The sequence below is a fragment of the Kribbella rubisoli genome (assembly GCF_004217145.1).
In the GTDB taxonomy this organism is placed as follows: domain Bacteria; phylum Actinomycetota; class Actinomycetes; order Propionibacteriales; family Kribbellaceae; genus Kribbella; species Kribbella rubisoli.
Map to the genome: position 1 here is coordinate 340,490 of NZ_SHKR01000017.1, position 112,111 is coordinate 452,600.

The window sequence follows — 112,111 nt, forward strand, 5'->3', positions numbered from 1 at the left end:
GAACTGAACACCGGCGACTCACCGACCGGCGCATTCGGCACCCGCTCCGGCCGGCCCGCGTGAACGACGACCGTGGACGGATCAAGCTCAGGAGTCATACCCCGAATTGTCGCTGACGCGATAGGTAGCAGCGGGCAGGGGGATGCCGCCGGTGCGGAGCAGGCTCATCGCCTGGCGGGCGAGCGATCTCGCGTCGGTGGTGTCGGGCGTGTCGACCCAGACGCGGACGACCGTCTCGATGATGTTCATCGCAATCCCGGCCGCCAGCGCGCCGGTGAACTCGGCCCGGTTGTCGGCGGGCAACCGCAGTACCAGCTCGTCGGCCAGATCGGTGCGGAAACGCCAGATCAACTCGTTGAGATGAGCGCTCACCGACGCGGTCTGCGCGGCCATGTCGAACACGGCTCGTACCCGGCCCGGATTGGTCTCGAGCTGCTCCAGGACGCGCTCGATCACCGCCTGCAGGCCGGCCGTCAGCTCCAGCTCGGGCTGCTCGCGGAACCAGCTCACTGCGTCGCCCAGGCAGTCCTCGACGAACTCGAGGACCAGCGTCTCCTTGGTCGGGAAGTACCGGTACAGCGTGCTCGGCCCGACCTCGGCCGCCGCCGCGATCTGCTCGACCGTGGTCCGGCCGAAGCCGTTGTCGTTGAACAGCTCGAACGCTTTGTCCGCGATCAGCCGGCGGGTCCGCTCCCGCTTCACCTCGCGCAGTCCCATCAGCACCTCCGCGGGCAGGGTACCGTTTCGCCGACTCGCCGGATGTTGCTTCTCTTTGGTTGACCCAGCCATATGGTAGTCACTACCAAATTCCTTTGGGAGGGTTCATGACCGAGAGCTTCCCCGTCGGCAGGCCGTCCGGGTGTCCTTTCGATCCGGCGCAGGAGTACGCCGGCTTCCGCCGTAGACCTGAGCTGGCCAAGGTCTCCACGCCGGCCGGAGTCGACGCCTATGTGGTCAGCCGGTACGACGACGTACGGACGCTGCTGCGGGACAGCCGGCTGAGCTCGAGGTCCGCGCCGTCGGACCACGTCGTGCCGGGCGCTGATCTGGACCGGGAGGCCGAGTCGGGCTCGATCCTTCACGCGGACGGCGCGGCGCACAGGCGGCTGCGGCGGATGCTGGCGACCGAGTTCGCGGTGAAGCGGATGGAGGCGATGCGGCCGCGGATCGCCGCGATGATCGACACACAGCTCGACGCGATGCTCGCCGCCGGTGGGCCGGTCGATCTGGTGCAGGCGTTCGCGCTGCCGATCCCGTCGCTGGTGATCTGCGAGCTGCTGGGCGTTCCCTATGCGGACCGCGCCGAGTTCCAGGAGCGGAGCGCGACGCTGGTGCGGGTCGACGGCGATCGGGACGAGATCATGCGGGTCAGCGACGCGCTCAACCAGTACATGGTCGGGCTCGTGCTGGCGAAGCAGTCATCGCCGTCGGACGATCTGCTGTCGCGGCTGATCGCCCGTGGCGAGGAGCTGGGCGAGCCGCTGAGCCTGCCGGAGCTGGTGTCGATCGGGATCACGCTGCTGATCGCGGGGCACGAGACGACGGCGAACATGATCGCTCTGAGCACGCTCGCCCTGCTGCGGAACCCTGTCGAGCTCGCCGCGCTGCGGGCCGATCCCACGCTGGCGCCGGGCGCGGTCGAGGAGCTGCTTCGGTATCTGTCCGTCGTCCAGTTCGGGCTGTTCCGGCACGTCACGGACGAGCTGCCGGTCGGGGCCGCGACTCTGCAGGCCGGTGACTTCCTGATCGCGGCGCTGGCGTCGGCGAACCGGGACTCTGCGGTGTTCCCGGAGCCCGACCAGCTGGACCTGCGGAGGTCGGACGGGGCGCATGTCGCCTTCGGGTTCGGGCCGCATCAGTGTCTCGGCCAGCAATTGGCTCGGGTCGAGCTGCAGGAGGTTTTCACCCGGTTGTACCCGCGGATCCCGACGCTGCGACTCGCCGTACCGTTCGAGGAAATCGAGTACCGGGACAACACGCTCGTGTACGGAGTGACAGCGTTGCCAGTCACCTGGGACTGACCCGAAGGGCGGTCGTTACGGAGTGCGATCTGAAGGGGTCTTAACCGAACCCTGGTCGGAACCTGATCCCTGGGCCGCTACAGTCGAGCCGGTGAGTGAGTACTCGAGCGAAGAACAGCGCAAGCCCCGCGTCGCCGTCGTTTTCGGTGGCCGGTCGAGCGAGCACGCCATCTCCTGCGTCACCGCGGCGAACGTCTTGCAGGTGATCGATCGGGACAAGTACGACGTGGTCCCGATCGGGATCAGCACCAGCGGCCACTGGGTGCTGGAGAGCGGCGACCCCGAGCGGCTGTCGATCACCGACGGCAAGCTCCCCGAGGTCGACGTGACCGCGATGCCGGTGCTGTTCGGCGCGAACCGCGAGCTCGTGATCAGCGAGCCCGAGCAGGTCCCGAGCACTCTCGGCCAGGTCGACGTGGTCTTCCCGCTGCTGCACGGCCCGTGGGGCGAGGACGGCACCATCCAGGGCCTGCTCGAGATGTCCGACATCCGGTACGTCGGCTCCGGCGTACTCGCCAGCGCCGTCGGCATGGACAAGCACTACATGAAGGTCGTCTTCCAGGCCGCCGGCCTCGAGGTCACGCCGTACGTCGTGATCCGCGACCGCGACTGGACCCGGGACCAGGACGCCTGCCGTGAGGCGGTCGACGCACTCGGCTACCCGGTGTTCGTGAAGCCGTGCCGCGGCGGTTCGAGCCTCGGGATCAGCAAGGTGAACAGCCTCGACGAGCTCGACGAAGCCGTCGCGGTGGCCCGCGCCCACGACCCGAAGGTGATCGTCGAGGCGTCGGCGAAGAGCCCGCGCGAGATCGAGGTCGGCGTACTCGGCGGCCTGAACGGAGCCAAGCCCGAGGTCAGCGTCTGCGGCGAGATTGCGGTCTCCGGCGGCGGCCACGACTTCTACGACTTCGAGACCAAGTACCTGCCCGAGGGCGAGGAATACACCGCGCTCTCGGTCCCGGCCGACCTCCCCGAGGAGATCGCCGCCGAGGTCCGCGCCAAGGCCCTCACCGCCTTCGACGCCATCGACGCCGAGGGCCTGGCCCGCGTCGACTTCTTCCTCGACGCCGACAACCGCGTGATCATCAACGAGATCAACACCATGCCGGGCTTCACCCCGACCAGCATGTTCCCGCGCCTATGGGCCGCCTCCGGCAAGGACTACGCAGCCCTCGTCGAACACCTCCTGCAACTGGCCACCACCCGCCCCACCGGCCTGCGCTGAACCGCCCCACCGGTCCGCGCCGAACCGGCGCGGCCGGATGGGAATCGGGTTTGGTTGAATGAGGCAACTACTTCAATTAGTTGCCGGGCGCATCGACGGACCGTTGACACTGCGTCAGCATTGACATAACGTCAGCTTTCAGTAACGAATTGTGATCGGCCTGAAACGGTCTTGTGCTGCAACTGCCGATCCAACGGGGTGCGACCACGCCTTCAAGGCGTCGGGTCAGGGAGTCCTGTCCTGCCGCTCGTGGCGGTCTCCTGATGTCCTGTTACCGGGCCCAGACCTGTCTCGGATCGCTCGATGTCGTTCTTGCGACCGCGGATCCTCCTTCACCACGAATCGCCCGGGTAACGAGCTGCGCCGATCCATCGGATCAGGCCGCGGTTCCATCGATGGACTGAGGGTGAAACCGAATCATGAAGTTTTCCACCTATGCGATATCTGGCAGCCGATTGCGGCTGAGCGCACTCGCCGTAGCAGCCGCGCTCGTCGTGTCCGCCGGCGGTCTGCTGGCCACCGGAGGCAATGCTCAGGCGGCGGCCGTGGCGGTGCCCCTCGGTACCGCCAAGAGTTTCGTGATCCTCGCCGGTGCCGGGATCACCAACACCGGACCGACCGTACTGACCGGGGACATCGGCAGCTTCCCGAACCCGGCGATCACCGGCACCGGAACGATGACGATCACCGGCACCAACCACGCCGGCGACGACGTGACCCAGCAGGCGAAGAAGGACCTGGTCACGGCCTACAACGTCGCCGCCGGGGAGTCGCCGCGGACGCCGATCACCGACGACCTGGGCGGAAAGACCCTGACCCAGGGTGTGTACAACTCGGCCTCCTCTATCGGACTGACCGGTGCACTGACCTTGGACGCGGAGGGCGACGCGGGGGCGGTCTTCGTGTTCCAGGCGGGCTCGACCCTCACCACCGCGAGCAGCAGCAGTGTGGTGCTGACGAACGGGGCTCAGGCGTGCCACGTGTTCTGGCAGGTGGGCAGTTCGGCGACCATCGGCACCGCGGCCCAGTTCCGCGGAACCGTCCTGGCGCTGACGTCGATCACCATGAACACCGGCGCCACGGCCGTCGGCCGAATGCTGGCTCGCAACGGCTCGGTGACGCTAGACACCAACACCCTCACCAAACCGTCCTGCGACACAACCCCGCCGACCACGCCACCCACGACGCCTCCCACCACGCCTCCCACGACGCCTCCCACGACGCCTCCCACGACGCCTCCGACGACGCCTCCGACGACGCCTCCGACGACGCCGCCGACGACGCCGCCGACGACGCCGCCCACGACGCCGCCCACGACGCCGCCCACGACGCCGCCCACGACGCCTCCCACGACACCTCCGACCACACCTCCCACGACACCTCCGACCACACCTCCCACGACGCCGCCGACCACACCTCCCACGACGCCGCCGACGACACCGCCGACCACGCCGCCGACGACACCGCCGACCACGCCGCCGACCACGCCGCCGACCACGCCGCCGACCACGCCGCCGACGACGCCGCCGACGACGCCGCCCACGACGCCGCCGACGACACCTCCGACGACACCTCCGACGACACCTCCGACCACACCTCCGACCACGCCGCCGACCACGCCTCGGCCGCCGCAGGTCACCAGGACCCCGCAAGGGTCGGTCGGAACAGGTGATGCATCCGGCCTCTTGAGCGTCCTCGTCAGGCCGCCGGTCGTCCCCGGACTGAGCTGGTTCGGCTGGGCCGGCACCTCATGAGGACCGGCGCGGCGGCTCTGCTCCTCGCGGCAGTCTTGACGGCGGCCGGGTGCACCGCTGAGTCAGGCACGGGGCCGACTCAGCCTGGTGCGATGCCCGCCGAGGTCGCACCGAGCGGCGCCGCCGCGCCAACCACCACTGTCGTCACGCCTACGCCGAGCGCACCGGCCAGGGCCACGCCGCAACGCACCGCACCAGCAGGCACCAACACCCCATCGCTCCGCTCAGAGCCATCGACTGCACCGTCCCGACGGTCCTCACCTCCCGATCCGGGACGCCGGCAGCCGGCTCCGATGCGGAAGTCCACCCCGATCCGGGTCAAGATCCCCGCGATCGGGGTGGATTCAGGCCTGATCCGTCTCGGCCTCAAACGCAACGACACACTGCAGGTCCCGCCGAACGGATTCCCGGCCGGCTGGTTCACGGGCGCCCCGACACCAGGCGAGCGCGGCCCGGCCGTCATCGCCGGTCACGTCCACTGGTCCGGCCGGGCAGGCGTGTTCGCCCGACTGGCACAGCTGAAGTCCGGAGACACGGTCGTCGTCAGCCGGCAGGACCGCTCGAGCGCGGTGTTCCGGGTGAATCGGGTCCAGCAGTATCCCAAGACCAGCTTCCCGAGCGCCGCGGTCTACGGCGACATCGACCACGCCGGGTTGCGACTGATCACCTGCGGCGGCCTCGACTACGAGTCGGCGAAGTACGAGGCCAATATCGTGGTGTTCGCCGACCTGATCACGCCGACCTGATCACCAAGCCTGCTTGGCTCGTGCTGCGACGATGTCCAGCTTCTCGCCGGCGTTCCGTGGTCAACTGCCCCTTCCCGCGGTCAAAGGCGGCTCGCCCGGGCATGGAGATAACGCTGCTGGGGGAGGCTCGTCGTCCTGCTCGCGGCCTCCTCGTACGCGGCGCGGGCTCCCGCCGCGTCGCCGGCCATCTCCAGCAGATGCGCCCGGACGGCGGACAATCTGTGATCATCGGCGATCCGCTCGTCGGTCTCGATCGAAGCGAGGAGCTCGAGTCCCTCGGTCGCCCCACGCGCCATCGCAACCGCCACCACGTGATTGAGCGCGACCATCGGATTGCCGGTCAGCTGGAGCAGCACCTCGTACAGCGCGACGATCTGCGGCCAGTCTGTGTCCTCGGCAGTCGGTGATTCGTCGTGAACCGCAGCGATCGCGGCCTGCAGTTGGTACGGCCCGACCGGCCCGCGTGGCAGCGTCGCAGTGATCAGCTCGACGCCCTCCTGGATCAGCTCCGGGATCCACAGCGTCCGGTCCTGCTCCGCCATCGGCACAAGCTCGCCGAGCGGCCCGGTCCGCGCCGGCCGCCGGGCGTCGGTCAGCAGCAGCAACGCCAACAGCCCCGCCACCTCGGCATCGTCGGGAAGCAGCCGATGCAGCATCCGCGCCAATCGGATCCCCTCGGCCGCCAGCTCACCACGCTGCAGGCTGGCACCCGTCGTACTGGCGTATCCCTCGTTGAAGATGAGGTAAACGGCCTTGAGCACCGCGCCCAGCCGCTCCTCGCGATCGACCGGCATCGTGAACCGCGCCCCGCTGTCCTTCACGCTCGCCTTCGCCCGGGTGATCCGCCGCGTCATGGTTGCCTCCGGCACCAGGAACGCGCGGGCGATCTCCGTCGTCGTCAGACCGCCGACCGCCCGCAGCGTCAACGCGATCTGCGACGCCGGCGACAACGACGGATGACAACAAAGGAACAGCAGCACCAGCGTGTCGTCCGCACCTCCGACCAGCTCACCGACCGGCTCACCTTGCGGTGCCCACTGCGCCACCCGGTCCTCCCGCCGCTGACGAGCCTGCTCCCGCCTGAGCAGGTCCGTCAGCCGACGAGAAGCCACCGTGATCAACCACCCGCGAGGACTGTCCGGCACGCCCTCCACCGGCCACTGCTCCGCCGCGGCAAGCAGCGCCTCCTGCACTGCGTCCTCGGCCGTGTCGAAGTGCCCATACCGCCGCATCAACGCCCCCAACACCTGCGGCGCCAACTCCCGCAGCAACTCCCCAAGCGCGACGGTCATCCCGATCACTCCACCAGTTCGTCCTGGCCTTCGACGATCGGCCGGATGTCGGCGTACGCCGTGGCACGGAGGAACTCAGGCGCCGGCGTATCGGCGAGCCGCGACGCGATCTCCGTCGCCCGATCGAACGACTCGCACTCCACGATCCAGTACCCGGCGAGCACCTCCTGGGTCTCCGCATACGGACCGTCCGTCACCACCGACTGCCCGTCCTTCGACCCGAGCCGCCGCGTCAGCACCGGCGCCGCCAGCGCCCGCGTCTCGACCAGCTCGCCCGATTCGACCAACTCGCTGTTGAACTTCTCCATGAACGCCCCCATGGCCGCAAAGTCCTCCGGCGTCCACGCGGGCTTGTCGGTGTCCTTCCCGGCCATCCCGTCATAGTCCTGCTGCGACGCATACGTCAGGATCATGTACTTCACCGCTGTCTCCCATCGTCCGGACGCCCACCGCAGGCGCCTCCACCCGAGACGTCGCCCCCGCGGCACCCAACCGGACACCACCAGCAGACGATTTTCGATCTCGCCAGGGAGTATGCACTCGTCAGGTACAGGGCGTGACGAGTTTGTCGTGGTTGTGGATAGCGTCGGAGACGTCGGTGAGGGCGTTGGCTTCGGGGGAGTACTTCGACGGGACGGCCATCTCGAGGTAGAGCTCGCGGCCGATGGTGGTGAAGATGTAGCCGTTCTGGACCTGCTTGGCGAACCAGCCGACGCCGTTCACCTGGAAGCACTGTGACTGGGCCTCGGCCATGCCGGCGGGTGGCGCGACGCCGCACGTCACCTCGATGGGCGGGTCGCCGTACGCCGTGGTCAGCGGGCTCTCGGGCGAGGTCTTCCGCTTCTTCTGATCGAGAACCTTTGCCGGCATCGCCTGGATGAGCTGCGTGCAGGCGGCGGCGACCTGGGGCGCGGGGGAGGGGACCGGGACGGGCGTGGGACCCGGGCTGCACCCGGCGAGCACGATCACGCCGAGTGCGGCCAGAAGGATTTTGGGCATACCGAAAACAGGCGGGTCTCCGTGTGGACGGCTCAGATGTGGACGACGGGACAGGTCAGCGTACGCGTGATGCCGGGAACGTTCTGGACCCGGGCAACCACCAGCTTGCCCAGTTCGTCGACGTTGCGGGCTTCCGCGCGGACGATCACGTCGTACGGACCGGTGACGTCCTCGGCCAGGGTGACGCCCTGGACCTCGGCGATCTGCGCGGCGACGTCGGCCGCGCGGCCGACCTCGGTCTGGATCAGGATGTAGGCCTGGACCACCACGTCGTTCTCCACTCAGTCGTCCTCAGCTGGCTCCGGGCCGTCCGCGAGCACTGCTGCGACGGTGATGCAGCGGTACTGCGAGACTGCCGGGCGTACTCATAGTTGCCCGGTCACGGTACCGCCTAGACTCCGGTCAGCGATATGGGAGGTCTGCTGACGTGACAGAGACGTTGGGGAGCACGGGTGAGTTCGGCCTGATCGCGGCCGTCACCAAAGGGCTGTCCACAGGTGAGGACGTCCTGGTCGGTCCAGGTGACGACGCGGCCGTGATGGCCGTGCCGGACGGTCGCATGGTGATCACGACCGACCTGCTGGTGGAGGGACGGCACTTCCGTCAGGACTGGTCGTCCGCGTACGACGTGGGCCGCAAGGCTGCCGCACAGAACCTGGCCGACGTGGTGGCCATGGGAGCGCGACCGACTGCGCTCGTGGTCGGCTTCGGCGGTCCGCCCGACCTGCCGACCGCCTGGGCGCTGGAGCTCAACCAGGGCCTTGTCGACGAGTGCGAGCTGGTCGAGGCGAGCATCGTCGGCGGTGACACTGTCCAGTCGGACAAGATCATCGTGTCGGTCACCGCGTTCGGCTCGCTCGACGGTCGTCCACCAGTACTGCGGTCAGGCGCCCGGCCTGGCGACGAGGTCGCGTACGTCGGCCGGCTGGGCTGGGCCGAGGCGGGCTGGGCCGTTCTCGCCCGCGGCTTCCGCTCACCCCGGGCTGTCGTCGAAGCGCATCGCCGCCCGCAACCGCCGTACGCCGAAGGCCCTCGCGCCGCACTCGCCGGTGCGTCCTCGCTGTGTGACGTGAGCGACGGACTGCTGTCCGACCTCGGCCACATCGCCGCTGCGAGCCAGGTGATCATCGACGTGCACACGAAGGCGCTCACCGTGCCGGAGCCGCTGCAGGCCGTCGCTGCCGCGACCGGTGTGGACGCGCTGAAGTTCGTGCTGACCGGCGGTGAGGACCACGCCCTGGTCGGCACGTTCGAGCCGGCCGACGTGCCAGAGGGCTGGACGGTCATCGGGTCGGTTGCTGAGGGCAACGAGGAACGCCCGGCCGGGACCGTGACGGTGGACGGCTCGCCGTATGCTGACGAGACAGGCCACGCCCACTTCAGGAGTTGAGATGCCGGTCGGGATCGCACCGCCCAGAGTGCTGACGATCGCCGGGTCCGACTCCGGCGGCGGGGCCGGGATCCAGGCGGACCTCAAGGCGATGCTCGCGAACGGCGTGCACGGCATGAGCGTGCTGACCGCGATCACCGCGCAGAACAGCCTCGGCGTCCAGGGCGCCTGGGAGCTGTCTGAGGAGCAGGTGCGCGCCCAGTTCCACAGCGTCGTCGACGACATCGGCGTGGATGCGGTGAAGACCGGCATGCTCGCCTCCGAATCGATGGTGCGGGTCGTCGCCTCGCTGCTGCGCACGCTGCCGGACGGGGTGCCGATCGTGGTCGACCCGGTGTCGGTGTCGAAGCATGGCGACGCACTACTAGCCGCTGACGCGATGGACGCCGTACGCTCCGAGATCGTCCCGCTGGCCACCGTCCTCACTCCGAACCTCACCGAGCTCGGACCGGTCGCCGGGATCGAGCTGGAGACCATCGAGGACCGGGAGCTCGCGGCAAAGCTGCTGCTGGACGCAGGTGCCCGCTGGGTGCTCGTGAAGGGCGGCCACGACGTCGGTACGGCGGCGGTGGACGTGCTGCACGGTCCAGGGGTACGGCGTTCGTACAGCGCGGTCCGGGCTGACAACAGGCACACGCACGGCACCGGATGCACACTGGCGAGCACCATCGCGTCGTACCTGGCCCGTGGGTACGACGTACCGAGCGCGGTCGGTGCTGCGAAGGAGTACGTGACCGGAGCGATCGTGGCCGGGTTCGCGCTCGGCGGTGGGATCGGTCCGGTCGATCATGCGTGGAGATTTCGAGGGAGAAGCAGTTGACCAAGCAGCAGCCCCCGGTTGACGGGTACTGCGAGCAGTGCGGCTTCAACTACGACACCGGTGACCTGCAGGGCACTGTGACCCTGCTGATCCGGCAGTCGGCGGACTGCAGCATGGCGCTGACGAAAGCCGCGGCTGGTCCGGACGCGAGTGTTGTGCGCCTGCGGCCGGAGCCGGAGGTGTGGTCGGCGATCGAGTACGCGTGCCACGTGCGCGACGTACTCGAGGTGCAGCGGCTGCGGATCGCGCAGTGCCTGGCGGAGGACCGGCCGGTCTACGCGCCGATGGACCGGACCGGTCGGGTGAAGCAGGAGAAGTACGAGAACCAGGACCCGATGGAGGTGGCGGCCGCGCTGGTCCGGAACGCCAAGGACTTCGGTGCGGCTGCGCGAGTACTGCGGCCGCAGGAGCTCGGGAAGCTGGGGCTGTACAACTACCCGGTGCGGGCGCCGCGCACGCTGGGCTGGATCATCCGGCACACCGCGCACGAGATCCAGCACCACCGGCACGACATCGTCGAGATCCTGGCGAAGGTGGAGCCGCCGATCGTCCCCAAGCCGAAGGTCGATGAGGTCGATGAGGTCGCAGCGGTCGACGCAGCGGCCATCGAAGAAGGGGCCGTCGAAGAAGGGGCCGTCGTCGAAGAGGCAGTGGACTAGCGCTGCGCCACCCACGCGGCGATCGCGGGCTCGGTGGTGAGCTGGTCGAGCGCCAGCGCGGCCGCGCCACGCAGCGGACCGTCGGGCAGCGTCGCAGGCAGCACGGGCGGGGGAGACCCGCGGTGGAACGTCATCAGCCCACCCTCGTAGGCCTCCTTGAACGTGCGCTCAGCAGCCGCCCGCAGGGGGATGGCCAGCCCTCCGATGGTGATCACATCCGGGTCGTGGGCGTTGACCAGACCCGCGATGCCGCTGCCCAGCGCTGACACCACTTTGGTGACTGCAGCGCGCGCACTCCGGTCCGTACGCCGCAGTACTTCCTCGGTGTAGGCATAGGGGTCGTCCGGCCGCCCCTGCTTCAGGTGCCGCGCCAGCGCTCGACCGTCGATCTCCAGGTCCCAGCACCCGCGAGCACCGCACGGACACGCCCGGGATCGGTCCCCGAACGGCACGTGCCCGTACTCACCGCCAGCACCAGACGCGCCCTGCGCCGGCACGCCGTCGATCAGCAGCGTCCCACCGATGCCCACCTCGATGATCAGATGCAGCGCCGTACCAGCTCCCGCTGCAGCGCCCGTACGTGCCTCGGCCACCCCACTCAGAGTCGCGTCGTTGCCGGCCAGCAGGGGCAGCCCGGTGCCCTCGGTGATCGTCTCCAGATCCAGCTCGGCCCACTCGAGCGTCGGCGCCTGCATCAGGTGGTTGTCGCGGATGGTTCCTGGTACGGCGAGGCTCACCATCCGCAGCCGGTCGCCGTACTGCTGCCGCGCCTGCTCCACCTGGCGCCGCAGGTTGTTCAGCACGACCTGCGGACGCCTACTGCGGTGACGCCGGTACTCCGGATCCTGCAGCGACCCGTCGAGCGTCACGATCGCACTCCGCCAATTGCTCTGCCGCAGGTCGAGCGCCAGCACCACAGGTCCTTCTGGATGCGCCCGCAGCAGCGTTGTCGGCCGACCGCGCCCCTGACTAGGCGCCGGTACTTCGGTCACCAGGTGCACGTCGCGTAGCCGAGCCGTCACCTCTGTCGCCGAACCCGTGCTCAATCGCAGCGTCCGCGCGACCGCGGCCCGGGTGATCCCGGGCTGACGGGTGAGTTGGGTCAGGACGTCCGAAGCCATCTGCCACTGTCCCCGGCGCACAGGATTCATAGCTGCCTTTCGTTCTGTCCCCGGATCAGTTTATGCTCGTGGGACGAGTTTAATGGGGAGGAAAGGTCATGGAGATCCGGGACATTCGCGCCGTCCTGTTCGACATGGACGGCACCTTGGTCGATTCCGATGCGGTCGTCGACCGGAGCTGGAGCCAATGGGCGACGGAGTACGGCGTATCGGTCGCCGATGTGCTCGCGATCGCGCACGGCAGCCCCGCCGAGGCGACCATCTCACGCATGCGGCCTGATCTCTCGCCAGCTGAGCGTGCGACCGCGGTCGCGCGGGTGCTGGATATCGAGTGCGACGACGTGTCCGATGTCGTGGCCACGCCGGGCGCGCTCGAGCTGACTGCCCTACTGGGTCAGATGGGTCTGCCGTGGGCGGTCTACACCAGTGCGTCGACCCGGCTGGCGAAGGTCCGGCTGGGCGCGGTCGGGATCTCGCCGTCGATCCTCGTGACGCTCGACGACGTCAAGCGTGGCAAGCCGGATCCCGAGGGATATCTGCGGGCTGCAGAGCTACTCGGCGTGCCGGCTGTGCAGTGCTTGGTCGTCGAGGACACCGTGGTCGGCCTGACGGCGGGGCGGGCTTCTGGCGCGCTGACCGCTGGGCTGAAGGGCATTGCCGCTGACATCGAGCTGGCGGACCTGCACCAGCTCAGCAGGCTGTTCAAAGGCTCGGAATGACTGCGGGCACGGAGGCGCGTGCGGAATCCGGGACTCGCGGCGAAGAGGTCCGGATCGGCATCGCGCTGTCCGCGATGGGATTCGTACTGGCCGGTCTCGGCGCGTGCGTCGCCATCCTTGCCCGCGACCTCGACGAGCCGCCGGCCCGGCTGGCGCTGTTGTCGTCGGGTTTCGCGGTCGGGCTGGTGGTTGTCGCGCTGATCGGACCGCGGTTGCTGCGGTCGTGGTCGATCCCGACGGCCATGGCGTTCGGCTCAGTTGTCTGCGCGTTCGGTGCGGTGCTGATCGCCGTCGCCCCGGCGTACGCCGTCGTCATCGCAGGCACGCTGTGCGTCGGACTGGGCGGGGCGATGCTCACACTGGTCGCACCGCTCATGCTCAACGGACCAACAGCCGCAGTCCGACTCAGCCGCGTCAACGCGGTCGCCAGCGGGACAGGCATCCTCGCACCACTCGCCATCGGCGCCATCGACGGCCTCGGTCCCAGCGGCCGCCTAGCCATGCTCGCCGCGGCGCCGCCCCTACTCCTCCTCGCCTTTCTCACCCGCCGCTCGAACCCGGTTGGGCCCGCCGTCGGCCGACACGCGGACCGGCCGTTTCGACAGGTCGATGGGCGCGTGGAGCAGCCGGTGGCGGTGTTGATTGATTCTGCGCCGGCGGTGGGGCTGGGGCGGAAGTGGCGGGGGCGCGTGGGGCGGCAGGTTGTCATGGATGTGGGGATCGGGTGGCTGCGGGTCGTGCTGTCGGTCTCGGTCGAGTTCTGTTTCGTGGTGTGGGCGGTGGCGCGGCTGGTGGCCACCGGGTTGCCAACGGCAACTGCTGCCTTGCTCGGGAGTGCATTCCCGATCGGGATGGCGGCAGGGCGAGCGATCGGCCCGATCCGCTGGCGTGGTTGGTCACCCGTGCTCCCCTCCGGCGCATTCGCCGCCTGCGGCACCTTGATGGTGAGCCTGTTCGACAGCCCGGCGATCGTCGCACTCGGTCTGGTCGTGGCCGGTCTCGGCGTCGCCCCGCTCTATCCGGTCACCCTCGCCGCCCTGGTCGCGACGCCCGGCCTCAGCTCGGCCCGCCTGTCCGCCGTGGGCGCGCTAGCCTCCGGTACGGCGATCCTGCTCGCGCCGGCGATCCTCGCCGTACTGGCGCGAGTCGTCGATCTGCGTACGGCGTACCTGGTGACGCTTCCGCTGATCGCCATGCTTTTTCTGCTCAGCCGTCGATCCGGCCGGACCTCGTTCGTGTAGGGGGTGAAACGACCCGATCGACGAATGAGGTGACGTGATGTCCGAACCGAAGATTCTGCTGGACGGCCTCGGGATGCCCGAGTCGGCCCGGTGGCACGAGGGGCGGCTGTGGTTCTGCAACTGGATCGAGCAACAGGTGGCCGCGGTCGACGCCGACGGCAAGACGGAGTACTTCCCGGTGCCGGTAGAACAGCTCATGGGCTGGTCGATCGACTGGCTGGCCGACGGCCGGATGCTGACCACCGGCGAGAAGCTTCGGCGATACGAGCCCGACGGATCGATCACCGTTCTGGCCGAGCAGAAGGCCAACGAGCTCGTGCTGGATGCGCACGACAACATCTATCTCAATGGCGCGGACTTCAACTTCGCCGGCGGCGAGGCGCCGAAACCCGGCTACATCAAGCTGGTGACGCCTGACGGTCAGGTCCGCCAGGTCGCGGACGAGATCCAGTTCCCGAACGGGATGGTGCTCACGCCCGACGGCCGGACCCTGGTGATCTCGGAGTCGTTCGCCGGCCGCCTGACCGCGTTCGACGTCGAGCCCGACGGCGGGCTGTCGAACCGCCGCGTGTTCGCCGACAACCTCGGCCCGGACGGCATCTGCCTCGACGCCGAGGGCGCGATCTGGGTACAGACCGGCGGCAACGCGGTCGTCCGTGTCCTCGATGGCGGCGAGATTCTGCAGCACATCGACCTCCCGGAGTACCGCGCGCCGTTCGCGCTGACCCTGGCCGACTTCAACGGTCCGACCCTCTGCATCCTTACCTCGGAGTGGCGGGCGGACGACAGCATCACCGACAACCTCGACCGGCTCAAGAACGGACCTCGGACAGGTCAGATCTTCACGGTCCCCGTCAGCGTCGGCCGGTAAGATCCCCTGCATGGAGTGCTTCGCCGCCGGGCGTATTCGGCGCTGACACCGGCCCGCCGCTGCCGCACGCGTGGCGCGCCGGTGACGCCTGCCCGGATTTCACCTTCGTTGTGAGAGGCACACTCCATGCAGATTCGTTCGTACGTCGACGCTGACCTGGCCCGGCTCATCGACCTGACCATCGACACCTTCGGGCCGTTCTTCGAAGATTCGTTCCGGCCACTGGTCGGCGAGACCATCTTCACGCGCCAGCACGGTGACTGGCGGGGCGACTACCACCAGGAGGTCGCTGGGTTGCACGACCCGGCGCAGCACAAGTACGTCGCGATCGCCGAAGAGAACGGCGTACTCCTCGGGTACGTCGCCTGGAACGTCGAACCGGCTCGCTCGAAAGGTACGGTCGCGCTGCTGGCGGTCTCAGCGGCGTACCGGCGGTCGAATGCCGGGACCGCGTTGTGCGAGCACGCTTTCGAGGCGATGCGCGCCGCGCACGCGGAGTACGTCGAGATCGGCACCGGCGGCGACGACTTCCACGCGCCCGCCCGTGCGTTCTACGAGAGCCTCGGCTGCGTGAAACTCCCGCTCGCGGTGTACTTCCGCGAGCTCTAGACCCGCCTGTCGATGAAGCGCTTGAGCTAGCGCTGCCGATCATGCTCCGGCCCGTGGACGAACATCCTGGGCCGGAGCATGATGAACAGATCAAGGCTGGGGGCTTCGAACGTCTTGAGGGGGAGCTGTGACGATGGACGACGCGCGGTCCAACGGAGGACCATATCCGGACGACCCGGACGAGATGTCTCAAGAAGAGCAGGCCCGATTGCTCACCGAGCCGAGTTTCGATCACCGGCTCGACGACGAAACCGAACTGCTGGAAGAGGAGTTCGGCCCACCCGAGCGCGGCGGGTTCGGCCGCCCGCCGGCCACTCCGGAGTACAGCGGGAGCACGGGCTCATGAGCGGCGTCGAGGACATGGTCCATCAGGCCGAACTCGACCTCGGCCTCGGCGAGCCGAACAAGATCCAGAAGTGGTACCGCGATCAGAACGGCTCCGCCTTCAGCGGCAACTTCCCGTGGTGCGATGCCTCGATCAGCTACTGGGCATGGCATTCCGGCAACCAGAACGCGGTGACGTACGGCGGGTACTTCGCCCTGACCACGGCCCACGCCCACGCGTTCAAGAACCACAGCCAATGGCACAAGGACGTCGCCGGCATCCAGCGCGGCGACATCGTGTTCTTCGACTGGGGCGGCACCGACGTCAAGTCGAAGATCGACCACGTCGGCCTCGTCACGGGTGTCAGCGGCTCGAACATCTACACCATCGAAGGCAACTTCGACGACAAGTGTGACCGCCACACCCGCCGGTCGGACGTGATCGCCGGGTACGGGCGCCCGTCGTACGTCCACTCGACCGAACCACGCACCGGCTTCGTCACGTTCCCGGGCAATTCCTTCTTCGTGATGGGCCGCAAGAGCCCGATCATCGCGGCAATGCACGCGCGACTGATCGCGGTCGGCTGCAACAAGTACGAAACCCAAACGAACAAGGACACCTGGGGCACCGGCGACCTCAAGTCCTACTCGGCCTGGCAACAAAAACTAGGCTTCCACGGCTCAGTCTCCCAACCCGGCAGCGACGCCGACGGAATCCCCGGCCAACAAACCTGGGACAAACTGAAGGTCCCGCGCACCTGACCACGCGTGGCAGGCATGCTTCCCGATCACCCGGGCCGAGGCGCGTCGGGCGGAGAAGCTCGCCGTGCTGGGTGAGTCGTCGACACATCACGTCTGTCGACGGCTCGCCCCGCACGGTCGTACCGCAACGCTCGGCTCGCACTGGTGTCCCGCAACGGTCGTCCCGCACGGTCGTCCCGCACGGTCGTCCGCAAGGGTCGTCCTGCAACGGTCGGCTCGCACTGGTGTCCCGCACGGTCGTCCGGAAGGGTCGGCTCGCGCGGTCGGCTGCGAGCGTCGTCCCGCACGTCGGCCGCAAGGGTCGTCCCGCACTGGTGTCCTGCACGGTCGTCCGCAAGGGTCGTCTTGCGCGGTCGGCGCAGGCAGGGCGCATGTCGCCTGCATATCGCCCGCCGCGCCAGCGGCTGGGTCCGTATGCAGGACTGGCAGGGTGTGCACTGATGGCACCGCCGAAGGAATCGTGCTGCGATGACATCGAGGCGACGGCACCGGCCGGGGTTGGCATGAGCAACAGTTGGCCGCCCGGCCGGGGTTGGCATGAGCAACACTTGGCCGCCCGCCCAATCGACGACCTGACCGCGGCGCGATGGTCCTCTCCAGGTTGTCGACGACGGCCGGCGCTCACGGTCGGCGGGCACCGGTCCCCAGTACGTCGAACTCGGGGTACCTGTGCCTGGGCACCCGCATTTGCAGAGCGCGTCGATGTGCTCGCCGGCGGGTAGTTTGCGTGGTCGCCATGCCGCCGGGTCGGTGTCAGGAACTCCGTGGAGATTGTCCCGTCGACTGATACCGGCCGGTTGGCGCCTGCACCACTAGTCGGTCCGGCGGTTGTGTGCACCCGGCCGGAGCGTCGCAGGCGAGTTGCTGCAGGCAACTAGCTACGACGCGCGGTGCGTGCCGACCGGAAGAGGATCGGCCGGCTGCCCAGGCGGCGGATCAGCGTGCCGAACAGCGCTCGAGATCTGCTCCGGGTCAGCCCGATGATCGGGTGGCGGCGTTGTGGGTTCACCCCAGATCGCCTGGTACGCAGCCTCTCGGAGCGAGGTGGCTGTCGGATCCTCGACATCCCCGTCGACCGAACGCACCCGGCGAAGCAGCTCACGTCCGAACGCAGACCGTCGAACCGCCGACGCCACCGCTGCTCTCGCCGCGGATCGGTCGACTGGCGCCTCCTCCATCAGCCCGCAGTCGCGTGATGCGTGCTCGGTCGGCCCGGTCCGGGCAGGTGCCGGCCGGGCAGGCGAGGGCAGCACAGGTGTGGGCGGGACGGACGAGAGAGAGGCGGGTGTGGGCCGGGCGTGTGTGGGCGGGACAGGTGCCAGCTGTGGAGGCGAGGGCTGCACAGGTGGAGGCGGGACAGGTGTGGGCGGGGGTGGGGCGGGTTCGGTTCGTGTGGTGGGGGTTGGGTTGTGATCGGGCGGCTTGCTGACGGGATGGCCGGCGTACGGCGTCGACGCACTGGACGCAGCACGGGGCGGCGTCGTGGCGGCTGAGCTATTCGGTCTTGCCGGTTGGTGGGCTGGTGGGTCGGCCCAGACCGGGCGGGCCACGTGGACCACCCCGTGGGTGATGGTGATGGTCCAGTAGCCGTTGTGCAGGTCGGTGTGGTGGCGGCGGCACAGGAGCACGAGGTTCGTGATCTTCGTTTCGCCGCCGGCGATCCAGGAGAGCAGATGGTGTGCGTCACACATGATCGGAGGTGCTCCGCAGACGACGCAGCCGCGGTCGCGGGTGTTCAGGGCGCGGCGCATGGCGCGGGTGACAAGCCGCTCGCTGCGGCCGACGTCAAGGGGCTCGGAGTTCGAGCCGAGCACGATCGGGATGACTCTGGCGTCGCATGCCAGGCGGCGGATGGTGGCGGCGGAGAGTCCGTCGCCGTAGATGGTCTGGCCGATCGCGTCGGCGGTTGCGGCTTTGAGGTCTTGCAGGTCGATGGTCACGGTGATGTTCGCCTTCGCCCCGAACCCAGGCACCATCACCAACTGAATCACGCACCGCGCCACTATCGGCGCCACTATCGGCGCCGCTATCTGGGTCGCCGTTCGCGGCGGGCGCTGTGCCGCCGTTGGTGCCGGTTGCTGTGTCGCGCGTTGTGGCGGGTGCAGTCGCGCTGTCGGCGCTCGGCGAGGTCTTGGATGATGCTGCGGGGCGGGGGATGGTGGGGGTCGGGGCGCCGGCGTCGAGGGCGGTGGCGGCGAGGGTCAGGGTGGTGGTGAGCGCGTCAGCCTGGCGCTTCTCGCGGGAGCGGGGGTCGGGTTGGCCGTCGACGGTTTTGTGGGGGCGGGCGCCTGCGAAGATCATCGAGCGCAGGAGCTCGGCGTTCTCGTTGGCGAGGTAGCCCTTGAACTTGACGCCGCGGTCAGCCGTCATCAGGGTGAGGGTCTCGCGGGCGTACGCCTTGTTTTCTTCGGTTTCGGGCCCGTCGGTGTCGAGGATGTCGCGGGCATGTTCGGCGGCTTTGCGGAGCTCGGCAGGTGGCAGGTTGCGGGCCAGGCCAACCAGTTCGCGTTCGGCGACGTCGATATCGGCGGTCGGTACGGTGTCCGGAACCTTCTCCAGCGCGAACACGATCGCCTCGGCCTGCGCGGGCCGCATCCGCACCTCAGCCACACCCAGATCACCGGCCGGATCGTCAGCCGGGTCGGGGGCGGGCTCGAGGGCGGGCAGGGCGGCAGCCACGGCCGGATACTTGGGTAGGGCACGGGCCAGGCGTACGTCGCGCAGGGCGCGGTAGCGGTCGAGGCGGTAGCGGAACTCCAGCAGTTGCGCAGTATCGCGGGCGCCGAGTTGTTCGGCGTGACCGACACCGTCGAGGGCCGCGATCAACTGCAGCCGGTAAGTCTCGCGTTGAGCGATCTCGGCCTCGACCTGGTCGAGAGCGTGCAGCATCTCGCCGCCACTCATCGACCACACCGGCCGGTCGCCCAATCGCTCCATACCCAAGAGCCTAGACACCGCCACCGACAGTTTTCAAAGCCCAGATCCCTTTATTTCAAGGGATCTGGGTTATCCACAGATTTCAATCTGTGGATAACCTCACTATCGTTGCTATGGGCAAATAGGCTAGGGCTTGGCGTACTTGCCGACCATGCGGACCAGGGTGTCCGGCGGGATGACCTTGACGTGCGGGGCGAGGTTGTTGACGACGGACAGGACGCTGTCGACCGACTTGCTCCAGGCGTGCCAGACGACGATCGAGTAGCCGGCGGTCGAGTGCGGGTTGCGGGCGGCGGCGTTGAGTTCGGCGGTCACGGAGGCCTCGTCGGCGCCGTCGAGGCCGTCCCACAGCATGGCGCGAGCCGAGATGACCGGTTTGCCTTCGGACCAGACGACCTTGCCCTTGAGGCCGTCGTACCGGGAGTACTCGAGGTAGATCAGGCCGTCGATCTCGCGGCGCTTGAGGTACGAGGACCAGAGGCGGGTGTTCTCGAACGCGTCGAAATCGATGATCTGGGCAACCGAGAGGTCAGCTCTGCCCATTGCCTTGGCCAGTGAGGCGGTGTGCTTCTCGAGGGCGGCGGTGGGGTACCGGCTTGGGTACATGTAGCCGGCGCCGGAGGGGCCGACTACCCAGCGGTCCTTCTCGGACTGTTCGTAGAACCAGCGCATCACCGACGGGGCCAGGTCGATCAGCGAGGGGGAGATGCCCCAGCCGAGGTCGACCTCACCGCGGCGAGGGCTGCCGAACCAGCGGGGATCGGTCGGGAAATCGCCGAGCGCCCACTGGATGTTGTCGCCGTCGGTGATCAGGAAGCTCACGTAATGGGCATTGGGGTCCGCGGCTGGTTCGAGGGCCCTCCCCCCACCCCCTCCGCTCTGTGGTCCGTTTGTCGGTTGAGCGGTGGACGTCGCTGGGCGCAGGGCGGGGTCGAACGCGCGGCCTTGCTGCTTCAGGTGGTCCTCTCGGATTCCTGAGAGCACGGACAGGTTGCGTGCGTGGTCGGCGGGCAGGGCTTTTACGCCCGTGCTCGAGTTGACTCCGATGAATGCGTCTTCGCCGTTCGAGGCGTCGCCCCAGCCGATGACTGTGCCGTCGTCGTCCAACGCGTTGACTACCTCGGCGCGGAAGTCCGAGTTGCCGTCGAAGAAGGCGAGCGTCCCCGCCATCGTGACGTAGTCCCGGAGCCGCTCCGGGAAGTCGGCGCGCTGCTCGACCACGACGTCGTGTCGCAGGCGGGGCCAGTACGTCTCGAACACCCAGCGGTCGTCCTTGTCCCGCACGTCCAGGACTTTGTGCAATCCGTGCTGGATTGCGAGTGCCTCCAAGCTTTCTTCGATTGCCACTGCACCCGTCACGCCGGCGAGCGTGGTCGCGACGTTGACCGACGGAGTGCCTGTACGGAAGAGAACATATCCGCGGACGCCGGACCGCCCGACGGTTTTCCACAGGTCTTCGGTCCGGACTCGGACCCCGTACTGCGAGACGAGGCCGTCGAGCCAGTGCTGATAGCCCAAGGTCGGCAGGTTCAGGTACAGGGATTCGCCGCCGCGGCGCGCCATCAGGCCCTGCAGTGTCGTCGCGAGTGTCCGTTCAGCGGACGACAGCGAGTCTTCGGTCAGGACGTTCAGGGCCCGCGGCCGCTGGCCTTTGGGGTACGCCGACGCAACGGAAGAGCCGAAGGCGAGCGACGGCGAAACTGCCGCCCCGACCCCGACCCCGACCCCGGCAGTGAGGCCGAGCAGACGCCGGCGGGAGAGCGTGAAGCGGTCGGACATGGGAGGCCTCCAGGGAGCGGCTGGTGGATGTCCTACGTTGTCAATTGACCGGCGACGATGCCACAGCCGTCACTCCATCACAAGACCTCAGGCCGGAACCGGCAGGTCATAACGGCGAAGCAGTGAAGCCAGCGCCGGTACGCCGGCCGACAAGTCGTACAGCTCCGCCTGGAGCCCGACACTCGCCGCAGCGTCTACGTTGGCGACGTTGTCGTCGATGAAGAGCACCGACGACGCCGGTAGGTCCAACGAGCCGAGAATCGCCCGGAAATAAGCCGGATCCGGCTTGGCCAGCCCGAGATCGCACGAGTAGAACGTCCGGTCGAACCAGGCGCCGTACCCGCGTTCGTCCTGCATGATCGTCCGCCGGTACGACTGCTGGTTGGTCGCGAGATGGCACCCGACCCCGGCCGACCGCAGCGACCCGATCAAGGACACCACCTCAGGCTCCGCGGCGAACCAGCTCCACGGCTCCAGCGCCTCGTCCACGGATGCCGGCGAGTGCCAGCGCCGCAGTACGTCGGCCAGCGCGTCCCGGAAGTCGACCTTGCCGACCAGGCACGGCTTCTCGGCGGCCATCAGATCCGCGACGAAGGCGTCCCCGTCCGCGGGGACGAGCGACGACAACGACGACCACCAGTCGGAGGTCGGACGCTGGACGACGCCGTCCGCATCGAAGAGGACGGCGGTCACGGCACGCATCATCATGAGGCCAATCTTGTCACCGGCACCTTGACCGGTTCAGTCGGTATGCGCTTACCTAATGGCTACGTAAACATATCTGGACACCTTCCGGCGAAAACCAACAGAAAGCGCCAGGTGAGGCTATGACCTTGAGCAGAAGGCACTTCCTCGCGGCCGGCGGCTCCGCAGCCGCAGCCGCCGCGGGACTCACCGGCTGCGGTTCCCGCAGCTCACTGGGCGGATCGAACGAGCTCAGCATGTGGACCTGGGTCGGGTCTGTCAACGACGGTCTGATCGGTCAGGCGGAGAAGGCGGTCCCGGGGTACGACGGCATGAAGCTGGCGATGACCCGGATCGGGTCCAACTACAAGACCAAGGTGCTGACCGCCCTGGCCGGGAAGTCACTCGTCCCGGACATCGTCGCGATCAACGACGACGTCGCGACGTACTTCCCCAACGCCGACCAGTTCCACGACCTCAACGACCTCGGCGCCAAGGATCTCGAGAAGGACTTCCTGCCCTGGAAGTGGAAGCTGGGCATCACCCAGACGGGCAAGATGATGGCCTACCCGATGGACACCGGCCCGACCGCGCTGTTCTACCGGACCGACATCCTCCAGAAGGCCGGGATCGACATCGATCCCGCCGCGGTCGCCGAGCTGGCGCCCGACTGGGACACCTACATCGCGCTCGGCAAGAAGCTCAAGCAGGCCGTGCCCGGATCCGCGATCACCGACAACATCACCGGGATCTACGGCTACCGGATGGCGCAGCAATCGAAGCGCTACATGACCGCCGACGGGCAGTACATCGGCGACCAGGACCACGTCCGGCAGGCGTTCGACCTCGCCGTCCGAGTGGTGAAGGAAGGACTGTCGGCCAACGCTCAGAACTCGACCGACAAGAACGCCGTCGTCACCAACGGCAAGCTCGTCGCGTACAACGCGGCCGTCTGGTGGGCGCAGCTCGGGCCGAAGAACGCGGCACCGAAAACCAAGGGACTCTGGCGGGTGACGGCGGCTCCTGGTGGCGCCGGCAACAAGGGCGGGTCCTTCCTGGCGATCACGAAGTACTGCAAGAACCCCAAGGCCGCGTTCGCGTTCATCAGCTGGCTGGAGTCGGCCAAGAACCAGGCCCAGGCGTTCCTCGACCCGGTGCTGTTCCCGTCCACGCCCGCGACGTACACGGACAAGACGCTGACAGCGCCCGACCCGTTCTTCGGCGGTCAGCAGATCGTCGACGTGTTCGCGGAGTCAGCGAAGAAGTACCCCGGCGCCTTCTTCTCGCCGTACGACTCGATCATCGACACGCCGATCAGCTCTGAGCTCGTGAACGTCGAGGCGGCCGGCAAGGACCCGGACCAGGCCTGGGCGGACGCCCAGCGCCAGGTGCAGCGCGAACTCACCCGAGCGGGGGCGATCTGACATGGCTGTCACCACCAAGGCCGTCACGGCGGTCACACCGGCCACCGACACGAGCGAGAAGCCGCCGAACAAGTACAAGCTGGCACTGCCGCAGTACGCCGCAGTCTCGCCGTTCTTCATCTTGTTCGCGATCTTCGGCGCGTTCCCCGTGCTGTTCTCGATCTGGATCTCGTTCCACTCCTGGGACGGCATCGGACAGATGAAATGGGTCGGGCTGGAGCAGTACCACTACCTGCTCACCGACGCCACGTTCTGGAAGACGATCGGCAACACAGTCATCATCTGGGTGCTGTCCACCGTGCCGATGCTGCTGCTCGCGCTGGTGATCGCCAACGCGCTGCACAACGCCACCCGGCTCCGCACCTTCTACCGGATCGCCTACTTCATCCCCAACGTCACCTCGGTGGTCGCGATCACCCTCGTGTTCGGGTCGATCTTCAGCAACAACTTCGGCCTGCTCAACGCCTTCTTGCAGTCGATCGGCGTCGGACCGGTCGCATGGCTGACCTCGCCGTGGGGCATCAAGATCGCGATCGCCACGATCGTCACCTGGCGCTGGGTCGGCTACAACGCGATCATCTACCTGGCCGGCCTCCAGGCGATCTCGGCCGACGTGTACGAAGCCGCGAAGATGGACGGCGCGAGTCCGCGGCAGACGTTCTGGCGGATCACCGTGCCGATGATGCGACCGGTCATCCTGTTCACCGCGGTCACGTCGACCATCGGCGGACTGCAGATCTTCACCGAGTCCCGCGTGCTGTTCGGAGACACCAGCAGCATCGGCGGCCCCGGCGACGCCGGACTGACGATCGTCTCGTACCTCTACCAGTCGGCGTTCATCAAGAACCAGTTCGGGTACGGCGCCGCGATCGGCTGGGCGCTGTTCATCCTGATCGTGCTGTTCAGCATCATCAACTGGCGTCTCATCGGCGGCAACGACGACGAACGCCTGACCCGACGCGCCGCTCGGCGGGTGGAACGCAAGATCGCAGCCCAGAATGCCAAGAGGGAGGCCGCAGATGTCCGTTGAGCGCCTACGCACCGCCGTCGGCCACGTCGTGCTGATGCTCGGCGTCCTGGTCTCGCTGTTCCCCTTCTACTGGATGGTGGTGATGGCCTCCAACACCACCCCGGACATCTTCACCTATCCGCCGAAGCTCTTCATCGGATCCCACCTGTTCGAGAACATGGGCAAGGTGCTCGACAACATCGACTTCTTCGGCTCGATGCTGCTCACGCTGATCGCGTCGCTCGGTGTGACCGTGCTGGTGCTGTTCTTCGACTCGCTCGCCGCGTTCGCGTTCGCGAAGTACGACTTCCCCGGCCGGAACGTCCTGTTCGCGATCCTGCTCGCGACGTTCATGATCCCGACCCAGCTGTCGCTGGTGCCGCAGTTCGTCACGCTCGCCGAGTTCGGCTGGATCGGCTCGCTCAAGGCCCTCATCATCCCCGGCGCCGCGAACGCGTTCGGGATCTTCTGGATGCGTCAGTACGCCAAGGGCGCGATCCCCGACGAGCTCATCTCCGCCGCCAAGGTCGACGGCGCGGGATTCTTCCGGCAGTACCTCACCGTCGGCCTGCCGGTCCTCCGGCCGGGTCTGGCCTTCCTCGGCATTTTCACGTTCATCAACGTCTGGAACGATTACCTCTGGCCGCTGATCGTGATGACGGATCCGAACCGCCTCACCCTGCAGGTCGCCCTCGACCAACTGAACGGCATCTACGGCACCGACTACTCAATGGTGATGGCCGGAGCCCTGATGAGCGTCATCCCCCTGATCGGCGTCTTCCTGATCGGCGCGCGCTCCTTCATCGCCGATCTCGCGGCAGGCGCCATGAAGTTCTGACCTGAAACCACAAACCAACCACGGGATCTCTTTTGACTGACCAAACGCTCCGCTGGGGCATCATCGGCACCGGCAACATCGCTTCCCGGTTCGCCAGCCAGGTGCCGACGTCGAAGACCAACGAGGTCGTCGCCGTCGGCAGCCGCTCCCTCGACTCGGCCAACGCCTTCGCCGACAAGTGGGACATCGCGCACCGGCACGGTTCGTACGACGACCTGCTCGCCGACGAGACCGTCGACGCGGTCTACATCGCCACCCCGCACCCGATGCACGTCGAGTGGGCGATCAAGACCGCCGAGGCCGGCAAGCACGTGCTGTGCGAGAAGCCGCTCGCGATCAACCGGGCCTGGTCCGAGGCGATGATCGAGGCCGCGGTACGCAACGACGTCTTCCTGATGGAGGCGTTCATGTACCGGTGCCTGCCGCAGACCAAGCTGGTCGCCCAGCTCGTCCGCGACGGCGAGATCGGCACGGTCCACCAGATCCAGGCCACGTTCGCGTTCGCCGCCGGGTTCCGGCCCGAGTCGCGGATCTTCGCCGACGAACTGGCCGGCGGCGGCATCCTCGACGTCGGCGGCTACCCGGTGTCGTACTCGCGGCTCATCGCGGGTGTCGCGGCCGGGCAGCCGTTCGCCGACCCGGCCGCGGTGAGCGCGGTCGGTCATGTCGGCGAGACCGGCGTCGACGAGTGGAGTGTCGCCACGCTGTTCTTCGACGGCGGCGTCACCGCCCAGGTCAGCACCGGCGTACGGCTGGCCGACCAGAACCAGGTCCGGATCTTCGGCAGCGAGGGGTACCTCGTCGTCGAGGACCCGTGGTTCGGCGGCGACGGCAAGCCGAACCACGTCACCCTGCACAAGGTGGGGGAGGAGCCGCGGGACATCTCCGCGGAGCCCGCCCTCATCTACGCGGCCGAGGCCGAGGCCGTGCAGGCGGCGGTCCAGGCCGGGGCGAAGGAGGCCCCGGAGATGAGCTGGGCCGACACGCTCGGCAACCTCACCGTCCAGGACCAGTGGCGGGCGGCGATCGGGCAGCAGTACGCGAGCGAGCGGGACGACGCCATCATCCCGACCGCATCCGGCCGTCCGCTGGCCCGGCGCGACGACGCCCCGATGACCTACGGGAAGGTCTCCGGCCTCGACAAGCAGGTGTCCCGGCTCGTCATGGGCGTCGACAACCAGCAGACGCTGCCGCACGCCGCGGTGATCTTCGACGACTTCGTCGAGCGCGGCGGTACGACGTTCGACACGGCGTACATCTACGGCGGTGGCCGCGGCGAACGGCTGCTCGGGCAGTGGATGAAGTCCCGCGGCAACCGCGACGAGGTCGTTGTCATCGGCAAGGGTGCGCACACGCCGCACTGCAACCCCGAGGCGATCACCCGTCAGCTGCAGGAGAGCCTCGAGCGGCTGCAGACCGACCACGTCGACCTGTACCTGATGCACCGCGACAACGAAGAGATCCCGGTCTCGGAGTTCGTCGACGTCCTCGACGAGCACTTCAAGGCCGGCCGGATCAAGGCGTTCGGCGGCTCCAACTGGTCGCTGGAACGCTTCGACGAGGCCAACGCGTACGCCGAGGCGAACAGCAAGCAGCCGTTCACGCTGCTCAGCAACCACCTCAGCCTCGCCCGCGCGTACGACGTACCGTGGGCCGGCTGCCGGCATGTGTCCGACGAGGAGTCGCAGGCGTGGCTGCGCGAACGGCAGGTCGCGCTGTTCCCGTGGTCGAGCCAGGCCCGCGGGTTCTTCACCGGCCGGGCCAAGCCGGAAGACACCTCCGACGCCGAGCTCGTGCGCTGCTTCTACTCCGACGAGAACTTCCGCCGGCTGGACCGCGCGCGGGAGCTCGCGAAGGCCAAGGGAGTCGAGCCGACCGCCATCGCTTTGGCGTGGCTGCTCCACCAGCCGTATCCTGTATTTCCGCTGATCGGGCCGCGTCACATCAGCGAAACCCGCACCTCGACACCGGGACTTTCGGTGTCGTTGACCGAGGACGAAGTGGCCTACCTCACGTCCTGAAGCCGAATTGGTGGCTCGCTGACACCCATGTAACATGGTCTGTCGGTGTCACGACCCTGAACACGGAGAATCATGTCTAAGAAGTGCGATGTCTGCGGCAAGCAGCCGACGTTCGGCAACAGCGTTGCCCGCTTGGGTAAGGGCGCGATGATCCGCCGGGTCAAGGCTCGCACGCCCCGGCGGTTCAACCCCAACATCCAGCCGGTCCGGGCGCTCATCAAGGGCACCCCGACCAAGCTGAAGGTCTGCACGTCCTGCATCAAGGCCGGCAAGGTCCAGCGCGTCGTCGGCTGATCCCAGCTTTTACTCCGTGTAGGGCCTGAATAGGCGCCCGGGTTCCCCCGGGCGCCTATTCGTATGCCCGGCGCACCCGGGGACTCTCGAGGGGATATCCACTCGAATTGGGGGTTCTTCGGCGGTGTACCAGTGGAGAACCCTCAACAGGAGGGGATGACCCCTCCGGTTGGAAACAGCGGTGGTGGGAGGGGCGGGTCAGTGGCGGCGGGCGATTACGGTGATCTCGTTGCGGTTGTGGTGCAGCTGACGAGCATGCAGTACGTCGTACTGCTCGCGGAGGACGTCGATCCCGCGCCGCGCGCCGTCGAGCGGGTTCTTGCCGCCGCCCTTCAACGTGACGATCGCCAGCCCACCGCGGCGTAGCTGAGCCGCCGCATCGAGCATCATCCGGGCGCTCAGGAGCTGGTCCATGCGCATGTCGTTGACCACCACGTCGAAGCGGACCCGGTTCGCCGCGAAGAAGCGGCCCGCGGTCGTCGCTTCGTGATGGATCCGCCGATCGCCGCGCAGCCGCGGGTCCAGCGAACCAGGGTCCACAGACCACACCTCTTGCCCGTGCTGCCGCAGAATCCGCGTCCAGCCGCCTGGCGAGGCACCCAGGTCGACCGCCTTCCCACCGGCGGGCAGGTTCAGCCCGAAGGTCGCGATCGCCTCCTCGAGCTTGAACTCCGACCGCGACACCCGCTCGTCCCCGCGAGCCAGCCGCATCCGCCCACCCGGCCAGTCCGACAGGCTGTCCGACAGCCGGTTCACGCCGATCAGCAGCTGCTTGCCGACCGCGACGCCGGAGACGACGACGTCCTGGCCGGACCGGCTGCTCGTCACCCCGCGGCCGGCCAACGCTTCGACGATCAGGTGGTGGTGGGAGCTCCCGGTGCCGTCGACCCAGGTCTGCACCGCGACCGACTTGGCCGTGACCTCCTCGAGCAGCGTCGTCGCGAGCTCGGGCTCGGTCGGCAGGTCGTCCAACGGGTAGCCGGCGATCTCGCGGGTCAGATGCCGGACGAACATGATGCGGCCTTCGTCACACGCCGCCGCGAACTCCTCGACCGGAACTGCCGTGTCGGCCAGCCGAGCCACCTCGGCCCCGAGCCGCTCGAACCGATGCTCACCCGGAAACGCCTCCCGGATCTCCCGGACCGCGTACCGGTAACTGTCGGACGCGAACGAGAACAACACACTCCGGACGCCGCTCACCCCGGAACCGTACCTAACGACAGGACGTAGTCGCCTACGTATACGCCGGTGCACGCGTGGCGAACCGGCCGAACCCGCTCCGGAGGGCACCACCACCTGTCGTTCCGTACGCGTTAGCCTTCCCCGCGTGGAGGAATTGACGGTCGAGGTGTTGCGGGCCTGGGCGCGGACGGCGCTGGCGGAGCTGGCGCGGGCCCGGACCGAGATCGACGAACTGAACGTGTACCCGGTGCCGGACGGCGACACCGGCACCAACCTCTACCTGACCTGGGAAGCCGCCTGCGACGCCCTGCCCAAGGGCGAGCTGACCTTCACCGAGGCGATCCAGGCCTTCGGCCGCGGCGCCCTCCTCGGCGCCCGTGGGAACTCCGGCGTGATCACCTCCCAGCTGATCCGCGCCTGCGGCCTCCGTCTCAACGAGAACCTCCCGCACCACCAGACCGACGGCGTCCTCACCGACCCCCGGATGAGCGAACCCGCCGCCTTCGCCGACGCGCTGAAGTACGCCGCCGACGCCGCGTACGGCGCGGTCGCCCAACCCGTCGAAGGCACGATGCTCACCGTCGCCCGCGCCGCCGCGACCGGAGCGATGACGGCCGCGAACGACGGGAAGACACTCGCAGACGTCTGCCTCGCCGCGGTCGCCTCCGCCCGGCAGGCCCTCACCAAGACCACCGAACAGCTCGACGTACTCCGGCGCGCAGGCGTCGTTGACGCCGGGGGAGCCGGCCTGGTGGTGATCCTCGGCGCGATGGAATCGGTGCTCACCGGACAGCACGTCCACGTGGTGGTGCCGGCACGGGTCGAACCGCAAGGCGAGAGCGCCGAGAGCCAGGACGGACCGGCGTACGAGGTGATGTATCTGCTCGACGCGCCCGACGACAAGGTCGGCGATTTCCGGCAGAGCCTGGCCACGCTCGGCGACTCGGTCGTCGTGGTCGGCGGCGACGGGCTCTGGAACGTGCACGTCCACACCGACGACGTCGGCGCCGCGATCGAGCACGGCATCGACATCGGTCGCCCGCACCGCATCCGGGTTACCCACTTCGCCGACCAGATCCACCACCACGAGCCCGCCCCGGGCCGCGCCGTGATCGCCGTCGTAGCCGGAGACGGACTGGCCGACCTGTACGCCGAGGCCGGCGCCCGGGTCATCCGCGGCGGTCCCGGCCGGCGCTGCTCGACCGGCGAGCTGTTGCAGGCGATCGAGCAGTCCCAGGCGCCCGAGATCGTGATCCTGCCCAACGACCAGGACTCGATCGCGGTCGCCGAGGCCGCCGCCACCGCGGCCCGGCAGGACGGCATCCGGGTCGCGGTGATCCCGACCCGCGCGCAGGTCCAGGGCCTGGCCGCGATCGCCGTCCACGACCCGGAGCGCAGCTTCGACGACGACGTCGTACACCTCTCGGCAGCCGCCGGGCAGACCCGGCACGGCGCAGTGACCATCGCGATCAAAGACGCCTGGACGATGGCCGGCCGGTGCCGGATCGGCGACGCGCTGGGCGTGGTCGACGGAGACTTCGCGCTGATCACGGAAGACTTGGAGACGGCCGCGGTAGGCGTCGTCGACCGGCTGCTCGGCGGCGGAGGCGAGCTGCTCACGATCGTCACCGGCCGGGACGCGGACCCGGCGCTGGCCGAGGCCGTGGAGCGGCACGTGCGCCGGCAACGCAAAGATGTCGACGTCGTGGTGTACGACGGAGGGCAGGACAGGTACCCGTTGCTGATCGGGGTGGAATGAGGACCGACATCGACCGCAAGCTCCGCGACTTCCTCGGGGCGAAGACGGCCAAGACGTTCGCCGACGTGCTCGAGATCGAGACCGTCGGCGAACTGCTGCGCCATTACCCGCGGCGGTACCTGAAGAAGGGCGAGCTGACCCCGTTCGACGAGCTCGAGGTCGGCGACCAGGCCACCGTCAACGGGCGGGTCAAGAAGGTCACCGCCCGCTCGCTGGACAGCAAGGTCGAGATCAGGCCGGACGAGGTCCACAAGTTCCGCAAGCGGCGGACGATCACCAAGGTCGTCGTCACCGACGGCCGCAACGACCTGGAAGCGGCGTTCTTCAACCAGCCCTGGCTCCTGACGAAGCTCACGCCCGGCACCTCAGCCCTGTTCTGGGGTGAGGTGACGATGTTCCGCACCACCATGCAGCTGAAGAACCCCGGCACCGAGATCCTCGACGAGGAGGACCTGACCGAGGCCGAGATCGAGCGCCGGGCCCGCCCGTTCCGCCCGCTCTACCCGGCCACCGCGAAGTTGCCCACCGCAACGATCGAGCGGTCGGTGAAGATCGTGCTGGACAGTCTCGACGAGCGGCTGGACGACCCAATCCCGGACCTGATCCTGCGCAACGAGAAGCTGCTCGGCCTGCGCGAAGCCCTGCAGCTGGTGCATCTTCCGGACACCGAGAAGGACATCCACGACGCCCAGCAACGGTTCCGGTTCGAGGAAGCGTTGGTGATGCAAACGATCCTCGCCCAGCGGCGGGCGGTGACGGACGCGCTGAACGCCGTACCTCGGCCGCGCGTCGAGGGCCGTCTGCTCGACGAGTTCGACCAGCGGCTGCCGTTCCAGCTGACCGAGGGCCAGGCCGAGGTGGGGGAGGAGATCTTCGCCGACCTGGCCCGTCCGCACCCGATGCACCGGCTCCTGCAAGGTGAGGTCGGCTCCGGCAAGACCGTGGTCGCGCTGCGGGCGATGCTGTCCGTGGTCGACAACGGCGGTCAGGCGGCGCTGCTCGCTCCGACCGAAGTGCTCGCCGTCCAGCACCACAAGACGCTGACGAAGATGCTCGGCGACCTGGCGGAGCAGGGGATGCTCGGCGGCGCGGAGCATGCCACCAAGATCGGTCTGCTGACCGGCTCGCTGAACGCCGCAGGACGCCGTACGGCGATGCTCGATGCGGCCAGCGGATCCGCGGGGATCGTCGTGGGGACGCATGCGCTGCTCGAGGACAAGGTGCAGTTCGCGGATCTCGGGCTTGTCGTGGTCGACGAGCAGCACCGGTTCGGCGTCGAGCAGCGGGCCGCGCTGAGTGCGAAGTCCGGCGACAACACCCCGCACGTCCTGGTGATGACGGCGACGCCGATCCCGCGGACAGTCGCGATGACGGTGTTCGGCGACCTCGCGGTCTCGACGTTGACCCAGCTCCCGGCCGGGCGTTCGCCGATCCAGTCCTCGGTCGTCCCCGCCAAGGAGAAGCCGGAGTGGCTGCAGCGCGCCTGGAACCGGGTCCGCGAAGAGGTCGGCAAGGGGCACCAGGTGTACGTCGTGTGCCCGCGGATCGGGGACGACGTCAAGAACGCCGGTGACGAAGAAGGCGAGTTCGCGGCCGGCGAGGAAGAACAGGCCGGCGGCAAGAAGCAGCAGGCCCGTCCGCCGATCTCGGTGATGCAGGTGGCCGAGGCGCTGGGCGAGATCCTGCACGACCTGCGCGTCGACATCCTGCACGGGCGGCTGCCGGCCGACGAGAAGGACGCCGTGATGTCGCGGTTCGCCGCCGGCGAGATCGACGTGCTGATCGCGACGACGGTGATCGAGGTCGGTGTCGACGTACCGAACGCCTCGACGATGGTGATCATGGACGCCGACCGGTTCGGCATCTCGCAGCTGCACCAGCTCCGCGGCCGGGTCGGCCGGGGCAAGGTGCCCGGGTTGTGCCTGCTGGTCACGGATCTGTGGCCGGGGTCGCGCTCGTACGGGCGACTCGACGCGGTCGCGTCCACGACCGACGGCTTCGAGCTGTCCCGGATCGACCTGGAGACCAGGCGCGAGGGCGACGTACTGGGCGTGGCGCAGTCCGGGCGCCGGACCAGCCTGAAGCTGCTCAGCGTGCTCCGCGACGAGGACATCATCCTCGCCGCGCGGCATGTGGCGAACTCGATCGTCTCGGTGAACGCGGAGCTGACCGAGTACCCGGTGCTTAGGTCCGTCGTACGCAGCGCCCTCGAGTCCGAGACCACCGAATACCTGGAAAAGACGTGACGCGGATAGTCGGGGGAGCGGCCGGCGGGCGGCGGATCGCCGTACCGGCGGGGAGCGGGACCAGGCCGACCGCGGACCGGGTGCGGGAGGCGCTGTTCTCGTCGCTGGAGTCGGAGTTCGGCAGCTTCGACGGGCTGGCCGTGCTCGATCTGTACGCGGGATCGGGCGCGATCGGGCTCGAAGCGCTGTCCCGTGGCGCGGCGAACGTGATGCTGGTCGAGTCGGACCGGAGGGCCGCCGACGTGATCGCGGCCAACATCAAGGTCGTGGGCCTGCCCGGCGTGAAGCTCGTGACACGCCCGGTGGAGAAGATCACTGCGGGTGAGGTTCCGGCCGCGTTCGACCTGGTCTTCGCGGACCCGCCGTACAAGCTGGAGACCACTGAGCTGCAGGACGTGCTGACCGACCTGGCCGGGCGCGGGTGGCTCGCGGACGACGCCGTGGTGGTCGTCGAGCGGGGCAAGCGGGAGCCGTGGGAGTGGCCGGAGGGGTTCGCCGCGCTACGAGACCGCAAGTACGGCGAGGCCCGGCTTTGGTACGGTCACCGCCATGGCTAAGGCGGTCTTTCCAGGGACCTTTGATCCACCGACGGTCGGGCATCTCGACATCGTCACCCGGGCGGCCGCCGCCTTCGACGAGCTGATCGTCGCGACCGGGGTGAACCAGTCGAAGAACCGGCTGTTCGAGCCGCAGGAGCGGATCGAGATGCTCACCGAGCTGATCGCGCCGTTCCCGAACGTCCGGGTCGGCACCTTCGACGGGCTGCTGGTCGACTACTGCCGGGCCGAGGGCGCCGGTGTGATCGTGAAGGGCCTGCGCTCGGCCGCCGACTACGACTACGAGCTGCAGATGGCCCAGCTGAACCGGCGGATGACCGGGGTCGACACGCTCTTCTTCCCGACCGCCCCGGAGAACGCTTTCATCTCCTCCAGCTGGGTCAAGGAGATCGCCCGGCTCGGCGGCGACGTGAGCACGTTCGTGACCCCTGCCGTTCACTCCCGGTTACTGGACAAGTTCTAGGCTGGCCCCGAATTGGGCCCAGCGCCGCGGAGTTGGTAGTGTAGATCACCGGTCTCGACGAGACCGAGTTCCTGCCTGCCCGTGCTTGAAAGGTTTGCTCTGAGCGTCTTGGACCCGCGGTCCCCACTCGTGATCGATACGCACGAGCTGACACGCCGCGCCGGGTCCCAACGCGAAGTCTCTTTCACGGCTCCGGCGCCGGCGGATCTCGGAATCGACGTGATCGGCGTCCCCGAAGGCGATCCGATCCAGTTCGATCTACGGCTGGAATCGGTGGTCGAAGGGGTGCTCGTCACCGGTACGGCCCGCGGCCGTCTGGTCGGGGAGTGCGCGCGGTGCCTGGTCGATATCGAGGACGAGTTCCTCGCTGACGTCCAGGAGCTGTACGTCTACCCGGAGAGCGAAGCCGAGCCGGACGAGGCCAGCCGGATGGAGGGCGATCTGATCGACCTCGAGCCGGTGCTGAGGGACCAGGTGGTGCTCGCACTACCGTTCCAGCCGCTGTGTACGGACGACTGTCCGGGTCTGTGCCCCGACTGCGGGGCACGCCTGGCGGACGATCCCGGCCACCAGCACGAGGACGGTGTCGACCCGCGTTGGGCCGCCCTCGGCGGTCTGCTCCAGACCGACGAACCACCGCAGCACAACTGAACACAAACGTCAGCTAGCCGGCCGGGTCCACCAGCCCCCGGCCGAACCGAGGAGTCATAACCGTGGCCGTTCCGAAGCGGAAGATGTCGCGCAGCAACACCCGCAACCGCCGGGCCCAGTGGAAGACCACTGCCCCGTCGCTGGTGACCTGCGTGAACCCCGCCTGCCGCGCCAAGCACCTGCAGCACACCGTTTGCCCCAACTGCGGCCAGTACGGCGCCAAGGGCGAGCGTCGCCAGGTCGTCGAGAGCTAAACGGCAAACCTTCCCAGTGAACTCTGCCAACGAAACGGGGCTCTACGCCGAGCTGAACGAGCGGCTCGGCGTATCGCTGGCTGACGAATTGCTGGAGCACGCCTTCACCCACCGCTCGTTTGCGTACGAGAACGGCGGGTTGCCGACGAACGAGCGGCTGGAGTTCCTCGGGGACTCCGTGCTCGGCGTCATCGTCACGGAGTCGCTGTTCCGGAACCACCCGGACCTGTCCGAGGGCCGGCTGGCCAAGTTACGGGCCGCGGTGGTCAACATGCGTGCACTCGCGGGTGTCGCCCGCGAGCTCAAGCTCGGCAAGTACCTGCGGCTCGGCCGCGGGGAGGAAGCCACCGGCGGCCGGGACAAGTCGTCGATCCTGGCCGACTGCGTCGAGGCGCTGATCGGCGCCGTCTACCTGGACCGCGGGTTCGAGACCGCGGGCCTGGTGGTGCACCGGCTGTTCGACGACCTGATGGAGTCGTCGGCCCGGCTCGGCGCCGGCCTGGACTGGAAGACGTCGCTGCAGGAGCTGGTCGCCCAGCTCAGCGTCGGCGTCCCGGAGTACGTGATCGCGGAGTCCGGACCGGACCACGCGAAGACGTTCGAGGCCCGGGTCCGGATCGGCTCCGACACGTACGGTCACGGCATCGGCCGGAGCAAGAAGGAAGCCGAGCAGCAGGCCGCCGAGACCGCCTGGAAGGCCCTGCGCGCCGCGCACCCGGACAGCACGGACCCTTCGCAGCAGCCGTAGGTGCCCGAGCTTCCTGAGGTAGAGGTCGTCCGCCGGGGTCTGGCGGAGTTCACCACCGGCCGGACCATCGACGCGGTCGAGGTCCTGCACCCCCGCCCGGTACGGCGTCATGCCGCCGGGCCGGACGATTTCGTGGCCCGGCTCAAGGGCCAGGTGTTCGCCGAGCCGGCCCGCCGCGGGAAATACCTGTGGCTCCCGCTGGAGTCCGGGGACGCAGTACTGACCCACCTCGGGATGAGCGGCCAGTTCCGGGTCCAGCCCGTCGGCGCGCCCGACGAGGCGCATCTCCGGGTCCGATTCCGCTTTGCGGACGACCTCGGAGAGGTCCGTTTTGTGGACCAGCGGATGTTCGGTGGTCTGTCGTACTCCGAGGGCGGTGCCGAGCTGCCCGCCGAGATCGCCCACATCGGCCGGGATCCGTTCGATCCTCTGTTCGATCCGGACGCGGTGACGGCCAGGATCAGGCGCCGCAAGACCGGATTGAAGCGGGCCTTGCTGGACCAGACCGTGGTCAGCGGGATCGGCAACATCTACGCCGACGAAGCGTTGTGGCGGGCCAAGCTGCACTACGCCCGGGCGACGGAAACGCTGAAACCCGTGCAAATAAAGGGGATCCTGCGCGAGGCCCACGAGGTGATGGCCGAGGCGCTGAACGTTGGTGGCACCAGCTTTGACGCGCTTTACGTCAATGTCAACGGGGAATCCGGGTACTTCGAGCGCGGCCTGAACGTCTACGGGCAGGAGGGATCTCCGTGCCCGCGGGACGGCCGGCCGATCCGTCGCGAGCCGTTCATGAACCGTTCGTCGTACCGGTGCCCGAAATGTCAGCCCGTTCCCCGCCACGTTCGCTGGTGAGCGAGGTATCGTTAATAAACGTGGCCCAGGTTGACCCGTCGCCCCCGCCGGTGTCACCCTGAAAGACGGCACACATTTTCAGCGCTCCTTCATGACCAGGACCTGGAGCGCACCCGGCCAGAACCCTTCCGGAGGACAGCACAATGGCCAAGGCTCTTCTAGGGCATCTTGGAGGCACTGACCCGCGCATGCTCGAGCAGGTTCGTCTGCTCAATCGGCGTGTCGCCGACCTGGAGGCGCACGTGATGCGTCTGCAGGCAGAGAACGACCACCTCGTCGCACAGATTCACGAGGGTCGCCTGCTGACCGTCGACGAGGCTTTGCGCGCCCCCGCTTCGGTCTGAGGACCCTAGCCGCGACAACAGAGAATTGCATCTCGACCGTCCGCACAACCACGGCGGTGGCCCCCGTCCGGGCCTCCGCCGGTTCTTTGTTCAGCAACTGTTGCCCTTATAGTCGGCTGCGGTCTTGCCGGTCGGCCTCCACAAGTTCACGCGCATCTGTTTGTAGACTGCGCTGCGGAACTACTTCCCCCGGGTAGCGGCACGAGCAGTTACGACGGTTCCTTAGGTATCGTCTGTCCTTTCACGGGTTGGAGAGCTTCGCCTTGTACCTGAAGAGCATGACGCTCCGGGGATTCAAGTCGTTCGCGTCCGCGACGACGATGAACTTCGAACCAGGCATCACCTGCATCGTCGGACCCAACGGCTCCGGCAAGTCCAACGTCGTCGACGCACTGGCCTGGGTGATGGGTGAGCAGGGCGCGAAGTCGCTGCGCGGCGGCAAGATGGAGGACGTCATCTTCGCCGGCACCTCCGGCCGCGCCCCGCTGGGCCGCGCCGAGGTGGTGCTCACCATCGACAACACCGACGGCGCGCTGCCGATCGAGTACGCCGAGGTGACGATCAGCCGGACGATGTTCCGCAACGGCGGGTCCGACTACCAGATCAACGGCCAGAACTGCCGCCTGCTCGACGTCCAGGAGCTGCTCAGCGACTCCGGTATCGGCCGCGAGATGCACGTCATCGTCGGCCAGGGCCAGCTCGACTCGATCCTGCGTGCCACGCCGGAAGGCCGCCGCGGGTTCGTCGAGGAGGCCGCCGGCGTCCTGAAGCACCGCAAGCGCAAGGAAAAGGCGATCCGGAAGCTGGAGGCCACCGAGGGCAACCTGCACCGGCTCGGGGACCTGATCGCCGAGATCCGCCGCCAGTTGAAGCCGCTCGGGCGCCAGGCGGAGGTGGCGCGCCGGGCGGTGACGATCCAGGCGGAGGTCCGGGACGGCCGCGCCAGGCTGCTCGCCGACGACATCGTCCAGGCCCAGTCCGCGCTCGAGGCCGAGCTGCGGGACGAGGCCGCGCTGACCGAGCGCCGGTCCGAGACCGAGGCGAAGCTGCGGGAGGCCCGCGAGCTGGAGGCCGAGCTCGAGGACGCGCTCCGCGAGGACGCACCGGCGCTCCAGGCCGCCCAGGACACCTGGTACCAGCTGTCCGGCTTCGGCGAGAAGATCAAAGGTACGGCGCGGATCGCCGCCGACCGGATCCGCTCGCTGAACGACGAGGCCGACGACGGGCCGCGCTCCGGCCGGGATCCGGAGGAGCTCGAACTCGAGGCAGCCCGGGTCCGGGAGACCGAGGCGCAGATCGAGGCCGAGGTCGAGGCGCACTCCGAGCTTCTCGCCGAGTCCGTCGAGCGCCGCCAGCAGTTGGAGTCGCAGGAAGCCGAGGAAGAGCGCCGGATCTCCGCGCTGATCCGGGCCGCCGCCGACCGCCGCGAGGGCCTGGCCCGGCTGACCGGCCAGGTGAACGCGCTGCAGAGCCGCGCGGCCGCCGCCGAGTCCGAGATCGGCCGGCTCGCGAGCAACATGCACGAGGCCGAGGTCCGCGCCGCCAAGGCGCAGCACGACTTCACTGCGCTGGAGACCCAGGTCGCCGGGCTGGACGCCGGTGAGAAGGGGCTCGACGACCAGTTCGAGGCCGCGCAGGCGGTGCTCGACGAGATGGACGAGCGGCTGGCGAAACTCCGGGCCGAGGAGCGCGATGCCGAGCGCGAGCGCACCGGTCTGGCTGCGCGCAAGGAAGCCCTCGAGCTGGGTCTGAACCGCAAGGACGGCGCCGGCGCCCTGCTGGCCGCCTCCGAGCAGGTCAACGGCCTGATGGGCTCGGTCGCGGCGCTACTGAGCGTGCGCGCCGGGTACGAGACCGCCATCGCGGCCGCACTGGGCGAGGCCGCCGATGCGGTCGCAGTCACGCACGCTGACGCCGCGCTGCAGGCGGTCGGCCATTTGAAGCAGCACGACCTCGGCCGGGCCGGGATGCTGCTCGGCGACGCCCCCGCCGACGACTACTCCCTGTGGCCGGTGCTGCCGTACGGCGCGTCGTACGCCGTGGACGTCGTCGACTGCCCGGAGACGCTGCGGCCCGCTCTGCGGCGGCTGCTGCGCAAGGTCGCCGTGGTGGACGACGTACCGGCCGCGAAGTCCCTGGTGCGGAATCTCCCCGACGTGACGTGTACGACGCGGGCTGGCGACGTACTGGGTGCCCACTTCGCGTACGGCGGGTCGGACGCGGCGCCTAGCCTGATCGAGGTGCAGTCCGCGGTCGACGAGGCGGCGGAGAAGCTGCTCGAGGCGACGGCGCGGAGCGAGCGGCTGCGGTTCGAGCTGCAGGGGCTGGAGGACGAGCGGGCCCGGCAGAAGGAGTCCGTCGAGATCACTCTGGCCCGGCTGCACGAGTCCGACGCGGCGATGGCCGCGGTGGCGGAGCAGCTGGCGCACTTCGGGTCGCTGGCGAAGGCGTCCCGCGGCGAGGCGCAGCGGATGGGCGAGGCGATCGCCGCAGCCGAAGAGGAGCGCGACAAGAACCTGTCCGGCCTGGCCGAGCTCGAAGAGCGGCTGATGGACGCCGAGGCGTTCGACGACGACGGCGACGAGCCGGACACGTCGGAGCGCGACCGGCTGGCCGAGGCGGCGAAGGCGGGGCGTGCGACCGAGATGGAGGCGCGGCTGGCGCTGCGTACCACCGAGGAGCGGGCCCGGGCGCTGGCCGGCCGGGCTGACTCGCTGGAGCGCGCTGCCCGGCAGGAGCGCGAGGCGCGGGCCAGGGCGATCGCTCGGGCGGCACGGCGGGCACGTCAGGCTGACGCAGCGCAGGCCGTGCACCTGGCAGCTGGGCACGTGCTGGCCCGGCTGGAGTCCTCGCTGCAGCAGGCGGCGGCCGAGCGGTCAGCGATCCAGGCGCAGCGGGCCGACCGGGAGCAGGCGCTCTCGCAGGCGCGGTCCGCGACGCGGAACCTGAGCTCCGAGCTGGAGCAGCTCACGAACACGGTCCACCGGGACGCGCTGGCCCGGGCCGAGCAGAAGATGCGGCTCGAGCAGCTGTACGAAAAGGCGCTGGGCGAGCTCGGTATCGAGGTCGACGCGCTGGTCACGGAGTACGGGCCGGATCAGCTGGTGCCGCCGCTGCCCAAGGACGGTGACGACGGCACGCTCGAGCTCGAGGGCGAGCCGTTCAACCGGACCAAGGTCGAGAAGCGGCTGAAGCAGGCCGAGCGGGCGCTCAACCAGCTCGGCAAGATCAACCCGCTCGCGCTCGAGGAGTTCGAGGCGATGGAGGAGCGGCACCGCTTCCTGTCCGAGCAGCTCGACGACCTGAGGAAGTCCCGCCGCGACCTGATGGACATCGTCAAGGAGGTCGACGAGCGGGTCGAGCAGGTCTTCACCGAGGCGTACCGCGACGTCGAGGTCGCGTTCGAGCACGTGTTCAGCCGGCTGTTCCCGGGCGGTGAGGGCCGACTCGTCCTGACCGACCCCGACGACATGCTCGGCACCGGTATCGACGTCGAGGCCCGGCCGCCCGGCAAGAAGGTCAAGCGGCTGTCGCTGCTGTCCGGCGGTGAGCGCTCACTGGTCGCGGTCGCGTTCCTGGTCGCGCTGTTCAAGGCCCGCCCGTCGCCGTTCTACATCCTCGACGAGGTCGAGGCGGCTCTCGACGACACGAACCTCGGCCGCCTGCTGGAGATCTACGAAGAGCTCCGCGAGAACAGCCAGCTCCTGGTCATCACCCACCAGAAGCGCACCATGGAGGTCGCCGACGCGCTGTACGGCGTCACCATGCGCGGCGACGGCGTCTCCGCGGTCATCTCCCAGCGGATCCGCGAACCCGAGCCCGTCTAGGCCGTGATCGTCATCGAGGCGAGCTGGTCGTCCTCGATGGCGAAGGAGAAGTGGGAGGGGCCGTTGAAGCCCTTCCCGCCGACCTGGGTCAGGATCGTCAGCGGGTTGCCGGCGACGGTGACCTGGGTGTCGGTGAACGTGGCCTGTTTGCCGATCAGCTCGTTCTGGCTCCAGGAGCGGATCTGATCCGGGCCGCGGAACTCCCGGCCCCAGTCGTTGACGTAGCCGTCCGGGGCGAACGCTGCCACGAAAGCGTCGTTGTCCTGCTCGTCGATCGCGGTGAGCGCGCGCTGGACCGCGGCTGGAATCTCCTGACTCATGGTGGTGACGATAGCCCTCCGGGTTGAACCGATCCGTGAATCCGTACGTGTTGCGGGGTGACGACGGTCAACCTAGGAGGGTCCGATGAAGCGACTGAGCAGTGCGGTCGGCGTGATCGGCGCAGCGGTGCTTGGCCTGTCCGGGCTGACCGCGTGCGGTGGTGACGATTCGAGCTCAGCTTCCGGTTCGGGCTCCAGCAGCTTGGCGCCGGCCGCAACTGGGGCGAAGCTCGCGACGGCCAACGTCACCGATCTCGGCAAGGTTGTTGTCGACGGCAACGGACGGACCGTTTACGTGTTCGACAAGGACACTTCGGGCAAGTCCAACTGCGAGGGCGACTGCCTGTCCAAGTGGCCGGTGGTGGCCGCGGGCGACGGTACGCCGCAGCTCACCGGGATCGACGCTTCGCTGGTCAGCACGATCACCCGCTCGGACGGCAGCAAGCAGTTGACCATCGGGGGGCTGCCGCTCTACCTGTTCGCCAGTGACAGCGCGGCCGGTGACGCCAAGGGCCAGGCCTTCGGCGGTGTGTGGTGGGTCGTCGGCGCGGACGGCAAGAAAATCACTACCCAGGCGAGCGGCTCCGGAAATGGCAACGGCTACTGAACCTCTGCTGGTGTTGGCACCGGCGAATCCCGGTATCGTGCGGCTGGTGGGTGACACCCCAGGGCCGGACGATGCCGAGACGCTGATCCGCACGCTGTACGCCGAACACGGGCGCAGTCTGCTCGCCTACGCGACCCGTCTCACCGGAGACCGGGCCGCGGCGGAGGACGTCGTACAGGAGACATTGGTACGGGCGTGGAAGCACGCCGGCGACCTGACGACCGGCAGGGGGTCGGTGCGGGGCTGGCTGCTGACGGTGGCGCGCAACATCGTCACCGACCGCGCCCGGGCCCGGGCGGTGCGTCCCGCCGAAGTGGCAGACGTGGTGGACAGGCCGCCGGTCCAGAGCGACCACTCCGAGTCCGTGGTGAACACCATGGTCGTGATGGACGCACTGGACAAGGTGTCGCCCGAGCACCGTGACGTACTCGTGCAGCTGTACTACCGCGGGCGGTCCGTGGCAGAAGCTGCAAAGGAGCTGGGTGTCCCACCCGGTACCGTGAAATCGCGTTCGTACTACGCCCTCCGAGCTCTGCGCGCGGTGATGGCCGGAACAGAAGCGGAGGTGTCCCGATGAACGAGCATGACCGTACGCAACTCGGCGCCTACGCCTTGGGTGCGTTGGAACCCGGTGAGGTCGCCGAGGTAGACGAGCACCTGGCCACGTGCGCGGAGTGCCGCGCTGAGCTGGCCGAGCTCGAGGAGATGAAGGACTTCCTCGGTGAGGTCCCGCCGGAGGCGTTCCTGGAAGGGCCGCCGGAGGGTGGCGACCTGTTGCTGCAGCGCACGCTCCGGGAGGTCCGTGAGGTCCGTGAGGCGTCGGCAGAGCCGCCGATGCCGGTCCCGGTCAAGCGCAGTCGCTCTCGCTGGTTGATGGTGGCCGCCGCTGCACTCGTCGTGGTCGGCGGTGCGCTCGGCGGCGGCGTCGCACTGGGCCGGTCCACCGCACCACCACAGGCAACCGAGCCTGCAGCCGGCTACAAGGAAGTCACCGCCATTGACACAACCACGGGCGCGAAGATGGCGACCACGGTGGAGCCGCGGACCGGCTGGAGCTGGGTGCAGGTGCAGGTCACGGGCCTGAAGGCCGGAGACCAGTGCCAGCTGCTCGTCACTGACAGCGCCGGCAAGACCTGGACCGCCGGCAGTTGGGTGGTGTCCGAGAAGGCAGCCAAGAACGGCAGCACGTTCGGCGGCGGTGTGCTGGTGCCGCTCGACAAGGTCCACTCGGTTGAGATCAGGACCCTTCAAGGAAGGCACGTGGTCACAGCCACGATCTGAAAGTAGTTGCGGGACACGAGAGGATGGGGCCGTGGCTACTACAACCTCCGAGGACCTGCGGGAGCGCCGGAAGAACGCGGCGGACAACTGCGAGCGCTGGCTCGGCAACCGGCGAGTGCCGGCGCCGGACCGGCTCCAGCGGCTCGCGGAAGTCGCCATGGACGACCTCGTCGACATGTACGGCAACGGCGGCGAGGTTGCGGCGCTGGAGCAGGAAGTAGCTGAGCTGCTGGGCAAGCAGGCAGCAGTGTTCCTGCCGACCGGCATCATGGCGCAGCAGAGCGTGCTCCGTGTGTACGCCGACCGCGCGGGGACCAGCCGGGTCGCCGTGCACGGGCTGTCTCACCTCCTGGTGCATGAGCTGAACGCGCTGGAAGAGGTGCACCACCTGCGGATCGAGCGGCTGACGTCTGAGCCCCGCCAGCCCCGTCCGGACGAGCTGGCCGCGATCCCGGGCAAGCTGGCCGCGGTCACGCTGGAGCTTCCGCTGCGCGATGCCGGGTACGTCCTGCCGACGTGGGACGAGCTGGTCGTTTTCTCCGAGTACTGCGCCAAGCGCGGCGTACCACTGCACCTGGACGGCGCTCGCCTGTGGGAGAGCACGCCGTACCTCGATCACAGCCTGGCTGAGATCGCTGCGCTGGCGTCGACCGTCTACGTGTCGTTCTACAAGGTGCTGGGCGGTATCAGCGGTGCCGCACTGGCCGGGCCTGAGGATGTCATCGCCGAAGTACGCCGGTGGCAGCGCCGGCTCGGCGGCAACCTGTTCTCGCTCTTCCCGTACGCCGTGTCCGCGCGCGACGGGCTGCGGACGGTTCTCCCGCTGATGGACGACCTGCACCAGCGAGCGGTCGAGGTCGCAATGGCCTTGCAGAGCGAGGGTTTCCGCGTCTTCCCGGAGCCGCCGCACACGAACTCGTTCCGGCTGTACGCACCCCGTGCCGCCGACGCGATCGAGCATACGACGGTCGAGCGGATGGAGCGGACCCGCGAGGCGTTGTGCCCGCCATGGCAGTCTGCCGACGTACCGGGGTGGTCATGGATCGAGGTCGTGGTGACGCCGCACTCGCTGACTTGGCAGGTCGACGAAATCGCCAAGGCATTCGGGGAACTTCTGACGCGCTAGGAGCGTCAGGCCAGTGTTGGTGGTGCGCGTTGGGGCGTGGGGATTCGGGGAGAGAAGTGCTGACATTCGTTGTGACGATGGTCGTTCTGCTGGTTCTGTCGGGCCTGGTGCTGCTCGCTGTAGCGCGGGGAGAAGGTAAACACTTCGGGTGATGTCCCTGCTGTACTGTCGCAGGGCATGAGGCGACTCATCTTCCAGGAGTACGTGACGCTCGACGGGTACGCCGCCGAGCTTGATGGGGGACTGGAGTTCTTCGACTCCATCGCAGACCATGCCGACGACGACAATCTCCGATTGCTCGAGAGCATCGACACGATGCTGCTCGGCGCCGAGACGTACCGGTTGTTCGCGGGCTACTGGCCGACCGACGCCTCCGCGAACGAGCCGATCGCGCCGACGCTGAACGCGCTGCGCCTGGTCGTCGTGTCGACCAGGCTGGACAGTGCTCCGTGGGGGTCCTACGAACCGGGTCTGGTGATCCGCGACCTCGATGCGGTGCGTGCGCTGAAGGCCGAGGACACCGGCAAGGACATCATCCTGTGGGGCAGCATCACGCTGTTCCAGTCGTTGCTGCGCGCCGGACTGGTCGACGAAGTCCAGTTACGCATCTGCCCGATCCTGCTGGGTGCGGGCAAGAGTGCGTTCCCCAGCGGCGAGCCACCGGTCCAGCTGGAGCTGATCGAGGCGCGCCCGTGGGCCAACGGCGGCGTACTGGTGCGTTACCGTCCGGCTAGCTGATCGCCTTCACGATCAGCTGATCGCCTTCACGATCGCCTTCACGATCGGGGCGGCGATGGTGATCGTGGGCAGGACCAGCAGCGTGACTGCGCCGGCGTACGTCAGTGTGGCGAGCACGCGCTCGTCAGGAGCCGGGTCGGCCAGGCGCTCGACCCGGAGGACGGTTGCGGACTTGGCCGCGGCCAGTGCCGCTTCGGGTGCCGGTGAGCCGGCCAGTGCGACCAGTGCGCGAGCCAGTGGGCGGGGGCCGCTGCGGCGGCGCGCGTCGTCGTCGGCCAGGAGCTCCACCAGCGTGCGGGCCTGCTCCAGCGCCACGTCGCTACGCACCCAGCGCGGGAACGCGTGGTGCAGTGCGGTGAACTCCTCGAGCACCAGGTCGTGACGTGCCCGCAGATGCGCCTGCTCGTGCGCCAGCACTGCCTTCAGCTCGCTGTCGTCCAGCCGGTCCAGCGCACCGACTGAGACAATGACCCGTGCGCCTCGCAGTGCTGGCAGGCAGTACGCCAGCGGCGTCTCCTCGGCCAGCACTCGCAGTCCGGGGATCAGTCCGTCCGGAGTGGCGAGTACGTCGACCAGATCGCGGTGCCGCTTGCGCCGTGCCCTCGTACCGACTGCGACCTTCCCGACAGCCCAGAGCAGCCGGATGACGACCGACGCAGTCATGGCGAGGATCAGTGCGGCCACGAGGTCCCGCGGTGAGGACGGGTCGAACTTCGGTTTACCGGGCTCGCCCGCGATCGAGTACGAGAGCGCAATGCCGGCACCCAGCGCAGCCAGTACGGCGGCCAGCGCGATCGCCTGCCACAGGATCACCGCGGCGCGCGGGACCCGGTACGGCCAGTTGGCGCGAGCCAGCACGGCCGGTGCGGGGCCGGTGAGGACCAGCGCGAGGACGGCCAGTAGGACCGGGGTGATCACCCCGTCCGCTCCTGACCGTCCAGCCGGGACAGGGCCTCGCGCAGGAGCGCTGCTTCCTCGTCGGAGACCTGGCCGACGAAGCGGACCAGTGCCTCGCGCCGGTCGCCGGCGCGGTCGAGGGCGTCCCGCATCAGGTCGGCGGCCAGCTCCTCACGTGGCGCGGCAGCGCGGTAGCGCCAGGCCTTGCCGTCGCGCTCGCGCTCGGTCAGCTTCTTCTTCGCCAGCCGGTCCAGAACGGTCATCACAGTGGTGTAGGCGAGCTCCCGGGTGCCGGCCAGCCGCTCGTGCACCTCGCGCACGGTCAACGCCGTCGACGCAGCCCACAGCTGCTCCATCACCAGGCGCTCAAGGTCTCCCAAGGGCCGTGGTCCTCTGTCCTCACTCGCCACGTGACCAGTATAACTACACGCCGTAGTAGATCCGCGCTAACATCTACTACGAAACGTCGTAGATGATTGTTGTGGATGCCTGGGGAGGCCTTCCGATGGACACGCTGGATCTGGCCAGGTGGCAGTTCGCGATCACCACCGTTTACCACTTCTTCTTCGTGCCGGTGACGATCTCGCTGGTCGCGATCACGGCCGGCCTGCAGACCGCGTGGTACCGCACCGGCAAGGAGAAGTACCTGCGGCTGACGAAGTTCTACGGGAAGCTGTTCCTGATCAACATCGCGATGGGTGTGGTCACCGGCTTGGTGCAGGAGTTCCAGTTCGGGATGAACTGGAGCGACTACTCGCGCTTCGTCGGCGACGTGTTCGGCGCCCCGCTCGCGCTCGAGGGCCTGCTCGCGTTCTTCCTCGAGTCGACGTTCATCGGCCTGTGGATCTTCGGCTGGGAACGGCTGCCCAAACTCGTCCACCTCGGCTGCATCTGGATGGTCGTGCTCGGCACGCAGCTCTCGGCGTACTTCATCCTCGCGGCCAACTCGTGGATGCAGAATCCGGTCGGCTTCCGCTACAACGCCTCCCGCGGTCGCGCCGAGTTGACCGATCTGGGGGCGGTGCTGACCAACAAGGTCGTGCTGGTGACGTACCCGCACACGATCTTCGCCGCGTTCATGGTCGGCGGCGCGTTCGTCGCGGGCGTCGCGTTGTGGCACCTGATCCGTCGGCCGCTGGTCGACAAGGACGTGTTCCGGTCGGCGCTGAAGATCGGCGCGTCGGTGGTGCTCGTGGCCAGCGTGGGCGTTGCGATCAGCGGCGACCTGCAGGGCAAGGTGATGACCGAAGTACAGCCGATGAAGATGGCTGCGGCGGAGGCGCTGTACGCGACCGAGAAGCCGGCGTCGTTCTCGGTCTTCACCGTCGGCACGCTGGACGGGTCGAAGGAGATCTTCTCGATCAAGCTGCCGTACCTGCTGTCCTTCCTCGCCACCGGGCACTTCAACGGTGAGGTCAAGGGCATCAACTCGCTGCAGGACGCGTACGAGCAGCTGTACGGCCCGGGGTCGTACAAGCCGAACATCCCGCTGACGTACTGGACCTTCCGGCTGATGATCGGTGTCGGGATGCTGTCAGCCGCGGTCGCGCTGTGGCTGCTGTGGACGACGCGCCGCGGCCGAGCGCCCGCGCATTGGCTGATCTGGCTGGCAGCGCCGTTGCCGCTGTTGCCGCTGATTGCGAACACCTTCGGCTGGATCTTCACCGAGACCGGACGTCAGCCCTGGCTGGTGTTCGGGTTGTTGCCCACGGCATCGGGTGTCTCACCCAGTACGACGAGCGGTGAGGTGATCACGTCACTCGTCGGATTCACCCTGCTGTACGGCGTACTCGCGGTCGTCGAGACCAAGCTGATGCTGCGAACGATCCGCGGCGGGCTGGCCGGGACCGACGATCCACCGGAGACCTCACCGGATCGGCCCGACAAACCACTCTCGTTCGCGTACTGAGGGGCTCGAGATGGAACTGACGACTGTGTGGTTCATCGCGATCGCGATGCTGTGGACCGGGTACTTCGTGCTCGAGGGCTTCGACTTCGGAGTCGGGATGCTGTTCCGCTTCCTCGGCCGCAACGAGCCCGAACGAAAAGCCGCGATCACCACGATCGGGCCGGTCTGGGACGGCAACGAGGTCTGGCTGATCATGGCCGGCGCCGCGACGTTCGCAGCGTTCCCGGAGTGGTACGCGACGCTGTTCAGCGGCTTCTACCTGCCGCTGTTCCTGATCCTGGTCGGGCTGATCGTGCGCGGCGTCGCACTGGAGTACCGCGGCAAGCGCGACGATCCGGTCTGGCGCGGGCGGATGGATCTGATGATCACGATCGGCTCGCTGCTACCGGCGCTGCTGTGGGGCATTGCCTTCGGCAACATCGTGCGCGGCGTACCGCTGGACGCCGATCACGAGTACGTCGGGAGCTTCGGGACCCTGCTCAACCCGTTCGCGCTGCTCGGCGGACTCACGTTCGTGGCGGTGTTCATCACGCACGGCGCGATCTTCCTCGCGCTGCGCACCACCGACGACCTGCGCGCCCGCGCTAACCGGCTCGCCACGCGCACGGGCGTCGTCGCCGCGGTGCTCACGATCGCCTTCCTGGCCTGGGCGCAGGCGCTGCGCGGCGACAGCGTCTCGATCATCCTCACGATCGCGGCCGTCGTTGCGTTCGCCGGCGGGCTCGTAGCGAACCTGTTGCGTCGCGAGGGCTGGGCCTTCATCGGTACGACGGTGGCCATCGGGCTGGCTGTCGTGTCGTTGTTCGTCGCGCTGTTCCCGAACGTCATGCCGTCGACGCTGGAGCCCGGCTCGACGCTGACCGTGGTCGAGGCGGCGTCCTCGGCGTACACGTTGAAGGCGTTGACGATCATCACGGGGATCTTCTTCCCGCTGGTCCTGGTGTATCAGGGCTGGACGTACTGGGTGTTCCGGAAGCGCGTGATGGTGGCGGCGTCGTGAAGCCGCTCGACCCGCGGTTGCTGCGGAGGGCCCGGGGCGCCCGGGTCTTCCTCGCCGCGTCGGTACTGATCGGTGTCGCGAGTGGCGTGCTGATCGTCGTACAGGCTGTGCTGCTGGCCCACGGCATCACAGGCGTCGTACTGCGGGGCAGTGGCGTAGCAGGTGTGGCGCTGGCGTTGGCACTGGTCGTTGCGGGGCGGGCGTTGCTGGTGTGGGCGCAGGAGGTGGTCGCGCAGCGCGCTGCGGCAGCGGTGAAGTCGACACTGCGCCGGCAAGTGCTGGAGCACTCGCTGAAGCTCGGACCGGTGTGGCTGAGCGGTGAACGCAGCAGTGCGCTGACAACGCTGCTCACCAAGGGACTGGACGACCTGGACCCGTACTTCGCTCGCTACCTTCCGCAGCTCGTACTGGCGTCGACGGTGCCGGCCGGCGTGATCGGCTGGATGGCGACGGGGGATCTCATCGCCGCGGGGACTGTGCTGGTCACACTGCCGTTGATCCCGATCTTCATGGCGCTGATCGGCTGGGCGACACAGGCACGTAGTCGGCGGCGTCAGCACGCACTGGCGGTGCTGGCGCATCACTTCGCTGATGTGGTCGGCGGACTGACCACGCTGAAGCTGTTCGGACGCGCGAAGGCACAGGAGTCCGCCGTACGTCGGGTGACCGATCAGCACCGTGCCGCGTCGATGGGGAGCTTGCGGCTGGCGTTCTTGTCGTCGTTCGCGTTGGAGCTGCTGGCCAGCATCTCCGTGGCGTTGGTCGCCGTTGGCGTTGGGCTCCGCCTTGTTGACGGGAAGCTGGGGTTGGAGACGGCTTTGATGGTCCTGATCCTGGCGCCGGAGGCGTACCTGCCGCTGCGGCAGGTCGGACTGCAGTTCCACGCAAGTGCGGACGGTGTGGCGGCGAGCGAAGAGGTGTTCCGAGTGCTGGAGACGCCGCTGCCGGTACGGGGCGACCGGACCGATGTGCCTGACCTGCGGGTGAGTCCACTGCAGCTGTACGACGTGACGGTGCGGTACCCGGGGCGTGATGAGCCGGCGCTGGACGGGTTCGACCTGGAGCTGCGGCCAGGGGAGGTGGTGGCGCTGACCGGTCCGAGCGGCGCTGGGAAGTCCACCGCTCTGGCAGTGCTGCTTGGGTTTGTCGAGCCGGAGCGCGGTGTGGTCGTAGCTGGTGGCAGTGCGGCCGACGAGTTCGACCCCGCCGAGTGGCGGCGCCAGTTCGCCTGGGTGCCTCAGCGCCCCGGTCTGCGTCTCGGCACTGTCGCCGACAACGTGCGGCTCGGCTGCCCGACCGCATCCGACGACGAGGTCCGCCTCGCCCTCATCACTGCAGGCGCCGGTGAGCTCGCGTTGGACAAGCCCGTCGGAGAGCAAGGCCAACTCCTGTCCGGCGGCCAGCAACGCCGAGTCGCTCTAGCTCGAGCTCTCATCACCGACGCCCCCGTACTGCTGCTGGACGAGCCGACCGCTGGTCTTGACCCGGACGCCGAAGCAGCCGTCATCACCGGCCTCCGCTCAACCGGCCGCACCGTCCTGATGGTCGCCCACCGGCCGGCACTGATAGCAGCCGCCGACCGAACAGTCTCGGTAGGGACCCGAGAGTTGGTGAACGCATGAGCACGCCATGGCAGTTGGTGCGACCGGAGCCGAGTGTGCGGTGGCGGCTGGTGCTCGCGTTGGTGTTGGGCGTTGCAGCTGCGGGGTCGGCGGTGGCTCTGCTGGCAACCTCGGCCTGGTTGATTACTGCTGCCTCCGCCCAGCCTCCGATCCTGCTGTTGCTGGTGCCGATTGTGGCGGTGCGGGCGTTCGGTGTCGGCCGCGGTGTCTTCCGGTACGTCGAGCGCCTGGTCGGCCACGACGCGGCGTACCGGGTGCTGGGCGAGACACGGGCCCGCGTCACCGGTCGACTGGAGAAGATCGGACCGACGTCCCAGCGCAAGGGCGACCTGCTGGCCCGGCTCGTGCTGGACGTGGATGCGGTCCTCGACCTCTGGCTGCGTGTACTCCTGCCAGTCGCGGTAGCAGCCATCACGGCCGCCGCGACCGTAGCCCTCCTCGCCCTTCTGCTCCCAGCAGCCGGTGCCGCGGTTGCGCTAGCGGTCCTGATCGCCTGCACGGTCGTACCGTGGCTGACCGCCCACACCGCCCAGCGAGCCGAGCGCAACATCGCCGGCGCACGCGGCGACGTCGCAGCCACCACCACCGAGACCCTGCTCACCGCAGCCGACGTACTCGCCTACAACGCGGTCGACTCAGTTCTGGACGACTTCTCCCGCCACGACGCCCGCCTGGCCGCAGCCGAACGCCGCTCTGCCTGGAGCACCGGCCTCGGCAGCGCCCTACTCGTCGTCTGCATCGGCGGCGCCAGCATCGCCGCACTCGTCCTCGGCAGTACGGCGAACATCGGCGGCGCAGTATTCGCAGTACTGGTCCTCACCCCACTCGCCCTGGCCGACGTACTCGGTGGGATCCCCGCCGCCGCCCAGCTAGCCATCCGAGTCCGAGCCGCGCTGGGCCGGGTCCATGAACTCGTGGACACCCCGGACGCGCTCACCGAGCCGACCGACCCGCTACCGCTCCCGACCGGACGCGACCTGCAGGTGAAGCTGCTGCGCGTCGGGTACGACGACGGCGACGTACTAGACGGGCTCAGCCTGGACATGCCCGCCGGGAGCCGTGTCGTGATCACCGGCCCGAGCGGTTCGGGCAAGAGCACCCTGGCCGCAGTACTGCTGCGGTTCCTCGAGCCGCGCGGCGGCGAGGTGCTGCTGGACGGTGTGGACCTGGCCAGGCTTGAAGGCGACCAGGTGCGGTCTGTCGTCGGCCTGCTAACCCAGGAGAGCCACGTCTTCGACACGAGCATCCGCGAGAACCTGTTGCTCGCCAAGCCCGGCGTGAGTGACCTGCAACTGTGGAAGGCGCTCTATCGTGCACGGCTCGGGATGTTCGTCGAGAAGCTGCCGGACGGCCTCGACACCATGGTCGGCGAGCACGGCGCCCGGCTGTCCGGTGGTGAGCGCCAGCGGCTCGCGTTCGCGCGGCTCCTGCTCGCCGACCGCGACGTACTCGTCCTGGACGAGCCGACCGAGCACCTGGACGAGGAGACCGGCCGGGCGTTGCTCGCCGACCTGTTCGCGGCAGCCGGCGACCGGACCGTCGTACTGCTCACCCACCGGCCCGAGCTGGTGCCTCCTCACGTACCGCGACAACTGGTTTGCCTGACGTGACAAATGCGGGCGGCGGGCCGGGTGTCTGTCAAGATGGGGAATCGTGTTGACCCCACAGCTTGTCTCGCTTCTCACAGACCAGGCCCTGATCACAATTGTTGTGGTGATCGCGGTCGTTCTCGTCGTCGGTACGACCGGTCTGGTCGTCGCCCGGCGGCGCCGTTCCGAGCTGCCCGCGGCCACCAAACCCGCCGTGGAGGCACCGGAGCCGAAGGTCGGTGAGGACGCCGAGGAACCCCGGGACACCCCGACCCGGACGCTGGAGGATGCCGAGCTTCCGGAGGCGGAGACCGCTCCCGCCGCGACGCTCGAGAAGCCGGAGTCCGCACAGGGCCGGCTGGTCCGGCTGCGCGCCCGGCTGGCGCGTTCGCAGGGCTCGCTCGGCAAGGGGCTGCTCGCGCTGCTGTCCCGCGACAAGCTCGACGAGGAGGCGTGGGAGGACATCGAGACCACGCTGATCACCGCTGACGTCGGCGTCGCGCCGACGCAGGAGCTGGTCGAGAAGCTGCGCACCCGGATGCGCGTGGAGGGCGTCGGCGCCGCACAGGCCCGCGACATCCTCCGCGAGGAGCTGGTCGCTCTGGTCGACCCGTCGATGGACCGGTCGCTCAAGGCGAGCCGCAAGGACGGGCAGCCCGCCGTCATGCTGATGGTCGGAGTGAACGGCACCGGCAAGACCACCACCGTCGGCCGCCTGGCCCGGGTCCTGATCGCCGAGGACAAGCACGTCGTCCTCGGTGCCGCCGACACCTTCCGTGCGGCCGCCGCGGACCAGCTGCAGACCTGGGGTGAGCGCGTCGGCGCCCGAACTGTGCGCGGTCCGGAGGGCGGCGACCCGGCGAGCATCGCCTTCGACGCGGTCAAGGAGGGCATCGCGGAGGAGGCGGATGTCGTGCTGGTCGACACCGCCGGCCGCCTGCACACCAAGACCGGTCTGATGGACGAGCTCGGCAAGGTCAAGCGTGTCATCGAGAAGACGGCACAGGTGGACGAAGTACTCCTGGTCATCGACGCGACCACCGGTCAGAACGGCCTCACCCAGGCCCGCGTGTTCGCAGAGGTGATCGACGTCACCGGGCTGGTCCTGACCAAGCTGGACGGTACGGCGAAGGGCGGCATCGTGATCGCGGTGCAGCGGGAGCTCGGCGTACCGGTCAAGCTGGTCGGTCTCGGCGAGGGACCCGACGACCTGGCGCCGTTCGACGCTGAGCAGTTCGTCGACGCCCTGCTGGAATGAATTGATGTAGAGCTGCAGAGACCGGCTTCGTCTCCGGGTGAAGGCCCGAACGAGAAGGAGATGACATGACCAAGTTCATGCTGCTGATGACCAACGACGGCGGTAACACCGACATCCCGATGCTGGAATGGGACGAGGCCGACAGAAACGCCCACATGAAGCACCTGGGGGACTCGATCGAGCGGCTGCGGCAGAGCGGCGAGCTGGTCGAGGTCAACGCACTGACCTGGCCCAGGCACGCCAAGGTGGTCCGGGCGACCGGGGTGAGCGCGCCGGTGCTGACCGACGGCCCGTACGCCGAGGCCAAGGAGGTCCTGGCCGGCTACACGATGGTCGACGTCGAGTCGGAGGAGCGGGCGCTGGAGATCGCCGCCGAGCAGTCTGCCGCCCCCGGTCCCGGTGGCGTCCCTCTCGAGCAGCCGATCGAGGTACGCCGAGTGATGGACGGCGATGCCGACCTGCACGACTTCTGACCCTGATCACGGCCTCGAGGACCTGCTACGCGAGCTGACGCCGCAGGTCCTCGGCGCGGTCGTGCGCTGGTCCGGTGATTTCGCCGCGGCGGAGGACGCGGTCCAGGAGGCGCTGCTGGCCGCCGCGACGACCTGGCCGCGGGACGGCCGCCCGGACAAGCCGAAGGCCTGGCTGATCCAGACGGCCTCGCGGCGGCTGATCGACGACGTACGGCAGCAGCAAGCGCGCCGCCGACGTGAGGAACGCGCGGCGCTGCGCGAGGTGCCGGGGGGGGAGACCGAGGAGCACGACGACACGCTCCGGTTGCTGTTCCTGTGCTGCCATCCCGCGCTCACCCCGGCCTCGGCGATCGCGCTGACTCTGCGGGCGGTCGGCGGTCTGACGACGGCCGAGATCGCCACGGCGTACTTGGTGCCTGAGGCAACGATGGCGCAGCGGATCAGCCGCGCGAAGCAGAAGTTGAAGGGCGCCAGCTTCGAACTGGACGCCGACCCGGACCGGCTGCGCAACCTGTTGCACGTCCTCTATCTGATGTTCAACGAGGGCTACACGAGTACTAGTGGCCCGGAGCTGCACCGCAGCGACCTGTCGACCGAGGCGATCCGGCTGACGCGAGCAGTACGCGCACAGCTGTCCGACAACGGTCAGGTGGCCGGACTGCTCGCTCTGATGCTGCTGACCGACGCCCGCCGCGCAGCGCGGACCGGTAAGGGCGGAGAGCTCATCCCGCTGGCAGATCAGGACCGATCGCTGTGGCACCGCGACCACATCACCGAAGGTGTGGCTCTAGCGGTCGAGGCGTTCAACACGCCGCCACTAGGCGAGTACCAGATCCAGGCCGCCATCGCAGCATTGCACGACGAGGTCGACCGCGCCGAGGACACCGACTGGCCGCAGATCCTCGCGCTGTACGGACTACTGGAGGACCTGTCCGGCAATCCGATGGTGAAGCTCAACCGGGCGATCGCGGCCGCCATGGTGGACGGCCCCGACGCCGGTCTGAAACTCCTCGAACCACTCGACGAGGAGCTGGCCGGCCACTACCGCCTGGACGCCACCCGCGGACATCTCTACGAGATGCGCGGCGACCGCGAGACCGCCGCCGAACACTTCCGCGCGGCGGCCCGCGGTACGACGAGCCTCCCCGAACGCGACTACCTGATATCCAAGGCCGCGTCGCTCAGCTAGACGTACTGCGCGAACGCCGCGGCGATGTCGTCGTCTGTTGCCAAGAGCAACCGAAGTAGCACGCGGGCCTTGTAGGGGTCGAGGAATCCGCCCTCGATCAGGCCACGCTGCAGCAGGTCGGTCTCCGAGCCGGGGGAGTGGTACGTGTTGCGGACCACCGAGCCGGCGCCGGTGCGTGAAGTCAGGACGACCGGCATCCGGGCGGCCAGGTCGCCGAGCACCGGAGCGAGTGCGGCCGGCACGTGTCCCACGCCGTACCCAGCGACGACCAGGCCCTGGTGTGTGTCGGCCAGTCCCTGCAGAAGGAGGCCGTCGTCGTCCATGGTGACCGTGTAGAGCGCCACCTTGAGGTTGTCGAGTTCGGCCGGCTCGGCGCTGCCCTGTACGCCGTCCAGCCGCAGCGGGCGGGTGAGGACGCTGACCCGGTCCTCGACGACATGGCCGATCGGCCCGGTGTTGGGCGATGCGAAGGTCGCCGTACTCGTGCTGTGGGTCTTGCGCACCCAGCGCGCCGCGTGGATCTCGTCCTTGAAGACGACCAGTGCGCCCAGGTCGCGTGCCGCGGGGGAGCAGGCGACGCGCAGTGCGGCCAGGAGGTTGGCGGGACCGTCTGGTCCGGCCAGCGTCGGGTTGCGCATCGCACCGGTGAAGACGAGCGGCTGCGGGTGCGGCCAGACCAGATCCGCGAGAAAGACGGTCTCCTCGAGCGTGTCGGTGCCTTGCGTGACCACAGCGCCCGCAGCACCGGCGGCGACGGCCTTCGAGGCGGCGTCGACGACCTCGAGGATCTTGGCGGCGGTCAGGTTGGCGCTGGGGATCTTCTCGATGTCCTGAATCTCCACCGGGTGGCCAAGCTCGGACAGCCCCGGCATTGCCGCGGTGAGGTCGTCACCGGTCAGCCGCTGGCTGCCTGCCATCGAGATCGTTCCGCCCAACGTGAACAACGCGACGCTCACTGCGTATCTCCTGTCAATTGGCCTGTGTCATGTAGTGCGCGCTCTGACGTGCATCCGCTCCCCTTGCGGGCCGTAAAGACATAGCACCTCTGTCGGTCCAGGACCGGGATTGGCGAACCAGTGCGGCACCCGGCAGTCGAACTCGGCCACCTCACCCTCCTTCAGGATGAAGTCCTTGTCGCCGAGCTTCAGCCTGACCCGCCCGGACAGCACGTACAGCCAGTCGTAGCCGTCGTGCGTCTTCTGCACCACGTCGTTGCCCGGATACCCCTCCGGCAGGATCTGCTTGAACGCCTGCATCCCACCCGGCCGCCGGCTCAGCGGGATGTGCACCGTGCCGTGGCGCTTGATCGGCTTCGCGTAGATCCGCGGGTCGCCTGTCGGCGGTGCGTCCACCAGCTCGTCCAGCTGCACCTGGTGCGCCCGGGCCAGCGGCAGCAGCAGCTCCAGCGTCGGCCGGCGCTGACCGGACTCCAGCCTGGACAGCGTGCTGACCGAGATGCCGGTGGTCTCGGACAGCTGGGCCAGCGTGGTCCCGCGCTCGATCCGCAGCGCCCGCAGTCGCGGTCCGACCGACTCGAGCACGTCCTCGTCGTTTGCCATACCAGCAACAATACTTGTTGAAAATGAAAACCACGACGCATCCTCGGATCACAGTCGAGACGAGGAGTGCGGGACATGACGAAGTACGACGTGATCGTGATCGGTGGCGGCGCCGCCGGCCTGAGTGGAGCGCTGGCCCTGGTCCGGTCCCGCCGCTCGGTGCTGGTGATCGACGACGGTACGCCGCGCAACGCGCCCGCGGAGGGCGTGCACAACTTCCTGACCCGCGACGGCACGCCGCCGGGTGAGATCTACGCGCTCGGCCGCGAGGAGGTCGTCGGGTACGGCGGTGAGCTCGCCGAAGGCACCGTGACGACCGCGCGGAAGGACGACGACGGCTTCACGGTCGAGCTGGCCGACGGTACGACGTACCGCAGCCGGCGATTGCTGGTGACGACCGGGCTGACCGACGTACTGCCTGACGTGGCCGGACTGGCGGAGCGGTGGGGGAGGGACGTGATCCACTGCCCGTACTGCCACGGCTGGGAGGTGCGGGACCAGGCGATCGGCGTACTGGCGACCAGTCCGATGGCGTTGCATCAGGTGCAGTTGTTCCGGCAGTTGAGTGACGACGTGACGCTGTTCCTGCACACGGCGCCGGAGCCGACCGATGAGCAGTGGGAGGAGCTGGCTGCGCGCGGCATCTCCGTCGTACAAGGCAAAGTCGAGCAGGTCGAGGTGTCCGACGACCGGATCACCGGAGTGCGGCTGGAGGGCGGCAAGGTCATCCCGCGGCAGGCGCTGGCGATCCAGACCACTGTGCGCGCCCGGGCGGGTTTCCTGGCGGATCTGGGGCTGGAGCCGACCCTGGTCGAGAACAACGGCATTGAGGTCGGTACTGCGATCCAGGTCGACGGCATGGGCGCGACAGAGGTCCCTGGCGTCTTCGCGGCAGGCAACGTCACCAATCCGATGGCACAGGTGATGCCATCCGCTGGGGCCGGCCTGATGGCGGGTGCCGGGATCAACTACGACCTGATCGTGGAGGAGACGGCTTGGGCGCGATCGGAAGCTGGCTCTGGCCGCGGGGAGTAGTTGAGGAGTTGAATATAGGCGGGAGGGTGGATGCGCGACACGGTCGACCCGGATTTCGCCTCGTTCGTGGATGCACGACAAGGCAGATGGCTCCGTACGGCGTACCTGGTGTACGGCGACCTCGAGCGAGCCGAGAAGGCGCTGTTGCGCGCGTTCACGCAGCTGTCGATGCAGTGGACCAGGGTGGACGACCCGGACGCGTTCGTGCAGCGGATGCTGTATCTGCCGGCGCTGAAGCCGTGGAACCGCTCGCCGGCGTTCCCGGACGAGGACGACCAGGTGAAGGCCGCACTGGGTGAGCTGACACCCGCGCAGCGCACTGTGTTCGTCCTGCTCCACGTGGAGGAGCTCACCGAGTTCGAGGTGGGCGATCTGCTCGGGATGTCCCACACCGCCGTCCACGCGCACGGGCTGACCGCCTTCGGGCGGTTCCGTGCGGCGCTGGGCGCGGGGGACTGGCGTGATGCCCGATGAGGCGGGAAGACGTTCCACCGCTGCTGGTCCAGGCAGCAGACCGGCTACCCGAACCGGACCTGGCCGATGCGGCGTGGGCAGCCGGACTGAAGGTACGACGGCGTCGGCGCCGGATCGCCGTGGTCAGTGTGATCGCGGTGTTCGTCGTACTGCTGATCATCTCGATCTCGATCGAGGTCGGGTCGCGCGGCAACGCGGACATCACCCCGCCGAACAAGCCCCCGACTCCGCGCGACTACCTCGCACCGGCCGGCAAGATCGCCGGAATCGACTTCTGGGTGGCGCCGCCGCCCGGCAGCGAGCGGCTTCTCGATCGGCTCGAGACTCCGCTCGGCGACCGCTTGGAGCTGCCGGGCAAGGTGCGTCCGCTGGCCAAGCACAAGCTCGATCGCGTCGCCGCCGTGGTGCTGGTGAAGAACGGCGACGCCTACGAGCCGCTCCTGCTCGGCCGCGACTCGTCCTGGTCGCAGGCCGCGGTCCAGCTGGCCCCCGTCGACGGTGGTTCACCGTTGAGCTCGGGAGCGGTGTCACCCGACGGCAAGGTCGTCGCCTTCCCACAGCCCGGGAAGCTCGTCACCGTCGACGCGTCGACGGCCGAGATCTCGCAGTACCCGCTGCCCGCCGGCGACTTCCGGAGCGTGTCCTGGCTCGAGGACGACCAACGCATCCTCGTCAGCGGACCAGGTGTCGCGTACCGGGTGCTGGTCGGCGAGGGCGGCGACGGCGAGCCGCCACTGGTCCGGATCGAGGGCTCGGACGACCCGGAGGCGGTCACCTCGCCGTTCCGGATCGAGACCGGCCATCTGATGCGCTACCTCGTCACCGGTCAGTGGACGGAGGAAGGCCCGCTGACACTTCCGGTCCGGACGTGGGTCGGTCAGACGTTCTCGTCCGGTAGCGGTGTCGCCCGGCTGTTCGTCGCGGAGAAGCTGCCGGAGGTCCCGACGATGAGGTCGCAACCACAGGGCGTAGCGGCCGTTTCGACGTTGAGCATGCGTCACAGCCGGCTGCTGATCCTGGGTGAACCCTTCACCGGCTCCGCGCAGACACCGGCCGGCGCCGGGGACCCGTCCTACGTGCGGGAGCCCGGCTGCTGCGCAGTACTGGGTTGGTACGACCAGCAGAACGTACTGGTGCAGGTCCGAGGCTGGGTCTTGGCCTGGGACCTGGACTCAGGACAGGTCCGCAGAGTCACCGAACTCGCGGTGGGCGAGCTGGCTCTCGGACCTGGTTTGCGGCCATGAGCCGCTCCACCCGTCGAGGATGGCCCGCAGGGTGACGTCGGCCAGGCGCTCGGCGTCCTCCGGCGGCGGCATCGGGCGTCCGGTCAATGCCCGGACGACGAAGACACCCGCCATCCACTCCACCATCACTACCGGATCCGCGGTGCTGCGGACCCGTTCTCCCCGGGCTCTGGCCCGGTCCAGCGCGGCCTCGGTCAGCTCGATCCGCCGGTCCAGGACGTCCCGGTAGATCTGCGCGGACCGCGGGTCGCGGTTCGCCTCGGCGACTGCGAGGCGGATGAGTGCGAGTCCCCTTTCACTGTTGGCGAAGATCAGTGCGGTCCGGTAGACCTCCAGCAGGTCGCCGGCGATCGAGCCGGTATCCGCATCCGGTATCTCCATGTTGAACAGGTCGGCCATGGCGTCGTTGGCGAGCAGCTCCTTGCTGGCCCACCTGCGATAGATCGTCGCCTTGCCGACCCCCGCGGCCTCGGCAACGTCGTCAACCGTCATTCCGTCGAATCCCCGCTCCAGCAGCAGCTGTACGGCGTACCGGCGGATCCTCGGCTCCGCCTCCGGGTCCCGTGGTCTGCCGCGGCGCGGCCTCACCCCGTAGATCGGCTCCATTTCTACGTCCCCAGCTCAGACGGGTGCAGTGGCGCGGCTGCTGGCCCGTGTGGTCCAGGCCAGAGTGCCACAAGTTGGCCTCCGGTGAGTCATGTCACCGCGATGTCACCTGGGAGCCCGCTTTGTCACATGCCTGAAACAAACGGACCGATCGGCTGAAACGGCGCGCCGACACCGTGTCCGTTGTGGCCGAGCGGCGGGCTCCCCGGCGTTGTGGAGACCTCCCGACTGAGGACGCCGGCCACCCCCAGTTCGATGGAAGGGATGACGTTGATGGAGATCAACGCCGGCGATACCGCCTGGGTTCTGGCCAGTGCCGCCCTGGTGATGCTGATGACCCCGGGCCTGGCTTTCTTCTACGGCGGCATGGTGCGCGTGAAGAGCGTGCTGAACATGATGATGATGAGTTTCATCACCATCGCCGTCGTCACCATCCTCTGGGTGGTGGTCGGCTACTCGCTGACCTTTGCCGGTGACACCGGGCACGTGATCGGGGACTTCTCCGAGGTGGGCCTGAAGGGCCTGCTCGCGCCGGAGGCGGTGAGCGGGACGACGCCCACGCTCGCATTCGTCGCCTTCCAGCTGATGTTCGCGATCATCACCCCCGCGCTGATCTCCGGGGCGATCGCCGACCGGGCGACCTTCCGCGGCTGGATCGCGTTCGTGGTCGGCTGGACGCTGCTGGTGTACTTCCCGGTCGCGCACTCGGTCTGGTTCCTCGATGACGGCAACGGCGGCTGGATCGGTGACAAGCTCAAGGCCATCGACTTCGCAGGCGGTACGGCGGTCCACCTGAACGCCGGTGCCGCCGCGCTCGCGCTGGCGATCGTGCTCGGGAAGCGGGTCGGCTGGAAGAAGGACCCGATGCGGCCGCACAGCCTGCCGCTGGTGCTGCTCGGCGCCGGTCTGCTGTGGTTCGGCTGGTTCGGGTTCAACGCCGGCTCCGCGTTGAGCGCCGGCACCACCGCCGCGGTCACCTTCGTGAACACCCAGGCCGCCACCGCCGCCGCGGTGATCGGCTGGCTGATCGTCGAGCGGCTCACGCACGGCAAAGCCACCACACTGGGCATGGCGTCCGGTGCGGTCGCCGGTCTGGTCGCGATCACCCCGTCGTGTGGTGCGGTCACCCCGCTCGGTGCGCTGGCTGTGGGTCTGCTGGCCGGCGGCATCTGTGCCTTCGCGGTGTCGCTGAAGTACAAGTTCGGCTTCGACGACTCCCTCGACGTGGTCGGCGTGCACTTCGTCGGCGGTCTGTTCGGCTCGCTGGCGATCGGTCTGTTCGGTTCGGCGGCCGCGCCGTCGGCCGTGAACGGTCTGTTCTACGGTGGCGGCGCCACCCAGCTCGGCAGACAGGCAGTGGCCAACGTGGTGGTCGCGATCTACTCCTTCTCCGTCGCCTTCATCCTGGGCAAGGTGATCGACAAGACGATCGGCTTCCGGCTCAAGGAGGACGACGAGGTCACCGGTGTCGACCAGGTCGAGCACGCGGAGACGGCGTACGACTACCTCGGTTCGTCGGGTCTGCGCGGCGCGCTGTCGTCCCGCCCGGTGCCGGCTCCGGCCGAGACGGCCGAGAATGGGACCACTGAGGCCACGGAGCCGTCGGAGAAGGAAGGTGTCAAGGCATGAAGCTGGTCACCGCGGTGGTCAAGCCGCACAAGCTGGACGACGTCCGGGCCGCGTTGGAGACGTTCGGCGTCACCGGTATGACGGTCACCGAGGCGAGCGGCTACGGCCGGCAGAAGGGCCACACCGAGGTCTACCGTGGCGCCGAGTACGAGGTGGACCTGGTGCCGAAGGTCCGGCTCGAGGTGGTCGTCGAGGACGGTGACAGCGCCGACGTGGTCGACGTGATCGTCAAGGCGGCGCAGACCGGCAAGATCGGTGATGGCAAGGTGTGGGTCACCCCGGTCGACACGATCGTCCGGGTCCGGACCGGTGAGCTGGACGGAGACGCCCTCTAGATGGTGGACAGAGCAGAGCAGCGGCGCGTCCGTGCCGAGGAGGCCGACGCGCTGCTGTACCTGCTCCTCTCCAAGGCCTGTGACGCCCTCGGTGTACCTACCGAGGGCGTCGCGCTGGTCGCGGTCGGCGGCTACGGCCGGGAGGAGCTGTCGCCGTACAGCGATCTCGATGTGATGCTCGTGCACGTCGAGGGGTACCCACGGGTGGACGAGCTGGCCGCACAGATCTGGTATCCGCTGTGGGACTCGCGGACCAAGCTGGACCACAGTGTCCGCACACTGGCCGAAGCACGCGAGGCCGCCGCAGCGGACGACCGGGTCGCGCTCGGTCTGCTGGACGCGCGCCACGTGGCCGGCGACTCACACCTGACGCTGCAGCTGCGGTCCGTGCTGATGGCGGACTGGCGTCGTACTGCGCGCACCCGGCTGCCCGGGCTGGCGCAGGCGTGCCGCGATCGAGCGTCCACGGTCGGAGAGCTCGCGCATCTCGCGGAGCCCGACCTCAAGGAGGCGTACGGCGGTTTGCGGGATGCCGTCGTACTGCGTGCGTTGGTGGCGTCCTGGCTGGTCGACGTACCGCATCCGGTGGTGGAGCGGGCGCGGAGGGATCTGCTCGAGGTCCGCGACGTACTGCATGAGGTAGCTGGTCGGGCGACTGACCGGTTGGTGGCTGATCTGGCTGGTGAGGTGGCTGCTGGGCTCGGTCTGTCCGGGCGGGACGAGTTGCTGCGGCATGTGTACGCGACGGGCCGGACGCTCGCGCATGTGTGCGATGTGTCCTGGCGACGGGTCGAGAGCTTGATGACCAAGCCGCCGCGTTCCCGGCGCCGTCAGCGGACCGGTGGGCCGCTGCTGCTCGCGCTGGACGAGGGAGTGGGCCAGCACGAGGGCGAGGTCGTGCTGATGCCGGACGCGCGACCGGAGCGGGACCCGGTGCTCGGTCTGCGTGCGGCTGCGGTCGCTGCGGATCGTGAGCTCGTTCTGTCACCTGCCGTCTGCGCCCGGTTGGCGGCGTCGGCTGCTGACTTGCCGGAGCCGTGGCCGGGAGAGGCGCTTCGGTTGCTGTGCGCTCTGCTCGGTGCTGGCAGCGGACTGCTTGAAGTGTGGGAGGCCTTGGACCAGGCCGGGTACATCTCGCGCATCCTGCCCGAGTGGGACTCGGTGCGGTTCCGGCCGCCGCAGTCCGCGGTCCACCGGTTCACCGTCGACCGGCATCTGCTGGAGACGTGCGTCGAGGCGTCGGCGATGGTCCGTGACGTACGGCGGCCGGACCTGTTGCTGATCGCTGCACTGATTCACGACCTGGGCAAGGCGCTCGACGGTGACCACAGCGTCACCGGTGCAGCTATTGCGGCCCGTTTGGCCCGCCGTATCGGCTTCACCGATGCGGACTCGGACACCATCGCACTGCTTGTCCGGCAGCACCTGATGCTCGCGCAGGTCGCCACGAGACGGGACCTGGACGACCCGATGACCGTGGACATGGTGGCCGGCATCGTTCGCAGTACCGAGACGCTGGACCTGCTGGAAGCGTTGACGTACGCCGATGCGCGGGCGGCCGGTCCGGCTGCCTCGTCACCGTGGCGGATGCGGCTGGTGGGTGAGCTGTGCCGTCGGGTGCGCGGTGAGCTGTCAGGTGGTGGCGAGGGCATGTGGACCGAGGCCCCGCCCGTTCCGGTGCCGGTGCTGCACCAGGTGGTCGGTGTGGGGCGGCTCGGGCTCACTGTGTCCGACCACCACGGCGACCTGCGGATCAACGTTGCCGTGCCCGACCAGGTGGGCACGCTGTCCACCGTGGCGGCCGTACTGGCTGTAGAGCGGCTGGCCGTGCGGTCCGCGGTCATCACGTCTGTAGAAGGCCTTGGTATCTCGCAGTGGACTGTCGCCGGTTCGGCTCCCGATCCGGTCCGGCTGCGGGACCGGCTGGCTGTTGCGCTGCGGGACTCGAGCGACGTCGTACGCCGGTTGGCTGCACGGGACTCGTCTGCTGCACGTGTTGCCAGCAGAGTGGACCTGCTCCCGGAAGCGTCCGAGACCGCGACTGTCCTACAAGTGCGAGCACATGACCGTCCAGGACTGCTGTACGACGTCACTGCGGCGATCGCGGCCACTGGTGCTGACATCCGCTCTGCGCACGTCAGCACGCTCGGTGCGGAGTGTGTCGACGTCTTCTATCTCACTGACCGCCACGGCGCCCCACTCGAACCGGAGGACGCGCGAACGACGGCGAAGTCCGTCCTCGATCGGTTGACGTTCTAGTCTCAGCGCTGTGGATGTCGTAGAGGCTTTACAGCGCCAAGCCGTCGCCTGCGAGGACCTCGGCTCCCCGATGTACGCCGAGCTGCTCCGGCTGCTGGTGGACGACTACGAGGTCGGTGGCGTGTCCGTCGAAGTACTGGAGGGGTACGAGGACCGTTCGTTCGGTGAGGCGATCGGCCTGCGGTTGCTGGGCGCCGTACACGGTCTGGTGCTGTCCGGCACGGTGCCTGAGCTCGCGGCGTTCTACCCGAGTGTGGGCGGCGCGTGGGACCCGGTGCTCGGCTGGGAGGCGTTCGAGCAGGTGCTGCAGGCGCGGGTAGGGGAGGTGCGCTCGCTGCTGACCCAGCCGCCACAGACGAACGAGGTGGGCCGGTCCGCCTCCTTGTACGGCGGTCTGCTGCAGCTGGTCGAGGCCGTGCCGTTGCCGGTGCGGTTGTTCGAGATCGGCGCGTCGGCCGGACTGAACCTGCGGGCTGATCGGTATCGCTACCTCGCGGACGGGACGTCGTACGGGCCGGAGGACAGCCCGGTGGTGTTCTCGTCGGCGTGGTCGGGACAGGTGCCAGCTGTGGACCTGCGGATCGTCGAACGGGTGGGGTGCGACATCGCCCCGGTCAATCCGCTGACGCCCGACGGAGCGTTGACGCTGACGTCGTACGTCTGGCCGGACATGACGGAGCGGTTGGACCGGTTGCGGGGTGCGTTGGAGGTCGCGCGGGAGGTGCCGGCCGACGTACGCCCGGAGGACGCCGTCTCGTTCTTGCGTGCACTGGAGTTGTCGGAGGGCCACGTGACGGTGGTGTGGCACTCGATCATGTGGCAGTACCTGCGACGCGTCGACCGGTCCGCGGTGGAGGAGCGGACCGAGGAGCTAGGCGCTCAAGCGACAGAGTCGACACCGCTGGCCCATCTCAGCCTCGAGCCGCACCATGTGATCAGCCACGAGCGGGGCACGGACGGCTGGGAGTACCGAATCGACCTCCAGACCTGGCCAGGCGGGTCCCGCCGAACTCTCGGTACGGCGGCGCCGCACGGCCAGGAGCTCCGGTGGACACCTACGGAGTGAGGGCTGCGACCAAGGTGTCGGTCAGCGCGGCCGCATAGACGCCGTCCGGGTCGAGGTCCGGGTCGAAGATGCCGACGTCGATCCCCACACACTTCGGTGAGGCGAGCAGGGGGCGCAAGAGTGCGCGCAGTTGAGCGTGGTCGATCCCGCCCGGATCCGGGCTGTCGACCGCGGGCATGATCTCCGCGTCGAGGATGTCCACGTCCAGGTGCACCCAGAACCCATCGAGCTCGTCCCGCTCGAGATGCTCAAGTGTCCCGGCCGCCGCGGCGTCGACGTCCTGCGCGATCGTCAACGCCGGCCACACCGGGATCCCGACCTTCACCACGTCGGCTGCGTACTCGTCGTCCTCGCGGATCCCGAGCAGCACCGCGTCGGTGTCTCGCGTGTACGGCCCCAGCCCTTCGAGATCGGTCAGATCGGCCTGCCCGCGTCCGGTGACCAACGCCAGCGCCTCGCCACCCGCGGCCCCGACGTACGGCGAGTTGCCGACCGTCCGGAAGTCCGAGTGCCCGTCCAGATACACCACGCCGTACCGCCCCAGCCGCTTCAACCCCAACGCCGGCCCGAGCAGATTGCTGCACTCACCGCCCAGCAGCACGACGAACTTCCCCTGCTCGACGAACCCTGCAACCCGGTCCGCCAACTTCACTGTGTACGCCGCCATCGCCTGCGCGTTGAAGACCCCGTCGCCCGGCTTCCACGCCCCGCGGTCGTACCGCGGCGGCGTCACGCACCCACCGTCCTCCGCCCCGATCCGCCCCACGAACCCGTGGTCGCGCAACGCCCCGGCAAGCTTGTAACACCCCGGCACGGCCCCCTCGACCGGCGGCCGCAACCCCAAGTTAGAAGGCCCATCCACCACAACCCGCACACCAGCTCCTAACCTGTGAATGCCACCCCATAGGTTAAATCCTCAACGCTCCACCGACCACTGTCAATCAGCACACCCTCTTCGGAAACTTCTCGTCGCCACGCGCCACTTATGTTCCGCGAAGCCGCACCATCACCCGCGCCCCGACCCACCGGGCCGCTCCAAGCGCGGCGCAGCCACGCCTCGCGCAGTCCCAGCCGCCCGCGCAGTTGCCCGCGACCCATCCCCAAGCGCCGACCCCCGCCCCGCCGCCCCCGCAGCCGGCGCCACCCCACTCAAGAACCGCGCCGCCGCTACCTCCTCGACTTGAGCCGGGTGCATCGCCGGCTCCGGCTCCGGAGTCTGCTGTCGCGCCGCGTCAGCCGGCGCTTCCCCGCCGACCTGCTGTTGCGGTACGCCGCCTGTCTCCGCGATCCGCGCCGGATGCGGCCCGCGACGCCGGATCTCCTCAACCTTCGCGTTGAGCCCCCGCCCGATCTCCTCAGCGACATGCTGCCCAGCCTCAGGCGACCGCCCCGCCAACGACTCCCACTGCGGATGCAGCATCGTCTCAACCAACTCATGCCGCACCGCCTGCCGATCCACCCCCTCAGCCGGCGCGATCTCCGCCAACCGATTCCGCACCACGGCCTCGGCCAACTGATCGAACTGCATCACCGCCGGCCCCTGACCGAGCCGATCAATCAACTCCCGCCGATCAACACTCGCCCCGGACGCCTGCTGAATCAGCCCATTAGCCGCCGCATACGCACCGCTGTGTTGCTCACCACCCAAGGACAGGCCGTCGTAGCCCGCCAACTCGGCCAAGGCCTCGAAGTCGGTAGCAGCGCGGACCGCCGCCACACCGTCGTGCAGGCCTCGCGACTGCGTCGTCCGGACCGCGTTGGCCTCGCCTGGCGCCTCCAACTGCATCCCTGCCTGCGTGGCACGGGTCAAAACCGCGTCCAGTGCGCGCGCCTGGCGCCGAGGATTGGCGGCCGGATCCCTCGTCAGCCCGTCGCGCAGCAGGAGCTCATGGACACCGATCGCTCCGGTGTGCTGGTCAAAGCCGCCACGTCCGCTCGTCGCGTACAGCTCGCGGTTCCACCTGTCGGCGACTGTCGGCCGGAGCTGCCGCGCCAAGTCGTACAACCGGGTGAACTCGCGGTATGTCGGCGAGTCCTCAGGAACGCGCTGGGCGGACTCAGGCATCGGAGGCCGGGAAGGGCGTGTCGGTCAGCGGGAACGATGGGTCGCTGATCCAGCGCTCCATGGACTCGAGATCCTCGGTCATCGCCCGGATGTCGTCCGCCTCGTCCTCCGACGCTCGGTCGGCGATCTCCCAGATTCGTCGTCGTGCTTCGGCCAGCATCGCGATCTTCTCGTCGGTGTTTCCCCTCGGCGGATACGCGGCCGCGTGGATGCGGTCCGCCTCGTAGTACAACTCGCTCCACTCACGAGGCGGCGCCGGCGGCTCGGCCAGACGGGCGATGAGCCGGTCGGTCCACGCGCGGTGGTCGTCCGAGGCGTCGGCCGGGACGAGCGCTCGCAGCCTCTCCTGCTCGGCCGGGACGTCGACAGGTTGTGTGCCGCGGACCCGATCGCGGGCTCGGCCGAAGGCGTTGTTGAAGGCTGGGATGTCGAGGGGCATGGCGTTCACGGTAGCGAGAAAGAGTCCCATGCCGCCGGAGTTATCCACAGGTTGCGGGGCCGGTAGACTCGGGGAGTTCATCGCTTCGACGAAACGGACTGTTTCTCGTGTTCGACACGCTTTCCGATCGGCTCTCCACCGCGTTCAAGAATCTGCGGGGCAAGGGCAAGCTGACCGACGCCGATATCGACGCGACCACCCGGGAGATCCGGATCGCGTTGCTGGAGGCGGATGTCGCGCTGCCGGTGGTGCGGGAGTTCATCGCGGCGGTGCGGGAGCGCGCCAGCGGGGCCGACGTGCGCGGCGGGCTGAACCCGGCGCAGCAGGTGATCAAGATCGTCAACGAGGAACTGGTCAAGATCCTCGGCGGCGAGACCCGCGAGCTGCGGATGGCGAAGCGGCCGCCGACGGTGATCATGCTGGCCGGTCTGCAGGGTGCGGGTAAGACCACCCTTGCGGGCAAGCTCGCCAAGTGGCTGCGGGAGACCAAGCATCAGACCCCGATGCTGGTCGCCGCCGACCTCCAGCGGCCGAACGCGGTGACCCAGCTGCAGGTCGTCGGCGAGCGTGCCGGCGTGCCGGTGTACGCGCCCGAGCCCGGCAACGGCGTCGGCGACCCGGTGGACGTCGCGCGCAAGGCGATGGACGAGGCGCGGTCGAAGCAGTACAGCGTCGTGATCGTCGACACCGCCGGCCGGTTGGGTGTCGACGAGGAGCTGATGAAGCAGGCCGCGGACATCCGCGACGCCGTCAGCCCGGACGAGATCCTGTTCGTCGTCGACGCGATGATCGGCCAGGACGCGGTCACCACCGCGCAGGCCTTCCTCGACGGTGTCGGCTTCGACGGCGTCGTGCTGTCCAAGCTCGACGGTGACGCCCGCGGTGGTGCCGCGCTGTCGATCGCGCAGGTCACCGGCCGCCAGGTGATGTTCGCCAGCAACGGCGAGAAGCTCGAGGACTTCGACGTCTTCCACCCCGACCGGATGGCGTCGCGCATCCTCGGTATGGGCGACGTGATGAGCCTGATCGAGCAGGCCGAGCGTTCCTTCGACGCGGAGGAGGCCGCCAAGACCGCGGCCAAGCTGCAGAAGAAGGGCGGCAAGGACTTCACGCTGGACGACTTCCTCGCCCAGATGCAGTCGGTGCGCAAGATGGGCCCGCTGACCAAGATCTTCGGCATGCTGCCCGGTGCGAACCAGTTCAAGGACCAGCTGGAAAACTTCGACGAGCGCGAGATCGACCGGATCGAGGCGGTCATCCACTCGATGACGCCGGCCGAGCGGACCGATCCGAACATCATCAACGGCTCCCGCCGGGCCCGGATCGCGAAGGGTTCCGGCACCGAGGTCGCCACCGTCAGCGGCCTGGTCGAGCGGTTCTTCGAGGCCCGCAAGATGATGTCCGCGATGGCGTCCGGCAAGGGCATCCCGGGGATGCCCGGAATGCCGGGGATGCCGGGTGCGGGCGCCGGCGGGGCGCGGAAGGCCAAGCAGCAAGCGAAGAAGGGTAAGAAGCGCGGCTCCGGCAACCCCGCCAAGCGGGCGAACCAGGGCAGCCCCCAGCCGCAGGCGCCGCAGCCGGGCCAGTTGCCGGCCGCGTTCGGCGGCGGTCAGCAGGACGGCGGCGACTTCGAGCTGCCGGACGACCTGAAGAAGATGCTCGGCGGCAACTGACAGCCTTCCCGAAAGGGCACTGTCCGAGGGGCAGTGTCCGAGGGGCAGTGTCCGAGGGGCAGTGTCCGGTAGGTGAACTTTCTGCGGCCACAGGCTGCACATCCCCGCCGGAAAACCCTTCACCGTGCGCAGCGGCGCACGGTGACCGGTTGATCACGACCCCATGGCGGCTAAGATCGTGCCTACGCCCGAGAGACACACCATCTGCGGAATGCGTCGAGGACGGTTCGGATGAGGCAGCAGTTCAAGAACCTGGACACGTGGCGGGGCAAGTTGTCCGCCGCTTGCACCTGCTTGGCGCCGCCTACTGCCATGGTCGCCGTGTTCGTCGTCGGCGGCGTCACCTCGAACACGTTCATCGTCGACGCGCACGCGCTGGCCGCTCCGCGCCAGGACGCGGTCTTCGACGACCTGGCCAACAACGTGCCGACCCAGCCCGGCGTCGACGGCAGCCTGCCGACGCAGGAGAAGTCCACGATCGGGGTCCCGGTCACCGGGTCGACGGACGGCACCGTGCAGCCGATCCAGGGTGTGCTCGGCGACACCTCGGGCATCCCGGGCACGGTGCTGGCGGCGTACCAGAAGGCGGCCAGGGACCTCGCGCTCTCGATGCCCGGCTGCCATCTGACCTGGCCGCTGCTCGCCGGCATCGGCAAGGTCGAGTCCGGCCACGCCAGCGGCGGCAAGGTCGATGCGAACGGCAACACCCGCGGCAAGATCCTCGGCCCGGTCCTGGACGGCAGCCCCGGCATGGCGGCGATCGCCGACACCGACCAGGGTGTGTACGACGGGAACACGACCTGGGACCGCGCCGTCGGTCCGATGCAGTTCATCCCCGGCACGTGGCGGGCGTTCGGCGCGGACGGCAACGGCGACGGGATCAAGGACCCGCACAACGTCTTCGACGCGGCCCGGGCGACAGGGGACTACCTGTGCTCCGGCGGCGCGAACCTGGCCGACCCGCAGGGCTTGGTCCAGGCGGTGCTGCGCTACAACCACTCGATGGACTACGTCTCGACGGTGCTCCGGTGGATGCAGTCGTACAGCAAGGACACCGTGAGCGTGCCGGACAAGCCGGGCACGATCGACATCCCTGGCGACGGCGGCAACAACGGCGACGACGACAACAACGGGCGTACGGCGACCACGCCGCCGCCCACCACGCCGACGACGGCCCCCACGACGGTTCCGACCACCGCGCCGACGACAGCTCCGACGACGGTTCCGACCACCGCGCCGACCAGCAGCCGCCCGAGCACGTCGAAGCCGACCATCCCGAGGCCGACCAACGGCCCGGGCACGGTGACGACGACGCCCACCAAGCCGCCGTACACGCCGCCGAGCACGCCCCCGACGACCCCGACAACTCCGCCGACGACTCCGCCGAGCACGCCGGACGACCCGACCTGTACGCCGACCCCGGCGCCGTCGGACACGCCGACCCCGTCGCCGAGCGAGACGGTCACCCCGACGCCCACGCCGACTCCGACGCCGAGTCCGTGCAGCACGACCGGCGCGGAGTCCGACCCGACGAAGACGGCCGCGACCCCGAGCGACGCCCCCAAGCCGGGCAACTGAAGCCGGCTGTACGCTCACTCCCGACGAATCGTCAGGTAGCCGCGGTCGTTACCTCGGTGCCGGTTTTCCGAGGGGTTTCTGTGCCCCGTAACTTTGCGTCGTCTTGATGTAACTTTGTGGCGCTTCCTTCGTTGAAGGGGCTATGCGCCTAACCCGTAGTGGTAACCGTCGGGTCAAAATAATCATCGCTTCGCTGTGCACGGCCCCGCTCCTGGTCGGGGCCATCGTGACAGTTGCTTCGGGCGGGGCCGGTGCCACCGGCCAGCTCGCTGGTACCAACCCGGTCGCCCCATCGCCTGGAGCCGGGCTGAACAGCGGTGAGTTCGACGAACTGACGATGATCGTCCCGCAGCGTCCGGGAGTGGACGGCCGGCTCGGATCCGACCAGCCCGCCCGCGCCGACGTCCCCGTGCAGGGAGCCACCGACGGCCGATCGGTCGTCCGTCCCGGCCGGCCGGGAGCAGTGAACGGCATTCCGCGCGGAGTCTTCCCCGCCTACCGCCGCGCCACTGCCAACCTCGCGGTCGTCCGGCCGAACTGCGGGCTCACCTGGCCGCTGCTCGCCGGCGTCGGCAAGGTCGAGTCCGACCACGCCAGCGGCGGCCGCGTCGACGTGGCCGGCACCACCCGCGGCCGGATCCTCGGCCCGGTGCTCAACGGACGCCACGGCAACGGCCGGATCAGCGACTCCGACAAGGGCAAGTTCGACGGCGACGCGACGTACGACCGGGCCGTCGGGCCGATGCAGATCATCCCGCAGGTGTGGGACGAGTTCGGGGCCGACGGCAACGGCGACGGCTTCCGCAACCCCAACAACGTGTACGACGCGGTCACCACGGTCGCCGTGGTGCTCTGTTCCCAGGGTGACGACCTGAAGCAGCCGCGGGACCTGGTCGAGGCCCTGCTGCGCTATCAGCACTCCAAGGACTTCGTCGCCACCGTGCTGAAGTGGATGCGCGTCTACGGCAAGAACGCGGTCCTGATCCCGAATGCGTCCGGCAACATCGCCGCCGCGAAGTGGACCGGCAACGCCGACCGCAAGGTCGACCCGCGGCAGGTCCCCGACGTCCCGGACGACACCAAGACGACCACGACGCCGACTGCGACCGTGCCGCCGCCGGTGCCGCCGTCCACGCCGCCGTCGACGGAGTGGGACAAGCCGACGGTGCCGAAGCCGATCGACACCCCGACCTGGACGCCGACGCACCGGCCGACGTCAACGCCGACCAAGACCCCCACCAAGACGCCGACGAAGACTCCGACCAAGACGCCCACGGACACGCCGACGCCGACTCCGACCCCGACGGACACGCCGACCCCGACGGACACCCCGTCCGGGACGCCGTGCGCCGGCAACGAGCCCACCACCCCGACCTGTACGCCGGGCGGCGGCTCGCACGGCTAAGAGGTCCCCGATACGGTCGGACGTATGACCGTACTCAAGCTCCTCGGCACGGTGCTGCCGGCCGGTGAGCAGCAGGAGCTCCATCTCAGCAGTGGGCTGGTCGTCGACCGGCCCACCGCTGCTGATGTGACGACCGTGCACAGCGGCGGCTGGATCGTGCCCGGCCTGGTCGACGCGCACTGTCACATCGGCCTCGACCAGCACGGCGCCGTCGACACCGACGTCCAGGAGCAGCAGGCGATCGTGGATCGCGATGCCGGCGCGCTGCTGGTCCGCGATGCCGGCTCGGCCGCCGACACCCGCTGGATCGACGACCGCGAGGACCTGCCGAAGATCATCCGCGCCGGTCGCCACATCGCCCGCTCCAAGCGCTACATCCGCCACTACGGCTGGGAGATCGAGCCGGAGGAACTGGTCGCGTACGTCGAGCAGGAGGCCCGTCGCGGTGACGGCTGGGTCAAGCTGGTCGGCGACTGGATCGACCGCGAGGCCGGCGACCTGACTCCCTGCTGGCCGGCCGACGCGCTCACGGCAGCGATCGCCCGAGCGCACGAGCTCAACGCCCGCGTCACGGCCCACGTCTTCGGCGAGCACGCCCTGCCCGATCTGCTTGCCGCCGGCATCGACTGCATCGAGCACGGCACCGGCCTCGAGCCGGACATGCTCGCCCAGATGGCCGACCACGGAGTCGCGGTCGTCCCGACGCTGATCCAGCTCGAGAACTTCCCCGAGTACGCCGAACAGGCTGCCGCGAAATTCCCGGTCTACTCGGCGCACATGCGCGACCTGTACGAGCGTCGCCTGCGCCGGTTGCGGGACGCGTTCGCGGCCGGCGTACCGGTCTATGCGGGGACCGACGCGGGCGGTGTCCTCGGGCATGGTCTCGTCGCCCAGGAGATCCAGGCGCTGACCGAGATCGGCATGTCGGGGGAGCAGGCCCTGGCCGCGGGATCGTGGGCGGCCCGCGCCTGGCTCGGTGCGCCGAGCGAGCTGCGACCCGGCGACCCGGCTGATCTGGTTGTGTACGACGAGGACCCGCGCGCGAACCCCGCCGTACTCACACACCCGCGATTGATCGCGCTCCGTGGTCAGGTGTTGCTCCGACGGTGACGGGAAAAACTTCACCCAAACACTGGATCGGACGGAAGATCTTCCCTTAGCGTGGCTCCCGGGACCGCCGACGCCCCTCGGCGGACCAGCTACAGGGAAGGACCGCCGCCCATGCGGAAGACCGCCACGATTCTGCTTGCTGTCGGAGCGCTCGCACTGACAGCCCTCCCGAGCAATGCAGCTCAACCACCGCAACCCACCGGTCAGCCGAACCTCGCGTCCGCGTTCCAGGACGCCGCCGCGAAGTACGACGTACCGCGTGAGGTGCTCGTCAGCGTCGGATTCGCCGAGACGCACCTCGACGGCCACAACGGCAGGCCGAGCCAGGCGAACGGCTACGGCGTCATGCACCTGGCCAGCAACAACGTCAACGAGACGATGTCCGAGGCAAGCAAACTGACCGGGCTGCCGGTCGCCCAGCTGTCCAAGGACGACGCGTCGAATGTCCTCGGCGCCGCTGCGGTCCTCGATTCGTACGCCGATCAGGCGGGTCTCAAGGACCGCTCCGATCTCGGCAAGTGGTACTCCGTGATCGCGAAGTACTCGCACTCCGCCGACGGCCCGACCGCGCGCCTGTACACCGACGAGGTCTACCGGGTCATCGCCCGCGGTGTCAGTACTGCGGGTGTCTCGACCGACCCGAAGCAGGTCACGCCGGACCTCGGCGCGTACGCGAAGGTCTCGCCGCTCGGCAGCAAGACAAAGGTCCAGGCCACCGACTATCCGGGCGCGATCTGGAACCCGGCCTGCACCTGCAACTACGCAGTCGGCCGCACGCAGGCGATCACCACGATCGTGATCCACGTGACCCAGGGCTCGTACGCCGGCACGATCAGCTGGTTCAAGGACCCGGCGGCCCAGGTCAGCGCCCACTACGTGGTCCGTTCCAGCGACGGGCAGATCACCCAGATGGTGGCCGAGAAGGACACCGCCTGGCACGCCCGCAGCGCGAACCCGTACGCGATCGGCATCGAGCACGAAGGCTTCATCGACCAGCCGTCGTGGTTCACCGACGCGATGTACCGGTCGTCGGCCGCACTGACCGCCAACATCGCCGACCGCCGTGGCATCCCGAAGGACCGCAACCACATCAAGGGCCACAGCGAGATGCCCGGCAACGACCACACCGATCCGGGACCGAACTGGAACTGGGACTACTACATGCAGTTGGTGAACGGCGGCGACCCGAACCCGCCGGAGTACAACTTCACCACCTGGGGCAACGGCGTCAACGTCCGCTCGGCGCCGAAGCTGTCCGCCTCGGTCGTGACCACGCTGCCCGGCCCGACGCAGGTCTTCGTGGAGTGCCAGGTCCAGGGCGACACCGTGACGGCGAACGGCTACACGAACAACTGGTGGGCCAAGCTCCGCGACCAGGGCGGCTACATGACCAACATCTACATCGACGATCCGAACGCCAAGCTCCCGGGCGTTCCAGACTGCTAGTGCATGAAAGGTAGAGCCTGCTGTACCGACTCCTGCGGTGTGGCTGCCGCAGGATAGGTACATGCTCACGAAGATTCTCTCCCGGGGTGGTCCGGCGGCCGGGTACCTGATCATCCGGTACCTGAAGGCAGTCACGTTGCTGGCGGCGACCCCGATCAGCCTGATCCTCGGCTGGATCATCCCGGGCGCCACCGCCGGCCTGGTGCGGCTCGCGAACAGCGAGCGGTACCGCGCCGCGAAGTACCTCGGCGTCCCGCAGGGCGAACCGTTGCCGGCCGCGCTGCCGCGGCTGCCGGGCGATGTCGCCACGCTGTTCCGGGACAAGTCGTTCAAGCGCAGCCTGCGGTGTTTGCTGATGCCAGTGGTGATGATCCCGGAGCTGATCGTTGCAGTGGCCGCGATCATGGGTGTGCCCTCGGCGGTGCTGGGCACGTTGCTGTGGTGGCTTGCCCCGGGCAACTTCAGCCTGATGGGCTTCGACGTCAACAGCTGGTTCGAGGCCCTCACACTGGGCCCGCTGCAGGTGCTGGTCAGTCTGGGCATCCTGGGCTGGGTTGCACCGGCCCTGGCCCGCGGCCACGCGAAGGCGACCCTCAAGCTGCTGACACCGAGCCAGGACGAGCTGGAGAACGCCAGGCTGTCCCAGCGGGTCGACGAGCTCACCAAGAGCCGCGCAGGCGCTGTCGACTCCCACGGTGCCGAACTGCGGCGTATCGAACGGGACCTGCACGACGGCACGCAGGCTCAGCTGGTGTCGCTGGCTATGCGGATCGGCATTGCGAAGCAGACCATGGCAGAGGATCCGGAGAAGGCCGCCAAACTGCTCGACGACGCTCGTGACGGCGCAGAGCAGGCCATGACCGAGCTACGCGGCGTACTGCGGACCATGTACCCGCCGATCCTTGCTGACCGCGGTCTGGTCGGAGCAGTCTCCGCACTCGCCGCCCGGTGCCCCCTGCCAGTCCAGCTGCGCATCGGTCAGCTGGGCGAGGTTCCAGCCGCTGTAGAAGCCGCTGCGTACTTCGTCGTCGCTGAGTCACTCACCAACATCACCAAGCACAGCGCGGCCGGCCATGTCGACGTACAGCTCGAACGGCGTGGGTCGGACCTCTACCTGTCCGTCATGGACGACGGGATCGGCGGAGCGCGGATCAGCGAGCAGTCCGACCTGCTGGGCCGGGGGAGTGGGCTGCATGGCATGCTCCACCGCGTGCAGGCGATCGATGGTCACATGGAGCTGCAGAGCCCGATCGGTGGGCCGACCACCGTCGAGGTGATCCTTCCGTGCGGGTGATCATCCTCGAGGACAACCCGATCCTCGCCGAGGGCCTGAGCCTGCTGCTGAACAACTCCGGCTTCGAGGTCGCCGCGATCGCCACCGACGCGGACGAGTTCGCCAAGGCGAACGCGGAACACCAGGTCGACATCGCGGTCGTCGACGTACGGCTGCCACCCACCTTCACCGACGAAGGCCTGCGGGCCGCGATCGAGGCCCGCCGCGTCCGGCCGGGGCTTCCGGTGCTGGTGTTCTCGCAGTACGTCGAGGAGGTGTACGCCGCCGAGCTCCTCGCCGCCGGCAGCGAAGGCGTCGGCTACCTCCTGAAGGACCGGGTCTCCCGCGTCGACGAGTTCCTCGAAGCAGTACGCCGGGTCGCGGCCGGCGGGACCGTGCTCGACCCGGAGGTCGTCAGCCAGCTCATGGTCAAGCGGAGCAGCCCGCTCGATCGCCTCACGCCGCGAGAACGCGAAGTACTCGCGCTGATGGCCGAAGGACTCGGCAACACCGCGATCGGGGAGAAGCTGGTCATCTCCGACGGCGCAGTGCACAAACACGTCGGCAACGTCTTCCTCAAACTCGACCTCCCGCCGACCGACTCAGGCCACCGCCGCGTCCTCGCAGTCCTCGCCTACCTCGGACTGTGAACCTGCGGTCGGCTATCTTCACGCGGTGAAGATGCGCAAAAACGTGGTCCGCGGCGTGGTTGTCATGGTGAGCCTTGCCGCTGTTGCCGCCTGCGGCGGTCCGAAGAAGGACACTGCTGACCCGTCGCCGGTTGTGGTGACCACGTCCACGCCGTCGCCGCCGCCTTTGGATGCCACCGGAGCGGCCGCCGCTCTCGCAACCGGCGGGCTCGGGTTCCGGGACGTGCCAGGCATGCAGCCGTTGGGTGCGCCAATCACCACTCTCACCTCGCCGACCATCGCAGCCTTGTGCGGAACGACCGCCGCCGGATTGACCAGCGAGAAGTTGCGGATGGCCCGGCGGCAGTTGGTCTGGACCGCGGGTCCCTCGGAGTTCGTGTCCGAGGAGCGGATCGTCTACCGGCAAGGCGGCGTACAGGCTGCAATGAAGGATCTGCTGACCTCGAGCACGATCTGCCCCGATCGTATCGGCGTACGGCCGGTGCCTTCGAGCGCCAAGTTGCCGGCCGGCTCGATGGAGGTCTCGTCCCACGGCACCGGGCAGGGCGGAGACTCGTACGCCGTACCCGTCGGGAACCGGCTACTGGTCGTGTTGTGGTCGAACTGGACCGGGTCATCATCCGAGCCGACCACCATCCGGACTGCCCTCGCCAAGGCGCGCACAGTGGTCGTCCAGCGCGAGCAGCCAACCCTGCGGGCACTCGCCGGCTGACCTGACAACGTCGGCACTCGCCCTTGACGGACGGTCCTGAGTACGCCACTCTCGATCGCGAGAGCGCTCTCATCCACCGAACCGCCCCTAGGTGAGGAGAGTTCAGATGAAGGTCTTACTGGCCGCCGTGATCACGGCGGGTGTACTGACCGTGCCTGCCCACGCGATAGCCGCGCCAGAACCGTTGGCCGTGGCCGGCCAATCAGCTGCCATGCAGCGTGACTTCGGGCTGACCGATCAGCAGCTGCAGCAACGGCTCAAGGCCGAGACGTCGGCTGCCAAGCTGTTGCCCGCGGCCCAGAAGGCAGCCGGCACCGCGTTCGGCGGCGCCTGGTACGACGCGGTCACGCAGAAGCTGGTTGTCGGCGTGGTCGGTCCGGACCGCGCGGCCGCCGTACGAGCAACAGGCGCCGCGGTGACCGCCGTACCGGTGACTGCCAAGACGCTGGACCACCGGAAGGCCGCTGTCGACAAGCTGGCCGGCAGGGCTGTGCCGAATGCGGTCAGCGGCTGGTCTGCCGACCCGAAGACCGGCAGCGTGGTCGTCAACGTCCAAGCAGGCAAGCGATCCCCGGCCGTCGACGCGTTCGTGGCCAAGGTCGCCAAGGCAGGTGCCGTCACGGTCAAGGAGGTCACGGCACAAGCGCCACGCACGTACGCCGCTGGCACGGTCGGCGGCGACCCGTACTACGTCGACAACATCCGCTGCTCGATCGGCTTCTCGGTGGTCGGCGGCTACGTCACCGCCGGCCATTGCGGGCGCAGCGGGATCGTTCGTGGCTGGGACGGTTCGGACCAGGGCTGGTTCCAGGGCTGGTCGTTCCCCGGCAACGACTATGCGTGGGTGTCGACCGGTTACGGCTGGTGGAACGTCGGCGTCGTCCTCGGCTGGGGACAGGTGAGCGACCAGCTGGTCCGCGGGTCGTGGGAGGCGCCGATCGGTTCGTCGGTGTGCCGCAGCGGTTCGACGTCGCACTGGCACTGCGGCACGATCCTGGCCAAGAACGAGACCGTGAACTACGGCAACGGCGCACTGTTCTACGGCGCGACCAAGACCAACGTCTGTGCCGAGGGCGGCGATTCTGGTGGGTCGTTCATCACCGGCGACCAGGCGCAGGGCGTCACGTCCGGCGGCTGGGGTAACTGCACCAGCGGCGGCGAGACGTGGTTCCAGCCGGTCAACGAGATCCTGCAGACGTACGGCCTGACTCTGCAGACTGCCTAGAAATGACTGTGGATCCCCTTGCGTGCAAGGGGATCCACAGGTTCGCTATCAGGCCGGGTTGTCCGGCACCGGCTCCAGGAGCGGCTTCTCGTCCTCGGGCTTCTTGGTGGCCAGCGACTCGATCAGCTGCTTGGCGAGCGCGAAGCCCGAGCCGCCCATCGTGATCGTCTTGACCAGGGTGTCCTCGATGCCCTGCGCGCCGTTCAGCACGACCATGTTGCCGACCTTGTCGAAGGACGACGACGCGGCCCGGACGATCTCCGGGTACGCCTCGGCCAGCTGCTGCGCGACGACCGCGTCGGTGTTAGTGGCCAGCGCCTCGGCGCGCGCCTTGATGCCGGCCGCCTCGGCCATCGCCTTCGCCTGGACGGCGGACGCCTCGGCCTTACCGGTCAGCTCGGTCGCCTTCGCCTGCGCCTCACCGCGCAGCTGGACCTCCCGGGCGTTCGCCTCGGCGCCGGCGATCTGCGCGTCGCGGGCAGCCTGCGCGAGCGTGCGCTGCCGGTACGCCTCGGCGTCGGCCGGCTTCAGCACCGACGACTCCAGCTGCTTCTCGGCCAGCGAGGCGTTCAGCTTCGCGGTCTCCGTCTCGGCGACGACGACCTCCTGCTTGGCCAGCGCGGCTGCCAGCGGTCCGGCCTGGAACGACTTCGACGTCGCCTGGTCGACCTCGGCCTGGTAACCGGCCTTCGCGATCTCGCTCTCCCGGATCGCGGCCGCCTTCGCGGCGGCGGCGACCTGCTCGCGCTCGGTCGCCTCCCGGTCCCGCTCGGCCTGTGCGATCCGGGCCGCGGCCTCGACCGCGGCGGCCTGCGGGCGGCCCAGGTTCCTGATGTAGCCGGACTCGTCGTCGATCTCCTGGATCTGCAGCGAGTCGACCACCAGGCCGAGCTTCTCCATGTCTCCGGCCAGCGAGCCGCGGATGTTCGTGGTCAGCGTCTCACGGTCGTGCAGCATCTCCTCGACCGTGGTCGAACCGACGATCGCGCGGAGGTGACCGGCGAACAGCTCGTGGATCGTGCTCATCACCTGCTCGTCGCTCTGCTCCAGGAACCGCCGGGCCGCGTTCGCGATCGAGCCGTAGTCGTCACCGACCTTGTACGCCGTGACGCCCTTGATGTGCAGCGGGATGCCCTGGCTGGACACGCACGTCACGGTCAACGGCGTCGCGCGGATGTCCAGCGGCAGCCGCCGTACGGTCTGGAAGCCCGGCAGAACCGCGGTGCCGCGGCCGACGACGATCTTGAAGCCGAGGGTCTCGTTGACCTGCTCGGTGCTGGAGTGTGCGCCGAGGCCGGAGATGATCAGCGCCTCGTTCGGCTCCGCCACCCGCCAGACCGCCCGGAACAGGATGAGCAGGACCACCACCGCGATCGCGGCGACGGCGACGTACGTCCAGAGCATTTCCCCTCCAAGGGAACGTAATTAGATGGCGCGAGCAACGTAGACGGTCCGCGGTGGGTCGTAGTCGACGACGACGACCTGCGTCCCCACCTCGAGCACCTCGTCGGTCGCGGGGTAAGCGTAGAAGGCCTCGGTGGCACCGCGGACCGGCAGCATCACCTCGCCGACGATCCCGGGTGCGATCCGTCCGATCACCCGCCCCCGTTTGCCTACCATGTTGCCCCTCCGACGTCGCAGCGCACGATCCAGTTCCCGAAGCCTACGTTGTGACGCCCAGGTCCTGCCTGGTCCTTGCCGCCGACGCGGTACGGCGGCATTGTGGAGACGTCGGCCTGGGGGTGGGAGGGGCCATGGGGGACAGCGACGTGCGCGGAGTCGTGCCGGGGGTCTTGGTGGCGGTCGCCGAGGACGGGGCGGACGATGCACGGCTCGAGGAGCTGGCACTGCTGCTGCGGCAGGAGTTGCTGACGCTCGACGTACGTGCGGTCGAACCGGCTCGTGACGGTGAGGCGCCGGAGGGCACCCGCGGTGCTCTTGCCGCGGTGGCAGGTGTGCTGAGCGTTTCGCTCGCGCCCGGTCTGCAGGTGCTCGGGTCGGTCGTGGCCGTCGTACGGGAGTGGCTCGGCAGGGTCGGTGACGGGCGGACGGTGAAGCTGACGATCGACGGCGACGTGATCGAGCTGACGCGTGCGAGCGACGACATGCAGCAGCAACTGGTCGATGCCTTCGTACGACGGCATGCCGGAGCGGACGGGTGAGGACGGGCGCATGGACGGTTCGCGTGTCGCGCTCGTCGTAGCGAACGATCAGTACGACGATCCCGGTCTGAAGCGACTTGTCGCGCCGTCGCAGGACGCGGCCGCGCTGGCCGGCGTACTCGCGGATCCGGCCGTCGGCGGGTTCGAGGTGCAGGTACTGCGGAACGCGCCGGCGCAGGACATCCGGTTCGCGGTCGAGGACTTCTTCGCCGATCGCAAGCCGGAAGACCTGCTGTTGCTGCACTTCTCCTGCCACGGGTTGAAGAACTCGGCCGGGGAGCTGTATCTGGCGGTCGCCGACACCAAGCCCGCGCGGCTCGCGTCGACCGCGGTGGCGGCGGACTTCGTCAACCGGCAGATGGCGGACAGCCGCGCGCAGCGGATCGCGTTGTTCCTGGACTGTTGCTACGGCGGTGCATTCCCGCGCGGCATGGTCGTACGGGCGGCCGGTGAGGCGCAGGTGCAGGACGCTTTCGCCAAGCAGGCAGACGTCGGCGGAGGGCGTGGGCGCGTCGTGATCACTGCGTCGAGCGCGATGGAGTACGCCTTCGAAGGCGGTCAGTTGGCGTCCGATGCGTCCAAGCCGGCGCCGTCGGTCTTCACCGGCGCCGTGGTCGACGGGCTCACTACCGGCGAGGCGGACCGGGACGGCGATGGTTGGGTCGGGCTGACCGAGTTGGTCGGGTTCGTCACCGACCGGATCCACCGGGTCACGCCGAACCAGAACCCGCAGATGTGGACCTTCGGCTCACAGGGCGAGCTGCTGATCGCCCGCAGCCGGGTACGCCGGATCACGCCGGCGCCGCTCGCGCCGGAACTGACCCAGGCGATGGAGAGTCCGTTGCCGGCGGCAAGGTTCGGCGTGGTCGACTACCTGCGCGAACGTCTGTACGACGCGGACCTCGGGCAGGCGTACGCCGCCTGGCAGGCGCTGCGCCAGATGACCGATGACGACAGCCGCAAGGTCTCCGAAGCCGCGTCCGAGGCACTGTCGACGGCGGAGCTCAAGGTCACGCCGTCGTCCGTGGACCTCGTCGGCACGACTCCCGCCGAGCTACGCCTGTCCGGCCCGCCGATCGCGTTGACTGCCGCCGCATCTCCCAGCGATCCGTGGTTGAAGCTCGCCCAGGACGGCGACGTCATCCGGGTTCACGCCGAGCAATCCGCCCCCGGTGTCCACGAAGGGTCGGTCGCCCTCGCGGGGCCGGCCGGCGAGCGCGTCGTACCCGTTCGCCTGACGGTTCCCGGCACCGAGTCCGAGCCGCCGGCGCCACCTCCCGAACCCGAACCGCAACCCGAGCCGGGGCCGGCTCCCGTCCCGGAACCACCACACGCCGAACCACCACACGCCGAACCACCACACGCCGAACCATCGCGCGCCGAACCGTCAGGCGCCGAACCACTACTCGCCGAACCGACCCGGGCCAAGCGGCCGGCTGCGCAACCTCGACCGGTGGCAGCGTCCCTGACCGACGGCGCATTCGTCCCGCCGTGGTGGCTGATTGCCGTGCTGATCGCCGGCAGCGCGTTTCTCGTCCTCGTGAACTGGCCCGGCGCGCCCTACTCCCGCAAGCTCTGGTACGACTCGAACCAGGGCTGGTACCTGTACCGAACCTGGTACGACCCGGCCATCTGGGGCTCGCTCGTCGCTCTTCTTGCGGCCGTCGTCGCGCGCTGGGCCGGGACGATCGCGCTCGGCGTCGTGGCCGGCTGTGCGGTGTCCGCGATCGAGGGCGCCGTACTGATCGTCGGCGGCGGGATCTCGGGCGACGAGACCTCCGCGTGGGCCGTCTCGGCCGTGACCTCGATCGCGCTCGGCGTCGCCCTCGTGATCGTCCTGAAACCGTCCGTCGGGTCGCTGTGGCCGGTCTGGCCGCCGGCCGCCGGGTTGGTTGTTGCCGGGGGCATCTTGTTGGTGCTGAGTGCGGTCGTCCCGCACAGCGACGGCGTCTCGTTCTTCGAGGTCACCCCGCTGGCGCTACTGGACCCGATCGTGGCGGTCGCTCTCGCATGGCCTGCCCTGGCCGCGGTGGACACCAGGACCAAGACCTGGCTGACCGCGGCCGTCGTGACCTACTCGGCCATCGGCATCCTCGGGGGCGTTCCGGCCCTGACCCAGGGACACTCGGCGGCCGACTTCCTCACCGGCCTGTTCGGCAACGCACTGGTCGCGACCGGTGTCCTCATCAGCCTCGGACGGCGCCTTCCGTCGCACCCTTGATGAACTGGCGGGCGAAGATCCCGAAGACGATGACCAGCGGCACCATCGCCATCAACGCACCGGTCATCACCATGCTGTAGTCAACCCCGTGCGAGCGGTTCAGCGTCGAGAGCGCGACCTGCAGCGTCAGGTGGTTCGGGTTGGTCAGCACGATCAGCGGCCACATGTAGTCGTTCCACGAACCGACGAACGTGAAGATCCCGAGGAACGCCAACGCCGGCCGAGCCGACGGCAGCGCGACATGCCAGTACGTGCCGAAGAACCCGCAGCCGTCCAGCGTCGCCGCCTCGACCAGCTCGTCGTGGATCGAGTTCTGGAAGTACTGCCGCATCCAGAAGATGCCGAACGCGTTCGCCGCGCCCGGGATGATCAGCGCCTTCAACGAACCGACCCACCCGAGCAGCGCCATCGTCTGGAACTGCGGTACGGCGGACAGTTGCGCCGGCAGCAGCATCGTCGCGAGCAGGATCACGAACAACGCGTTCCGCCCCGGGAACCGGAACTTCGCGAACGTGAACGCCGCCAGCGAGTCGAAGAACAACACCAGCAGCGTCGTCGAGATCGCCACCGTCGCGGTGTTGGCCATCGACTGGAAGAACGCGACGTTGTCCAGCACCTGCCGCACGTTGTCGCCGAAGTGGCCGCCGAACGTGAACTTCGGCGGGAACCGGTAGATGTCCGCGGTCGTGTTCGACGCCATGATGATCGTCCACACGAACGGGAACATGAACACCAGCAGAGCCAGCACGAGTACGGCGTGCAGCGCGATCCCGCGCCACTTGTAACGCGTCATCGGTCGTCGCTCCGTCCGCGGAAGATCCGCCAGTTGATTGCCGTGAACAACAACACGAGCAGGAAGATGCTCAGCGCGATCGCGGCGGCGTACCCGTAGTCGTTGTCGAGGAACGCGGTCCGGTAGAAGAGCAGCACCACAGTCATGCCGCTCTGCCCGGTGCCGCCGCTGTTGCCGACCATCACCTGCGGCTCGGTGAACGTCTGGAGTCCGCCGATCGTCGAGATGACCACGGTGAACAGGATGACGGGACGCAGCTGCGGCAACGTGATCGAGAACAGCGTCCGGACCGGACCGGCGCCGTCGACCTTGGCCGCCTCGTACTGCTCCTTCGGGATCGCCTGCAGACCGGCCAGGTAGATCAGCGTGTTGTAGCCGACCCACTGCCACACGATCATCGTCGAGATCGCGATCTTGATCCCCCACGGCTGCCCGAGCCAGTCCTGCTGCGGGATACCGAGCGAGCGCAAGGCGGCGTTCACCAGACCGAAGTTCGTGCTGAAGATCGAGCTGAAGAAGATCGCCATCGCGACCAGCGAGGTGACGTTCGGGATGAAGTACGCGATCCGGTACACGTTGGTGAACCGGACCGCCGACTGGAGCATCACCGCGAGCAGGAGCGCGATCACCAGCGTCGGGACCGTCGACATGAAGAACAGCACGATGGTGTTCTCCAGCGCCGTCCAGAACGTCGGGTCCTGGACCAGGAACTCGAAGTTGCCGAGCCCGGTGAACCTGCGGGCGCTGAGGCCGTCCCAGCGTTGGAACGCCAGCACGATGGTGGACAGCATCGGGTAGAGCCCGAACACCGCGAACAGGACGTAGAACGGCGACAGCGCCAGATAGAACCGCCAGTACGACCAGATCCGCCGGCCGGGCCGCTGACCCTTTCCGGTCAGCGGCGCGGTCGTGGCAGCAGGCACAGTCGCCGTACCGGTCATGGGGCCTCCCGGCCTGGACTGAGGAGCGGAGGGAGCGAAGCGACCGGAGCGACGAGGGAAGGCCGGGAGTCACAGCCGCATGACCCGCCGCGACGGAGTCGTGGCATCGATACAGTCACTGAACCCCCTGCCGCTTGGCGATCGCCTTCGCCTTGGAGACTGCGCTGGCCCACGCGGCGTCCGAGGTCTTGGAGCCGGTCTGCACGGTCTTGAGCTCGTCGTGGAACGGCGCGGCGACCGAGTCGTCGTACGGGCTCTGGTACGCGACCGGGATCGCCTTCGCGGCCGGACCGAACACGTCGATCGGCACCTGTCCGCCGAAGAACTTGTCCGCCGCCTTCAGCTCCGGCTTGTCGTACGCCGCCGGCGCGGACGGGAAGATCTGCGCGTCCGCGAACGCCTTGGCCTCGTTGTCGGCGCTGAGCATGTACTTGATCACGTCGAACGCCTTCTGCGGGTCGGCCGCGTTCTTGGTGATCGCCAGGAACGAGCCGCCGAAGTTCGCCGGTCCGCTCGGCGTCGGTGCCAGCCGCCACTTGCCGGCGCTGGTCTTCACCGCGGACTTGATGTCCAGCGCGACCCAGGCGGCGCCGATGTGGGTCGGGATCGTGCCCTGGTCGAGCCCGGCGTTCCAGTCCGGGCTGCCGCTCGGGGTTTTGCCGTCGATCTTCATCGTCATCGCCTTGACCGAGGTGTCCCACGCCTTGCGGATGTGGTCCTGGTCGCCGATGAACTTGTTGTCCTTGGAGATGTACCGCTCGGTGCCCTGGCCGACGACCATGTCGTAGAGGTCGGTCGCGTCCCAGACGAGCAGTGCCTTCGGGTTCTTCGCCTTCAGCTGTACACCGGCCGCGAAGTAGTCGTCCCAGGTCTTCAGCTGGTCGGCCACCTTGGCCGGGTCGCTGGGCAGACCGGCCGCGGCGAAGATGTCCTCGCGGTAGAAGAGCCCGGTCGGGCCTACGTCGATCGGCAGGCCGATCACCTTGCCGTCCAGCGTGGTCGCCTGGTTGACCTTCCACTCCAGGTAGTCACCGAGGACCGAGTCCGCGCCGACGGACTTCAGGTCAACGAACCGCGACGCCTGGGGGAGCAGCGACGCGATGTCCTCGCCCTTGATGCCGGTGATGTCCGGGATCCCGGTTCCGCCGTTGAACGTGGTGACCAGCTTCTGCTTGAAGTCGCCGCCGATCTCGGAGTACTTGATCTTCGGGTCCGGGAAGTGCGCGATCGTGTCGTCGATCACCGACTTGCCCAGACCGCCCGGCCAGCACCACATGGTTAACTCGGTGGTGGTGTTCTTCTTCGCCGTGCTGCCGGTGTCCATCCCGGACGAACAGCCGACCAGAGTGCCGCCTGCTACGGCTGCGAAGCCCCCGAGCAAGGTCCGACGTGAGAGCTCCATGGTTCTACCTTCCTGAGTGTGCGCTGATCAGCGCGTGGAGGTGGTGGTCTTCGGGGTGCGCCGCCTGCCACGCGGCCAGGTCTTCCCAGCGCGGTGCGGCGTCCGCCCCGCCCAGCCGGGTGACCGACAGAGCCGCCGTGAGCGCGGCGAACCGCAGCCGCTGCTCGAGCGGCAGCTCCCAGAGCGTGGCGGCGATGAAGCCGGCGGCGAACACGTCACCCGCCCCGGTGGTGTCCGCCGCCGAGACCGGATACGCAGGTACGGCGACGCGCTCGCCGGTACTGGCGTCAAGCGCTTCCGCGCCCTCAGCGCCGTTCGACACCACCACCAGCGGGACCTGCTCCGCCAGGGCTTCCAGCGCGTCGCCGGGTGACGTCGTACGGGTGTAGGCCATCGCCTCGTCGGCGTTGGGCAGGAAAACATCGCAGTGCTCGAGCTGGTCGAGCACCGCCGGGTCCCACTGCTCGGACGGGTCCCAGCCGACGTCGGCGAACACCACGCTGCCAGCTGCCTTCGCCTTCGCCAGCCACTCGTTGCGCCAGGGTCCGATGTGGGCGGCGACTGCTCGGGCAGCCGGCAGCGTGGTGATCAGCTCGTCGGCCGACAGCAGGGGTTCCGACCCACGCGTGACCAGTGCCCGATCGTTGTCGTAGGCAAGGGCCACGGTCAGCGGGGTCTGCCAGCCGGCGAGTCTGCGGGACAGAGTCAGATCGATGCCCTCGTCGTCGACGAGCCGGCGCCAGACCCGGTCGCCCAGGTCGTCGGCGCCGAACACCGCGGCCATCCCGGTGCGCAGACCGAGCCGCGCCAGCGCGACGGCGAAGTTCGCGATGCCGCCGGGACTCTCGTGCGACTCGGTGGCCCAGACCTCGGTACCGGGCCTGGGCGCGGTGGGCAGGCCTAGCACCAGGTCCTGGAAGACCAGACCGGACACCATGACGTCCAGTTCGTGCATGCTCAGCACACTCCTGCAGGGTCGATCAAACTCTTTCGTGAATCTAAAGTCGGTTGCGCAAGATCCGCAATACCTGATCAAAGATTTGACTGAGAATGACGGAGTTTGCGTGATACGGTCTGCGATGTGTTGCCGAAGCAGCGACAGGATCAGATCGTCCGTGCGCTCCGGGCCGATGGGGCCGGGGGCGTCAAGGTGCTTGCCACCAAGCTCGGCGTCAGTGAGGCGACCATCCGTCGCGACCTCGAGCAGCTGCACGCCGAGGGCCGGCTGACCCGCGTGTACGGTGGTGCGCTCGCCGTCGACGGCGGTGACGAGCCCTTCGCGGACGTCAACGCCGTCCATGCCCAGGAGAAGGACCGGATCGCTCGCCGCGCCGCCGAGCTGGTGCACGACGGCGAGTCCGTCCTACTGGACATCGGTACGACGGCACTCCGGGTCGCGCAGCACCTGCATGGGCGTTCGCTGACCGTGGTGACCAGCAACCTCGCCGTACTGGAGGAGCTGCAGAACGACGAGCAGATCGAGCTGATCGTGCTCGGCGGGTTCGTGCGGCGCAGCTACCGGTCCCTGGTCGGATACTTGACCGAGGAGAGCCTGCGCCAGATCCATGTCGACTGGCTGTTCCTGGGGACGAGCGGGGTGCGGCCGGACGGCCGGGTGATGGACAGCACGATGATCGAGGTGCCGGTCAAGCGAGCGATGATCAAGGCGGCCGACCAGGTCGTGCTGCTCGCCGACCGGACGAAGTTCCCGGGCCATGGGGTGGCCAGGGTGTGCGAGCCGGGGGAGCTCTCCATGGTGGTGACCGAGCCAGGCGCCGACGAGGCAACCCGGACCCAATTGACTGAGGCGGGAGTACAGGTGGTGCTGGCATGAGGCTGACGATCCTGGGCGGGGGCGGCTTCCGGGTTCCGCTCGTGTACCACGCATTGCTGGGCGACCGCGGCGCCGGACGGATCACCGAAGTGGTCCTCTATGACACCGATCGCACCCGGCTCGGAGCCATCGGGGCGGTCCTTCGTCAGCAGGCAGCCACTACTGACCATCCGCTTCCGCCCCCGGTGGTGACGGAGACGACCGACCTGGACGAGGCCCTGCGTGGCGCGGACTTCATCTTCTCGGCCATCCGGGTCGGCGGCCTCGAGGGGCGGACCATCGACGAGCGGGTCGCGCTTGGCCTCGACGTACTCGGTCAAGAGACGGTCGGCGCCGGTGGGATCGCCTACGGACTGCGGACGCTGCCGGTCGCCGTACGGATCGCTCAGCGCATCGCAGCGGTCGCACCGGAGGCGTGGACCATCAACTTCACCAACCCGGCCGGCATGGTGACCGAGGCGATGATCCCGGTCCTCGGCGACCGGGTGATAGGCATCTGCGACTCACCGTCGGGGCTGGGGCGCCGGGCCGCCCTGGCGGCCGGTGTAGACCCGTCGACTGCGTTCTACGACTACGCCGGACTCAATCACCTCGGCTGGCTGCGCGGTCTGCGGTCCGGCGGTGTGGATCGGCTGCCCGACCTGCTGCAGTCGGACGACGCGCTGAGCTCCTTCGAGGAGGGGCGGCTGTTCAGTCCGGACTGGCTGCGGTCGATCGGGTCGATCCCGAACGAGTATCTGCACTATTACTACTTCGCGCGCGAGACGCTGGCCGCCGTACAAGCTGTGCGGCAGACGCGTGGCACGTTCCTCCTGGAGCAGCAGTCCGCGTTCTACGCCGAGACCGGGAAGCACCCGGAGCAAGCGCTCGAGCGGTGGCAGAAGACGCGGGCCGAGCGCGAGTCGACATACGGCGTGGAGAGTCGTGAGGTCGCGGACGCGGGGGAGCGGGACGAGCGGGACATGGAGGCGGGCGGCTACGAGCAGGTCGCGCTGTCGCTGATGCGGGCGATCGCGCACAACGAGCGGGCCTCGCTGATCCTGAACGTGCGGAACCGCGGCGTACTGCATCATCTGGACGACGACGCTGTGGTGGAGATCCCGTGCACGGTGGACGCCAACGGCGCGCTGCCGGTGACTGTGTCCCAGCTCACCGACCACCAGGCCGGCCTGGTCTGCTCGGTGAAGGCCGTCGAGCGCTCCACGATCGAGGCCGCCACGACGTCCTCGAGGTCCGCTGCCCTGAAGGCCCTCGCCTATCACCCGCTCATCGACTCGGTGACGGTGGCGCGTAGCCTCCTGGACACGTACGTCGAGAGCCTGCCGGATCTCGCCTATCTCCGCGCGTGAGGCCGATTGGTCTGGGACACGCCGTATCTGGCACAATGGCCTGCTGAGTCCGTCCAGGTTCTGTGCAGCCCTCTAACTCCACTGCCCGGCCGGCCCATCGAGCCGTTACTGCGTTGTCCCCACGACGCGTCGTGCTGCTCACCAAGACAGGAATTCCAAGGGAGACCACCCAAAAGTGGCAGTCAAGATCCGTTTGAAGCGCATCGGCAAGAAGCGCACCCCGCACTACCGCATCGTCGTCATGGACGCCCGCACCAAGCGGGACGGCCGGGCGATCGAGGAGATCGGCATCTACAACCCGAAGACCGAGCCCTCGTTCATCCGGGTCGAGTCGGAGCGGGCGCAGTACTGGCTGGGCGTCGGCGCGCAGCCGAGCGAGGCCGTCGAGGCGATCTTCAAGGCCTCCGGCGACTGGCAGCAGTTCAAGGGCGAGCCGGCTCCGGCGCCGCTCCGTGTCGCCGAGCCGAAGCGGGACAAGCAGGAGATCTTCAACGAGGCGCTGGCCGAGGCCCACGGCTCGCTGAAGACCGAGGCCGTCACCGCCAAGAAGTCCGCGGCCAAGAAGACGGCCGAGAAGAAGGACGAGGCTCCTGCGGCGAAGGCTGACGAGGCTCCCAAGGCTGACGAGGCTCCGAAGGCTGACGAGGCTCCCAAGGCTGACGAGGCTCCGAAGGCTGACGAGGCGCCCGCCGCCGAGGCAGCGGCCGAGACCACCGAGGCCTGACGATGATGGAGACCGAGGCGCTCGAGCACCTGGTCCGAGGCATCGTGGACAACCCCGACGACGTCAGTGTCCGGTCCCGGAACCTGCGCCGCGGACGCACCCTCGAGGTGCACGTCCACCCCGACGACATCGGCAAGGTGATCGGCCGCAACGGCCGCACCGCCACCGCGATCCGCACCGTCGTCGGCGCCCTCAGCGCAGAGTCCTCGCTCCGCATCGACTTCGTCGACGAGTTCAACCGGCGCCCGCGCCGCTGAGCTCAGCAGTCCTTCGAAGGGCCGCACCCGGTCTGGGGTGCGGCCCTTCGTCCTATTCTTCCTTCAGTTGACCTCCGGAGAAGGGTTAGTGCAGGTGTTGGTGACAGTCGGGCGGATCGGCCGGGCGCATGGGATCAAGGGTGAGGTCGGGGTCGAGGTGCGGACCGACGAGCCGGACCGGCGGTTCGCGGACGGTGCGACCTTGGTGACGGATGCCAAGGTGTCCCGCACGCTGACGGTGGAGTCGAGCCGCTGGCACAGCGGGCGGTTGCTGGTGAAGTTCGCTGAAGTGGCGGACCGGACTGCCGCTGAGCTGCTGCGCAACCTGTCCGTGCAGTCCGAGATCGACGAGGACGAGCGCCCGGAGGACCCCGAGGAGTACTACGACCGCGAGTTGATCGGCCTCGCCGTACGCACCACAGACGGCGCGGACGTGGGTGAAGTGATCGACGTGGTCCACCTCCCGTCGCAGGACCTCCTGGAGATCCGCCGCCCGGCCGGCAACGCCGTGCTGGTCCCGCTGGTCGAGGAGCTGGTCCCGGAGCTCAACCTGGAGAAGCAGTACGTCGTCGTGGCCGACCGGCCCGGTCTGCTGGACCCGGAGGGCGCCGAGGTGGTCCCGACCGATGAGGCTTGACGTCGTCACGATCTTCCCGGAGTACCTGGCCGCCCTGGACGTCTCGCTGGTCGGCAAGGCGGCGAAGAGCGGCCTCCTGGACGTCCACCTGCACGACCTGCGCGAGTGGACCCACGACCGCCACCGGACCGTCGACGACACCCCGTACGGCGGGGGAGCGGGCATGGTGATGAAGCCGGAGCCCTGGGGCCTGGCGCTCGACGCGATCGCTCCCGCGGACGGTCCGGCGCAGCCGCGGCTGATCATTCCCACACCCGCCGGGCGTCCCTTCACCCAATCGTTGGCCTACGAGCTGGCCGCTGAGCCATGGCTGGCCTTCGCCTGCGGCCGGTACGAGGGCATCGACGCGCGCGTGGCGTCGTACGCCGGTGAACGGATGCGCGTGGACGAGGTGTCCATCGGCGACTACGTGCTGAACGGCGGCGAGGTCGCAGTACTCGTCATGGTCGAGGCAGTGGCCCGCCTCCTGCCCGGTGTGATCGGCAACCCGGAGTCCTTGGCGGAGGAGTCGCACTCGGGCGACGGCCTGCTCGAGTACCCGGTGTACACGAAGCCGCCGAGCTGGCGTGGGCACGACGTACCTGAGGTGCTGCTGTCCGGGAACCACGGCCTGATCGCTGATTGGCACCACGAAGAGTCAGTACGCCGTACTGCGGAACGTCGGCCGGACCTGCTGGCGGCGTGGGGCGACGTACTGGCGGCCAAGGACGACTCCGACGCGGTCCGCATCCTCCCGGCCACCGCAGCAGACGCGGGCGAGGTCCACGTGCTGCAACTGGCCGCCTTCCTGTCCGAGGCTCGCCTGTACGACGACTACACGCTCCCGCCCCTCACGGCGGACGTCGCCGACACAGCGGACCGTCTGGAGCGCTCCGTCGCCCTCAAGGCGGTCGCTGGTGCCCGCATCGTCGGCTCCGTCCAGCTGACCGTCGACGGGCCTGTGGGGCAGATAGAGCGGCTCGTCGTCGCCCCCGACTGGCAGGGGCGCGGTCTCGGTGCCCGTCTGCTCCGCGCCGCCGAACAGCTGGCTCCGTCCGACGTGACGTCGTACGTCCTGAACACCGGTGCCAAGAGCGAGCGCAACCTCGCCCTGTACCGGAAGGCGGGCTACCGGGAGAGCAGCCGGGAGGCCCAGACGCCGAAGGTGGATCTGGTCTACCTGACCAAGCGCCGTCGCCGGAAGTGACGGCTGTCACGCCCGAGTCACGCCCGAGTCAGGACGGGGTCACGCTCACCCTGTGCTGAGGAATCGGGCTGATTTCGTCACGGTGTGGGGCGTGTGGCAAGATTGTCTGCTGCTGCCCTTCGGTGCTCCTGCCACAGGGGGTGACCACCGACCGGCAGCCTCTTGATGACTTCATCACCACCGACATTCGTGGGTGACCTGTGGCACGCGCGAGGAAGAGACACCTGATGAGCAACATCCTGAATGAGCTCGACAACGCGAGCAAGCGCGACGACATCCCCGCTTTCCGGCCCGGCGACACCGTCAACGTGCACGTCAAGGTCGTCGAGGGCAACCGGTCCCGCGTCCAGGTGTTCAAGGGTGTCGTGATCCGGCGCCAGGGTGGCGGCCTGCAGGAGACCTTCACGGTCCGCAAGGTCAGCTTCGGTGTCGGTGTCGAGCGGACCTTCCCGCTGCACACCCCGATCGTCGAGAAGATCGAGGTCGTGACCCGCGGCGACGTCCGCCGCGCCAAGCTGTACTACCTGCGCGAGCTGCGCGGTAAGGCGGCCAAGATCAAGGAGAAGCGCGAGATCCCGGCCTCCTGACGCCGCGTAACGACGACGGTCTCCGATGGCGCCGAGCACTGCGACTCGAGCTCGCCCTCGCCCGGTAGCCTCGAGGGCACGTCGCAGCAAGGGACGTCACCGCAGGCTGAAGCAGCGGAATCCGCTGCTCAGCCTGCTTGTCGAGATGAGCACCGTCACGGTGCTCGCGCTCGTCATCACCGTGGTCCTGCGGCTGTTCGTCGCGGAGGCGTTCTACGTCCCGTCGGAGTCGATGTACGACACGCTGACCAAGGACGACCGGATCCTGGCCGAGAAGATCAGCTACCTGCATCGGGATGTCGACCGCGGCGACATCATCGTGTTCAAGGACCCGAGCAACTGGCTGAACGAAGAACAGGCCAAGCCGGGCACGCTGCGCCGAGTCGGTGAGTTCGTCGGCATCCTGCCCCGCAGCGGCGAGGGTCACCTGGTGAAGCGGGTGATCGGCATCGGCGGCGACCGGGTGATCTGCTGCAACAAGCAGGGCCAGATCACCGTGAACGGGATCGCGCTGGACGAGCGGGAGTACCTGCTCAAGGACGCCAAGCCCTCCGAGGTCCCGTTCAACGTGCTGGTGCCGGCCGGCCATCTGTGGGTGATGGGCGACAACCGCGCCGAATCCGCCGACTCGCGTGCCCATATGGGCGGCCCCGGCGGTGGATTCGTGCCGGTCGAGAACGTGGTTGGCCGGGCCTGTTGCGTAATCTGGCCGTCTGACCGGATGACGATGCTGCGTCCTCCGGAAACCTTCAAGAAGCCGGGGCTGAAGAAGTGACCGATACGCCGACCAAGACGGACCCAAAACCCGCCCATCGTTCGGGCTTCGGAGCCGCAGCCCGAGAGTTCGTGCTGATCGTGGTCGGGGCCCTGATCGTCTCGTCGATCCTGCGGGCGTTCGTCGGGCAGATGTTCATCATCCCGAGCGAGTCGATGGAGAACACGCTGCTGGTCGGTGACCGGGTCGTGGTGGAGAAGCTCACCGACGTGAAGCGCGGTGACGTGGTCGTGTTCGAGGACCCGGGCGGCTGGCTCGGCCCGGAGGAGAGCGGCCAGAAGCGCGGTTCGGTCGGCCGGTTCTTCGAGATCGTCGGTCTGCTGCCGGATTCCAGCCACGGCCACCTGATCAAGCGCCTGATCGGCATGCCCGGCGACAAGGTCGCCTGCTGCGACTCCAAGGGCCGCCTGCTGGTCAACGGTCAGCCGCTCGACGAGACGAAGTACCTGTATCCGGGGGATGCCCCGTCCCAGATGGAGTTCCAGGTCACCGTCCCGGCCGGCCGGATCTTCGTGATGGGCGACCACCGGTCCGCCTCCGGGGACTCCCGCGTGCACCTGCAGGACCTCGACGCGAACGGCGGCAACCAGGGCGACGCGGCGTTCGTGCCGCTCGACAAGGTCACCGGGCGGGCGATAGCGATCGTCTGGCCGGCGGGCCGCTGGAGCAAACTCGGCGTACCCGACACGTTCAAGGCGGTCCCGGCCCCCGGCCCGGCACCGGACAAACCTTCGATATCGCTCACGCCACCACCTAAGTGAGAACCTGTCGCCTCTGACGCCTAGGGTGAGTTGTGTGATGCGGAGGGCTGAATGAGCGCGTTGCCGCGCGGGAGCACGGTACGGCGAGACGCCGGGCTGTACGGGTACGAGCGTGCCCTGCGCCGCGTCGGCCTGGACCCGATCGCCGGCGTCGACGAGGCCGGTCGCGGGCCCTGTGCCGGGCCGCTGGTGGCGGCCGCGGTGATCCTGCCGGACGGCAAACGGGGCCAGATCCCGGAGCTGGCCGATTCCAAGCTGCTGACCGCCAAGGCGCGGGACCGCTGCTACGAGGAGATCCGTAAGCGGGCGCTGGCCTGGTCGGTGGTCTCGATCGAGGCCGCGGAGTGTGATCGGCTCGGCATGCACGTCGCGAACGTGGAGGCGCTCCGCCGGGCGCTGTTCAGGCTCGACGTGCGCCCGTCGTACGTGCTGACCGACGGGTTCGGTGTCGACGGTCTCGGCGTACCGGGGCTGTCGATCTGGAAGGGTGACCGCGTGGCGGCGTGTATCGCCGCCGCCTCGGTGATCGCCAAGGTGACCCGTGATCGGGTGATGCAGCACTGGGACACCGTGTACCCGCAGTACGGGTTCGCGATCCACAAGGGGTACTGCACCCCCGAACACCAGGCGGCACTGGACGAATACGGCCCGTGCCCGCAACATCGACGGCGGTTTGAGAATGTCCGCCGCAGTCTGCGGCCCGATATGGGACAGAATGTGACCAGTCCCACCGGAGTGGAGAGCAATCGATGAGTGCCGATGACCTCGAGAAGTACGAGACCGATATGGAGCTGCAGCTCTATCGGGAGTACAAGGACGTCGTCGGGATCTTCAAGTACGTCGTGGAGACCGAGCGCCGGTTCTACCTGTGCAACGCGGTCGACCTGAAGGTGCGTACCGAGGGCGGCGACGTGTACTTCGAGGTGACGATGGCCGACGCGTGGGTCTGGGACGTCTACCGGTCGGCCCGCTTCGTGAAGAACGCCAAGGTCGTCACCTTCCGCGACGTCAACATCGAAGAGCTCGCCAAGTCCGACCTGGAAGTCCCGAAGGACTCCGACTTCGGCCGCTGAGCTTCTCCAGAGGCTGAGCTTTTCCACAGGCGGAAAGTGAGGTCCGTTTCGCAGGCCTGATCCCGGCATGTTCTCTGCCGGAGGTGGTCAACGATGCGGACCAGGAACACCGTCGGACGGTACGGCGAGGATCTCGCCGCGAGGTATCTCAGCGAGCACGGTTTCGCGGTGCTCGAGCGCAACTGGCGCTGCGAGCTCGGCGAGATCGACATCGTCGCGCGCGAAGGCAACACGCTCGTCGTGTGTGAGGTGAAGACCCGGCGCGGGCTCAACTACGGCAGCCCGCTCGAGTCGATCACCTACCGGAAGCTGATCACGCTCCGGAAGCTGTCCGGCCGCTGGTTGCAGGCCCACCAGCTCAGACCGGCGGCGATCCGGATCGACGTCGTAGGCGTCCTGTTCGACCACAACACGCCACCTACCGTGGACCACGTGCGGGGTGTGGCCTGATGGCGCTCGCACAGACGTGGTCCGTCGCGCTCGTCGGCCTGGAGGGCCACTTGGTCGAGGTCGAGGCCGACATCGCCCAGGGGCTGCCGAAGACGACCCTGATCGGTCTCCCCGACACGTCCCTGTCCGAAGCCCGCGACCGCGTCCGCGCCGCCGTGGTCAACAGCGGTGAGCGATTCCCCGATCGCAAGGTCACCATCGGCCTGTCACCCGCCACCCTGCCCAAGACCGGCTCGCACTACGACGTCGCCATCGCCCTGTCGCTTCTGACCGCGGCCGGTGTCGTCGATCCCAGTTCTCTCCGTCAGACAGCGATCATCGGCGAGCTCGGCCTCGACGGCCGCATCCGCGAGGTCCGCGGCGCGCTCGCGATGACCCTGGCCGCAGCCCGAGCCGGCTTCGACCGCATCGTCGTCCCCGACCTCAACGTCGGCGAAGCACGTCTCGTCCCAGGCATCGAGGTGTACGGCGCACGCTCGCTCCGTCAGGTCCTCGCGCTACTCCGCGGCGTCGAGATCCCTGACGAGGCACCGCCCCGCGCCGAGCCACGCCTGGTGTCAGAGTCGCTGACCCGGGTTCCAGCGGTCGATCTCGACGACGTCATCGGCCAGCACGAAGGCCGCCGCGCCATCGAGGCCGCTGCAGCCGGTGGCCATCACCTGTTCCTGCACGGGCCGCCGGGATCCGGCAAGACGATGCTCGCGGAACGCCTGGCCGGGCTGATGCCCGACCTGACCGCAGACGACTCGCTCGAGGTGTCGGCCGTGCACTCACTCGCCGGTCTGCTCACCAACGATGCCGAGCTGGTCGTCCGGCCGCCGTTCATCGCGCCGCACCACACTGCCTCCCTGGTCAGCCTCGTCGGCGGTGGGTCAGGCGTGCCCAGGCCTGGTGCCATCAGCTGCGCGCATCGCGGCATCCTGTTCATCGACGAGGCGCCCGAGATGCATCCGCTGACTCTCGACACGCTGCGCCAACCGCTCGAGGCCGGGTTCGTCGAAGTCCATCGGGCTGCCGCGGTCGCGAAGTTCCCGGCCCGCTTCATGCTCGTGCTGGCGGCCAATCCGTGTCCCTGCGGGCTGTCCGGCACCAATCAAGGCATCTGCAGCTGCACCCCTCAGGTCCTCGCCCGCTACCGCCAACGGATCAGCGGCCCGATCAAGGACCGCCTGGACATCCAACGTCAGATCCTCCCGGCGGCACGCACCATCACCGACGCCGAGCCCACCGAATCGACTGCGGTCGTTGCCGACCGGGTCCGGCTCGCCCGCGACCGCCAGGCTCACCGTCACAAAGGCACAGCCTGGATTCTGAACAGCGAGGTCCCCGGCCCGATCCTGCGCCGCGAACATCCCTTGGATGCCGCGAGCAACAAACTCCTCGAGAACCATTACGCGAGCGGCCGCCTGACCGCTCGAGGCTTCGACCGCGTCGTCCGACTCGCGTGGACCCTTGCCGACCTTGCCGGCGCCGACCGGCCGACGGTCGAGCTCACCCACGAAGCGTTCCAGCTGCGAGCCGGCGAGCCGTTGGTGCAGCTCTCCGATCTCCGCCCCCTCAAAGGAATCGCCTGATGACGAACCATGCTCTGAACTTTGCCCTGACGAACCTGGCACTGATGGCTGATGCCATCGGCTCCGGTGGAGGAGCGGCCGGATCCGAGGTGATTGCCGACGGCAACGGCGATCGGGAACGCCTCGCCCGCGCCGGCTTGTCCCGCGTCGTCGAGCCCGGTGACCTCGCCGCGCTGAAGGCATTCGACGGGATGTCCGCGCTGGAGATCTGGGACCGCCTCCAGTGCAGATCACACGGCCTCGAGCGCTGGTCCACCCGCCTCGCCGAGGTCGATCCGGAGCGAGACCTCGAGCGAGCCGCGGCCGCCGGTGCCAGGTTCGTGATCCCCGGTGACGACGAATGGCCCGACCCGATAGACGTTCTCACCGATGCCGGCCAGCTAAGCCGCCGTGCTGGTGCCCCGTTCGGCCTGTGGGTCCGCGGTCGGGCGAATCTCCGTCACGCGTTGAAGCGTTCGGTCTCGGTCGTCGGTGCCCGCGCCTGCTCGTCGTACGGCGAACACGTCGCCGCCGAGCTGTCTGCCGGCCTAGCCGACTCTGGCGTGACCGTGGTGTCCGGTGGGGCCTTCGGCATCGACGCGGCAGCCCACCGCGGCGCGCTCGCAGCCCCCGGCACGACGATCGCCGTACTCGCCTGCGGTGTCGACGTCAGCTACCCGAAACGCAACTCGGCCCTGCTCAGTCGCGTTGCCGAGGAGGGTCTGGTCGTCGCCGAACTCCCACCCGGCTGCTCACCGACCAAGCTCCGCTTCCTCGCCCGCAACCGCCTGATCGCAGCGGCCACCCAGGGCACAGTCGTCATCGAAGCCGCAATCCGCAGCGGCGCCCTCAACACCGCCGGCTGGGCCGAACAGTGCGGCCGCGCCGTCCTGGCTGTGCCCGGCCCCGTCACCTCCCGGATGTCCGCCGGCAGCCACCTGCTGGTCCGCGAACGCAACGCCGTACTAGCCACCAACGTCGCCGACATCATCGAAGCCATCTCACCGTATGGCGCCGGCCTCACCCAACCCCCACGAGCCCCACAATCCGTGGCAGACACCCTCGACGCCGACCTCCAACGCACCCTCGACGCAGTCCCCGTCCTCCATCCAGCCCCAGCCCCCCGCATAGCCGTCACCGCCGGCCTGGACCTTCTCACCACCCAACAATCCCTGGATGCCCTAGCCGCCCTAGCCCTAATAACCCAAACCCCGACCGGCTGGCGCCTCCCATCCCCACCTGGTGGTGCTTAGGAGGGCACGGCGTAGCGGGTTGCGATTTTGGTGGCTCGGGTGTGGAGGGTGGTGCGTAAGGACTGGGGTGTGAGGACTTCTGCGTTGGTGGCTAGTTGCCAGAGGGCCCATTCGGCGTGGCGCGCGTCTTGGAAGGTGACCTCGAGGCGGAGCCAGCCGTCTGAATCAGCTTGTTCGGTGGTGACGGCTAGCGCGGTGGCCATGAGCTCCTCTCGCCGCGCTGGGTTGAGGCGTAGCAGCACGGTGATTTGGTCGCCGCCGGTTCGGAAGGTTGTGCTGCGCTCCTGCCATGTGCGATGCAGGTCAACCCGGTCGGGTCGCTGCGCGGGTTCGTCGAGTTCCTCGGCGGCCAGCACTCGGGACAGCCGGTACGTGCGGTCCTCGCCGGACCGCTTCGCCAGCAGGTAGCCCTGGTCTCGTACGGTGACCAGACCGATCGGGTCCACCGTGCGCCACTTCGGGGTCTGATCCACGGCTGCGTACTGGATCCGCAGCTTGTGCCCGGTGAACACGGCGCTGCGGATCTCGGCTGCGATGGCGTCCGGCACTTCCTCGGTGACCTGCCGACGTGAGAGGAGATCCGTTTCCGGGTCGATCAGCAATCGCTCTACTGCGTCGGCTGCAGTGTCCCGATATCCCTCTGGCAGGGCATCGACGACCTTGAGCATGGCCGAAGCGAGCGCCGAGCCAAGACCGAACACCTGTGCTCCGCGGCGCGATCCGGCGACCAGCAGCGCGAGCGCCTCATCGTTGTTCAGCCCGGTGAGCTCTGTCTGGAACCCGGGCAACAGCTCGAACCCGCCGTACCTCCCGCGTTCGGCATAAACCGGCACGCCGGCTGCGGACAGCGCCTCGATGTCCCGGAGCACGGTGCGGGTGGATACCTCGAGCTCGCGGGCCAGCGTCGGCGCGGACAGCCGACCACGTTGGCGCAGCAGCAGGACCAGTGAGACCAACCGGTCGGCGCGCATCCGACGACTCTACCGCCATACGCGACACAGGATGTCGTGATTCGTTGGGAGGCTTTCAGTACGACGTCAGGCCGGGCTGCTTGGGCCGATGGACGAAGCCTGTCGATCAATCGAATGGAGCTGATGTGGCTGTGGAGCGAACGACGGTCAACCCGTGGACCTGGTCGCTGGACCTGGGCTACAACCAAGGCGAGATCGTCTCCGGCCAGACCCGGACGCTGTACTGCGCCGGGCAGACCGCGATGAGCGGCGACGGAAAGCCCGAGCATGCCGGTGACCTGGCGGCGCAGTTGGCGTTGAGCCTCGACAACCTGGAGGCCGTCCTCGGCAACGCCGGCATGTCCCTCACGAATCTCGTCCGACTCAACGTGTACACCACCGACGTCGACCTGCTGTTCCAGCACTACGGGGTGCTGGCATCGCGGTTGGGCGCTGCCGGGGTCGCGCCGCCGACAACGATGCTCGGCGTGACCCGACTCGCGATCCCCACCCTGCTGGTCGAACTCGAAGCGACAGCCGTCGGGTGAGCCCGGTGCCGAGCACGACACGCGGCCGGACGCAGGCGCCGTCCACCAGACGCGGACGGAGACGGGCGTCGGCCACGAGACGTGGACGGAGACGGGCGTCGGCCACGAGACGCGGACGGACGCGGGTGTTGTCCTGTCCCCGGTCGGCGGGGCGTGATTCCCGGTGGTGAAGGTGGCGACGATAGGCGTGTACGAGTTCGACGTTGAGTCGTTCCTGCAGCGATTGCAGGATGCCGATGTTCGGTTACTGGTCGACGTACGGCAGCGGCGTGGCGTGCGGGGGCCGGAGTACGCCTGGGCGAACTCGCTTCGGTTGCAGGCGGCCCTCGCTGATGTGCGGATCGCGTACGAACATCATCCTGAGCTCGCACCGACCACCGAGCTACGCGAACTGCAGTACGCCGAGGACGATCGGCAAGGGGTGGGCAAGCGTTCGCGCCGCGAACTCGCCGCCGAGTACGTCCGGCGCTACACGACCGAAATCCTCGACCAGGCCGACCTAACGTCGATCGTGTCAGCCCTGCCGACCAACGGAATCGCCGCGCTGCTGTGTGTCGAACTCGAGCCCGCCTCCTGCCATCGCTCGCTGATCGCCAAGCGACTAACCGAACACCACGGCATCACGATCGAGCACCTACGCCCCTTGTAACCCACGGATTCCAGCACATCAGCCCGCCGACGAACGCACGCGCGCGTGGCGCCGTCCAGCCTCACGCGAGCCGTGGTGCGGTCCGGGCGGACGCGCGCGTGGTGTGGTTCGGGCGGACGCGCGCGTGGTGGTGTGGTTCGGGCGGACGCGCGCGTGGTGGTGTGGTTCGGGCGGACGCGCGCGTGGTGGTGTGGTTCGGGCGGACGCGAGCGTGACGCCAGCCAACCACACGGCCGCCGGTGTCCGTGCATGCAACTTGAGCGGCGCTGCCCGGTGCTCCGAGTGCACGTCCACGCGCTGCGGGGCGGAGGTTAGTTGCGCATGTGTTTGCCGCGGGTGGGTTTTTGGGATTGTTGCTGGTCGGGCGGGGTGCGGATTGCGCGTAGCTCGGGTGGGCGGTCCTGGTCGGGGCGGATGGCTTGCAGGCCGCCGGTGCCGGGGTCGGTGTCGCCGAGGTCGAAGTCCCAGCTGTCCTCGTTGGCGAGGCGGCTGTGCCAGCGGCCGTAGAGGGCGTAGATCGCGATACCGATGACCATCCAGACGCCGAACTTGGTCCAGGTGCTGGTCTTCAGGTTCAGCATCAGCCACACCGTTGCGGCGAGCGACAACAGCGGGATCAGCGGGACCATTGGCACCCGGAAGCCACGCTCCAGGTTCGGCTCCGAGCGGCGCAGCGTGAGTACGCCGACAGCGCAGAACGCGAAGCAGAACAGGGCACCGATGACCAGCAGCTCCTCGAGTTCGAGGACCTTCGGGTAGAGCGTGAGCAACAGAGCGGCGAGACCTGCGAAGCCGGCGGCGCGGGCCGGGGAGGAGTACACCCGGCTGACCCGGCCGAGGCTCTTCGGCAGCAGACCGTCACGACCCATGTTGAACAGGACGCGGCTCTGCGCGATGAGGACCACCATGATCACGGTCATCAACGCGAGCAACGCGCCTAGATTGACCACTTTTGCGGCCCACCCGACTCCGACGGCGGCCAACGCCTCGGAGACCGGCGCGGCTCCGCCGAGCTTGCCGTACGGGCGCATGCCGACCAGGACGACGGCCATCGCGATGTAGAGGATCGTTACCGCGCCGACGCCGAGCAGCATCCCTTGCGGGACAGTCTTCCGCGGGCTGCGGGCATCCTCCGACGCGGTCGCGATCAGGTCGAAACCGATGTAAGCGAACACGATCGTGCTGGCCGCCGTGAAGATGCCCATCGTTCCGAACGAACCGAACGACGAGTCCAGGATCCAGCCCAGCAACGTCGGACTCGCCGTCGCGGGAGCGGCCCGGGCCGGCGGCACGAACGGGTGGTAGTTCGCCATGTTGATGTGCGCCGCACCGACGATCACCACGAGCAGGATCACCGCGACCTTCGCGATCACGACGACGGTCAGCACCCGGGCCGACAGCTTGGTGCCGGTGACGATCAGCGCGGTCAGGACCAGCAAGAGCAACGGGGCAACGAGGTTGAGCTTGGCCTCGGGACCGAAGAACTGCGCCACCCCGCTGGGCAGCGTGACTCCGAATCCGTCCAACGTGGCCAGGAAGTACGCCGACCAGACGCGAGCGACGATCGCCGCCGCGGTGACGAGTTCGAGCACGAGCGCCCAACCGACCAGCCAGGCCCACATCTCACCGAAAGTCACGTAACTGAAGGTGTACGCGCTACCGGAGACAGGGATCGTCGAGGACAGCTCGGCGTAACAGGCCGCGGCCAGCACACAGACGATCGCGGCGATGACGAACGACAGGATCACTGCCGGTCCGGCGACATTGGCCGCCTGGACGCCGCTGATGCTGAAGATGCCGGAGCCGATCATCACGCCCAGGCCGAGTACAACCAGGTCGCGACGACCGAACAAGCGCGGCAGACGATGCCGCGCGTCCTCGACTCGAGTGAACGCCGACTCGACCGGCAGGCGCCGGCCTACGGTCTGTCCGTTCGCTGAGGGGGCCATGGTCAGGGGTGCCTCCGTTGCTACTAGGGCAATCGGGCCGAACAGTAGTCGACCGTCGGGTTATCGACCAGACCTCCTCTCGCCGGTCACCGCGCGGTGGCTTGCGATGCCGGGCCGCCTCACGCATCGTCGAGACATGGTGCCGGACGATGTCAGTGGAAACCCTTCCTGGCCGGAAGGTTTCACTCAGTTACTGGCTGACTACGAACGGCATCTGACGGCGGAGAGAGACCTCAGCACTCACTCGGTCAGAGCCTACATCGGGGATGTCGCGGATTTACTCGAACATTTGATTCGGCTTGGTCACGATGATCTTGGCGGGCTGGACATCCGGGGGCTCCGGTCCTGGCTGGCCAAACAGCAAAGTCTGGGGAAATCCCGCAGCACGATGGCGCGGCGGGCCACGGCCGCAAGGGTGTTCACGGCGTGGGCGCAGCGGACCGAGCGGATCGGTACGGATCCGGGAGCATTGCTCGCCAGCCCCAAGCCGCACAAGAGCCTGCCGGGCGTTCTCGGCCAGGCCGACACGCGAGCGGTCCTCGACGCTGCGGCCGTTGCCGCGGACGACGGAAGCCCGGTCGGGCTGCGTGACCTCGCGATCATGGAGCTCCTGTACGCGACGGGGATCCGCGTCGGCGAGCTGTGTGCACTCGACGTCGACGACATCGACCATTCGCGCCGCGTCGTCCGCGTGTTCGGCAAGGGCCGCAAGGAACGGTCCGTCCCGTACGGCGTGCCGGCTGCGGAAGCGCTCGAGCGATGGCTGACCGAAGCGCGTCCGAAGCTGGCGCGGGAGGGGAGCGGTCCGGCCGCCTTCCTCGGCGCGCGTGGTGGGCGGATCGATCAGCGAGCGGTACGACGGTTGGTGCACGAGCGGATCGCGGTCGTCGACGCACCGGATCTCGCCCCGCATGGACTGCGGCATACAGCGGCCACGCATCTCCTCGAAGGTGGCGCGGATCTGCGGAGCGTGCAGGAGTTGCTGGGGCACGCGTCGCTGGCGACGACCCAGGTCTATACGCATGTCTCCAGCGATCGGCTTCGGAAGGCCTACCTGCAGGCGCATCCGCGGGCTTGACCAGGCGCTCCGTGAGGGGGATGCGGGGCGTGAGTGGCTGAATGCGGCAGACTGCGGGACATGCGGGTTTCGGCGAAGTCTGACTATGCGTTGCGAGCTCTGATCGAGATCACCCAACGGTGGGTGGCCGACGATCCTTCGGTGGTGTCGGCCGAGGAGCTGAGTCGGGCGCAGGGCATCCCGCATGGCTTCTTGCAGGGCATCCTCGCCGACCTCCGCCGGGCGGGCGTGCTGTCCAGCCAGCGTGGGCAGTCGGGCGGATGGCGGCTGGCCGTCGACCCCAATGACATCTCGGTCGCGGATGTGATGCGCGCGGTGGACGGTCCGATCGTGAGCATCTCCGGTGTGCGGCCGGAGAGCGTTTCGTACAACGAACATGCGGTGGTCCTCCAACGGGTCTGGATCGCGGCTCGCGCGAGCCTGCGCGACGTACTCGAGAACACGACGTTGATCGATCTCGCCAAGAACAAGCTCCCGGCCGGCGTCGAGCGCCGCTCGAAGGACGAGGACGCCTGGCAGGCCCGCGTCCCCGGCAGCTGATCGGTCGAGCGTCTACTCCCGTCTGATCAGAAGGCCGGCGGTCAGCGTGAGGGCTGCGGTGGCGGCGATGATGAGCTTGGCCGTGCGCTGATTGCTGTCGGGCGGGGCGGGTGATGTGTCCGAGGCGCGTGGAGTTGGCAGCACGGGGGATGGAGCGCGAGCAGATTGAGCCTGCTGATCGGTCAGCGGGAGTAGGCGGACCGGCCGATTCGGGATGAGGGTCAGTGGGTTGAGGTATTGCTTGCCCTGGAGCAGACCCCAGTGCAGGCAGGCTCTCGGCAGGCAGTGCGAGCCGGCAGCGGACAGGCGCCCGATGACGGCGCCGGTCTGGACGGTGGTCCCGACAGAGACCGCCGGCACGACAGGCTCGTACGTCGTACGACGCGCTCCGGTCGTGATCGTGATGACGCCACGGCCGGCGAGTGGACCGGCGTACGTGATCGTGCCAGGGGTTGCGGCGAGGACGGGTTGGCCGGGACGGCCGGCCAGATCGACGCCGCGGTGGCCGGAGAGCCACGGTTTCGCGGGCAGTTCGAAGCCGTGCACCACCTCCGGGCGTGGCTGGAGCGGCCAGTCGGAGGTGGCACCGGGCAGGATGGCGAGGGAGAGCAGGGCGAGGTTCATGCCAGGGAAGATGCCGTCGTCGGGGACGGCCCCGGACCCTCGATCGCGCGATTGTGGATAACCCAGGGCCGGTTCGCGTTGCCCGCCGCCGGTCACGTACACTTCCGGTGGCGTCCCATGTGAGTGGGACGACTACGCATGCCCGCACCAGTGTGCGGTTCCAACGGTCCCGGAGCGATCCTGGCGGAGCCGTACGACGGGCATCAGGAGCAGCGGATCACCCGATCCGACGCGAGACAACCGAGACAACGCGCTGACCCGGGACGAGCACCCCGGCGAGCGTGACAGGAGACCCACACAGTCATGGCCGTAGTAACCATGAAGCAACTCCTCGAGAGCGGCGTGCACTTCGGGCACCAGACCCGTCGGTGGAACCCGAAGATGAAGCGCTACATCCTCACCGAGCGCAACGGCATCTACATCATCGACCTGCAGCAGTCGCTGTCCTACATCGACCGCGCGTACGAGTTCGTCCGCAGCACGGTCGCGTCGGGCGGGGCGATCCTGTTCGTCGGCACCAAGAAGCAGGCCCAGGAAGCGATCGCCGAGCAGGCGACCCGCGTCGGGATGCCGTACGTGAACCAGCGCTGGCTGGGCGGCATGCTGACCAACTTCCAGACGGTGAACAAGCGGCTCCAGCGCCTCAAGGAGCTCGAGCTCATCGACTTCGACGACGTCGCCGCCTCCGGTGTCACGAAGAAGGAGCTGCTGCAGAAGCGTCGCGAGCACGACAAGCTGCTCAAGACCCTCGGCGGTATCCGCGACATGGCCCGGGTTCCGGCCGCCGTGTGGATCGTGGACACCAAGAAGGAGCACCTCGCCGTCGACGAGGCGCGCAAGCTGAAGCTGCCGATCATCGGCATCCTCGACACCAACTGCGACCCGGACGAGGTCGACTACCCGATTCCGGGGAACGACGACGCGATCCGCTCGGTCGGCCTGCTGACCCGGGTCGTCGCCGACGCCGTCGCCGACGGTCTGATGGGCCGCTCCGGCCAGGGCGCTGCCGCGTCCGGCGAGGAGCTGGGCCAGGAGGAGCCGATGGCCGCCTGGGAGCGCGAGCTGCTGGAGAGCCAGAACGGCACCGCCAAGACCGAGAAGGCCGCTGAGGCCGCCCCGGCCGCCGACGCTGCTCCGGCCGCGGAGGCTGCCCCGGTTGCCGAGGCGGTTGCCGAGGCGGCCGACGTCCTGACCGAGCCGGTCGCGTCCGACGCCGTCATCGAGACCGCGCCGGAAGCCGCCGAGGCCAAGGCCGAGGAGACCCCGGCCGCGACCGAGGCGAAGGCCGACGAGACCCCGAAGGCCGACGAGGCCTGACAGCCACGGATGCCGCCCGGCCCCGCCGGGCGGCACCCCGCTGCGTCGCACGGTCCGCAACCGGGCCTGCCCCGCCCATCCAGCCGCATCGACAAGACGAGAGAACGAGGAATGGCGAACTACACCGCCGCTGACGTGAAGAAGCTCCGCGACGCCACCGGCGCGGGCATGATGGACGCGAAGAAGGCGCTCGAGACCACCGACGGCGACTTCGAGAAGGCGATCGAGGAGCTGCGCATCCACGGCGCGGCCAAGGCAGCCAAGCGTGGCGCCGAGCGGTCCGCCACCAACGGCCTGGTGGCCGCGGCGGAGAACGCGCTGGTCCAGCTCAACTGCGAGACCGACTTCGTTGCCAAGAACGAGCAGTTCCAGCAGCTCGCCGCCGACATCGTCGCGCACGCTGCGGCGAGCAAGGTCGGCGACGTCGAGGGCCTGCTGAGCGAGAAGCTGACGGACGGCAAGTCGGTCGCCGAGAACATCGAGGCCCTGGCCGCCGTCATCGGCGAGAAGCTGGAGCTCGGCCGGGTGGCCGTGTTCGACGGCAAGGTGACCGCGTACATGCACAAGCGTGCCGCGGATCTGCCGGCCCAGGTCGGCGTACTGGTCGAGTTCGAGGGTGACAACGTCGAGGCCGCCCGTGGCGCTGCCATGCAGGCCGCCGCGATGCGCCCGCTGTACACCACCCGCGACGAGATCCCGGCCGAGACGGTCGAGAACGAGAAGCGCATCGCCGAGGCCACCGCCCGCGAAGAGGGCAAGCCGGAGCAGGCGCTGCCGAAGATCGTCGAGGGCCGGGTGAACGGCTTCTTCAAGGACGTCGTACTGCTCGAGCAGCCGTCGGTGACCGAGAGCAAGAAGTCCGTGAAGGCCGTGCTCGATGAGGCCGGTGTGACCGTGAAGCGGTTCGCCCGCTTCGAGGTCGGCGCCTGATCCCGACGAGGATCTGAACAGGACAGCAACGAACGAGGAGGCCGGAATCGTGACGGAAACCCTGGGTACCGAGACGAATCCGGCCTCTTCGCCGTTCGCCCCGGCCTATCACCGGGTGCTGCTGAAGCTGTCGGGCGAGGTGTTCGGCGGCGGGAAACTCGGCGTCGACCCCGACGTCGTGAACTCGATCGCCAAGCAGATCGCCGAGGTGGCCCGGGCCGGTGTCCAGGTCGCCGTGGTGGTCGGCGGCGGCAACTTCTTCCGCGGCGCCGAGCTGCAGCAGCGCGGCATGGAGCGCAACCGCGCCGACTACATGGGCATGCTCGGCACGGTGATGAACTGCCTGGCGCTGCAGGACTTCCTGGAGAAGCTCGGTATCGAGACCCGGGTGCAGACCGCCATCACGATGGGCCAGGTCGCCGAGCCGTACATCCCGCGCAAGGCCGAGCGGCACCTGGAGAAGGGCCGCGTGGTCATCTTCGGCGCCGGCTCCGGTATGCCGTACTTCTCCACCGACACCGTCGCCGCCCAGCGCGCGCTCGAGGTCGGCGCCGAGGCGCTGCTGATGGGCAAGCAGGGCGTGGACGGGGTCTACGACTCCGACCCGAAGAAGAACCCGGACGCGGTCAAGTTCGACCAGTTGTCGTACGACGACTTCCTGGCCCGCGGCCTCCGGGTCGCCGACGCCACCGCGATCAGCCTGGCCCGTGACAACGCGCTGCCGATCGTGATCTTCGGCCTCGAAGAGGGCAACATCGCCCGGGTGATCCACGGCGAGAAGATCGGCACGGTCGTCTCGCCGGGGCAATAACCCGGCGTAGGGCGGCGTACCACTAGGATCGGGTGTCACAAGGCGCAGTAGGAGTGGCCGCATCGACGCGGCCCAGAGGAAGCGAGGAATGTCGTGATCGACGAAGCTCTCCGCGAAGCCGAGCAGAAGATGGCGAAGGCCGTGGAGGTCGCGAAGGACGACTTCGCCGCGATCCGCACCGGCCGGGCGCACCCGCAGATGTTCGCGGGCATCCTGGCCGACTACTACGGCAGCCCGACGCCGCTGCAGCAGCTGGCCGGTTTCCAGGTCCCCGAGCCCCGCACGGTCCTGATCTCGCCGTACGACAAGGGTGCGATGACGGCGATCGAGAAGGCGATCCGCGACTCCGACCTGGGTGTGAACCCGGGCAACGACGGCGCGGTGATCCGGGTGGTCATGCCGCAGTTGACCGAGGAGCGGCGCAAGGAGTACATCAAGGTCGCCAAGACCAAGGCCGAGGAGGCCAAGGTCTCGGTCCGCAACATCCGCCGGCACGCCATGGACCAGGTGCACAAGACGGTCAAGGACGGCGATGCGGGCGAGGACGAGGGCAAGAGTGCTGAGAAGCGGCTCGATGGGTTGACGAAGAAGTACGTCGACTCGGTCGATGACCTGCTCAAGCACAAGGAAGCCGAACTGCTCGAGGTGTGATGGGCGTCGAGAGCACGCCCGCGCCGAGTCCCAACCCGAGTCGTGCCGGGCGCAACCTGCCTGCTGCCATCGCGGTGGGAGTCGGGCTCGGCGCACTGATCCTCGGATCGCTGTACTGGCAGAAGGTCCTGTTCGCCGTCCTGGTGCTCGCGGTCGTCCTGGTCGCCGTGGACGAGATGATCAAGGCTCTGCGCACCGGGGGTGCGGAGATCCCGCGGATCCCGCTGTTCGCCGGTACGACGGCGATGCTGACCGCGGCGTACTTCGGGGGACCGATGGCGCTGCTGGTCGCACTGGGGCTCACGGTGCTGGGGACGATCTTCTGGCGGATGCCAGGTGGTTCGATCGGGTTCGTCCGCGACGTGAGCGCGGGAGTGTTCCTGATCGGCTATGTCCCGCTGCTGGCGGGATTCGCGATTCTGCTGGTCCAGCCGGACTCCGACGGCCCAGGGCGGGTGCTGACGTTCTTCGCGGTCGTGGTCGCGAGTGATGTCGGCGGGTACGTCGCGGGCGTGCTGTTCGGCAAGCACCCGATGGCGCCGACGATCAGCCCGAAGAAGTCCTGGGAGGGATTCACCGGCTCGGCGCTGGCGTGCATCGGCGCCGGTATCGCTGCGGTGGTCTTCCTGCTGGACGGCGACTGGTGGGTCGGCGCGATCGTCGGTGCGGTAGCCGTACTGACTGCGACGGTCGGCGACCTCGCTGAGTCGATGATCAAGCGCGACCTGGGCATCAAGGACATGTCGAACCTGCTGCCCGGCCATGGAGGCGTAATGGACCGGCTGGACTCTCTGCTAGCGACCGCTCCCGTCGTCTGGCTGCTGCTTCACCTGCTGGTGAAGGCATGACGATCGCACCGGACGGACGATCCCTGGTGGGCGACGTCGTACGGCTGGATCGGATGCAGGAAGGCGATATCGACGAGTTGTACGCCGCGATCGCGAACGAGCAGGTGTACGCCGGAGGCTTCGCCGGCGGGCCCGCTGCGATGCCGAAGAGCGCGGACGAGATGCGGGCGAAGTGGATCCCGGCCGCGGCCAAGCGGTTCGCGTACGTCGTCCGGACGGTTGCCGACGGCACGGTTGTCGGTACGTCGAGCCTCGCCGACGTCGACCTGGTGAACGAGCGGATCCACCTCGGCTATACCGGCTACGCGCCGGCCGTCTGGGGGACCGCGGTCAACCCGGCGGCCAAGCTGTTGCTGCTCGAGCATGCCTTCGAGGTGTGCGGATTCGGCCGCGTGAAGATCCAGACCGGCTCGAAGAACACCCGCTCGCAGGCGGCGATCGCCAAGCTCGGCGCGACCCGCGAGGGCGTTCTGCGGCGGCACATGCTGATGGCTGACGGCTCGTTCCGCGACACGGTCGTGTTCTCGATCCTGGCCGACGAGTGGCCGGATGTGCGGAAGCGGCTCGAGGCCCGTATCAACCGATGAGCTTCGCCAACGAGGCCAGGAGATCGTCCCGGTCGTAGGTGTTGGTCGTGATCAGGACCTCGTCCGCGGCTGTGCGCTGCACGAGGTCCTCGAGCGCGGCATGCACCTCGTCGGAGGTCCCGTAGTACTGACCACGCAATGCGTTCTCGAAGAACTCTTGCTCGCGGGCGTTCATGGTCGCGGGCACGTCAGGCTGCAACGGCGGGAAGACGCCGCGGGTACGTGAGTAGGCGCTGGCCCATGCCTCCGGCAACAACAGCTGACGGGCCGCCTCGGTGGTGTCCCCAACCGCAGCGGTGACGGCGAGGATGACGTAGGGCTCCGGCGCCCACGCGGACGGCTGGAAGGCTGCCCGGTACTCGGAGACCAGCTCCACAGAGTCAGGGCGAGCAGCCAGCACCACAGGTAGTCCTAGCGACGCAGCGATCGCCGCGCCTTCGCCGACGGCCAGGACGAACGGCGGGATCCGCAGTCCCTCGCCTGGTCGGGCGTGCACGTCCGACGTGCCAACGAGATAACCGAGCAGCTCCTGCACCTGTGCGCTGAAGTCGTCCGCAGCGTCCTTCTCGACGCCCAGCGCACGCCGTACGCCGTTGGTGAAGCCGACCGAGCGCCCGAGGCCCATATCGATGCGGCCCGGGTACAGCGACTCCAGTACGCCGAACTGCTCCGCGACGACGAGCGGCTTGTGGTTCGGCAGCATCACTCCACCGGTACCGACCCGGATGTGCGAGGTGCGAGCAGCAACCGCCGCAGCCAAGACGGTCGGGGCCGAGCCAACCACTCCGGGAACGCTGTGATGCTCCGACACCCAGAAACGCTTGTAGCCAAGGTCTTCCACCTGCCGCGCGAACTCCACCGTCGCCCGCAGGGTCTCTGGCTCCGTCTCGCCAACGCGCGTCCGAGAACGGTCCAGGACTGACAGCGGGACGGAGAGCATGTTCAGTCCAACGGGTCCGCCGGAGCCCTCATTCCCCGAGCAGCAACTGCAGGTCGTCGCGGAATCGCTCCGGCGCTGTCAGGGGAGCGAGGAACTCGCGCTCGACCTCCAGCCGGATCCGCTCCGCCGTTTCAAAGGTCGACTGACCAACAGACGTCAGTACGACGACATTCCGCCGCCGGTCCTCGGGGCTGCGCCGGCGCTCGACGAACCCACGCTCCTCCAGCCCGTCGAGCAGATCGCCGATCGACGTGCGGTCCACCCGCAGCCGGGCCGCGACCTCGAGCTGGGAGAGCGGTTCGCCGGACACGATCGCGGACAGAACCGCCAGGTCACGACCGTTCAGACCGTGCGGAGCCAGCGCCTTGGTCTGAAGCTCGGTCAGCTTCGCCTGGACGTGTTTGAGCAGGTACCCCAGCCGGTCGGACGCCATACCGTCAAATCTACCGGGCAACTGATCGTCAGGAAGACTGATCATCAGTTACCCTGACGATTATGGAACTGACCTTCGGTCTGAAGACCACCCCGATGCACGTCCCGTACGCCGACATCCGCCGCGTCTGGCTCGAGGCCGACGAGACCCCGCAGATCCGCGACGCCTGGCTGTGGGACCACTTCCTCCCGCTGGCCGGGCCGAAGAACGGCGACGTGCTCGAGGGCTGGACCCTGCTCACCGCGCTGGCCGCACAGACCACCCGGCTCCGCCTCGGCCTGCTCGTCACGAGCAACCGGATCCGCCCGCCGGCGGTCCTCGGCAAGATCGCCAGCACGCTCGACGTGATCTCCGGCGGCCGGCTGATTATGGGCCTCGGCGCCGGCGGCACCCATCAACCAGCCGACCTGAGCGGCATCGCGGGCCCGAATCCCGCGCTCGAGGAGTACGCCGCCTACGGATTGACGCTCGTGCCGCCGGGGGAGGGCGTCGACCGGCTCCGCGAGACCATCGAGATCCTGCGCCGGATGTGGACCGAGGAGGAGTTCGACTTCCACGGCCGCTACTACCAGCTCGAGCGCAATCGCAACGAACCCAAACCGATCCAGCCCGCGGGTCCACCGCTCCTGATCGGCGGCTGGGGTAATCGGATGCTCCGCCTGGTCGCGGAGTACGCCGACGTGTGGAACATCAGCGGTCCGCCGCACACCGACTTCGACACCCTCACCGATCGGGTACGCCGATTGGACGCGGAATGCGACCGGATCGGACGGGACCCGGCGACGCTCAGCCGATCACTGCAGCAGATCGTCTCGTACGACGATCCGGCCGCAACGCGGGCGATCGTGCAGCGGGCGGTCGGGCTGGGGTTCGACCACATCGTGCTGTCGCTCCCGCGCCCGTATCCGAACCACGCCGTGCGCTGGCTGGTTCGGGAGATCATCGAGCCTTTCCACTGAGCTGGAAAGGTTCGGTGATTTTTTCACCGCACCACCACAACCTGTGTCAGTATCAAACACAGACGATCCGCCCCGGTCGTCCAGTGAGGAGCTGACATGACCCCCACGACGAAGTTCAAGGC

At 68.4% G+C, this 112,111-nt stretch carries 117 protein-coding genes and 1 pseudogene (2 of these 118 cut by a window edge); 85 read left to right on the forward strand and 33 right to left on the reverse strand.

Annotated features, from left to right (window positions below; all coding sequences use genetic code 11):
- Together EV645_RS37145 and EV645_RS37150 are read right to left on the reverse strand one after the other, a co-directional pair.
- Positions 1-98 carry the beginning of a trans-sulfuration enzyme family protein gene (locus EV645_RS37145; RefSeq protein WP_130449104.1) on the reverse strand. It extends 1,006 nt beyond the left edge of the window, so only the first 98 of its 1,104 coding nucleotides appear in the window; its start codon is at positions 96-98; its stop codon lies off the left edge, out of view.
- On the reverse strand, positions 88-717 hold the full coding sequence (locus EV645_RS37150; protein WP_130449106.1) for a TetR/AcrR family transcriptional regulator: 630 nt from the start codon (positions 715-717) through the stop codon (positions 88-90). Before EV645_RS37150 ends, EV645_RS37145 begins: the two co-directional genes overlap by 11 nt.
- Before the next feature lie 107 nt (positions 718-824).
- On the opposite strand from EV645_RS37150, the gene EV645_RS37155 reads away from it, so the two are divergent.
- The 3 genes from EV645_RS37155 (at position 825) to EV645_RS43485 (ending at position 5,000) form a co-directional block, all read left to right on the forward strand.
- Positions 825-2,021, forward strand: a complete 1,197-nt coding sequence (locus EV645_RS37155; protein WP_130449108.1) for a cytochrome P450 — start codon at positions 825-827, stop codon at positions 2,019-2,021.
- A gap of 91 nt (positions 2,022-2,112) precedes the next feature.
- Entirely contained in the window at positions 2,113-3,246 is a 1,134-nt protein-coding gene (locus EV645_RS37160; RefSeq protein ID WP_130449110.1) for a D-alanine--D-alanine ligase family protein, read from the forward strand.
- 419 nt (positions 3,247-3,665) lie between these two features.
- Positions 3,666-5,000, forward strand: a complete 1,335-nt coding sequence (locus EV645_RS43485) for an ice-binding family protein (protein ID WP_130449112.1) — start codon at positions 3,666-3,668, stop codon at positions 4,998-5,000.
- Positions 5,001-5,079: 79 nt separating this feature from the next.
- On the opposite strand, the gene EV645_RS43265 is transcribed toward EV645_RS43485, so the two are convergent.
- On the reverse strand, positions 5,080-5,211 hold the full coding sequence (locus EV645_RS43265; RefSeq protein WP_277877149.1) for a hypothetical protein: 132 nt from the start codon (positions 5,209-5,211) through the stop codon (positions 5,080-5,082).
- 82 nt (positions 5,212-5,293) lie between these two features.
- On the opposite strand from EV645_RS43265, the gene EV645_RS42470 reads away from it, so the two are divergent.
- Complete coding sequence (locus EV645_RS42470; protein WP_198682118.1) at positions 5,294-5,746, forward strand: class F sortase; 453 nt, start codon at positions 5,294-5,296, stop codon at positions 5,744-5,746.
- A gap of 80 nt (positions 5,747-5,826) precedes the next feature.
- Here the strand turns inward: EV645_RS42470 and EV645_RS37175 are convergent, their stop codons facing one another.
- From EV645_RS37175 to EV645_RS37190, 4 genes are all read right to left on the reverse strand, one after another.
- A complete protein-coding gene (locus EV645_RS37175; RefSeq protein ID WP_130449117.1) occupies positions 5,827-7,038 on the reverse strand; it encodes an RNA polymerase sigma factor in 1,212 nt (403 codons plus the stop codon).
- Between the two features lie 5 nt (positions 7,039-7,043).
- Complete coding sequence (locus tag EV645_RS37180; protein WP_198682132.1) at positions 7,044-7,451, reverse strand: YciI family protein; 408 nt, start codon at positions 7,449-7,451, stop codon at positions 7,044-7,046.
- A 130-nt stretch (positions 7,452-7,581) separates the two neighbouring features.
- The gene (locus EV645_RS37185; RefSeq protein WP_130449121.1) at positions 7,582-8,037 is read right to left on the reverse strand and encodes a DUF3515 domain-containing protein; all 456 of its coding nucleotides are present in this window, start codon (positions 8,035-8,037) and stop codon (positions 7,582-7,584) included.
- 32 nt (positions 8,038-8,069) lie between these two features.
- The gene (locus EV645_RS37190; protein WP_170990044.1) at positions 8,070-8,306 is read right to left on the reverse strand and encodes an Lrp/AsnC family transcriptional regulator; all 237 of its coding nucleotides are present in this window, start codon (positions 8,304-8,306) and stop codon (positions 8,070-8,072) included.
- Positions 8,307-8,464: 158 nt separating this feature from the next.
- Here EV645_RS37190 and EV645_RS37195 point away from each other — a divergent pair, with 158 nt between their 5' ends.
- The 3 genes from EV645_RS37195 to EV645_RS37205 are packed head-to-tail and all read left to right on the forward strand — an operon-like array spanning position 8,465 to position 10,906.
- Positions 8,465-9,427 carry a thiamine-phosphate kinase gene (locus EV645_RS37195; RefSeq protein ID WP_130449123.1) on the forward strand — a complete coding sequence of 321 codons (963 nt, stop codon included), beginning with the start codon at positions 8,465-8,467 and terminating at the stop codon, positions 9,425-9,427.
- A 1-nt stretch (position 9,428) separates the two neighbouring features.
- Positions 9,429-10,247, forward strand: coding sequence for a bifunctional hydroxymethylpyrimidine kinase/phosphomethylpyrimidine kinase (gene thiD / locus EV645_RS37200; RefSeq protein ID WP_130449125.1), 819 nt, complete (start codon positions 9,429-9,431; stop codon positions 10,245-10,247).
- The gene (locus tag EV645_RS37205; protein WP_130449127.1) at positions 10,244-10,906 is read left to right on the forward strand and encodes a DinB family protein; all 663 of its coding nucleotides are present in this window, start codon (positions 10,244-10,246) and stop codon (positions 10,904-10,906) included. The genes thiD and EV645_RS37205 overlap by 4 nt, the downstream gene beginning before the upstream one ends.
- Here the strand turns inward: EV645_RS37205 and EV645_RS37210 are convergent.
- Positions 10,903-12,027, reverse strand: coding sequence for an ROK family transcriptional regulator (locus tag EV645_RS37210; protein ID WP_242000897.1), 1,125 nt, complete (start codon positions 12,025-12,027; stop codon positions 10,903-10,905). The two genes, EV645_RS37205 and EV645_RS37210, sit on opposite strands and share 4 nt — an antisense overlap.
- 98 nt (positions 12,028-12,125) lie before the next feature.
- Here EV645_RS37210 and EV645_RS37215 point away from each other — a divergent pair, with 98 nt between their 5' ends.
- From EV645_RS37215 to EV645_RS43005, 7 genes are all read left to right on the forward strand, one after another.
- Positions 12,126-12,746, forward strand: coding sequence for an HAD-IA family hydrolase (locus EV645_RS37215; RefSeq protein WP_130449131.1), 621 nt, complete (start codon positions 12,126-12,128; stop codon positions 12,744-12,746).
- On the forward strand, positions 12,743-13,987 hold the full coding sequence (locus EV645_RS37220) for an MFS transporter (protein ID WP_130449133.1): 1,245 nt from the start codon (positions 12,743-12,745) through the stop codon (positions 13,985-13,987). Before EV645_RS37215 ends, EV645_RS37220 begins: the two co-directional genes overlap by 4 nt.
- Positions 13,988-14,024: 37 nt before the next feature.
- Positions 14,025-14,858: an SMP-30/gluconolactonase/LRE family protein gene (locus EV645_RS37225; RefSeq protein ID WP_130449135.1), complete on the forward strand. Its 834-nt coding sequence runs from the start codon at positions 14,025-14,027 to the stop codon at positions 14,856-14,858.
- Positions 14,859-14,984: 126 nt separating this feature from the next.
- On the forward strand, positions 14,985-15,467 hold the full coding sequence (locus EV645_RS37230) for a GNAT family N-acetyltransferase (RefSeq protein WP_130449137.1): 483 nt from the start codon (positions 14,985-14,987) through the stop codon (positions 15,465-15,467).
- A 133-nt stretch (positions 15,468-15,600) separates the two neighbouring features.
- The gene (locus tag EV645_RS42475; protein ID WP_198682119.1) at positions 15,601-15,813 is read left to right on the forward strand and encodes a hypothetical protein; all 213 of its coding nucleotides are present in this window, start codon (positions 15,601-15,603) and stop codon (positions 15,811-15,813) included.
- Positions 15,810-16,553 (forward strand): peptidoglycan-binding protein, encoded by a 744-nt coding sequence (locus tag EV645_RS37235; protein ID WP_198682120.1) that lies wholly within the window; start codon positions 15,810-15,812, stop codon positions 16,551-16,553. Before EV645_RS42475 ends, EV645_RS37235 begins: the two co-directional genes overlap by 4 nt.
- A 1,422-nt stretch (positions 16,554-17,975) precedes the next feature.
- Positions 17,976-18,140, forward strand: a complete 165-nt coding sequence (locus EV645_RS43005) for a hypothetical protein (protein WP_242000919.1) — start codon at positions 17,976-17,978, stop codon at positions 18,138-18,140.
- A gap of 62 nt (positions 18,141-18,202) precedes the next feature.
- On the opposite strand, the pseudogene EV645_RS43010 reads toward EV645_RS43005, so the two are convergent.
- From EV645_RS43010 to EV645_RS37255, 4 genes and pseudogenes are all read right to left on the reverse strand, one after another.
- Positions 18,203-18,454 (reverse strand): annotated as a pseudogene (locus EV645_RS43010) (DUF222 domain-containing protein); the annotation flags it as partial.
- Positions 18,339-19,490 carry a DUF222 domain-containing protein gene (locus tag EV645_RS43015; RefSeq protein ID WP_130449141.1) on the reverse strand — a complete coding sequence of 384 codons (1,152 nt, stop codon included), beginning with the start codon at positions 19,488-19,490 and terminating at the stop codon, positions 18,339-18,341. The pseudogene EV645_RS43010 and the gene EV645_RS43015, both read right to left, overlap by 116 nt.
- Positions 19,491-19,616: 126 nt before the next feature.
- Positions 19,617-21,269, reverse strand: a complete 1,653-nt coding sequence (locus EV645_RS37250) for a GxGYxYP domain-containing protein (RefSeq protein WP_130449143.1) — start codon at positions 21,267-21,269, stop codon at positions 19,617-19,619.
- 87 nt (positions 21,270-21,356) lie between these two features.
- Positions 21,357-21,977: an HAD family hydrolase gene (locus tag EV645_RS37255; protein WP_130449145.1), complete on the reverse strand. Its 621-nt coding sequence runs from the start codon at positions 21,975-21,977 to the stop codon at positions 21,357-21,359.
- A 119-nt stretch (positions 21,978-22,096) separates the two neighbouring features.
- Between EV645_RS37255 and EV645_RS37260 the strand changes: the two genes are divergently transcribed.
- The 5 genes from EV645_RS37260 (at position 22,097) to rpmB (ending at position 27,539) form a co-directional block, all read left to right on the forward strand.
- On the forward strand, positions 22,097-23,377 hold the full coding sequence (locus tag EV645_RS37260; RefSeq protein WP_130449147.1) for an ABC transporter substrate-binding protein: 1,281 nt from the start codon (positions 22,097-22,099) through the stop codon (positions 23,375-23,377).
- Between the two features lies 1 nt (position 23,378).
- Positions 23,379-24,407: a carbohydrate ABC transporter permease gene (locus EV645_RS37265; RefSeq protein ID WP_130449149.1), complete on the forward strand. Its 1,029-nt coding sequence runs from the start codon at positions 23,379-23,381 to the stop codon at positions 24,405-24,407.
- Positions 24,397-25,224 carry a carbohydrate ABC transporter permease gene (locus EV645_RS37270; RefSeq protein WP_130449151.1) on the forward strand — a complete coding sequence of 276 codons (828 nt, stop codon included), beginning with the start codon at positions 24,397-24,399 and terminating at the stop codon, positions 25,222-25,224. Before EV645_RS37265 ends, EV645_RS37270 begins: the two co-directional genes overlap by 11 nt.
- Positions 25,225-25,256: 32 nt before the next feature.
- Positions 25,257-27,245 (forward strand): aldo/keto reductase, encoded by a 1,989-nt coding sequence (locus EV645_RS37275; protein ID WP_130449153.1) that lies wholly within the window; start codon positions 25,257-25,259, stop codon positions 27,243-27,245.
- 72 nt (positions 27,246-27,317) lie between these two features.
- Positions 27,318-27,539 (forward strand): 50S ribosomal protein L28, encoded by a 222-nt coding sequence (rpmB, locus tag EV645_RS37280; RefSeq protein WP_130449155.1) that lies wholly within the window; start codon positions 27,318-27,320, stop codon positions 27,537-27,539.
- A 198-nt stretch (positions 27,540-27,737) separates the two neighbouring features.
- Here rpmB and EV645_RS37285 read toward each other — a convergent pair whose 3' ends face one another.
- The gene (locus EV645_RS37285) at positions 27,738-28,739 is read right to left on the reverse strand and encodes an SAM-dependent methyltransferase (RefSeq protein ID WP_242000899.1); all 1,002 of its coding nucleotides are present in this window, start codon (positions 28,737-28,739) and stop codon (positions 27,738-27,740) included.
- Positions 28,740-28,866: 127 nt separating this feature from the next.
- Between EV645_RS37285 and EV645_RS37290 the strand changes: the two genes are divergently transcribed.
- The 10 genes from EV645_RS37290 (at position 28,867) to smc (ending at position 40,425) form a co-directional block, all read left to right on the forward strand.
- A complete protein-coding gene (locus EV645_RS37290; protein WP_130449157.1) occupies positions 28,867-30,480 on the forward strand; it encodes a DAK2 domain-containing protein in 1,614 nt (537 codons plus the stop codon).
- Positions 30,477-32,726: an ATP-dependent DNA helicase RecG gene (gene recG / locus EV645_RS37295; RefSeq protein ID WP_130449159.1), complete on the forward strand. Its 2,250-nt coding sequence runs from the start codon at positions 30,477-30,479 to the stop codon at positions 32,724-32,726. The genes EV645_RS37290 and recG overlap by 4 nt, the downstream gene beginning before the upstream one ends.
- Entirely contained in the window at positions 32,723-33,283 is a 561-nt protein-coding gene (gene rsmD / locus EV645_RS37300) for a 16S rRNA (guanine(966)-N(2))-methyltransferase RsmD (protein ID WP_130449161.1), read from the forward strand. The genes recG and rsmD overlap by 4 nt, the downstream gene beginning before the upstream one ends.
- Positions 33,276-33,746, forward strand: coding sequence for a pantetheine-phosphate adenylyltransferase (gene coaD, locus EV645_RS37305; protein ID WP_130449163.1), 471 nt, complete (start codon positions 33,276-33,278; stop codon positions 33,744-33,746). Before rsmD ends, coaD begins: the two co-directional genes overlap by 8 nt.
- Positions 33,747-33,875: 129 nt before the next feature.
- On the forward strand, positions 33,876-34,397 hold the full coding sequence (locus EV645_RS37310) for a YceD family protein (RefSeq protein ID WP_242000900.1): 522 nt from the start codon (positions 33,876-33,878) through the stop codon (positions 34,395-34,397).
- Between the two features lie 62 nt (positions 34,398-34,459).
- Complete coding sequence (gene rpmF / locus EV645_RS37315; protein WP_130449167.1) at positions 34,460-34,651, forward strand: 50S ribosomal protein L32; 192 nt, start codon at positions 34,460-34,462, stop codon at positions 34,649-34,651.
- A 16-nt stretch (positions 34,652-34,667) separates the two neighbouring features.
- Positions 34,668-35,399, forward strand: a complete 732-nt coding sequence (rnc, locus tag EV645_RS37320) for a ribonuclease III (RefSeq protein ID WP_130449169.1) — start codon at positions 34,668-34,670, stop codon at positions 35,397-35,399.
- Positions 35,400-36,254 carry a bifunctional DNA-formamidopyrimidine glycosylase/DNA-(apurinic or apyrimidinic site) lyase gene (mutM, locus tag EV645_RS37325; protein ID WP_130449171.1) on the forward strand — a complete coding sequence of 285 codons (855 nt, stop codon included), beginning with the start codon at positions 35,400-35,402 and terminating at the stop codon, positions 36,252-36,254. It begins immediately after the preceding gene.
- A gap of 188 nt (positions 36,255-36,442) precedes the next feature.
- Complete coding sequence (locus EV645_RS37330) at positions 36,443-36,598, forward strand: hypothetical protein (RefSeq protein ID WP_233715190.1); 156 nt, start codon at positions 36,443-36,445, stop codon at positions 36,596-36,598.
- A gap of 278 nt (positions 36,599-36,876) precedes the next feature.
- Positions 36,877-40,425: a chromosome segregation protein SMC gene (smc, locus tag EV645_RS37335; protein WP_130449175.1), complete on the forward strand. Its 3,549-nt coding sequence runs from the start codon at positions 36,877-36,879 to the stop codon at positions 40,423-40,425.
- Here smc and EV645_RS37340 read toward each other — a convergent pair.
- Entirely contained in the window at positions 40,422-40,745 is a 324-nt protein-coding gene (locus EV645_RS37340; protein ID WP_130449177.1) for a nuclear transport factor 2 family protein, read from the reverse strand. The genes smc and EV645_RS37340 overlap by 4 nt on opposite strands.
- An 85-nt stretch (positions 40,746-40,830) precedes the next feature.
- On the opposite strand from EV645_RS37340, the gene EV645_RS37345 reads away from it, so the two are divergent.
- The 5 genes from EV645_RS37345 (at position 40,831) to EV645_RS37365 (ending at position 44,497) form a co-directional block, all read left to right on the forward strand.
- The gene (locus EV645_RS37345; RefSeq protein ID WP_130449179.1) at positions 40,831-41,352 is read left to right on the forward strand and encodes a COG4315 family predicted lipoprotein; all 522 of its coding nucleotides are present in this window, start codon (positions 40,831-40,833) and stop codon (positions 41,350-41,352) included.
- Positions 41,353-41,398: 46 nt separating this feature from the next.
- Positions 41,399-41,929 carry a sigma-70 family RNA polymerase sigma factor gene (locus EV645_RS37350; protein WP_242000901.1) on the forward strand — a complete coding sequence of 177 codons (531 nt, stop codon included), beginning with the start codon at positions 41,399-41,401 and terminating at the stop codon, positions 41,927-41,929.
- A complete protein-coding gene (locus tag EV645_RS37355; protein WP_130449183.1) occupies positions 41,926-42,633 on the forward strand; it encodes an anti-sigma factor family protein in 708 nt (235 codons plus the stop codon). The genes EV645_RS37350 and EV645_RS37355 overlap by 4 nt, the downstream gene beginning before the upstream one ends.
- 31 nt (positions 42,634-42,664) lie before the next feature.
- The gene (locus EV645_RS37360) at positions 42,665-43,759 is read left to right on the forward strand and encodes a threonine aldolase family protein (RefSeq protein ID WP_130449185.1); all 1,095 of its coding nucleotides are present in this window, start codon (positions 42,665-42,667) and stop codon (positions 43,757-43,759) included.
- Between the two features lie 177 nt (positions 43,760-43,936).
- Positions 43,937-44,497: a dihydrofolate reductase family protein gene (locus EV645_RS37365; RefSeq protein WP_130449187.1), complete on the forward strand. Its 561-nt coding sequence runs from the start codon at positions 43,937-43,939 to the stop codon at positions 44,495-44,497.
- A gap of 12 nt (positions 44,498-44,509) precedes the next feature.
- On the opposite strand, the gene EV645_RS37370 is transcribed toward EV645_RS37365, so the two are convergent.
- Together EV645_RS37370 and EV645_RS37375 are read right to left on the reverse strand one after the other, a co-directional pair.
- Entirely contained in the window at positions 44,510-45,415 is a 906-nt protein-coding gene (locus EV645_RS37370; RefSeq protein WP_130449189.1) for a M56 family metallopeptidase, read from the reverse strand.
- Complete coding sequence (locus EV645_RS37375; protein WP_338419177.1) at positions 45,412-45,774, reverse strand: BlaI/MecI/CopY family transcriptional regulator; 363 nt, start codon at positions 45,772-45,774, stop codon at positions 45,412-45,414. The genes EV645_RS37370 and EV645_RS37375 overlap by 4 nt, the downstream gene beginning before the upstream one ends.
- A 125-nt stretch (positions 45,775-45,899) precedes the next feature.
- On the opposite strand from EV645_RS37375, the gene EV645_RS37380 reads away from it, so the two are divergent.
- The 7 genes from EV645_RS37380 to EV645_RS37410 all read left to right on the forward strand — a co-directional run bounded on the left by EV645_RS37380 (position 45,900) and on the right by EV645_RS37410 (position 54,434).
- Positions 45,900-47,303 (forward strand): cytochrome ubiquinol oxidase subunit I, encoded by a 1,404-nt coding sequence (locus tag EV645_RS37380; RefSeq protein WP_130449193.1) that lies wholly within the window; start codon positions 45,900-45,902, stop codon positions 47,301-47,303.
- 10 nt (positions 47,304-47,313) lie between these two features.
- Positions 47,314-48,303, forward strand: a complete 990-nt coding sequence (cydB, locus tag EV645_RS37385) for a cytochrome d ubiquinol oxidase subunit II (RefSeq protein ID WP_130449195.1) — start codon at positions 47,314-47,316, stop codon at positions 48,301-48,303.
- Positions 48,300-49,925, forward strand: a complete 1,626-nt coding sequence (gene cydD / locus EV645_RS37390) for a thiol reductant ABC exporter subunit CydD (RefSeq protein WP_130449197.1) — start codon at positions 48,300-48,302, stop codon at positions 49,923-49,925. Before cydB ends, cydD begins: the two co-directional genes overlap by 4 nt.
- A complete protein-coding gene (gene cydC / locus EV645_RS37395; protein WP_130449199.1) occupies positions 49,922-51,535 on the forward strand; it encodes a thiol reductant ABC exporter subunit CydC in 1,614 nt (537 codons plus the stop codon). Before cydD ends, cydC begins: the two co-directional genes overlap by 4 nt.
- A 100-nt stretch (positions 51,536-51,635) precedes the next feature.
- Complete coding sequence (ftsY, locus tag EV645_RS37400; protein ID WP_242000917.1) at positions 51,636-52,772, forward strand: signal recognition particle-docking protein FtsY; 1,137 nt, start codon at positions 51,636-51,638, stop codon at positions 52,770-52,772.
- A 65-nt stretch (positions 52,773-52,837) separates the two neighbouring features.
- The gene (locus tag EV645_RS37405; RefSeq protein WP_130449202.1) at positions 52,838-53,245 is read left to right on the forward strand and encodes a YciI family protein; all 408 of its coding nucleotides are present in this window, start codon (positions 52,838-52,840) and stop codon (positions 53,243-53,245) included.
- Positions 53,223-54,434 carry an RNA polymerase sigma factor gene (locus tag EV645_RS37410; protein WP_130449204.1) on the forward strand — a complete coding sequence of 404 codons (1,212 nt, stop codon included), beginning with the start codon at positions 53,223-53,225 and terminating at the stop codon, positions 54,432-54,434. The genes EV645_RS37405 and EV645_RS37410 overlap by 23 nt, the downstream gene beginning before the upstream one ends.
- On the opposite strand, the gene EV645_RS37415 is transcribed toward EV645_RS37410, so the two are convergent.
- Both EV645_RS37415 and EV645_RS37420 read right to left on the reverse strand, forming a co-directional pair.
- Positions 54,431-55,390: an asparaginase gene (locus tag EV645_RS37415; protein ID WP_130449206.1), complete on the reverse strand. Its 960-nt coding sequence runs from the start codon at positions 55,388-55,390 to the stop codon at positions 54,431-54,433. The two genes, EV645_RS37410 and EV645_RS37415, sit on opposite strands and share 4 nt — an antisense overlap.
- A gap of 27 nt (positions 55,391-55,417) precedes the next feature.
- Positions 55,418-55,993 (reverse strand): helix-turn-helix domain-containing protein, encoded by a 576-nt coding sequence (locus EV645_RS37420; RefSeq protein ID WP_130449208.1) that lies wholly within the window; start codon positions 55,991-55,993, stop codon positions 55,418-55,420.
- A gap of 75 nt (positions 55,994-56,068) precedes the next feature.
- Here EV645_RS37420 and EV645_RS37425 point away from each other — a divergent pair, with 75 nt between their 5' ends.
- Genes EV645_RS37425 through EV645_RS37435 form a run of 3 tightly spaced genes read left to right on the forward strand, consistent with a single transcriptional unit; the run spans position 56,069 to position 58,746 of the window.
- A complete protein-coding gene (locus EV645_RS37425; RefSeq protein ID WP_130449210.1) occupies positions 56,069-57,028 on the forward strand; it encodes an NAD(P)/FAD-dependent oxidoreductase in 960 nt (319 codons plus the stop codon).
- 30 nt (positions 57,029-57,058) lie between these two features.
- The gene (locus tag EV645_RS37430) at positions 57,059-57,502 is read left to right on the forward strand and encodes a sigma factor-like helix-turn-helix DNA-binding protein (RefSeq protein ID WP_130449212.1); all 444 of its coding nucleotides are present in this window, start codon (positions 57,059-57,061) and stop codon (positions 57,500-57,502) included.
- Positions 57,499-58,746: a hypothetical protein gene (locus tag EV645_RS37435; protein ID WP_130449214.1), complete on the forward strand. Its 1,248-nt coding sequence runs from the start codon at positions 57,499-57,501 to the stop codon at positions 58,744-58,746. The genes EV645_RS37430 and EV645_RS37435 overlap by 4 nt, the downstream gene beginning before the upstream one ends.
- Here EV645_RS37435 and EV645_RS37440 read toward each other — a convergent pair.
- Entirely contained in the window at positions 58,675-59,352 is a 678-nt protein-coding gene (locus tag EV645_RS37440; protein WP_130449216.1) for a TetR/AcrR family transcriptional regulator, read from the reverse strand. The genes EV645_RS37435 and EV645_RS37440 overlap by 72 nt on opposite strands.
- A gap of 264 nt (positions 59,353-59,616) precedes the next feature.
- Between EV645_RS37440 and EV645_RS37445 the strand changes: the two genes are divergently transcribed.
- The 4 genes from EV645_RS37445 to EV645_RS37460 are packed head-to-tail and all read left to right on the forward strand — an operon-like array spanning position 59,617 to position 64,641.
- Positions 59,617-60,981, forward strand: coding sequence for an ammonium transporter (locus EV645_RS37445; protein WP_198682121.1), 1,365 nt, complete (start codon positions 59,617-59,619; stop codon positions 60,979-60,981).
- A complete protein-coding gene (locus EV645_RS37450) occupies positions 60,978-61,316 on the forward strand; it encodes a P-II family nitrogen regulator (RefSeq protein WP_130449218.1) in 339 nt (112 codons plus the stop codon). Before EV645_RS37445 ends, EV645_RS37450 begins: the two co-directional genes overlap by 4 nt.
- The gene (locus EV645_RS37455) at positions 61,317-63,575 is read left to right on the forward strand and encodes a [protein-PII] uridylyltransferase (RefSeq protein WP_130449220.1); all 2,259 of its coding nucleotides are present in this window, start codon (positions 61,317-61,319) and stop codon (positions 63,573-63,575) included.
- 10 nt (positions 63,576-63,585) lie between these two features.
- On the forward strand, positions 63,586-64,641 hold the full coding sequence (locus tag EV645_RS37460; RefSeq protein WP_130449222.1) for a DUF2332 domain-containing protein: 1,056 nt from the start codon (positions 63,586-63,588) through the stop codon (positions 64,639-64,641).
- On the opposite strand, the gene EV645_RS37465 is transcribed toward EV645_RS37460, so the two are convergent.
- The 3 genes from EV645_RS37465 to EV645_RS37475 form a co-directional block, all read right to left on the reverse strand.
- The gene (locus EV645_RS37465) at positions 64,631-65,455 is read right to left on the reverse strand and encodes an arginase family protein (RefSeq protein WP_242000902.1); all 825 of its coding nucleotides are present in this window, start codon (positions 65,453-65,455) and stop codon (positions 64,631-64,633) included. The genes EV645_RS37460 and EV645_RS37465 overlap by 11 nt on opposite strands.
- Positions 65,456-65,647: 192 nt before the next feature.
- Positions 65,648-66,706, reverse strand: coding sequence for a hypothetical protein (locus tag EV645_RS37470; RefSeq protein WP_130449224.1), 1,059 nt, complete (start codon positions 66,704-66,706; stop codon positions 65,648-65,650).
- Complete coding sequence (locus tag EV645_RS37475; protein WP_130449226.1) at positions 66,699-67,145, reverse strand: hypothetical protein; 447 nt, start codon at positions 67,143-67,145, stop codon at positions 66,699-66,701. Before EV645_RS37475 ends, EV645_RS37470 begins: the two co-directional genes overlap by 8 nt.
- 107 nt (positions 67,146-67,252) lie before the next feature.
- On the opposite strand from EV645_RS37475, the gene ffh reads away from it, so the two are divergent.
- The 9 genes from ffh (at position 67,253) to EV645_RS37520 (ending at position 78,217) form a co-directional block, all read left to right on the forward strand.
- Positions 67,253-68,818, forward strand: coding sequence for a signal recognition particle protein (gene ffh, locus EV645_RS37480; RefSeq protein ID WP_130449228.1), 1,566 nt, complete (start codon positions 67,253-67,255; stop codon positions 68,816-68,818).
- A gap of 231 nt (positions 68,819-69,049) precedes the next feature.
- Positions 69,050-70,396, forward strand: coding sequence for a lytic transglycosylase domain-containing protein (locus tag EV645_RS37485; RefSeq protein ID WP_130449230.1), 1,347 nt, complete (start codon positions 69,050-69,052; stop codon positions 70,394-70,396).
- A 226-nt stretch (positions 70,397-70,622) separates the two neighbouring features.
- Positions 70,623-71,801: a lytic transglycosylase domain-containing protein gene (locus tag EV645_RS37490; protein ID WP_242000903.1), complete on the forward strand. Its 1,179-nt coding sequence runs from the start codon at positions 70,623-70,625 to the stop codon at positions 71,799-71,801.
- A 24-nt stretch (positions 71,802-71,825) separates the two neighbouring features.
- A complete protein-coding gene (locus tag EV645_RS37495; protein WP_130449234.1) occupies positions 71,826-72,911 on the forward strand; it encodes an amidohydrolase family protein in 1,086 nt (361 codons plus the stop codon).
- A gap of 111 nt (positions 72,912-73,022) precedes the next feature.
- Positions 73,023-74,357 carry an N-acetylmuramoyl-L-alanine amidase gene (locus EV645_RS37500; protein ID WP_130449236.1) on the forward strand — a complete coding sequence of 445 codons (1,335 nt, stop codon included), beginning with the start codon at positions 73,023-73,025 and terminating at the stop codon, positions 74,355-74,357.
- 61 nt (positions 74,358-74,418) lie between these two features.
- On the forward strand, positions 74,419-75,651 hold the full coding sequence (locus EV645_RS37505) for a sensor histidine kinase (RefSeq protein ID WP_130449238.1): 1,233 nt from the start codon (positions 74,419-74,421) through the stop codon (positions 75,649-75,651).
- Entirely contained in the window at positions 75,642-76,280 is a 639-nt protein-coding gene (locus EV645_RS37510) for a response regulator (protein ID WP_130449240.1), read from the forward strand. The genes EV645_RS37505 and EV645_RS37510 overlap by 10 nt, the downstream gene beginning before the upstream one ends.
- A 25-nt stretch (positions 76,281-76,305) precedes the next feature.
- Complete coding sequence (locus tag EV645_RS37515) at positions 76,306-76,992, forward strand: hypothetical protein (protein ID WP_130449241.1); 687 nt, start codon at positions 76,306-76,308, stop codon at positions 76,990-76,992.
- Between the two features lie 106 nt (positions 76,993-77,098).
- On the forward strand, positions 77,099-78,217 hold the full coding sequence (locus EV645_RS37520) for a S1 family peptidase (protein WP_130449243.1): 1,119 nt from the start codon (positions 77,099-77,101) through the stop codon (positions 78,215-78,217).
- A gap of 48 nt (positions 78,218-78,265) precedes the next feature.
- Here EV645_RS37520 and EV645_RS37525 read toward each other — a convergent pair whose 3' ends face one another.
- Together EV645_RS37525 and EV645_RS37530 are read right to left on the reverse strand one after the other, a co-directional pair.
- Positions 78,266-79,621, reverse strand: a complete 1,356-nt coding sequence (locus EV645_RS37525; protein ID WP_130449245.1) for an SPFH domain-containing protein — start codon at positions 79,619-79,621, stop codon at positions 78,266-78,268.
- 21 nt (positions 79,622-79,642) lie between these two features.
- On the reverse strand, positions 79,643-79,837 hold the full coding sequence (locus EV645_RS37530) for a hypothetical protein (RefSeq protein ID WP_130449247.1): 195 nt from the start codon (positions 79,835-79,837) through the stop codon (positions 79,643-79,645).
- A gap of 134 nt (positions 79,838-79,971) precedes the next feature.
- On the opposite strand from EV645_RS37530, the gene EV645_RS37535 reads away from it, so the two are divergent.
- Both EV645_RS37535 and EV645_RS37540 read left to right on the forward strand, forming a co-directional pair.
- Complete coding sequence (locus EV645_RS37535) at positions 79,972-80,379, forward strand: hypothetical protein (RefSeq protein WP_130449249.1); 408 nt, start codon at positions 79,972-79,974, stop codon at positions 80,377-80,379.
- 10 nt (positions 80,380-80,389) lie between these two features.
- Positions 80,390-82,600, forward strand: a complete 2,211-nt coding sequence (locus EV645_RS37540; protein WP_198682122.1) for a caspase family protein — start codon at positions 80,390-80,392, stop codon at positions 82,598-82,600.
- On the opposite strand, the gene EV645_RS37545 is transcribed toward EV645_RS37540, so the two are convergent.
- From EV645_RS37545 to EV645_RS37560, 4 genes are all read right to left on the reverse strand, one after another.
- The gene (locus EV645_RS37545) at positions 82,566-83,393 is read right to left on the reverse strand and encodes a carbohydrate ABC transporter permease (RefSeq protein WP_130449253.1); all 828 of its coding nucleotides are present in this window, start codon (positions 83,391-83,393) and stop codon (positions 82,566-82,568) included. The two genes, EV645_RS37540 and EV645_RS37545, sit on opposite strands and share 35 nt — an antisense overlap.
- Positions 83,390-84,334: a carbohydrate ABC transporter permease gene (locus EV645_RS37550; protein ID WP_130449255.1), complete on the reverse strand. Its 945-nt coding sequence runs from the start codon at positions 84,332-84,334 to the stop codon at positions 83,390-83,392. The genes EV645_RS37545 and EV645_RS37550 overlap by 4 nt, the downstream gene beginning before the upstream one ends.
- Positions 84,335-84,449: 115 nt before the next feature.
- Complete coding sequence (locus tag EV645_RS37555; protein WP_130449257.1) at positions 84,450-85,736, reverse strand: ABC transporter substrate-binding protein; 1,287 nt, start codon at positions 85,734-85,736, stop codon at positions 84,450-84,452.
- Between the two features lie 4 nt (positions 85,737-85,740).
- Complete coding sequence (locus EV645_RS37560) at positions 85,741-86,691, reverse strand: carbohydrate kinase family protein (protein ID WP_130449259.1); 951 nt, start codon at positions 86,689-86,691, stop codon at positions 85,741-85,743.
- Between the two features lie 126 nt (positions 86,692-86,817).
- Between EV645_RS37560 and EV645_RS37565 the strand changes: the two genes are divergently transcribed.
- From EV645_RS37565 to dprA, 14 genes are all read left to right on the forward strand, one after another.
- Positions 86,818-87,570, forward strand: a complete 753-nt coding sequence (locus EV645_RS37565) for a DeoR/GlpR family DNA-binding transcription regulator (RefSeq protein WP_130449261.1) — start codon at positions 86,818-86,820, stop codon at positions 87,568-87,570.
- Positions 87,567-88,919 (forward strand): 6-phospho-beta-glucosidase, encoded by a 1,353-nt coding sequence (locus EV645_RS37570; protein ID WP_130449263.1) that lies wholly within the window; start codon positions 87,567-87,569, stop codon positions 88,917-88,919. Before EV645_RS37565 ends, EV645_RS37570 begins: the two co-directional genes overlap by 4 nt.
- A gap of 175 nt (positions 88,920-89,094) precedes the next feature.
- The gene (rpsP, locus tag EV645_RS37575; protein WP_130449265.1) at positions 89,095-89,643 is read left to right on the forward strand and encodes a 30S ribosomal protein S16; all 549 of its coding nucleotides are present in this window, start codon (positions 89,095-89,097) and stop codon (positions 89,641-89,643) included.
- Between the two features lie 5 nt (positions 89,644-89,648).
- Positions 89,649-89,900: an RNA-binding protein gene (locus EV645_RS37580; RefSeq protein WP_130449499.1), complete on the forward strand. Its 252-nt coding sequence runs from the start codon at positions 89,649-89,651 to the stop codon at positions 89,898-89,900.
- A 94-nt stretch (positions 89,901-89,994) separates the two neighbouring features.
- Positions 89,995-90,537, forward strand: coding sequence for a ribosome maturation factor RimM (gene rimM / locus EV645_RS37585; RefSeq protein ID WP_130449267.1), 543 nt, complete (start codon positions 89,995-89,997; stop codon positions 90,535-90,537).
- Positions 90,527-91,723 (forward strand): tRNA (guanosine(37)-N1)-methyltransferase TrmD, encoded by a 1,197-nt coding sequence (gene trmD / locus EV645_RS37590; protein WP_130449269.1) that lies wholly within the window; start codon positions 90,527-90,529, stop codon positions 91,721-91,723. The genes rimM and trmD overlap by 11 nt, the downstream gene beginning before the upstream one ends.
- 227 nt (positions 91,724-91,950) lie before the next feature.
- A complete protein-coding gene (gene rplS / locus EV645_RS37595) occupies positions 91,951-92,310 on the forward strand; it encodes a 50S ribosomal protein L19 (protein WP_130449271.1) in 360 nt (119 codons plus the stop codon).
- Positions 92,311-92,455: 145 nt separating this feature from the next.
- Positions 92,456-93,085, forward strand: coding sequence for a signal peptidase I (gene lepB, locus EV645_RS37600; RefSeq protein WP_242000904.1), 630 nt, complete (start codon positions 92,456-92,458; stop codon positions 93,083-93,085).
- Positions 93,082-93,846 (forward strand): signal peptidase I, encoded by a 765-nt coding sequence (lepB, locus tag EV645_RS37605; RefSeq protein WP_130449275.1) that lies wholly within the window; start codon positions 93,082-93,084, stop codon positions 93,844-93,846. Before lepB (EV645_RS37600) ends, lepB (EV645_RS37605) begins: the two co-directional genes overlap by 4 nt.
- A gap of 51 nt (positions 93,847-93,897) precedes the next feature.
- On the forward strand, positions 93,898-94,599 hold the full coding sequence (locus EV645_RS37610; protein WP_130449277.1) for a ribonuclease HII: 702 nt from the start codon (positions 93,898-93,900) through the stop codon (positions 94,597-94,599).
- Positions 94,596-94,919, forward strand: a complete 324-nt coding sequence (locus EV645_RS37615; RefSeq protein WP_012922325.1) for a DUF2469 domain-containing protein — start codon at positions 94,596-94,598, stop codon at positions 94,917-94,919. Before EV645_RS37610 ends, EV645_RS37615 begins: the two co-directional genes overlap by 4 nt.
- A gap of 93 nt (positions 94,920-95,012) precedes the next feature.
- On the forward strand, positions 95,013-95,369 hold the full coding sequence (locus EV645_RS37620; RefSeq protein ID WP_130449279.1) for a YraN family protein: 357 nt from the start codon (positions 95,013-95,015) through the stop codon (positions 95,367-95,369).
- Positions 95,369-96,943 (forward strand): YifB family Mg chelatase-like AAA ATPase, encoded by a 1,575-nt coding sequence (locus tag EV645_RS37625; RefSeq protein ID WP_130449281.1) that lies wholly within the window; start codon positions 95,369-95,371, stop codon positions 96,941-96,943. Before EV645_RS37620 ends, EV645_RS37625 begins: the two co-directional genes overlap by 1 nt.
- On the forward strand, positions 96,943-98,175 hold the full coding sequence (dprA, locus tag EV645_RS37630) for a DNA-processing protein DprA (RefSeq protein WP_130449283.1): 1,233 nt from the start codon (positions 96,943-96,945) through the stop codon (positions 98,173-98,175). The genes EV645_RS37625 and dprA overlap by 1 nt, the downstream gene beginning before the upstream one ends.
- On the opposite strand, the gene EV645_RS37635 is transcribed toward dprA, so the two are convergent.
- Complete coding sequence (locus tag EV645_RS37635) at positions 98,172-99,146, reverse strand: helix-turn-helix transcriptional regulator (protein ID WP_130449285.1); 975 nt, start codon at positions 99,144-99,146, stop codon at positions 98,172-98,174. The genes dprA and EV645_RS37635 overlap by 4 nt on opposite strands.
- A 131-nt stretch (positions 99,147-99,277) precedes the next feature.
- Between EV645_RS37635 and EV645_RS37640 the strand changes: the two genes are divergently transcribed.
- Together EV645_RS37640 and EV645_RS37645 are read left to right on the forward strand one after the other, a co-directional pair.
- Positions 99,278-99,673 carry a RidA family protein gene (locus tag EV645_RS37640; RefSeq protein WP_130449501.1) on the forward strand — a complete coding sequence of 132 codons (396 nt, stop codon included), beginning with the start codon at positions 99,278-99,280 and terminating at the stop codon, positions 99,671-99,673.
- A gap of 172 nt (positions 99,674-99,845) precedes the next feature.
- Positions 99,846-100,322: a DUF488 domain-containing protein gene (locus EV645_RS37645; protein ID WP_242000905.1), complete on the forward strand. Its 477-nt coding sequence runs from the start codon at positions 99,846-99,848 to the stop codon at positions 100,320-100,322.
- A 311-nt stretch (positions 100,323-100,633) separates the two neighbouring features.
- On the opposite strand, the gene EV645_RS37650 is transcribed toward EV645_RS37645, so the two are convergent.
- On the reverse strand, positions 100,634-102,271 hold the full coding sequence (locus EV645_RS37650) for an APC family permease (protein ID WP_130449289.1): 1,638 nt from the start codon (positions 102,269-102,271) through the stop codon (positions 100,634-100,636).
- A gap of 136 nt (positions 102,272-102,407) precedes the next feature.
- Here EV645_RS37650 and EV645_RS37655 point away from each other — a divergent pair, with 136 nt between their 5' ends.
- Positions 102,408-103,349, forward strand: a complete 942-nt coding sequence (locus EV645_RS37655) for a tyrosine recombinase XerC (protein WP_130449291.1) — start codon at positions 102,408-102,410, stop codon at positions 103,347-103,349.
- 60 nt (positions 103,350-103,409) lie between these two features.
- Positions 103,410-103,889, forward strand: a complete 480-nt coding sequence (locus tag EV645_RS37660) for an RrF2 family transcriptional regulator (RefSeq protein ID WP_130449293.1) — start codon at positions 103,410-103,412, stop codon at positions 103,887-103,889.
- Between the two features lie 12 nt (positions 103,890-103,901).
- Here the strand turns inward: EV645_RS37660 and EV645_RS37665 are convergent, their stop codons facing one another.
- Entirely contained in the window at positions 103,902-104,513 is a 612-nt protein-coding gene (locus EV645_RS37665) for a M23 family metallopeptidase (protein WP_130449295.1), read from the reverse strand.
- 303 nt (positions 104,514-104,816) lie between these two features.
- On the opposite strand from EV645_RS37665, the gene rpsB reads away from it, so the two are divergent.
- The 6 genes from rpsB (at position 104,817) to EV645_RS37695 (ending at position 109,657) form a co-directional block, all read left to right on the forward strand.
- A complete protein-coding gene (gene rpsB / locus EV645_RS37670; RefSeq protein WP_130449297.1) occupies positions 104,817-105,830 on the forward strand; it encodes a 30S ribosomal protein S2 in 1,014 nt (337 codons plus the stop codon).
- Positions 105,831-105,941: 111 nt separating this feature from the next.
- Positions 105,942-106,760 carry a translation elongation factor Ts gene (tsf, locus tag EV645_RS37675; RefSeq protein ID WP_130449299.1) on the forward strand — a complete coding sequence of 273 codons (819 nt, stop codon included), beginning with the start codon at positions 105,942-105,944 and terminating at the stop codon, positions 106,758-106,760.
- A 49-nt stretch (positions 106,761-106,809) separates the two neighbouring features.
- Positions 106,810-107,571, forward strand: coding sequence for a UMP kinase (gene pyrH, locus EV645_RS37680; protein WP_242000906.1), 762 nt, complete (start codon positions 106,810-106,812; stop codon positions 107,569-107,571).
- 96 nt (positions 107,572-107,667) lie between these two features.
- Positions 107,668-108,222, forward strand: a complete 555-nt coding sequence (frr, locus tag EV645_RS37685; protein WP_242000918.1) for a ribosome recycling factor — start codon at positions 107,668-107,670, stop codon at positions 108,220-108,222.
- A complete protein-coding gene (locus tag EV645_RS37690) occupies positions 108,222-109,070 on the forward strand; it encodes a phosphatidate cytidylyltransferase (protein ID WP_130449303.1) in 849 nt (282 codons plus the stop codon). The genes frr and EV645_RS37690 overlap by 1 nt, the downstream gene beginning before the upstream one ends.
- Positions 109,067-109,657 carry a GNAT family N-acetyltransferase gene (locus EV645_RS37695; RefSeq protein WP_130449305.1) on the forward strand — a complete coding sequence of 197 codons (591 nt, stop codon included), beginning with the start codon at positions 109,067-109,069 and terminating at the stop codon, positions 109,655-109,657. The genes EV645_RS37690 and EV645_RS37695 overlap by 4 nt, the downstream gene beginning before the upstream one ends.
- On the opposite strand, the gene EV645_RS37700 is transcribed toward EV645_RS37695, so the two are convergent.
- Positions 109,647-110,597, reverse strand: a complete 951-nt coding sequence (locus EV645_RS37700; protein ID WP_130449307.1) for an LLM class flavin-dependent oxidoreductase — start codon at positions 110,595-110,597, stop codon at positions 109,647-109,649. The two genes, EV645_RS37695 and EV645_RS37700, sit on opposite strands and share 11 nt — an antisense overlap.
- A 28-nt stretch (positions 110,598-110,625) precedes the next feature.
- Complete coding sequence (locus EV645_RS37705) at positions 110,626-111,030, reverse strand: MarR family winged helix-turn-helix transcriptional regulator (protein ID WP_130449309.1); 405 nt, start codon at positions 111,028-111,030, stop codon at positions 110,626-110,628.
- A 62-nt stretch (positions 111,031-111,092) separates the two neighbouring features.
- Between EV645_RS37705 and EV645_RS37710 the strand changes: the two genes are divergently transcribed.
- Together EV645_RS37710 and EV645_RS37715 are read left to right on the forward strand one after the other, a co-directional pair.
- On the forward strand, positions 111,093-111,989 hold the full coding sequence (locus EV645_RS37710; protein ID WP_198682123.1) for an LLM class flavin-dependent oxidoreductase: 897 nt from the start codon (positions 111,093-111,095) through the stop codon (positions 111,987-111,989).
- Positions 111,990-112,085: 96 nt separating this feature from the next.
- Positions 112,086-112,111: the start of a C39 family peptidase gene (locus EV645_RS37715; RefSeq protein ID WP_198682124.1), read on the forward strand. The gene runs 658 nt beyond the window's last position; the window shows 26 of its 684 coding nt (coding positions 1-26); it begins with the start codon at positions 112,086-112,088; the stop codon falls past the right edge of the window.

Coding starts and splice junctions, on each gene's coding strand:
- EV645_RS37150 (WP_130449106.1), bottom strand. CDS start 717: ATGGGACTGCGCGAGGTGAAGCGGGAGCGGACCCGCCGGCTGATCGCG.
- EV645_RS37155 (WP_130449108.1), top strand. CDS start 825: ATGACCGAGAGCTTCCCCGTCGGCAGGCCGTCCGGGTGTCCTTTCGAT.
- EV645_RS43485 (WP_130449112.1), top strand. CDS start 3,666: ATGAAGTTTTCCACCTATGCGATATCTGGCAGCCGATTGCGGCTGAGC.
- EV645_RS42470 (WP_198682118.1), top strand. CDS start 5,294: ATGCGGAAGTCCACCCCGATCCGGGTCAAGATCCCCGCGATCGGGGTG.
- EV645_RS37175 (WP_130449117.1), bottom strand. CDS start 7,038: ATGACCGTCGCGCTTGGGGAGTTGCTGCGGGAGTTGGCGCCGCAGGTG.
- EV645_RS37180 (WP_198682132.1), bottom strand. CDS start 7,451: ATGATCCTGACGTATGCGTCGCAGCAGGACTATGACGGGATGGCCGGG.
- EV645_RS37185 (WP_130449121.1), bottom strand. CDS start 8,037: ATGCCCAAAATCCTTCTGGCCGCACTCGGCGTGATCGTGCTCGCCGGG.
- thiD (WP_130449125.1), top strand. CDS start 9,429: ATGCCGGTCGGGATCGCACCGCCCAGAGTGCTGACGATCGCCGGGTCC.
- EV645_RS37210 (WP_242000897.1), bottom strand. CDS start 12,027: ATGGCTTCGGACGTCCTGACCCAACTCACCCGTCAGCCCGGGATCACC.
- EV645_RS37215 (WP_130449131.1), top strand. CDS start 12,126: ATGGAGATCCGGGACATTCGCGCCGTCCTGTTCGACATGGACGGCACC.
- EV645_RS37220 (WP_130449133.1), top strand. CDS start 12,743: ATGACTGCGGGCACGGAGGCGCGTGCGGAATCCGGGACTCGCGGCGAA.
- EV645_RS37225 (WP_130449135.1), top strand. CDS start 14,025: ATGTCCGAACCGAAGATTCTGCTGGACGGCCTCGGGATGCCCGAGTCG.
- EV645_RS37230 (WP_130449137.1), top strand. CDS start 14,985: ATGCAGATTCGTTCGTACGTCGACGCTGACCTGGCCCGGCTCATCGAC.
- EV645_RS42475 (WP_198682119.1), top strand. CDS start 15,601: ATGGACGACGCGCGGTCCAACGGAGGACCATATCCGGACGACCCGGAC.
- EV645_RS37235 (WP_198682120.1), top strand. CDS start 15,810: ATGAGCGGCGTCGAGGACATGGTCCATCAGGCCGAACTCGACCTCGGC.
- EV645_RS43015 (WP_130449141.1), bottom strand. CDS start 19,490: ATGGAGCGATTGGGCGACCGGCCGGTGTGGTCGATGAGTGGCGGCGAG.
- EV645_RS37250 (WP_130449143.1), bottom strand. CDS start 21,269: ATGTCCGACCGCTTCACGCTCTCCCGCCGGCGTCTGCTCGGCCTCACT.
- EV645_RS37255 (WP_130449145.1), bottom strand. CDS start 21,977: ATGATGATGCGTGCCGTGACCGCCGTCCTCTTCGATGCGGACGGCGTC.
- EV645_RS37260 (WP_130449147.1), top strand. CDS start 22,097: ATGACCTTGAGCAGAAGGCACTTCCTCGCGGCCGGCGGCTCCGCAGCC.
- EV645_RS37265 (WP_130449149.1), top strand. CDS start 23,379: ATGGCTGTCACCACCAAGGCCGTCACGGCGGTCACACCGGCCACCGAC.
- EV645_RS37270 (WP_130449151.1), top strand. CDS start 24,397: ATGTCCGTTGAGCGCCTACGCACCGCCGTCGGCCACGTCGTGCTGATG.
- rpmB (WP_130449155.1), top strand. CDS start 27,318: ATGTCTAAGAAGTGCGATGTCTGCGGCAAGCAGCCGACGTTCGGCAAC.
- recG (WP_130449159.1), top strand. CDS start 30,477: ATGAGGACCGACATCGACCGCAAGCTCCGCGACTTCCTCGGGGCGAAG.
- coaD (WP_130449163.1), top strand. CDS start 33,276: ATGGCTAAGGCGGTCTTTCCAGGGACCTTTGATCCACCGACGGTCGGG.
- EV645_RS37330 (WP_233715190.1), top strand. CDS start 36,443: ATGCTCGAGCAGGTTCGTCTGCTCAATCGGCGTGTCGCCGACCTGGAG.
- smc (WP_130449175.1), top strand. CDS start 36,877: ATGACGCTCCGGGGATTCAAGTCGTTCGCGTCCGCGACGACGATGAAC.
- EV645_RS37340 (WP_130449177.1), bottom strand. CDS start 40,745: ATGAGTCAGGAGATTCCAGCCGCGGTCCAGCGCGCGCTCACCGCGATC.
- EV645_RS37345 (WP_130449179.1), top strand. CDS start 40,831: ATGAAGCGACTGAGCAGTGCGGTCGGCGTGATCGGCGCAGCGGTGCTT.
- EV645_RS37355 (WP_130449183.1), top strand. CDS start 41,926: ATGAACGAGCATGACCGTACGCAACTCGGCGCCTACGCCTTGGGTGCG.
- EV645_RS37365 (WP_130449187.1), top strand. CDS start 43,937: ATGAGGCGACTCATCTTCCAGGAGTACGTGACGCTCGACGGGTACGCC.
- EV645_RS37380 (WP_130449193.1), top strand. CDS start 45,900: ATGGACACGCTGGATCTGGCCAGGTGGCAGTTCGCGATCACCACCGTT.
- cydB (WP_130449195.1), top strand. CDS start 47,314: ATGGAACTGACGACTGTGTGGTTCATCGCGATCGCGATGCTGTGGACC.
- cydC (WP_130449199.1), top strand. CDS start 49,922: ATGAGCACGCCATGGCAGTTGGTGCGACCGGAGCCGAGTGTGCGGTGG.
- EV645_RS37405 (WP_130449202.1), top strand. CDS start 52,838: ATGACCAAGTTCATGCTGCTGATGACCAACGACGGCGGTAACACCGAC.
- EV645_RS37410 (WP_130449204.1), top strand. CDS start 53,223: ATGCCGACCTGCACGACTTCTGACCCTGATCACGGCCTCGAGGACCTG.
- EV645_RS37420 (WP_130449208.1), bottom strand. CDS start 55,993: ATGGCAAACGACGAGGACGTGCTCGAGTCGGTCGGACCGCGACTGCGG.
- EV645_RS37425 (WP_130449210.1), top strand. CDS start 56,069: ATGACGAAGTACGACGTGATCGTGATCGGTGGCGGCGCCGCCGGCCTG.
- EV645_RS37430 (WP_130449212.1), top strand. CDS start 57,059: ATGCGCGACACGGTCGACCCGGATTTCGCCTCGTTCGTGGATGCACGA.
- EV645_RS37435 (WP_130449214.1), top strand. CDS start 57,499: ATGAGGCGGGAAGACGTTCCACCGCTGCTGGTCCAGGCAGCAGACCGG.
- EV645_RS37440 (WP_130449216.1), bottom strand. CDS start 59,352: ATGGAGCCGATCTACGGGGTGAGGCCGCGCCGCGGCAGACCACGGGAC.
- EV645_RS37445 (WP_198682121.1), top strand. CDS start 59,617: ATGACGTTGATGGAGATCAACGCCGGCGATACCGCCTGGGTTCTGGCC.
- EV645_RS37450 (WP_130449218.1), top strand. CDS start 60,978: ATGAAGCTGGTCACCGCGGTGGTCAAGCCGCACAAGCTGGACGACGTC.
- EV645_RS37455 (WP_130449220.1), top strand. CDS start 61,317: ATGGTGGACAGAGCAGAGCAGCGGCGCGTCCGTGCCGAGGAGGCCGAC.
- EV645_RS37470 (WP_130449224.1), bottom strand. CDS start 66,706: ATGCCTGAGTCCGCCCAGCGCGTTCCTGAGGACTCGCCGACATACCGC.
- EV645_RS37475 (WP_130449226.1), bottom strand. CDS start 67,145: ATGCCCCTCGACATCCCAGCCTTCAACAACGCCTTCGGCCGAGCCCGC.
- EV645_RS37485 (WP_130449230.1), top strand. CDS start 69,050: ATGAGGCAGCAGTTCAAGAACCTGGACACGTGGCGGGGCAAGTTGTCC.
- EV645_RS37495 (WP_130449234.1), top strand. CDS start 71,826: ATGACCGTACTCAAGCTCCTCGGCACGGTGCTGCCGGCCGGTGAGCAG.
- EV645_RS37500 (WP_130449236.1), top strand. CDS start 73,023: ATGCGGAAGACCGCCACGATTCTGCTTGCTGTCGGAGCGCTCGCACTG.
- EV645_RS37505 (WP_130449238.1), top strand. CDS start 74,419: ATGCTCACGAAGATTCTCTCCCGGGGTGGTCCGGCGGCCGGGTACCTG.
- EV645_RS37520 (WP_130449243.1), top strand. CDS start 77,099: ATGAAGGTCTTACTGGCCGCCGTGATCACGGCGGGTGTACTGACCGTG.
- EV645_RS37525 (WP_130449245.1), bottom strand. CDS start 79,621: ATGCTCTGGACGTACGTCGCCGTCGCCGCGATCGCGGTGGTGGTCCTG.
- EV645_RS37530 (WP_130449247.1), bottom strand. CDS start 79,837: ATGGTAGGCAAACGGGGGCGGGTGATCGGACGGATCGCACCCGGGATC.
- EV645_RS37535 (WP_130449249.1), top strand. CDS start 79,972: ATGGGGGACAGCGACGTGCGCGGAGTCGTGCCGGGGGTCTTGGTGGCG.
- EV645_RS37540 (WP_198682122.1), top strand. CDS start 80,390: ATGGACGGTTCGCGTGTCGCGCTCGTCGTAGCGAACGATCAGTACGAC.
- EV645_RS37545 (WP_130449253.1), bottom strand. CDS start 83,393: ATGACGCGTTACAAGTGGCGCGGGATCGCGCTGCACGCCGTACTCGTG.
- EV645_RS37550 (WP_130449255.1), bottom strand. CDS start 84,334: ATGACCGGTACGGCGACTGTGCCTGCTGCCACGACCGCGCCGCTGACC.
- EV645_RS37555 (WP_130449257.1), bottom strand. CDS start 85,736: ATGGAGCTCTCACGTCGGACCTTGCTCGGGGGCTTCGCAGCCGTAGCA.
- EV645_RS37560 (WP_130449259.1), bottom strand. CDS start 86,691: ATGCACGAACTGGACGTCATGGTGTCCGGTCTGGTCTTCCAGGACCTG.
- EV645_RS37570 (WP_130449263.1), top strand. CDS start 87,567: ATGAGGCTGACGATCCTGGGCGGGGGCGGCTTCCGGGTTCCGCTCGTG.
- EV645_RS37580 (WP_130449499.1), top strand. CDS start 89,649: ATGGAGACCGAGGCGCTCGAGCACCTGGTCCGAGGCATCGTGGACAAC.
- trmD (WP_130449269.1), top strand. CDS start 90,527: ATGAGGCTTGACGTCGTCACGATCTTCCCGGAGTACCTGGCCGCCCTG.
- rplS (WP_130449271.1), top strand. CDS start 91,951: ATGAGCAACATCCTGAATGAGCTCGACAACGCGAGCAAGCGCGACGAC.
- lepB (WP_242000904.1), top strand. CDS start 92,456: ATGAGCACCGTCACGGTGCTCGCGCTCGTCATCACCGTGGTCCTGCGG.
- EV645_RS37610 (WP_130449277.1), top strand. CDS start 93,898: ATGAGCGCGTTGCCGCGCGGGAGCACGGTACGGCGAGACGCCGGGCTG.
- EV645_RS37615 (WP_012922325.1), top strand. CDS start 94,596: ATGAGTGCCGATGACCTCGAGAAGTACGAGACCGATATGGAGCTGCAG.
- EV645_RS37620 (WP_130449279.1), top strand. CDS start 95,013: ATGCGGACCAGGAACACCGTCGGACGGTACGGCGAGGATCTCGCCGCG.
- EV645_RS37625 (WP_130449281.1), top strand. CDS start 95,369: ATGGCGCTCGCACAGACGTGGTCCGTCGCGCTCGTCGGCCTGGAGGGC.
- dprA (WP_130449283.1), top strand. CDS start 96,943: ATGACGAACCATGCTCTGAACTTTGCCCTGACGAACCTGGCACTGATG.
- EV645_RS37635 (WP_130449285.1), bottom strand. CDS start 99,146: ATGCGCGCCGACCGGTTGGTCTCACTGGTCCTGCTGCTGCGCCAACGT.
- EV645_RS37650 (WP_130449289.1), bottom strand. CDS start 102,271: ATGGCCCCCTCAGCGAACGGACAGACCGTAGGCCGGCGCCTGCCGGTC.
- EV645_RS37655 (WP_130449291.1), top strand. CDS start 102,408: ATGGTGCCGGACGATGTCAGTGGAAACCCTTCCTGGCCGGAAGGTTTC.
- EV645_RS37660 (WP_130449293.1), top strand. CDS start 103,410: ATGCGGGTTTCGGCGAAGTCTGACTATGCGTTGCGAGCTCTGATCGAG.
- EV645_RS37665 (WP_130449295.1), bottom strand. CDS start 104,513: ATGAACCTCGCCCTGCTCTCCCTCGCCATCCTGCCCGGTGCCACCTCC.
- rpsB (WP_130449297.1), top strand. CDS start 104,817: ATGGCCGTAGTAACCATGAAGCAACTCCTCGAGAGCGGCGTGCACTTC.
- tsf (WP_130449299.1), top strand. CDS start 105,942: ATGGCGAACTACACCGCCGCTGACGTGAAGAAGCTCCGCGACGCCACC.
- EV645_RS37690 (WP_130449303.1), top strand. CDS start 108,222: ATGGGCGTCGAGAGCACGCCCGCGCCGAGTCCCAACCCGAGTCGTGCC.
- EV645_RS37695 (WP_130449305.1), top strand. CDS start 109,067: ATGACGATCGCACCGGACGGACGATCCCTGGTGGGCGACGTCGTACGG.
- EV645_RS37700 (WP_130449307.1), bottom strand. CDS start 110,597: ATGCTCTCCGTCCCGCTGTCAGTCCTGGACCGTTCTCGGACGCGCGTT.
- EV645_RS37705 (WP_130449309.1), bottom strand. CDS start 111,030: ATGGCGTCCGACCGGCTGGGGTACCTGCTCAAACACGTCCAGGCGAAG.
- EV645_RS37710 (WP_198682123.1), top strand. CDS start 111,093: ATGGAACTGACCTTCGGTCTGAAGACCACCCCGATGCACGTCCCGTAC.